The sequence below is a fragment of the Desulfofalx alkaliphila DSM 12257 genome, from assembly GCF_000711975.1.
Lineage (GTDB): Bacteria > Bacillota > Desulfotomaculia > Desulfotomaculales > Desulfohalotomaculaceae > Desulfofalx > Desulfofalx alkaliphila.
Window position 1 is genome coordinate 1 of record NZ_JONT01000010.1, and the last position, 97255, is coordinate 97255.

The 97255-nt window shown below is 46.8% G+C and carries 92 protein-coding genes, 1 rRNA gene, 1 other RNA gene, 1 riboswitch and 1 other annotated feature; of the genes, 75 read left to right on the forward strand and 19 right to left on the reverse strand.

Going from position 1 to position 97255, the window contains the following annotated elements; translation table 11 throughout:
* Positions 1-630 precede the first annotated feature (630 nt).
* The 16 genes from hpt to BR02_RS0106780 all read left to right on the forward strand — a co-directional run bounded on the left by hpt (position 631) and on the right by BR02_RS0106780 (position 16139).
* A complete protein-coding gene (hpt, locus tag BR02_RS0106705; protein WP_031515466.1) occupies positions 631-1170 on the forward strand; it encodes a hypoxanthine phosphoribosyltransferase in 540 nt (179 codons plus the stop codon).
* Between the two features lie 68 nt (positions 1171-1238).
* Positions 1239-2777: a glutamine-hydrolyzing GMP synthase gene (gene guaA, locus BR02_RS0106710; protein WP_031515468.1), complete on the forward strand. Its 1539-nt coding sequence runs from the start codon at positions 1239-1241 to the stop codon at positions 2775-2777.
* Between the two features lie 72 nt (positions 2778-2849).
* Positions 2850-2951, forward strand: a riboswitch (purine riboswitch).
* A 230-nt stretch (positions 2952-3181) separates the two neighbouring features.
* Complete coding sequence (gene purE / locus BR02_RS0106715; RefSeq protein WP_031515469.1) at positions 3182-3703, forward strand: 5-(carboxyamino)imidazole ribonucleotide mutase; 522 nt, start codon at positions 3182-3184, stop codon at positions 3701-3703.
* Positions 3704-3719: 16 nt separating this feature from the next.
* Complete coding sequence (gene purB / locus BR02_RS0106720) at positions 3720-5012, forward strand: adenylosuccinate lyase (protein ID WP_031515471.1); 1293 nt, start codon at positions 3720-3722, stop codon at positions 5010-5012.
* Between the two features lie 14 nt (positions 5013-5026).
* Positions 5027-5746: a phosphoribosylaminoimidazolesuccinocarboxamide synthase gene (gene purC / locus BR02_RS0106725; RefSeq protein ID WP_031515473.1), complete on the forward strand. Its 720-nt coding sequence runs from the start codon at positions 5027-5029 to the stop codon at positions 5744-5746.
* A gap of 64 nt (positions 5747-5810) precedes the next feature.
* The gene (locus tag BR02_RS0106730; RefSeq protein ID WP_031515475.1) at positions 5811-6356 is read left to right on the forward strand and encodes an AIR synthase-related protein; all 546 of its coding nucleotides are present in this window, start codon (positions 5811-5813) and stop codon (positions 6354-6356) included.
* Positions 6353-7768 (forward strand): amidophosphoribosyltransferase, encoded by a 1416-nt coding sequence (gene purF / locus BR02_RS0106735; protein WP_031515477.1) that lies wholly within the window; start codon positions 6353-6355, stop codon positions 7766-7768. Before BR02_RS0106730 ends, purF begins: the two co-directional genes overlap by 4 nt.
* Positions 7769-7795: 27 nt before the next feature.
* Positions 7796-8857 carry a phosphoribosylformylglycinamidine cyclo-ligase gene (gene purM / locus BR02_RS0106740; protein ID WP_031515479.1) on the forward strand — a complete coding sequence of 354 codons (1062 nt, stop codon included), beginning with the start codon at positions 7796-7798 and terminating at the stop codon, positions 8855-8857.
* Positions 8857-9465, forward strand: a complete 609-nt coding sequence (purN, locus tag BR02_RS0106745) for a phosphoribosylglycinamide formyltransferase (RefSeq protein WP_031515481.1) — start codon at positions 8857-8859, stop codon at positions 9463-9465. Before purM ends, purN begins: the two co-directional genes overlap by 1 nt.
* Before the next feature lie 56 nt (positions 9466-9521).
* Complete coding sequence (gene purH, locus BR02_RS0106750) at positions 9522-11060, forward strand: bifunctional phosphoribosylaminoimidazolecarboxamide formyltransferase/IMP cyclohydrolase (RefSeq protein ID WP_031515483.1); 1539 nt, start codon at positions 9522-9524, stop codon at positions 11058-11060.
* A 153-nt stretch (positions 11061-11213) separates the two neighbouring features.
* The gene (purD, locus tag BR02_RS0106755) at positions 11214-12473 is read left to right on the forward strand and encodes a phosphoribosylamine--glycine ligase (RefSeq protein WP_031515484.1); all 1260 of its coding nucleotides are present in this window, start codon (positions 11214-11216) and stop codon (positions 12471-12473) included.
* Positions 12474-12982: 509 nt separating this feature from the next.
* Entirely contained in the window at positions 12983-13363 is a 381-nt protein-coding gene (locus BR02_RS0106760; protein WP_274377119.1) for a GntR family transcriptional regulator, read from the forward strand.
* A gap of 2 nt (positions 13364-13365) precedes the next feature.
* Positions 13366-14268 (forward strand): ABC transporter ATP-binding protein, encoded by a 903-nt coding sequence (locus BR02_RS0106765; RefSeq protein ID WP_031515488.1) that lies wholly within the window; start codon positions 13366-13368, stop codon positions 14266-14268.
* Positions 14249-14998 (forward strand): hypothetical protein, encoded by a 750-nt coding sequence (locus BR02_RS0106770; RefSeq protein WP_031515490.1) that lies wholly within the window; start codon positions 14249-14251, stop codon positions 14996-14998. Before BR02_RS0106765 ends, BR02_RS0106770 begins: the two co-directional genes overlap by 20 nt.
* Complete coding sequence (locus BR02_RS0106775; RefSeq protein WP_031515492.1) at positions 14998-15714, forward strand: hypothetical protein; 717 nt, start codon at positions 14998-15000, stop codon at positions 15712-15714. The genes BR02_RS0106770 and BR02_RS0106775 overlap by 1 nt, the downstream gene beginning before the upstream one ends.
* Positions 15715-15851: 137 nt before the next feature.
* Positions 15852-16139, forward strand: coding sequence for a hypothetical protein (locus tag BR02_RS0106780; RefSeq protein WP_031515494.1), 288 nt, complete (start codon positions 15852-15854; stop codon positions 16137-16139).
* Positions 16140-16437: 298 nt separating this feature from the next.
* On the opposite strand, the gene BR02_RS0106785 is transcribed toward BR02_RS0106780, so the two are convergent.
* Positions 16438-16980, reverse strand: a complete 543-nt coding sequence (locus BR02_RS0106785) for a DUF1648 domain-containing protein (protein ID WP_031515496.1) — start codon at positions 16978-16980, stop codon at positions 16438-16440.
* Positions 16981-17014: 34 nt separating this feature from the next.
* Positions 17015-17842: a transglutaminase-like domain-containing protein gene (locus BR02_RS0106790; RefSeq protein ID WP_051688175.1), complete on the reverse strand. Its 828-nt coding sequence runs from the start codon at positions 17840-17842 to the stop codon at positions 17015-17017.
* 189 nt (positions 17843-18031) lie between these two features.
* Between BR02_RS0106790 and BR02_RS0106795 the strand changes: the two genes are divergently transcribed.
* The 10 genes from BR02_RS0106795 (at position 18032) to hisIE (ending at position 26193) form a co-directional block, all read left to right on the forward strand.
* Positions 18032-18370: a YerC/YecD family TrpR-related protein gene (locus tag BR02_RS0106795; protein ID WP_031515500.1), complete on the forward strand. Its 339-nt coding sequence runs from the start codon at positions 18032-18034 to the stop codon at positions 18368-18370.
* Between the two features lie 2 nt (positions 18371-18372).
* Entirely contained in the window at positions 18373-19578 is a 1206-nt protein-coding gene (gene hisZ / locus BR02_RS0106800) for an ATP phosphoribosyltransferase regulatory subunit (RefSeq protein ID WP_031515501.1), read from the forward strand.
* 39 nt (positions 19579-19617) lie between these two features.
* The gene (locus BR02_RS0106805) at positions 19618-20223 is read left to right on the forward strand and encodes a hypothetical protein (RefSeq protein WP_031515504.1); all 606 of its coding nucleotides are present in this window, start codon (positions 19618-19620) and stop codon (positions 20221-20223) included.
* Positions 20224-20322: 99 nt separating this feature from the next.
* The gene (hisG, locus tag BR02_RS0106810) at positions 20323-20988 is read left to right on the forward strand and encodes an ATP phosphoribosyltransferase (protein WP_031515506.1); all 666 of its coding nucleotides are present in this window, start codon (positions 20323-20325) and stop codon (positions 20986-20988) included.
* On the forward strand, positions 20981-22288 hold the full coding sequence (gene hisD / locus BR02_RS0106815) for a histidinol dehydrogenase (protein ID WP_031515508.1): 1308 nt from the start codon (positions 20981-20983) through the stop codon (positions 22286-22288). Before hisG ends, hisD begins: the two co-directional genes overlap by 8 nt.
* Entirely contained in the window at positions 22289-23356 is a 1068-nt protein-coding gene (gene hisC, locus BR02_RS0106820) for a histidinol-phosphate transaminase (protein ID WP_031515510.1), read from the forward strand.
* Between the two features lies 1 nt (position 23357).
* Positions 23358-23945, forward strand: a complete 588-nt coding sequence (gene hisB, locus BR02_RS0106825; protein ID WP_031515512.1) for an imidazoleglycerol-phosphate dehydratase HisB — start codon at positions 23358-23360, stop codon at positions 23943-23945.
* A 60-nt stretch (positions 23946-24005) separates the two neighbouring features.
* Positions 24006-24743, forward strand: a complete 738-nt coding sequence (hisA, locus tag BR02_RS0106830; RefSeq protein ID WP_031515514.1) for a 1-(5-phosphoribosyl)-5-[(5-phosphoribosylamino)methylideneamino]imidazole-4-carboxamide isomerase — start codon at positions 24006-24008, stop codon at positions 24741-24743.
* The gene (gene hisF / locus BR02_RS0106835; protein ID WP_031515516.1) at positions 24743-25501 is read left to right on the forward strand and encodes an imidazole glycerol phosphate synthase subunit HisF; all 759 of its coding nucleotides are present in this window, start codon (positions 24743-24745) and stop codon (positions 25499-25501) included. The genes hisA and hisF overlap by 1 nt, the downstream gene beginning before the upstream one ends.
* 11 nt (positions 25502-25512) lie before the next feature.
* Positions 25513-26193, forward strand: a complete 681-nt coding sequence (hisIE, locus tag BR02_RS0106840) for a bifunctional phosphoribosyl-AMP cyclohydrolase/phosphoribosyl-ATP diphosphatase HisIE (RefSeq protein ID WP_031515517.1) — start codon at positions 25513-25515, stop codon at positions 26191-26193.
* A 77-nt stretch (positions 26194-26270) separates the two neighbouring features.
* On the opposite strand, the gene BR02_RS0106845 is transcribed toward hisIE, so the two are convergent.
* Complete coding sequence (locus tag BR02_RS0106845; RefSeq protein WP_031515519.1) at positions 26271-26471, reverse strand: hypothetical protein; 201 nt, start codon at positions 26469-26471, stop codon at positions 26271-26273.
* A gap of 180 nt (positions 26472-26651) precedes the next feature.
* On the opposite strand from BR02_RS0106845, the gene pcrA reads away from it, so the two are divergent.
* The 16 genes from pcrA to BR02_RS0106925 all read left to right on the forward strand — a co-directional run bounded on the left by pcrA (position 26652) and on the right by BR02_RS0106925 (position 44566).
* Positions 26652-28808, forward strand: a complete 2157-nt coding sequence (pcrA, locus tag BR02_RS0106850) for a DNA helicase PcrA (RefSeq protein WP_031515521.1) — start codon at positions 26652-26654, stop codon at positions 28806-28808.
* 87 nt (positions 28809-28895) lie between these two features.
* Positions 28896-29777 (forward strand): lipid II flippase Amj family protein, encoded by an 882-nt coding sequence (locus BR02_RS0106855; RefSeq protein WP_031515523.1) that lies wholly within the window; start codon positions 28896-28898, stop codon positions 29775-29777.
* A 39-nt stretch (positions 29778-29816) separates the two neighbouring features.
* The gene (gene ligA / locus BR02_RS0106860) at positions 29817-31817 is read left to right on the forward strand and encodes an NAD-dependent DNA ligase LigA (protein WP_031515525.1); all 2001 of its coding nucleotides are present in this window, start codon (positions 29817-29819) and stop codon (positions 31815-31817) included.
* Positions 31818-31985: 168 nt separating this feature from the next.
* Positions 31986-32195, forward strand: a complete 210-nt coding sequence (locus BR02_RS0106865; protein ID WP_031515527.1) for a hypothetical protein — start codon at positions 31986-31988, stop codon at positions 32193-32195.
* Positions 32196-32331: 136 nt separating this feature from the next.
* Entirely contained in the window at positions 32332-32613 is a 282-nt protein-coding gene (gene gatC, locus BR02_RS0106870) for an Asp-tRNA(Asn)/Glu-tRNA(Gln) amidotransferase subunit GatC (RefSeq protein ID WP_031515529.1), read from the forward strand.
* A 28-nt stretch (positions 32614-32641) separates the two neighbouring features.
* A complete protein-coding gene (gene gatA / locus BR02_RS0106875; RefSeq protein ID WP_031515531.1) occupies positions 32642-34099 on the forward strand; it encodes an Asp-tRNA(Asn)/Glu-tRNA(Gln) amidotransferase subunit GatA in 1458 nt (485 codons plus the stop codon).
* Between the two features lie 14 nt (positions 34100-34113).
* Entirely contained in the window at positions 34114-35553 is a 1440-nt protein-coding gene (gene gatB / locus BR02_RS0106880) for an Asp-tRNA(Asn)/Glu-tRNA(Gln) amidotransferase subunit GatB (protein WP_031515533.1), read from the forward strand.
* A 22-nt stretch (positions 35554-35575) separates the two neighbouring features.
* The gene (locus BR02_RS0106885; protein WP_031515535.1) at positions 35576-36433 is read left to right on the forward strand and encodes a hypothetical protein; all 858 of its coding nucleotides are present in this window, start codon (positions 35576-35578) and stop codon (positions 36431-36433) included.
* 239 nt (positions 36434-36672) lie between these two features.
* Positions 36673-37062 carry a DUF485 domain-containing protein gene (locus BR02_RS0106890; protein ID WP_051688176.1) on the forward strand — a complete coding sequence of 130 codons (390 nt, stop codon included), beginning with the start codon at positions 36673-36675 and terminating at the stop codon, positions 37060-37062.
* On the forward strand, positions 36971-38962 hold the full coding sequence (locus tag BR02_RS0106895) for a sodium/solute symporter (protein ID WP_031515539.1): 1992 nt from the start codon (positions 36971-36973) through the stop codon (positions 38960-38962). Before BR02_RS0106890 ends, BR02_RS0106895 begins: the two co-directional genes overlap by 92 nt.
* 32 nt (positions 38963-38994) lie before the next feature.
* Positions 38995-39156 (forward strand): hypothetical protein, encoded by a 162-nt coding sequence (locus BR02_RS15410; RefSeq protein ID WP_157834938.1) that lies wholly within the window; start codon positions 38995-38997, stop codon positions 39154-39156.
* Between the two features lie 299 nt (positions 39157-39455).
* Positions 39456-40616 carry a homocitrate synthase gene (nifV, locus tag BR02_RS0106905; RefSeq protein WP_031515541.1) on the forward strand — a complete coding sequence of 387 codons (1161 nt, stop codon included), beginning with the start codon at positions 39456-39458 and terminating at the stop codon, positions 40614-40616.
* Between the two features lies 1 nt (position 40617).
* Positions 40618-41883, forward strand: coding sequence for a 3-isopropylmalate dehydratase large subunit (locus tag BR02_RS0106910; protein ID WP_207640993.1), 1266 nt, complete (start codon positions 40618-40620; stop codon positions 41881-41883).
* Positions 41884-42384 (forward strand): 3-isopropylmalate dehydratase small subunit, encoded by a 501-nt coding sequence (locus BR02_RS0106915; protein WP_031515545.1) that lies wholly within the window; start codon positions 41884-41886, stop codon positions 42382-42384.
* Between the two features lie 63 nt (positions 42385-42447).
* A complete protein-coding gene (locus BR02_RS0106920) occupies positions 42448-43452 on the forward strand; it encodes an isocitrate/isopropylmalate dehydrogenase family protein (RefSeq protein WP_031515547.1) in 1005 nt (334 codons plus the stop codon).
* Positions 43453-43615: 163 nt separating this feature from the next.
* Positions 43616-44566: a hypothetical protein gene (locus tag BR02_RS0106925; RefSeq protein ID WP_031515549.1), complete on the forward strand. Its 951-nt coding sequence runs from the start codon at positions 43616-43618 to the stop codon at positions 44564-44566.
* 59 nt (positions 44567-44625) lie between these two features.
* Here BR02_RS0106925 and BR02_RS0106930 read toward each other — a convergent pair whose 3' ends face one another.
* The 4 genes from BR02_RS0106930 to BR02_RS14765 all read right to left on the reverse strand — a co-directional run bounded on the left by BR02_RS0106930 (position 44626) and on the right by BR02_RS14765 (position 49535).
* The gene (locus tag BR02_RS0106930) at positions 44626-45777 is read right to left on the reverse strand and encodes a glycosyltransferase family 2 protein (protein ID WP_031515552.1); all 1152 of its coding nucleotides are present in this window, start codon (positions 45775-45777) and stop codon (positions 44626-44628) included.
* Entirely contained in the window at positions 45778-47151 is a 1374-nt protein-coding gene (locus BR02_RS0106935) for a tetratricopeptide repeat-containing glycosyltransferase family 2 protein (RefSeq protein ID WP_169738584.1), read from the reverse strand. It abuts the gene before it with no gap.
* Positions 47152-47295: 144 nt separating this feature from the next.
* A complete protein-coding gene (locus BR02_RS14760) occupies positions 47296-48537 on the reverse strand; it encodes a hypothetical protein (RefSeq protein ID WP_051688178.1) in 1242 nt (413 codons plus the stop codon).
* A gap of 134 nt (positions 48538-48671) precedes the next feature.
* Positions 48672-49535 carry a hypothetical protein gene (locus BR02_RS14765; protein WP_051688179.1) on the reverse strand — a complete coding sequence of 288 codons (864 nt, stop codon included), beginning with the start codon at positions 49533-49535 and terminating at the stop codon, positions 48672-48674.
* Positions 49536-49757: 222 nt separating this feature from the next.
* Here BR02_RS14765 and BR02_RS0106950 point away from each other — a divergent pair, with 222 nt between their 5' ends.
* The 6 genes from BR02_RS0106950 (at position 49758) to BR02_RS0106975 (ending at position 56655) form a co-directional block, all read left to right on the forward strand.
* On the forward strand, positions 49758-50132 hold the full coding sequence (locus BR02_RS0106950) for a carbohydrate-binding protein (RefSeq protein WP_031515560.1): 375 nt from the start codon (positions 49758-49760) through the stop codon (positions 50130-50132).
* A 105-nt stretch (positions 50133-50237) separates the two neighbouring features.
* Positions 50238-51485: a glycosyltransferase family 4 protein gene (locus BR02_RS0106955; protein WP_207640994.1), complete on the forward strand. Its 1248-nt coding sequence runs from the start codon at positions 50238-50240 to the stop codon at positions 51483-51485.
* 64 nt (positions 51486-51549) lie between these two features.
* A complete protein-coding gene (locus tag BR02_RS0106960) occupies positions 51550-54003 on the forward strand; it encodes a mannose-1-phosphate guanyltransferase (protein WP_031515563.1) in 2454 nt (817 codons plus the stop codon).
* A 265-nt stretch (positions 54004-54268) separates the two neighbouring features.
* Complete coding sequence (locus tag BR02_RS0106965) at positions 54269-55105, forward strand: basic amino acid ABC transporter substrate-binding protein (RefSeq protein WP_031515565.1); 837 nt, start codon at positions 54269-54271, stop codon at positions 55103-55105.
* Between the two features lie 99 nt (positions 55106-55204).
* A complete protein-coding gene (locus BR02_RS0106970) occupies positions 55205-55903 on the forward strand; it encodes an amino acid ABC transporter permease (protein ID WP_031515567.1) in 699 nt (232 codons plus the stop codon).
* A gap of 29 nt (positions 55904-55932) precedes the next feature.
* The gene (locus BR02_RS0106975) at positions 55933-56655 is read left to right on the forward strand and encodes an amino acid ABC transporter ATP-binding protein (RefSeq protein ID WP_031515569.1); all 723 of its coding nucleotides are present in this window, start codon (positions 55933-55935) and stop codon (positions 56653-56655) included.
* A 43-nt stretch (positions 56656-56698) separates the two neighbouring features.
* Here BR02_RS0106975 and BR02_RS0106980 read toward each other — a convergent pair whose 3' ends face one another.
* On the reverse strand, positions 56699-56974 hold the full coding sequence (locus BR02_RS0106980) for a helix-turn-helix domain-containing protein (protein ID WP_031515571.1): 276 nt from the start codon (positions 56972-56974) through the stop codon (positions 56699-56701).
* A 263-nt stretch (positions 56975-57237) separates the two neighbouring features.
* On the opposite strand from BR02_RS0106980, the gene recJ reads away from it, so the two are divergent.
* From recJ to BR02_RS0107000, 4 genes are all read left to right on the forward strand, one after another.
* Positions 57238-59940, forward strand: a complete 2703-nt coding sequence (recJ, locus tag BR02_RS0106985; RefSeq protein WP_031515573.1) for a single-stranded-DNA-specific exonuclease RecJ — start codon at positions 57238-57240, stop codon at positions 59938-59940.
* Positions 59941-60033: 93 nt separating this feature from the next.
* Positions 60034-62205: a RelA/SpoT family protein gene (locus BR02_RS0106990; protein ID WP_031515575.1), complete on the forward strand. Its 2172-nt coding sequence runs from the start codon at positions 60034-60036 to the stop codon at positions 62203-62205.
* A gap of 17 nt (positions 62206-62222) precedes the next feature.
* Positions 62223-62672, forward strand: coding sequence for a D-aminoacyl-tRNA deacylase (gene dtd, locus BR02_RS0106995; RefSeq protein ID WP_031515577.1), 450 nt, complete (start codon positions 62223-62225; stop codon positions 62670-62672).
* Positions 62673-62674: 2 nt separating this feature from the next.
* The gene (locus tag BR02_RS0107000; protein WP_238442420.1) at positions 62675-63313 is read left to right on the forward strand and encodes an MBL fold metallo-hydrolase; all 639 of its coding nucleotides are present in this window, start codon (positions 62675-62677) and stop codon (positions 63311-63313) included.
* A 22-nt stretch (positions 63314-63335) separates the two neighbouring features.
* On the opposite strand, the gene BR02_RS0107005 is transcribed toward BR02_RS0107000, so the two are convergent.
* Positions 63336-64055 (reverse strand): HAD family hydrolase, encoded by a 720-nt coding sequence (locus BR02_RS0107005; RefSeq protein WP_031515581.1) that lies wholly within the window; start codon positions 64053-64055, stop codon positions 63336-63338.
* A 71-nt stretch (positions 64056-64126) separates the two neighbouring features.
* A complete protein-coding gene (locus BR02_RS0107010) occupies positions 64127-64351 on the reverse strand; it encodes a DUF896 domain-containing protein (protein WP_034638976.1) in 225 nt (74 codons plus the stop codon).
* A 242-nt stretch (positions 64352-64593) separates the two neighbouring features.
* Here BR02_RS0107010 and BR02_RS0107015 point away from each other — a divergent pair, with 242 nt between their 5' ends.
* The 21 genes from BR02_RS0107015 to BR02_RS0107115 all read left to right on the forward strand — a co-directional run bounded on the left by BR02_RS0107015 (position 64594) and on the right by BR02_RS0107115 (position 84088).
* On the forward strand, positions 64594-65148 hold the full coding sequence (locus BR02_RS0107015) for an RNA polymerase sigma factor (RefSeq protein WP_051688180.1): 555 nt from the start codon (positions 64594-64596) through the stop codon (positions 65146-65148).
* Positions 65135-66046, forward strand: a complete 912-nt coding sequence (locus BR02_RS0107020) for an anti-sigma factor family protein (protein WP_031515587.1) — start codon at positions 65135-65137, stop codon at positions 66044-66046. Before BR02_RS0107015 ends, BR02_RS0107020 begins: the two co-directional genes overlap by 14 nt.
* A gap of 35 nt (positions 66047-66081) precedes the next feature.
* Positions 66082-66308 (forward strand) — a binding site (T-box leader).
* 62 nt (positions 66309-66370) lie between these two features.
* Positions 66371-67627 carry a histidine--tRNA ligase gene (gene hisS, locus BR02_RS0107025; RefSeq protein ID WP_031515589.1) on the forward strand — a complete coding sequence of 419 codons (1257 nt, stop codon included), beginning with the start codon at positions 66371-66373 and terminating at the stop codon, positions 67625-67627.
* A gap of 4 nt (positions 67628-67631) precedes the next feature.
* On the forward strand, positions 67632-69434 hold the full coding sequence (gene aspS / locus BR02_RS0107030) for an aspartate--tRNA ligase (RefSeq protein ID WP_031515591.1): 1803 nt from the start codon (positions 67632-67634) through the stop codon (positions 69432-69434).
* Positions 69435-69512: 78 nt separating this feature from the next.
* Positions 69513-69692, forward strand: a non-coding RNA gene (ssrS, locus tag BR02_RS15075) — 6S RNA.
* 113 nt (positions 69693-69805) lie between these two features.
* A complete protein-coding gene (locus BR02_RS0107035; RefSeq protein ID WP_034638977.1) occupies positions 69806-70546 on the forward strand; it encodes a tRNA threonylcarbamoyladenosine dehydratase in 741 nt (246 codons plus the stop codon).
* 103 nt (positions 70547-70649) lie between these two features.
* Complete coding sequence (gene trxA, locus BR02_RS0107040; RefSeq protein ID WP_031515595.1) at positions 70650-70979, forward strand: thioredoxin; 330 nt, start codon at positions 70650-70652, stop codon at positions 70977-70979.
* A 96-nt stretch (positions 70980-71075) separates the two neighbouring features.
* Complete coding sequence (locus BR02_RS0107045) at positions 71076-72368, forward strand: replication-associated recombination protein A (protein ID WP_337999129.1); 1293 nt, start codon at positions 71076-71078, stop codon at positions 72366-72368.
* Positions 72369-72586: 218 nt separating this feature from the next.
* Positions 72587-73021 carry an RrF2 family transcriptional regulator gene (locus BR02_RS0107050; RefSeq protein WP_031515599.1) on the forward strand — a complete coding sequence of 145 codons (435 nt, stop codon included), beginning with the start codon at positions 72587-72589 and terminating at the stop codon, positions 73019-73021.
* Positions 73022-73057: 36 nt separating this feature from the next.
* A complete protein-coding gene (nifS, locus tag BR02_RS0107055) occupies positions 73058-74278 on the forward strand; it encodes a cysteine desulfurase NifS (RefSeq protein WP_031515600.1) in 1221 nt (406 codons plus the stop codon).
* A gap of 33 nt (positions 74279-74311) precedes the next feature.
* The gene (nifU, locus tag BR02_RS0107060; protein WP_031515603.1) at positions 74312-74683 is read left to right on the forward strand and encodes a Fe-S cluster assembly scaffold protein NifU; all 372 of its coding nucleotides are present in this window, start codon (positions 74312-74314) and stop codon (positions 74681-74683) included.
* A 21-nt stretch (positions 74684-74704) separates the two neighbouring features.
* Positions 74705-75802, forward strand: coding sequence for a tRNA 2-thiouridine(34) synthase MnmA (gene mnmA / locus BR02_RS0107065; RefSeq protein WP_031515605.1), 1098 nt, complete (start codon positions 74705-74707; stop codon positions 75800-75802).
* 99 nt (positions 75803-75901) lie between these two features.
* On the forward strand, positions 75902-76099 hold the full coding sequence (locus tag BR02_RS15615; RefSeq protein WP_169738582.1) for a hypothetical protein: 198 nt from the start codon (positions 75902-75904) through the stop codon (positions 76097-76099).
* A 28-nt stretch (positions 76100-76127) separates the two neighbouring features.
* A complete protein-coding gene (locus tag BR02_RS0107075) occupies positions 76128-76313 on the forward strand; it encodes a hypothetical protein (protein ID WP_031515607.1) in 186 nt (61 codons plus the stop codon).
* Between the two features lie 94 nt (positions 76314-76407).
* On the forward strand, positions 76408-77448 hold the full coding sequence (locus BR02_RS0107080; protein ID WP_031515609.1) for an AI-2E family transporter: 1041 nt from the start codon (positions 76408-76410) through the stop codon (positions 77446-77448).
* Positions 77449-77604: 156 nt separating this feature from the next.
* Positions 77605-80238, forward strand: coding sequence for an alanine--tRNA ligase (gene alaS / locus BR02_RS0107085; protein ID WP_031515611.1), 2634 nt, complete (start codon positions 77605-77607; stop codon positions 80236-80238).
* Between the two features lie 314 nt (positions 80239-80552).
* Positions 80553-80816 carry an IreB family regulatory phosphoprotein gene (locus BR02_RS0107095; protein ID WP_031515613.1) on the forward strand — a complete coding sequence of 88 codons (264 nt, stop codon included), beginning with the start codon at positions 80553-80555 and terminating at the stop codon, positions 80814-80816.
* A gap of 27 nt (positions 80817-80843) precedes the next feature.
* Positions 80844-81791: an aldo/keto reductase gene (locus tag BR02_RS0107100; RefSeq protein ID WP_031515615.1), complete on the forward strand. Its 948-nt coding sequence runs from the start codon at positions 80844-80846 to the stop codon at positions 81789-81791.
* A 9-nt stretch (positions 81792-81800) separates the two neighbouring features.
* Positions 81801-82217, forward strand: coding sequence for a Holliday junction resolvase RuvX (ruvX, locus tag BR02_RS0107105; RefSeq protein WP_031515617.1), 417 nt, complete (start codon positions 81801-81803; stop codon positions 82215-82217).
* A 93-nt stretch (positions 82218-82310) separates the two neighbouring features.
* Positions 82311-82577, forward strand: a complete 267-nt coding sequence (locus tag BR02_RS0107110) for a DUF1292 domain-containing protein (protein WP_031515618.1) — start codon at positions 82311-82313, stop codon at positions 82575-82577.
* 116 nt (positions 82578-82693) lie between these two features.
* On the forward strand, positions 82694-84088 hold the full coding sequence (locus tag BR02_RS0107115; RefSeq protein WP_051688182.1) for a VanW family protein: 1395 nt from the start codon (positions 82694-82696) through the stop codon (positions 84086-84088).
* Here the strand turns inward: BR02_RS0107115 and BR02_RS0107120 are convergent.
* From BR02_RS0107120 to BR02_RS14770, 8 genes are all read right to left on the reverse strand, one after another.
* On the reverse strand, positions 84081-84797 hold the full coding sequence (locus BR02_RS0107120; protein ID WP_031515623.1) for a FadR/GntR family transcriptional regulator: 717 nt from the start codon (positions 84795-84797) through the stop codon (positions 84081-84083). The genes BR02_RS0107115 and BR02_RS0107120 overlap by 8 nt on opposite strands.
* Before the next feature lie 136 nt (positions 84798-84933).
* A complete protein-coding gene (gene ldhH / locus BR02_RS0107125) occupies positions 84934-87087 on the reverse strand; it encodes an L-lactate dehydrogenase (quinone) large subunit LdhH (protein WP_207640995.1) in 2154 nt (717 codons plus the stop codon).
* Positions 87084-87656 carry a LutC/YkgG family protein gene (locus tag BR02_RS0107130; RefSeq protein WP_051688183.1) on the reverse strand — a complete coding sequence of 191 codons (573 nt, stop codon included), beginning with the start codon at positions 87654-87656 and terminating at the stop codon, positions 87084-87086. Before BR02_RS0107130 ends, ldhH begins: the two co-directional genes overlap by 4 nt.
* 2 nt (positions 87657-87658) lie before the next feature.
* On the reverse strand, positions 87659-88945 hold the full coding sequence (locus BR02_RS0107135; protein WP_031515629.1) for a (Fe-S)-binding protein: 1287 nt from the start codon (positions 88943-88945) through the stop codon (positions 87659-87661).
* Positions 88946-88956: 11 nt separating this feature from the next.
* On the reverse strand, positions 88957-90339 hold the full coding sequence (locus BR02_RS0107140; protein WP_031515631.1) for an FAD-binding oxidoreductase: 1383 nt from the start codon (positions 90337-90339) through the stop codon (positions 88957-88959).
* A 75-nt stretch (positions 90340-90414) separates the two neighbouring features.
* Positions 90415-92103, reverse strand: coding sequence for an L-lactate permease (locus BR02_RS0107145; protein WP_031515632.1), 1689 nt, complete (start codon positions 92101-92103; stop codon positions 90415-90417).
* Positions 92104-92237: 134 nt separating this feature from the next.
* Complete coding sequence (locus BR02_RS0107150) at positions 92238-93260, reverse strand: alpha-hydroxy-acid oxidizing protein (protein WP_031515634.1); 1023 nt, start codon at positions 93258-93260, stop codon at positions 92238-92240.
* A gap of 177 nt (positions 93261-93437) precedes the next feature.
* Entirely contained in the window at positions 93438-94295 is an 858-nt protein-coding gene (locus BR02_RS14770; protein ID WP_051688184.1) for a L,D-transpeptidase family protein, read from the reverse strand.
* A gap of 144 nt (positions 94296-94439) precedes the next feature.
* Here BR02_RS14770 and hflX point away from each other — a divergent pair, with 144 nt between their 5' ends.
* A complete protein-coding gene (hflX, locus tag BR02_RS0107165) occupies positions 94440-95696 on the forward strand; it encodes a GTPase HflX (protein ID WP_031515638.1) in 1257 nt (418 codons plus the stop codon).
* A 43-nt stretch (positions 95697-95739) separates the two neighbouring features.
* On the opposite strand, the gene cysK is transcribed toward hflX, so the two are convergent.
* The gene (gene cysK, locus BR02_RS0107170) at positions 95740-96666 is read right to left on the reverse strand and encodes a cysteine synthase A (protein WP_031515640.1); all 927 of its coding nucleotides are present in this window, start codon (positions 96664-96666) and stop codon (positions 95740-95742) included.
* 457 nt (positions 96667-97123) lie between these two features.
* Between cysK and BR02_RS0107175 the strand changes: the two genes are divergently transcribed.
* Positions 97124-97255, forward strand: a 16S ribosomal RNA gene (locus tag BR02_RS0107175); the annotation flags it as partial.

Below are 97255 nucleotides of genomic sequence, written 5' to 3' on the forward strand. Positions count from 1 at the left end.
TCCGCTTTTTCACCATCAACCGCATTTCGCCAGTAGTAGCCATGACGATAAAGGCGAACCATGCCCTTACAACAGGGACATCTATCAAAAGAAGGAAAATTGTTTTCCTTTCCCAAACGGGCATATTCTTCTAAATCGATTTTAAAGTCATGATAAACGACCACAAAAATCACCCCGAAGCATTTTGCAAAAATTATAGCAAAATGTCGGGGTATAGGAAACATTGTCTAACCGGGTTAATTTGAAAAAACTCTTCAGGTTAGGAAGAGGATAAAGAGGCAAGTGACACAAAGCTGGTACAGCCAAGATGTGCAATATTTATAAACAGACACAGGAACAATTTAAGAATGTGACGATATTAAACCGCGGGAAAGTAATACCTATGTTTCGATGTTTAAAAGGTATACAGCATGGGTCATTTAAAATCTAAAAACCAAGATGAGTGGTCGGAAAGAAATATCCTACAAAAAGTTGACACCGTCAAGGGACCACTCTTTTTTGACAAAAATCTAGCTATTTTGGTATAATAAACCGTGTTAATTATAAAACCCTGTCTCGTCGGTTTTTGTGGGCGGGCTTCATGCCCGCCCGGTTTCTTATGGCGGGGCGGGAGACCCGGAGGTTATTGTGATGCACCAAGATGTGCAAAAAATATTGTTAACTGAAGAAGAAATTAAAGACCGCGTGCAGCAGCTGGGGCGGCAAATATCTGAAGACTACCGCGGTGAAAGTATTTTGGTGGTAGGAATATTAAAGGGTGCAATGATTTTCCTGGCAGACCTGGTGAGACACCTTGAAATACCTACCTTCTTTGACTTTATGGCGGTATCCAGTTACGGTTCTTCCACCATGTCCTCCGGCGCAGTGCGCATTTTAAAGGACTTAGACAAAAGTATTGAAGGTAAAAACGTGATAATTGTTGAGGATATAGTTGACACCGGTTTAACCTTAAGTTACCTGGTGGATAATTTGCGTGCCAGGGAGCCGGCCACAATTAAGGTTTGTACCCTCTTGGACAAGCCCGACCGCCGCACTGTGGACGTCACCATTGATTACAACGGTTTTACCATTCCTGACGAATTTGTGGTGGGTTACGGTTTGGATTTTAACGAACGCTACCGTAATCTTCCCTATATTGCGGTGTTAAAGCCGGAAATATATAAGGGATAAGAAGCTAAGGTTGACCGGCAAGAACTGGTCAACCTTGTGTTTTAATTTGTAATTGGGAGGCAATAGCAATGTCATTGGGACAAGAAATGGTGGTAGTGCTGGACTTTGGCGGCAAATACACCCAAATGATTGCCCGCCGGATACGGGAATGTAAAGTGTTTTGCGAGATACTGCCTTACAACATAGGGGTGGATAAACTAAGGAATAAAAACCCAAAGGGTATAGTGTTCAGCGGCGGGCCGGCCGATGGCGGTGCCGAAAATGCCCCGCCGGTGGATGATGCCATTTACCGATTAGAGATCCCTATTTTGGCCGTTGGCTACGGCATGCAGATGATGGCCCGACAATTGGGCGGTAAAATCAGCGGTGATGTTCAGCTGGCAGAGGGAAAGAAGACCCTTGAAATAACAGCCAATTCAAGACTGCTGGCCGGGTTGGAAACTAAAGAGGAGTGCTGGGTGAGCCAGGGGCACAGTGTGGAAGAGCTTCCCCAGGGTTTTGCCCCGGTGGCCCGCAGTGAGGACAACCGGGCCTTGGCCATGGAGGACCCCGATAAAAAACTCTATGCAATGCAGTTTCACCCGGAGGTGGCACACACCCCAAAGGGTAAGCAGGTGTTGCAGAACTTTTTGTACGATATATGCCGCTGCAGCGATGCCTGGACCATGTCTTCTTTTCTGCGGCAGTCGGTGGCTGAGGTGCAGGCTAAGGCCGGGGATAAAAAGGTACTGTGTGCTTTAAGCGGCGGAGTTGATTCCTCGGTGGCTGCGGTGCTGGTACACCGGGCGGTGGGTGATAACCTCACATGTGTTTTTGTGGACAACGGCCTGCTGCGCAAGGGTGAAGCTGAGCAGGTAATAAACACCTTCCGGGAAAAGTTTAATATGAACTTAATCCATGTGGATGCCAGGGAAAGATTTTTAAACAAGTTGGCCGGGGTTACCGACCCTGAAAGAAAGCGAAAAATTATCGGTGAAGAGTTTATTCGCTTATTTGAAGAAGAGGCTAAAAAGTTAGGTCAAATAGATTATTTGGTGCAGGGTACAGTGTACCCGGATGTGGTGGAAAGTGGCACCGCCGCAGCGGGGGTTATAAAATCTCACCACAACGTGGGCGGTTTACCCGAAGATATGCAGTTTGATTTGATTGAGCCCCTGCGCTGGCTCTTTAAGGATGAGGTGCGGCTGCTGGGTGAAGAATTGGGACTGCCCGAAGAGGTGGTTTGGCGGCAGCCATTTCCCGGCCCGGGGCTGGCTGTGCGCTGTTTAGGGGAAGTGACGGAAGAAAAACTTGCGGTGCTAAGGGAAGCCGATGCCATTGTAACCGATGAAATTAAGAAGGCCGGCTTGGACAGGGAAATTTGGCAGTACTTTGCTGTTTTGCCCAACATTAAAAGTGTTGGGGTGAAAGGGGATAGGCGGACCTATGTGTGGACCGTGGGTGTTAGGGCAATTCACAGCAGCGACGGCATGACTGCCCAATGGGCACACATACCCTACCAAGTGCTGGATAGCATTTCAACCCGCATTTGCAAGGAAATAGAGCAGGTTAACCGGGTGGTATACGACATCACCGCAAAACCCCCCAGCACCATCGAATGGGAGTAATGCAAGAGGCGATAAGGGCTGTAAAAGCTTAAATAGCGGTTGACAGACATTGCCAATCTTTGCTAAGATGAAGTTGTAAAAAAATAAATATATCGTATATACTTGGGGATATGGCCCAAGAGTTTCTACCGGGCAACCGTAAATTGCCCGACTACGTGAGAAAGTGTACCTAGGGTTCCACACCAAGTAGGTGGTTCGGTCCAAGCGGTACAGGTCGGCTGATGTTGACTACACCGATAGGGATAAAAACCCAGGCGGTAGGTTTCGCGCGCTTGTTGTGAAACCTGCGCGCCTGGGCTTTTGTTTTTCTGTCCCCTATCGCTGGATATTTTCCTTATAAATTATGTAAGATATGTAAAACTGACTTGGTCGTTGAGCTAAATATTAATTAGGAGGATGGTGCTATGACTCAGCCTTTAGTTGGTATTGTTATGGGCAGCGATTCTGATTTGCCGATTATGAAAGGTGCCGCATCTATTTTGGACAAGTTCGGCATTCCCTATGAAGTACTGATTTCGTCAGCACACCGGGTGCCGGAACAAACCGCTGAATATGCCCGTAATGCCCACAGCCGGGGGTTAAAGGTGATTATTGCCGGTGCCGGTTTGGCCGCCCACCTGCCCGGGGTTATTGCGGCCTTTACCCCGCTGCCGGTAATTGGTGTGCCCATAAGGTCCGGCGCCCTTGAAGGGGTAGACGCCCTATATGCCATTGTGCAGATGCCTCCGGGAATTCCGGTGGCCACTGTGGCCATTAACGGTGCCAAAAATGCCGGCATACTGGCGGCGCAAATTATCGGGGCCGGCGATGAATCGGTACTAAAAAAGGTATTGGATTATAAAGAAGAAATGGCAAAAGAAGTACAAAATAAAGCTGCTAAGCTTAATGAACTGGGTATAGAGGCTTACCTGGCATCTAAGGAGTAGGAGGGTTAACTAAAAAATGATTGAACGGTATACATTGCCAGAAATGAAACGCATTTGGTCGGAGGAAAACAAGTTTCAAAAGTGGTTGGAAATTGAAATTTATGCCTGTGAGGCCCTGGCAGAATTGGGCGAAATACCTGCCGAGGCGGTGGAGGTTATTAAAGAAAAAGCAGCCTTTACCGTGGAGCGTATTCTAGAAATAGAAGAAGTGGTGCACCATGATGTCATTGCCTTTTTAACCTGTGTTGCGGAGCAGGTGGGTGAAGAAAGCAAATACATCCACCTGGGCTTAACCTCGTCCGACGTGGGAGACACCGCCCAAAGTGTACGGATGAAGGAAGCCGGTGAACAAATTCTTAGCCGCTTGGAAAAACTCCATGAAATATTGCTGGAAAAGGCCCAAGAATACAGGTATACCATTATGATTGGCCGTACCCACGGAATTCACGCCGAGCCCATGACCTTTGGCTTGAAAATGCTCTTGTGGGCGGCGGAAACGCAGCGGAATATCGAAAGATTGCAAAGGGCCATTGAAACCATAAGTGTGGGTAAAATTTCCGGCGCAGTGGGAACTTACGCAAACATCGACCCGAGGGTAGAAAGCCATGTTTGCGCCCGCCTGGGACTTACCCCTGCAAAACTTTCAACCCAGGTGCTGCAGCGGGATCGCCACGCAGAGTACATGAATACCATGGCGGTGATTGGCTGTACCCTGGAGAAAATGGCCACTGAAATCCGCTCACTGCAGCGCACTGACATCCGGGAGGCCGAAGAGTTTTTTGCCAAGGGCCAGAAGGGGTCTTCAGCCATGCCCCATAAGCGCAATCCCATTATCACCGAGCGCATTTCCGGTATGGCCCGCCTGCTGCGGGGCAATGCCCTGGCAGCCATGGAAAACGTGGCCCTGTGGCATGAGCGGGATATTTCACACTCATCGGTGGAAAGGGTAATTATCCCCGACAGCACCACCGCCTTGGACTACATGTTAAAGAAAATGATTGACATCATCAGTAATTTATTGGTGTATCCTGAAAAGATGAAGCACAACATGGAGCGCACCGGTGGCCTGCTCTTCTCCCAGCGGATGCTGCTTGCATTGGTGGACAAGGGCATCAGCAGGGAGCAGGCATATGAGCTGGTGCAGCGCAATGCCATGGAGTGCTGGAGAACAGGTAAGAAGTTTAAGGAACTGTTGGCTGCCGATGAAGAGGTGGCAAAACTAATTAGCCCGGATGAATTGGACGGTATTTTTGAATACAGCCATTATCTAAGGCATATTGATAGAATTTACGCCCGCTTTGGGCTATAAAAAGGAGCGGTACCATGCAAAAGTTAGAGATGTTATATGAAGGTAAGGCTAAAAAAGTATATAGAACCGATAATCCCGATTTGCTTTGGGTGGAATATAAAGATGATGCCACCGCCTTTAACGGTGAGAAGAAGGGCACCATTGTGGGCAAAGGTGTGCTGAACAACTTAATCAGTGCCCACTTTTTCCAGATGTTGGCGCAAGAGGGTGTAGCTAACCACTTTGTAGAGCTGATCAACGAGCGGGAGCAAATTGTAAAGGCCCTGGATATTATCCAAGTGGAAGTGATTGTGCGAAACCTGGCTGCCGGCAGCATGGCAAAACGCCTGGGCATGGAAGAGGGTACCGACCTGGGCGGCCCGGTGGTGGATTACTGCTATAAAAGTGACGAACTGGGCGACCCCTTGATTAATGATGATCACATTCGGGCTCTGAAGTTGGCCACCCCTGAACAGGTTCAGACCATGCGGGAAACGGCCTTGAAGGTCAACCAAATACTCACCGAATATATGAAGGGCAAAAATATAATCTTGGTGGACTACAAGTTGGAATTTGGCATCCATAAGGGTCAGGTATTACTGGGCGATGAAATTTCACCGGACACCTGCCGCTTTTGGGACAGCCGGACCATGGAAAAATTGGATAAGGACCGCTTTCGCCGTGATTTGGGCCAGGTGGAAGATGCCTACAAAGAAGTATACCGCCGCTTAACGGGCAAGGAAGTAAACCTATAGTGACAAATTAATAACCTGTACCCGCTTGCAAATTTTTAATGCAAGCTTCATAGGGGGTGAACCGATGGAGCGGGAATACAGCGTAAAACTGCTGCAAACACTGGCTGCGCTAGACAACAAGGAACTGACCGAACGCAATATCTTTGCCGCCCAGGCTTGCACACTGGACTTTGCCAACGAAGGTGATATCATCATTCTGCTGGAGAATGGTGTAGCCAAGCAGCAAGAGCTGCAAAGGGCATTGAACAACAAATTAATTAACTCTGCCCAGCTTCTGGGGGAGGGCGGCTTGGCAGTGGCGCTGGCACTGGCCTGTGTGGCCGGCGATGTCGGTGCAGTTATCCATATGATTGAAAACAAACCGGGAGAGGTACTCTTGTTTGAAAAATCCCCCGATAAAATAATCTTAACCACAGAAGAAAATAATGTTGCTGAATTAATACGATATTTAACGGTTTCGGGAATTTCCTTTACCCGCCTGGGCACAGTGGGGGCTAATGAGCTGGAAATTAATTTATATCGGCAGGGATGCTATTCAGGGCAACCGTCCAGTGTTATCAAGGTTCCCGTGGCAGAGTTGAGGAAAAAATGGCAGGGGGAAAAGAAATGATCTTTGATGCGAGGAACTCATCTGCTTGGTGGCAAAGGGATAAGATGCAAGAGGAGTGCGGCATATTTGGCATTTATGCCCCCGGCTCTGAGGTGGCAAAGTTAGCCTATTACGGCCTTTATGCCCTGCAGCACCGCGGCCAGGAGAGTGCCGGCATAGCGGTATCCAACGGGCAGGAGATTAGGCTGCACAAAGGTATGGGCTTGGTGCCTGAGGTCTTTACCGGTGATGCGCTAAGCAATTTAAAGGGTAAGGCCGCCATTGGTCATGTGCGCTATACCACCAAGGGCTCAAAGGAACCTGCCAATGCCCAACCCCTTGCCTTTAGGCACCGCAATGGGATGCTGGCGCTGGCACACAACGGAAATTTAACTAACGCTGAAGAATTGAGGAATATTCTTTACGACAGCGGAGCAATATTCCAGACCACCACGGACAGTGAAATTATTGTCAATTTAATAGCCCGCTACAGCCAGCAAAGCATTGAAGGGGCCATTATGAAGGCCATGATCGACATAAAAGGGGCATATTCAGTGGTGGTACTCACCGAGGAATCGCTGTACGCAGTGCGTGACCCCTATGGTTTTCGCCCCCTCTGCCTGGGGCGTATGGGTGACAACTGGGTGGTGGCCTCGGAAAGCTGTGCCCTGGAAACGGTGGGGGCTGAACTGGTGCGGGATGTGCAGCCCGGTGAAATAGTGCGCCTAAACAAGGACGGCTTAACTTCACTGCAAATGATGGCAGCATCTAGGCCTGCCTACTGCATGTTTGAATATATTTACTTTGCCCGGCCGGACAGCACCATTGACGGCTTTCACGTAAACAAGGTGCGCCGGGAAATGGGGCGCCGGCTGGCCCGTGAATACCCGGTGGAGGCGGATATTGTTATTCCGGTGCCGGACAGCGGCACTGCCGCGGCCTGGGGCTACGCCGAAGAGTCAGGTATTCCCTTTGAAGAGGGGCTGATGAAAAACAGGTATATCGGACGCACCTTTATTCAACCGAGCCAGGAAATGCGTGACTTGGCGGTGCGGTTAAAGCTTAACCCCATGCGGGAGGTGCTGGCAGGCAAACGGGTGGTGATGGTGGATGACTCTTTGGTTCGGGGAACCACCAGCAGTAAAATTGTTAAGATGCTGCGGGAATGCGACGTTGAAAAGGTGTACCTGTGTTTAAGCTCGCCCCCTGTGGTGAGCAGTTGCCACTACGGCATTGATACCAGCAACCGCAAAGAGTTGATTGCTGCCACCAAATCAGTTGAAGAAATACGTCAAATGGTTGGAGCCGACGGTTTGCATTATCTAAGTGAAGAGGGACTGCTGAGTATCTTTGCGGATACAGAGCATAAATTTTGTATGGCTTGCTTTAACAATCAATACCCGGCGGAGGTGCCCCGGAACACAGGAAAATAATGATTGAAACAAACCGGGAGGTAAACTATGAATCAAAAGGTAAAACAACCCTTGACCTATGCCGCATCGGGTGTGGATATAGATGCCGGCAATCGGGCGGTGGAGTTGATTAAAAAATCGGTAAAAAGCACACACCGGCCTGGGGTGATGGCGGACATTGGCGGCTTTGGGGGCCTGTTTGCACTGGATACCGCCAAGTACAAAGAACCGGTCTTGGTGTCTGCCACCGACGGGGTGGGTACCAAACTGAGAATTGCCCACCTCTTGGATAAACACGACACCATTGGTATAGATGCAGTGGCCATGTGCGTCAACGACATACTGGTGCAGGGCGCCGAACCGCTCTTTTTCCTGGACTACCTGGCGGTGGGCAAGCTAAGCCCTGAACGGGTGGCCGAAATTGTGGAGGGTATTGCGGCGGGCTGCCGCCAGGCAGGATGCGCCCTTATTGGCGGGGAAACTGCAGAAATGCCCGGTTTTTATGGCCCCGAGGAGTATGACATTGCCGGATTTGCCGTTGGCATAGCGGATAAATCCCGCTTGATTGACGGTTCAAGGGTTAAGGCTGGGGACGTGCTTATTGGTCTGCCCTCATCGGGCCTGCATTCCAATGGTTATTCATTGGTGCGCAAGGCGCTCTTTGAGGTGGCGGGCTACGATCTTGATACAAGGCTGCCGGATCTCAAAGGTACCATTGGGGAAGAGATACTGGAACCCACCCGCATATATGTAAAGGCGGTACAACCGCTGCTGGATAAATATGACCTTAAGGCCATGGCCCATGTTACCGGCGGCGGTATAACCGAGAACATACCAAGGGTGCTGCCCCAGGGGCACATGGCGGTGGTTGACCGTTCTGCCTGGCAGCTGCCGGCCATATTTAATTACGTTCAACGGGCCGGTGCCATTGCCACCGAGGAAATGCTGCGCACCTTTAATATGGGGATTGGTTTTGTGCTGGTTGTATCCCCGGAAGAGGCTGATGCTGTAATGGCAGACCTGGCCGCCGGGGGAGAGGCTGCCGCTATTATTGGTGAGGTGGTTGCCGGTGAGAAAAAAGTAGAATATAAGGGTGAGGGTGTGAAGTAATGGAATTACTTACCCTGGGCGTGCTGGCCTCAGGCCGGGGCTCAAATTTACAATATATTATTGATGCCTGTGAGCGGGGAGCCATCAATGCTGCGGTAAAGGTGGTCATCAGTGACAAAGAGAATGCCTATGCCTTGGAAAGGGCTAAGAAGCACGGCATTGCCAATTATTTTGTGGATCTAAAGAGTTTTCCCGATAAGGAAAGCTATGAACAAAGGATAGTTAAACTATTAAAGGACCATAAGGTTCAATTGGTATGCCTGGCAGGCTATATGCGGCTGGTTGGTCCTACCATGCTGAACCAATTTCCCATGCGGATTATGAACATCCACCCGGCCCTGCTGCCTTCCTTTGCCGGGCTGCATGCCCAGCGCCAGGCCTTGGAGTACGGGGTAAAGATCTCGGGGTGTACCGTGCACTTTGTTGATGAAGGAATGGACACCGGCCCCATAATATTACAGGCCCAGGTGCCGGTGCTGGATGATGATACCGAAGAAACTTTATCTAAAAGAATACTGGAGCAGGAGCATATTATTTATCCCAAGGCGGTGGGCTTGTTTGCCCAAGGAAGGCTGCGGGTGGAAGGCAGGCGGGTAGTGGTTAAGTGACTTAATGCAAAATTCAGAAATAAAATTCTGAAGGGTGACGTCCTTCAAAGGGGGTTATTTCTTTGATTAAACGGGCGCTTATAAGTGTTTCTAACAAAGAGGGATTGTTGGATTTTGCCAAGGGCTTGGCTGAGCTGGGGGTGGAGATTGTGTCCACCGGCGGCACCGCCAAGGCCTTGCAGGAGGCTGCAGTGCCGGTGACTTATATATCAGAGGTAACCGGTTTTCCGGAAATTCTGGACGGCAGGGTGAAGACGCTGCACCCTAAGGTACACGGCGGTATACTGGCCATGCGTACCGAAGAACATCTGGCACAGTTAGAGGAACTGGATATTACCCCCATTGATTTGGTGGTGGTAAACCTGTATCCCTTTAGGGAGACGGTGGCCAAGGCCGGGGTAACCTTGGAAGAAGCCATTGAAAATATAGATATCGGCGGCCCGGCCATGGTGCGGGCGGCTGCCAAAAACCATAAGAATGTTTTGATAGTGGTAAATCCCAGCCGTTATGATGATGTGCTCAGTGCCGTAAGGAATAAGCAGGTGTCAGAGCAGCTGCGCCTGGAGCTGGCCCGGGAAGCCTTTAGTCATACCGCTGCCTATGACAGTGCCATTTCTGCATATTTAAACGGTATCACCGGGGAAGTAATGCCCGCTGAATTATGTGTATCCGCCCAGTTGGTGCAGCGGCTGCGCTACGGTGAAAACCCGCACCAAAAGGCGGCATTTTACCGGGATACCACAGTTAAAAATGCCTGTATAGGTAACGCACAACAACTGCACGGCAAGGAATTATCTTATAACAACATTTTGGATGCCAACGCCGCCCTGGAACTGGTGCGGGAATTTGAAGAGCCCACCGTGGTAATCATTAAGCATAACAACCCCTGCGGATGTGCCAGCCATGAGCAGTTAAGTGTGGCCTATGATAAAGCCTATGAAGCGGACAAGGTTTCTGCCTTTGGCGGCATTGTGGCCTGCAACCGGCCGGTGGACGGGGCCACTGCGGCAAAAATGAACGAAATTTTCTTGGAGGCTGTAATTGCCCCGGACTTTACAGCTGAGGCCCTAGAAATATTAACCCAAAAGCCCAACCTGCGGCTGTTAAAGACCGGTGATTTAACAAAACAAACCAATGATCTGATGGAAATACGCACAGTTAACGGCGGCTTTTTATTGCAACAATGCGATCGGGAGTTATTAGACCCCGAGGCCATGAAGGTGGTTACAGAAAAACAACCGGACCAGCAGCAGCTGGATGAAATGATTTTTGCCATGAAAATTGTGAAGCATGTAAAATCCAATGCCATTGTGGTTACTAAAGACAGACAATTGATAGGCGTTGGGGCAGGGCAAATGAACCGGGTGGGGTCGGCAAATATCGCCTACAGCCAAGCCGGGGAAAAGGCCAAGGGTGCGGTAATGGCCTCCGACGCATTTTTCCCCTTTAGGGATACGGTTGATGCCGCCGCCAAAGCGGGAATTGCCGCTATCATTCAACCCGGCGGCTCGGTGCGTGACGAAGAATCTATTACCGCCTGTAACGAACACGGCATAGCCATGGTATTTACCGGCATGAGGCATTTTAAACACTAGTGGCAGTATCTTTTGTAGGGGCGGGTGATCAGGCGCCTGTAGTTGGCTTTCGTGTTTGTAGGGTAGGCGGCCCTGTGCCTGCATTCTTGTAGGGGTTCGATTCATCGAACCCTTATTGCAAATGTACCTTTTACTTAAGGAGGCTTTTCAATAATGAAGGTTCTTGTTGTGGGCGGCGGCGGGCGCGAACATGCCCTGGTTTGGAAAATCGCCCAAAGTCCAAGGGTTGATAAAATTTATTGTGCGCCGGGCAATGCCGGTATTGCACAAATGGCACAATGCGTGGATATACAGGCAGAGGATCTTGACGGCTTGTTGGACTTTGCCCAAAAGGAAAAAATAGACCTTACGGTGGTGGGGCCAGAGGCGCCATTGACCATAGGTATTGTAGATAAATTTACCCAGGCGGGCTTACGCATCTTTGGACCCAGTAAAAATGCCGCTCAACTGGAAGGCAGTAAGGCATTGGCCAAGCACTTTATGCTGAAACACAACATTCCCACCGCTAAATATGCGGCCTTTCCCAATGAAAGGGAAGCGATGGATTACGTGCGCAGTAAAAACAAGCCCCTGGTGGTTAAGGCCTCGGGCCTTGCGGCAGGCAAAGGGGTCATCATCTGTCAGTATATGGCCGATGCTTTGGATGCGGTGCGCCGGGTGCTGGTGGACAAGGAATTTGGCGATGCGGGCAACCAGGTGGTAATTGAAGAATGCCTAGAGGGCCAGGAGGTAAGTGTGCTGGCCTTTACCGACGGCAAAACCATTATTCCCATGGTGCCGTCCCAGGATCATAAACGGGTATTTGACGACGACAAGGGCCCCAACACCGGCGGCATGGGTGCCTATGCACCGGCGCCGCTGTATACGCCGGACTTACATGAAGTGGTGGTGCGGGATATATTGGAACCCACCATTAAGGGCATGGCTAACATGGGCTGGCCCTATAAGGGGATAATTTATGCCGGCTTAATGATTACAGCCGATGGGCCCAAGGTGTTAGAATATAATGTTCGCTTTGGCGACCCCGAAGCCCAGCCGGTGCTGTCCCTGTTAGATAGCGACCTGGTGGAAATAATGGAAGCGGTCATTGATGAGCGCTTAGACCAGGTGGAAGTAAAGTGGAAGAAGGGTGCTGCGGTGTGCGTGGTAATGGCAGCACAGGGTTACCCGGGCAATTACCCCAAGGGAGATGTAATCACCGGCCTGGACAAGATGCCTGAAAATGTATCGGTCTTCCACGCCGGCACCGCCCAAAAGGAGGGGCAAATAGTAACCAACGGCGGCAGGGTGCTGGGTGTAACCGCCGTAGGCCAGGACCTCCCCGGTGCCATTGATAAAGCCTACCAGGGGGTAGAAAGAATAAAGTTTAACGGTGCCCATTATAGAAAGGACATAGGCAGTAAAGCCTTGTAAACGGGAATTCAAAAGGGGAATGCCCTTGTACCTTTGTAAGGGCAGATACCGGGTGCTTGCATTTTTCTATGGCAGGCGACCATCCCCTTACATTTTAGTAGGGGTTCGATTTATCGAACCCCTATTGTTTAAGGAGGCTTTATTAAGTTCTCCGTCCTTGCGGCAGGTAAAGGGTCATCAACTATGCCGAAAGATTAAAGAAGGTTTGCATTAACCGCAACCTTCTTTTTTGTTTTAAACAGTTGTTATTTGAGTGGAATAAATTTTTATAAATAATACAGGGGTAACAGGCACTGTTTTTAATGTTTTAACTGGCATATTATTAGTCCGTTTGTTGTATAGAAAAAGAATAATCTAATTCACCGGTGTAGAAATAAGGGCTGTTGCAGAGAGTGCAGCAGCCCTTATTATTTTTCCGAACTAATTTACCCTATACAAAAATACCCAAATATGATATACTGAGTTACAACAGTAATGCACTATGCTACTCGTGAAGGAAGTGATTGTTTGTGCTAAATACAAACAGTTTAAAGCCCATTTACATACAGATAGCAGAATGGCTGGAGATGGAGATTTTAAGCGGCAATATCCAAAGTGATGAAAAGATATATTCACAGTACCAACTGGCGGATATGTTTAATATAAATCCAGCCACTGCTGCCAAAGGCTTGAATATTTTAGCTGATGAAAACCTGCTATACAAAAAGAGGGGTCTTGGCATGTTTGTATCTCCCCATGCCCGGGAGACCATTCGCAACAAACGGATAAAGCAAAACTTAAAACAATTGGCATTGGAGCTAGCAGCTGAGGCGGAACGCCTAAATGTTGATGATGACCAATTGTTTGAAATGATTAAGGCGGCCAAGCTCCAGGTGCAAAAGGGGGAATAAGGGTGAGGGTAATTGAATGCAGCGGCCTGACAAAAGAATTTGGGCCCACCAAGGCTGTTAATAGCCTGTCTTTTACCATCGAACATGGCAAAATAACAGGCTTGATAGGACGTAACGGTGCAGGGAAAACCACACTATTAAAACTGATTGCCGGATACTTACTTCCCAGCGCAGGCAGTGTCAAGGTTTTTGAGGAGGATCCCTTTAATAGTCTAAAGGTATCTGCCAACATGATTTTTATTGATGAGAACATGGCCCTGCCTGAGTCAATGAATCTTATTGAAATTCTAGAATCGGCAGGCAGTTTTTATAAAAACTGGGATGATAAACTGGCCATGGGGCTATTTGAGTATTTTAATCTAAATCCCAAGCAATACCACAAAAATCTTTCAAAGGGAATGAAAAGCACCTTTAATGCCATTATTGGCATATCAGCCCGGTGTCCACTGACCATATTTGATGAACCAACCACAGGCATGGATGCGGCGGTGAGGAAGGATTTTTACCGGGCCTTGCTCAAGGACTTTATGCACCATCCCCGAACGGTCATTCTTTCCAGCCATCACATAAATGAAATTAATGATATATTAAGCGACCTTCTCTTGCTCAAGAACGGTGAAAAGCTTCTTCATACCTCGGTTGACCGGTTAACTGAATATGCCCTTGGGCTGCAGGGCAAGGGGGATGTCATCGCAGAGATGATTAAAAATACAGAGGTCTTCTACCGGAAAAAGATAGGGAAAGACAGCCTATATGTTGCCGTTCGCAATCAATACTCCTTGGAGGAGTTGCAAAGGGGCCGCCTTAGGGGTGTTGAGATTTCCCCGGTGGCCACTGAAGACCTTTGTGTGTACCTTACCGATAAACACAATGGAGGGATAGATGATGTCTTTGGCCGAGACTAACCTGTTATCAGTGGTGAAAGCCCAGTACAATTACAAATTAAAGGCAAATGCCAGAACTTTCATCGGTTTGATTATGTTGCAGCTGTTAGGGTTTCTTCTCTCCTCCCTTAATGGCGTGGGTACAACCGGCGGAAGTTACGGCAATGCAACTTATTTAGTTAAACACTACACCGGCGACTTTATTATTGTTTTTACATTAATTTGGGCCTTTATTACCGGCATCAACACCGCCGCCGGCGGTTATAAACTGGATTTTACCTTTGTTACCAACAGACTAAGCAGCCATCTTTCTGGTTTGGCATTTCTGTTAACTGCTTCAATAATAGGCGGTGTTACCGCCACACTGTGCGGATTGTTGTTGCGCATAGCAGTGTTTTTTACCCACAGGGGCGCGGAAATAGTTTTTGGCTTTTGGATTCCGCCACTTGTTTTGATAAGCAGCATCTATATAGCCATACTCTACATTTTTCTTGTAAGCTCCTTAGGATATTTTGTGGGCACCTTGGTACAGCGAAATCGGATTTTTAACATAGTTCTGCCGGCAGCATTTTTTGGCACCCTGTTTATGGATGCCAGAAATACCAATGATGTTCAGTTGTTAGTACCTATCATTAAATTTTTTATTAAAGAGAGTTCTTATGTCCTCTTTTCTCTAAAGGTAATTCTGGTGTCTGCCTTACTCTTTGGCTGTATAGTTTTAATTTCCAAAAGAATGGAGGTTAGAAGATAATGTCATCGCTGTTATTATTTTTGGTGCTTTGCCTAGTAATTCTTTGGCTCCTTTTAATTATTAGTAATACTGTTATCAAAAAAGCACCAATATCCCTTATTGGTACCCGCTTGGTAATCAGCATTTACCTTGTGTCTTTATTATTGTCTGTACCTATCTTCTATGCCGTTGCAAGCCCCACAGATTCGGCGGCAGTAACGGAGACAGCACGGGAAATATCTTTGGAAGAATACAGCCGCCTATTGGATGCAGTCTATGAGGGTCGACTGGAGGAAGACAAAGCTGCCACTTTAAACAGTCAACAGAGTATTGAATATAATAAAGAACACTTATTTGTAACCGGCTCAGACCTTCAAGACCATTTAGTCTTGATTGCAGTTAAAGAAAAGGTGGTAAATGACGGCAAGGTAGAGGTGGCAATTTATTCAGAAACACCTTCCCCTGCCCAAATTGCGGCGTTTAATCCGCCAGAAGTAAGGCTTGTGGGGGATAGGTTGGAGATTATCCCACCCCAACCAAGGCATGTGGATATCATTTATTTTGACCATGATTATACTACCTCTGCCCAATTTACCGGTAAAGGATTATTTAATGCAGGCGGACCTTATTTGTTTTCTCCCCGTCATCGGATACTATATCTGCAAGTACCTCCTGACCTCAAAATTGAAACTGACAATAGCATAAGGCATATGTTGCACTATATTGGGAATAAATAAAACTCTTTTTGTTATTCCGGCATATGACAAAAAAGTTAAAATTATAGTGCAAACCAAGGGGACGGGGGCCGCTTTGATTTTATGTTAAAATAAAAACGGATTAGTTTAGTAATGATTTGGTTTTGGAGAGTGATCGTTTGATTTACCAAAATCCCAATTATAAAAAGGTAAAGGGCAGTCGGACTTTATTAGTTCGCTGTGGCTATTGCAAAACTGACATTGCTTTATATCAAAAGATAGGCAAGGGTAGCTTATTAAGAATGCATATCCCAAGGATTATTAAAAGCTCTGTTGACTTATCCCAGAAGCCCCAAGAGTTAATTTGCCCCGATTGCCAAAAGCTGTTGGCAATGAAAATAACCTTCAGAAAGAATAAAGAAGCGTACAAAATGATCAGAAGCACATATAATACCAAAGAATTATAACAAAGCCCTTAAAATCGAAATTGAGAGAATGACACCTATCAAAGTAGCTTTCTAATTTAAGTTTATTGCGTAACACCATATGTTAGCGGAAGTAGCGCCCACTGCTTTCCTCAAAAAGTTCATTGATGCGATGTTTAATCCATGGTATTTGTCCGGCACTGACGCAACTCTACGATGGTAAAAAATAGCTACTGCGGGCTAATCCAAGATAGTCAAGCAGTTCTTCTAAAGGATTTATTAAATATCCGAAAGCCGGTCCCTTGGAAACGCCAATGGCCGGCTTTTCTTCACCGCAAATTCAAGATGTTTTTTTCGCCACCCTTATGGACTGCCGGCAGTAGTGGATACAAACAATAATAAGCAGAATGACTATCACAAAAGGTGTCCATCCAAGTCCGTTTTGTCTTCCTAAGGCTGTTTGTATCGTTCCGAAAATAATGTAGGCAAAAATAAAACTCATTAAAAAATTCATGCTCGCCATCATTCTTGCGATGTATATTCTCATTGCCTTTACCTGGTTTTCATTTAACTCATCTTTTTTAACCGTGGGCACATTGATGAGATGGATAAAGTTCTTCCAGTTTTTTGGGGCAACACACAAAAAATAGTTTAAAAGCCAGGTGAAGGCGAATAAATGCACAAATAAGATTAGTAAGCCCACCAGTGAGATTTTACCGCTCCAGGCGTCCGGTTCACCTGTAAAATTATAGTGTGTCGGAATCTCATCCGGCAATTGTCCGTACATGAGCGCCAGATAAAGGGCCGCAAATATAAGCATACCCATGGCTATGAAATCAACATAGGGTGGATAGTATTGTTTAATTCGCTGCCAAATTCTCATGTTTTTCTCCCTTTATTTAGTAAATTTTCTAATACTAGAAAACCGGCAAAATAATTGCCCCATGCCTTTCGTATTCCTCCGGTATTTCTCCTATTGGCCAACCGGGGGCTGTGGTTTCAACGTAGTAGTATCTACTTCCCCGGTATTCATAGTATGCCCCGGGCAGATTTTCTCCCTTAATACCCACTGCCATATGGCCTACGGGGTCATCGGGCAGCAGGATCAGCACTGCACCGTAATCCATTTCATTAAGTATTGCTGCCAACAGAATGCTGGTGTCTTCGCAGTCTCCCACTTGATCAACTAGGGTTTCTATGGGGTAGCGGGCATATTGAGCCCTTCCTTTAGTTTCTTCATCATCTGCATATTCAATGTTTTGCACAAAGGAAATTACTAATTCCACCGTTTCTTGTGGTGTATAACCTTCATCGCCGGCCACCTGGGTAAACTTTTCGGCCAGGGCAGCTATATAGGGGGCATGGCCGGCATCTTTTACGTAAACAGAAAAATCATTGGTGGGTGGTCTTTGTAATTGGGCGTAATGCCGGTAAAGGTGCTGGGGTACTTGCATTCGGTAGGTCCAGGTTTTGCCACCGTAATCCCACACAAATTCCCTTTCAAAGACTTCGGAGGATATTTGTAAATCAGGATCATTAAACGCGGTAACGGTGCTTTCAGAGTAGGTAAATATTTTCTTTATACCTGCTAAATAACCCTCTCCGGCTATTCTTTCAATTTTGGAGACAAGCTCCAGGTTCAGCGGTATGCCCTTTGCGCTTACCTTTGAGGACATTAATAAGGGGGTGACCATCAGTATAGCGGCCAGAATAAAGGAAATAAGAATCACTTTACCTAGTCTCAATACAGTTCACCGCCTTTATTAAATTATATTAAACATATATTCAATAAAAGTGTTTTTCTTCCTGCCTAGTTTACATAATATATTTTTAAACAAAAACACTTTCAATTTTTAACGTATTAAAGGATTTTTTGTGGCAAGCGTCGAAAAACGGATAAAGGGATATAATATGGTAAGCCAGGAGGGATTATTATGGGATACAGGGGTAAATTAAAAGATCCGTTAAACGATAACTTATTTGAAGCGGTGCTTACTCTGGAAACAATAGATGACTGCTATCGTTTTTTTGAGGATATCTGTACTGTGGCTGAACTGCGGGCGCTGGCCCAGCGTCTGGAAGTGGCTAAAATGCTGGAAGCAAATCGGACCTACGGCGATATTGCCTCTATAACCGGGGCCAGCACTGCCACTATCAGTCGGGTGAAACGCTGCTTAAACTATGGTGCCGACGGGTACAAATTGGTGCTTAAAAGGTTAGCTGCGAAACAAGAGGGGCTGGAAAAGCCACTGGACGAACGGGAGAGGGAGTAGTTATGACATCAAGTCGTTTTGGCCGCCTGCCCGAAGGGGTCAGGGACTTACTGCCCGCCGATGCCAGGCGTAAAAGACAAATGGAACAAGCCTTTGCAGATGTGGCTGGGAGCTGGGGGTATCAAGAGGTGATCACCCCCACCTTTGAGTATTTTGAAAATCTTTCATCGGGGGACAGCGACGATGATAAGCTGTATAAGTTTTTAGACCGCCGGGGCCACCTGATGGCCCTGAAACCCGATGTGACCAGGCCCATTGCCCGCTTGGTCGCCACCCGGATGCGCAACGCTCCTTTACCGCTGCGCCTATATTACTTATCCCATGCCTTTAACTACGAGGAACCCCTTGTGGGCCGGCAGCGGGAGTATTATCAGGCCGGCGTTGAAATACTTGGGGCGGCAGGCCCTGCGGCGGATGCCGAAGCGGTGGCGCTGGCGGTGGAAGCCATGCAAAGCTGCGGCTTACAAGAATTTAGAATGAGTCTGGGTGATGTGAGTATCTTTCACAGCTTGATGGAAGAACTGCAGCTTTCTGAACTGCAGGTGCAGGCCATTAAAGGGGCCGTGGGGAAAAAGGACTTTGTACTGTTGGAAGAACAGCTGTCCTCAACCGGCATATCCCAGGAAAAACAAAGGCGTATTTCCAAGCTGCTGTCGCTGAGGGGTGGGCCTCAGGTGCTCGATCAGGCCAGGGAGATATTGGACAGTGAAAGGGCCCTGGCCGCTCTGGAAAATTTGGGCCAGGTTTATGGCACATTAAAGAGTTACGGTGTACAGGAAGCGGTGACTTTAGATTTAGGACTGCTGCTGGGCTTAGATTACTACACCGGGGTGGTCTTTGAAGGGTATACCCTATCCTTGGGCTTTCCGGTCTGCGGAGGGGGCCGTTACGACAAACTCTTAGAACATTTTGGCTACCCCTTACCTGCCACCGGCTTTGCCCTAAGCCTAGATCAGTTGTTGGCTGTCAAGGAGAAAGAGCAGGACCGGTCTGAAGAGGCCTTGGTTGATGTGCTGGTGGCCTGGGGTGAGAACAGGCTGGATGAGGCGGTGAGAAAGGCACAGGAACTTAGGGCCCAGGGTTTAAAGGTTGAACTGCAGCTGGAGCCAGGCACTCCAGATGAAGCAAAAGATTATGCAATAAATAATAAAATAAAGAGACTGGTATATATTAATACAGGGGATGTTCAGGATGAATTATTAACATGAGCAGCTATTCCCCACTAATTTAAAAGGAGGTCGGTTATAGTGTCTATCTGCCGCAAGTTGTTATTGACCCTGTTAATACTTGGTCTAACGGTTGTCATGGCATCCTGCTCCAGACAAGGGATAGATCCCATACCCGGTGTGCAGTCGCTGCTGCCGCTGGAGGAGGGCAACCAATGGCATTACCGGGGTATCAACAGTGAATACGCCCAGTACAGCGAACGGGTCTTGTACCTTGAAGGCAGCCGGGTGCAGGTGGTAAGGGAAAACCCAGGAACCACAATGGTTTTTATATATCAAGTGGAAGAGGACAGTATTGTGCTGGTTTACAGCCAAGAGGAATTTTATAGCGAAGAAAACATTTTAGACAGGGAAAATAACACCAGGGAAGTAATTTTGCAAGGGCCTGTGGCTGTGGGCACAAGCTGGCAGGTGGGGGACCGGCATTACGAAATTGTAGAAACCGATGCAAGGGTAGAAACGCCGGCCGGCCAATTTCAAAATGCAGTGAAGGTGCGGTCTGTATTCACGGGCAGCGAACATGAAATTATTCAACACTATGTACAAAATGTGGGTATGGTTAGGTCTGAGTTTATTTCCGGTGACTCCAAAATAATTTCAGAATTGGAAAGCTACCATGTAAATTAGAAATAAAGCAAAAACTTTATAAAATCACTTGACACCCCCGGCCTGGGGGTTTATCCTTTTAACATATCATTAATTTAACTAACTAAAGGAGGCCCCGTTGTGGTTGCAGCTGCTGAATTAATTACCTTTGCTATACCGAAGGGTACGCTATTTAAACCGTCCATAAAGCTGTTGGAGTCCGTGGGTTTTAATTGCGATGTGTTAAAAGGCGACTCCCGCCAGCTGGTTTTTACGGTGGAGGAGCAAGGTGTGCGCTATATAATTTGCCGCCCCACCGATATTCCTACATTTGTGGAGTATGGGTCTGCAGACTTTGGCCTGGTGGGTAAGGATACCATTGTGGAACAAGAAAGGGACGTTTATGAACTCTTGGATTTAAAATACGGAGGCTGTCGTTTTGTGGTGGCGGTGCCGGAGCGACTTAAGGACATGGGTTTAGAAGAGTGGGGCCAGGCCAGGGTGGCCACCAAGTTTCCCCGGGTGTCGGAAGAATACTTTCGCTCCAAGGGCCTGCAGATGGAAATAATAAAACTGCATGGCAATATTGAGCTGGCCCCCACTGTGGGGCTGGCCGAAATGATAGTGGATATTGTCTCCACCGGGCGCACCTTGAAGGAGAATAATTTGGTTCCCATTGAAGAAGTAATGCGTTCCACCGCTCGGTTAATTGCCAACAGGGTAAGCCATCAGTACAAGGCGGAGAGGGTAAACGCTTTGGTGGAAGATTTTAGAAATGCCATTGATGGAGGGCTGTTTGATGATTAAAGTAGTTAACTCTGATGATTTGGCCCTGGCCGGATTGCTGTATCGCCGGGAAACCGGGCAGAAGGAAATAGCCGACAAGGTGGCCAAAATTGTTGAAGCGGTGTGCAATGAAGGGGACACCGCCCTTTTAAGATTTACCGAGGAATTTGATAAGGTACAACTGACCCCTGATCAATTGAAGGTGAAAGATGAAGAAATCGATGAGGCATATAAGCTGGTTGAACCTGCGGTGCTGGAGTCACTGCGGTTGGCCAGGGACCGCATTGAAAAATTTCACAGGCGGCAGCGGGCCGACTCTTGGTTTGAACCCGATGCCGAAGGTACAGTGATGGGTCAAATGGTGCGCCCCCTTTTTCGGGTGGGCAGCTATGTGCCGGGGGGCACCGCCTCTTATCCATCGTCGGTGCTGATGAATGTTATTCCTGCTAAGGTTGCCGGTGTGAAACATATTGTGATGGTTACTCCCCCCGGCAAAGACGGCAGGATTAACCCCTATACCCTGGTGGCTGCCCGGGAGTCCGGGGCCACGGAAATTTACCGCATTGGCGGTGCCCAGGCCATTGCCGCCCTTGCCTATGGCACCCAAACAATTCGTCCGGTGGATAAAATAACAGGCCCGGGGAATATTTATGTTACGCTGGCTAAGCAGCAGGTTTATGGCCAGGTGGACATAGATATGCTGGCAGGTCCCAGTGAGGTGCTGGTTATTGCTGACGGTAAGGCCAATGCCGCCTATATTGCCGCCGACATGTTGTCCCAGGCAGAACACGACCCCCTGGCCGCAGCCCTCTTATTAACCCCTGACGAAGGGCTGGCCCAACGGGTACAGGAGGAACTAAGAAAACAAATTGCCGGGCTGCCCAGGCAAAATGTTGCTAAGCGTTCCCTGGGGGATTACGGCACCATTGTCATTACTAAGGACTTAGACGAGGCCTTTAAAATAGTCAACAGATTTGCGCCCGAACACCTTGAACTTTTGGTGGATGACCCCTTTTCCTGGCTGGGCAAGGTGTATAATGCCGGTTCGGTATTTTTGGGGCCCTATTCGCCGGAACCGGTGGGGGATTATCTGGCAGGGCCCAATCACGTACTGCCCACCGGAGGCACCGCCAGGTTTTACTCAGGCCTTAACCTGGATGCCTTTGTAAAAAAATCCACCGTGATTTCTTTTTCCAAGGCCACCTTAAGTCGTTTGGGTGATCACGTGATACGCTTGGCAGAGGTGGAGGGCTTACAGGCCCATGCCAATGCTGTGCGCTTGAGGTTAGAACAAGAGGGAAAGAATGGGGGAGATAAATAAATGTTTAACCCTTCTTTATTGATGCGGGAAGATTTGCGCCGGCTAAAGCCGTATCAACCCCATGATTATCCCGACACCGTCAAATTGGATGCCAACGAAAACCCCTATCCCTTTCCGGCGGAGGCCCTGGAAGAAATAGGGGCTATGGTTGGCCGGGTGGATTTTCCCCGCTATCCGGATCCGGTGGCAAATGACCTGCGCAGGGATTTGGCCGACTATGCCGGGGTGCAGCCGGAGCAAATATTGGTGGGCAACGGCTCTGACGAAATCATTTTAAATTTAGCAATGGCCTTCGGCGGCGGTCGGTCGGTGGTCATTGCCGCCCCTACCTTCTCCATGTACCGCATTGACAGCCAAATTGCCGGGGCAGAGCCGGTGGAAGTGCCCCGCAGTGATAACTTTGACATTAACGCCGGCGTGATGGTGATGGCGGTCCGGGGCACAGGCGCTAAGCTGATGATCCTGTGCAGCCCCAACAACCCCACCGGCAATGCCACAAAAATGGAAGTCATTGAAGAAATTGTCGATAATACCGATGCGCTGGTGGTGGTGGACCAAGCCTACATCGAGTTTGGCGGCGAAGACTGTGTAAGGCTCTTGGATAAGTACCCAAATGTGGCTATACTGCGCACCTTTTCTAAGGCCTTTGGGCTGGCCGGTTTGCGGGTGGGCTACCTTTTGGCCTCCCCGGCGGTGATCAATGAGCTGATGCGCATAAAACAGCCCTACAACTTAAATAGCTTTTCGCAAATGTCAGCCAGGGTGGCCTTAAAGTATTTGCCCCGGTTTAAAGCCCAGTGGCAGAAAATAATTGCCCACCGGGATGAATTATCCCAACAGCTTTCTAAGATGCCCGGGCTAGAGGTTTACCCCTCTGATGCCAACTTTATACTGTTTCGCACCGGCCTGGATGCGGATTTTGTGCACAGCCGGCTTATAGAGAAGAAGGTGTTAATTAGAAATCTGGGGAAAGATATGCCCGGCTACCTGAGGGTCAGTGTGGGCACCGCCCAAGAAAATGCAGTGTTTATTAAGGCGTTGTCAGAAATTATTGGCGAGGTGAAGTGAAGTGGCAAGAACTGCCAAGATAGAAAGGCAAACCACAGAGACCAATGTTTCTCTGAATTTGGGCCTTGACGGTGCCGGTGTGGCGAAAATAAGTACCGAGGTGGGTTTTTTTGACCACATGCTAAACCTGTGGGTAAAGCACGGGGGCTTTAACTTAGAGTTGTATGCCCAGGGCGATCTCTGTGTGGATGCCCACCATACCGTTGAAGATGTGGGTATTTGCTTGGGCAAGGCGGTGCGGGAGGCCTTGGGTGATAAAAGGGGCATCACCCGCTACGGACATGCCTTTGTGCCCATGGATGAAGCGCTGGTGCTGGCGGTGGTGGATTACAGCGGCCGGGGCTACCTGGCCTTGGAGGCGGATTTCCCCTCCCAAAAGGTGGGGGAATTTGATACTGAATTGGTGGAAGAATTTTTACGGGCCCTGGCGGTAAACGGTGAGTTTACACTGCATGTGCGGGTGCTAACAGGTAGAAATACCCATCACATCATAGAGGCAATTTTTAAGGCCCTGGGCCGGGCAATGGGCCAGGCGGCCGCCATAGATGATAAGGTTCAGGGTATACCCTCTACCAAGGGCCTACTTTAATTTGTCCCTTTTGTATCTGCAGGCGGTTAATAAAGAACTTTTTAAGAAAGTTGGTGTGAAATGCTAGTGATTCCGGCCATCGACCTTAGGGATGGCAGATGTGTTAGATTGGTGGAAGGACGACTGGATCAAGAAACGGTATATTCAGAACAACCGGTGGATACTGCTAAACACTGGCAGCAAATGGGGGCTGAATACTTGCACCTGGTTGATTTGGACGGTGCCTTTGCTGGTTCTCCCCAAAACTTAGATGTAATTAAAGAAATAGTGAAGGTATTAAATATACCGGTGCAGGTGGGCGGTGGCATTAGGGACCTTGGCACCGTTGCCATGCTATTGGATATGGGGGTAGACAGGGTGATACTGGGCACCGCTGCCATATCCCAGCCCCACTTGGTGCAGCAGGCGGTGGAGAAGTACGGCGACAGCATTGTGCTGGGCATAGATGCCCGGGACGGCAAGGTGGCTGTACAGGGCTGGGCCATTGAATCCGACATGGAAGTGCTAGACCTGGCACTGCAAATGAAGGAGCTAGGGATAAGGCGGGCGGTATTCACCGACATTCGCCGGGACGGCACCCTAAAGGGACCTAACCTGGAGGCCACCGGAGAGCTGGCCCGGGCCAGCGGTTTGAAGATAATTGCCTCCGGCGGAGTATCCAGCCTTGATGATTTAATTAAAATTAAAGGGTTGGAGAGCCTCGGTGTGGAGGGGGCCATTATGGGTAAGGCCCTATATGCGGGCACCGTTGACTTTAAAGATGCCTTGGCGGTGGCCAAAGGCCGGGTGGTGAAGTGATGGCCTTTAAGAGAATTATTCCCTGCCTGGATGTGAATGAAGGCCGGGTGGTCAAGGGCACTAACTTTGTCAATTTGAGGGATGCCGGTGACCCGGTGGAATTGGCCGCCCTCTATAATGCTGAGGGAGCCGATGAGCTGGTATTGTTAGATATCACTGCCACCGCCGAAAAGAGAAAGACAATGTTAGATGTGGTGAGGCGTACAGCAGAAAAGGTAAACATGCCCTTCGCGGTGGGGGGCGGCATTAGAACGATAGAGAATATTAATGAGATACTGAAGGCCGGGGCGGATAAAGTGTGCATTGGTACCGCCGCCATTAAAAATCCCCAACTGATTAAAGAAGGGGCCGGCGCCTTTGGCAGCGGGTGTATTGTGGTGGCCATTGATGCCAGAAGGGTGGCACCCGGCCGGTGGGAAGTTTACACCCACGGCGGACGCACCCCAACGGGTATCGATGCGGTAGAATGGGCTAAAAAAATGGAGTCCTTTGGGGCAGGGGAAATACTGCTTACCAGTATGGACCGTGATGGAACTAAAGAAGGCTTTGACTTGGAGCTGACCGGTGCAGTGGCCGATGCAGTAAAGATCCCGGTGATAGTATCCGGCGGTGTGGGCAATTTGGAGCACCTGGCCCAGGGCCTGACGGTAGGGAAGGCCGACGCCGCCCTGGCGGCATCCATCTTTCACTTTAGGGAGTATTCCATCCGCCAGGCAAAGGAGTATCTGCAGCGGCGGGGTATACCGGTGCGCTTATAGGGGGCAGAAAAGTGCAGTTTAATGTCAATGATTTAAAATATAACGAGGCGGGCTTAATACCGGCCATTATTCAAGAGGCAGACAGCAAGGAAGTTTTAATGATGGCCTGGATGAATAAGGAGGCAGTGGCCAAAACGCTGGACACCAAAGAAACCTGGTTTTACAGCCGCAGCAGGAAAAAGCTGTGGCATAAGGGTGAAAGCAGCGGGCATGTGCAGAAGGTAAGGTCAATCTACTATGACTGCGATGCTGATACACTCTTGGTGCTGGTGGAACAAAGGGGACCCGGTGCCTGCCATGAGGGTTACAGCACTTGTTTTCACTACCGGATAAAAGAGGACAGGACCGTTCAGGTGGAAGGTGAGCGGCAGTTTAATCCCGCTGAGGTGTACGGGGATGAAGGCTTGGCCGGTGCAGACATCATCGATGAACTGTACCGGGTGATCTTAGAGCGCCAGGCCAATCGGCCGGAGGGTTCCTATACCACCTATTTATTTAACAAGGGTGTAGACAAAATTTGTAAAAAAGTAGGGGAAGAGTCGGCAGAGGTTATTATAGCTGCCAAAAACCAAGATGTCCAAGAGCTTACATACGAAAGCGCAGATTTAATTTACCACCTACTGGTGCTGATGGCTGACCGGGGCGTAACAACAAAGCAGTTATTTGCGGAACTGGAAAAAAGAAGAAAGTAGTAAGGGAGAGCCCCATTGGCTCTCCCTTAAACACTTTATTAATCGGCCGCCCTGGCCGGTTTGTCTAACCCCTTTTCTTACCAGGTGGTAAACTTTAATTTAATAACTATTCTATTTTCATCGGTCTCATGGATGACGTCTGTGACTGCAAAGACTTCGCTTTCAATTACCACCTTTTCACCTATACGAGGTACGGCGTTGTAATCAATTTGCCTAGACTTGATTACCTTTTCTTGTCCATCTTCCGGGAAGTGGGTCCATAAACTGTACCTTGGCATTGATATACCCCCTATGGCTTTTAGATTATTATAGCAAAGCCTGTTAGATTTGGTAAGCCCGGACCTTATTTCTAGACTAGTCAAAATATACTGATAAATTATTTTGCTTCCATATCTTTGTTAATCAAGGGCCGGTTTTATGTTATAATACACAGCAGTGTAAGGTGTTGGAGGTTAAAAATGGAGCATATATTAGAAAACTTAAATGAGGCACAACGACAGGCTGTTCAGCAAACTGAAGGGCCTGTTTTAGTACTGGCCGGTGCAGGCAGCGGCAAAACCAGGGTGCTGACTCACCGGATAGCTTATCTCTTAAAAGAGGGGGTTGCCCCCTGGAACATCTTGGCCATTACTTTTACCAATAAGGCTGCACGGGAAATGAGAGATAGGGTGGAACAAATGGTTTCTGCAAGCCAAGCCAGGGAACTGTGGGTGAGTACCTTTCACTCCGCCTGTTTGCGCATATTGCGCCGGGAAATTCAAGCGCTTGGTTATGACAGAAACTTTGTTATCTATGATGATGCAGACCAGCAAACGGTAATAAAAGAGTGTTTAAAGGAACTAAACATAGACGATAAGCGTTTTTCAGCCCGGTCAATTTCCGCTGCCATATCTGCCGCTAAAAACAAACTGATGGAGGCCGACCGCTATCTAGAGCAGGCAGAGGACTTTTACACCCAAACGGTGGCCAGGGTTTACCAATTATATCAACAAAACTTGCTGATAAACAACGCTGTGGATTTTGATGACCTGCTTTTACTCACTGTGAAGCTCTTTGAGCAGCACAGCCATGTGCTCACCTACTACCAGGACCGCTTTAAGTACATATTGGTGGATGAATATCAAGATACCAACCAGGTGCAATATGTGCTGGTAAATATGTTGGCCCAGCGCCACCGAAACCTTTGTGTGGTGGGGGATCCCAACCAGTCAATTTACCGCTGGCGGGGTGCGGATATAGAAAACATACTGAACTTTGAGCGGGATTATAAAGAGGCGAGGGTTATAAAGTTAGAGCAAAACTACCGCAGCACCCAAACAATACTGGAGGCAGCCAACGCAGTGATTGCCCACAATGCCAGCAGTAAAAAATTAAAACTGTGGACAGCCTTGGGCGAAGGCGAGCCCATAGTATTTAAATACTGTCAAGATGAGCGCGATGAGGGTTACTATCTCAGCCGCACTATCCGCCGCCTGGTGAGTGAAGAGGGTTACCGCTACAGTGATTTTGCCGTGCTATATCGCACCCATGCCCAATCAAGGGCCATTGAGGAAAGACTGATGACAGCCAATATTCCCTACAATATTGTGGGGGGGCTAAAGTTCTATGACCGAAAAGAAATCAAAGATTTGCTGGCCTATTTACGCCTGCTGGTTAACCCCCGGGATGCGGTGGCCTTTCAAAGAATAATTAATGTGCCCAAGCGGGGCATTGGCCCTGCCTCTGTTGCCAAGATGCAGAATTGGGCAGCGGAAAATAAGGTTGGCTTGGTGGATGCCTTGGCCAATGCCGCTGTGATACCGGGCTTAACTGCTAAAGTACGGGCTGCGGCGGCAGAGCTGGCTGATATGTTTGGGCAATTGAAGGAGCAAGAAGGCTATTTAAGCGTAACTGACTTGGTGGAGCAGGTGCTGGAGCGGAGCGGCTACCTAAACGAGCTAAAAAAGGAAGATACGGTGGAGTCCCGTACCAGAATAGAAAACCTGCAGGAGTTCTACACTGTGACCAAAGAGTATGACCTTAATAATGAAGAAGGGTCCCTGGAAGATTTTTTGGCCAATATTTCACTGGTTACCGATTTAGACAGCTACCAGGGGGATGCCAATGCCGTTTCTTTGATGTCCCTGCACATGGCCAAGGGCTTGGAGTTTCCGGTGGTGTTTTTAACCGGCATGGAGGAAGGTATATTCCCCCACCTGCGCTCCTTGGATGAGCCGGAGGAAATGGAGGAGGAACGGCGAATTTGTTATGTGGGCATTACCCGGGCCCGGCGGCTCTTATATCTCACCTACTGCTGGAGCCGTACTCTGTACGGGCGCACCCAAAACAACCTGCCTTCCAGGTTTATTGAGGAAATACCCGATGAACTGATCAGCCGGGATGTGCTGCACCAATCCGGTAGCAATAACAGCATCAGGACTTCACCGGCCGGCGCTTCAAAGGAAGTAGGCACCTTTCTTTTAGGTGACAATGTGGTGCACCGCAAGTGGGGTGAAGGTGTTGTGGTGGCTGTAAAGGGTGAAGGGAAGGATGCCGAAATTAAGGTGGCTTTTCCTGAACAGGGCATCAAAACCTTAATTGCCCAATACGCTCCTTTAGAAAAGGTAACAAAGTAAAGGCTCAGTACGCCTTCCTGGCCAATTAACCGCCGGCTAAGGTCTGCTGCTGCCCTGACGGGGGAATAATGTTACTGGGGGTATGGGATGACTCGATTAATCTTGGCAGCGATACTTACTGCATTAATCCATTTGATAAATACCTTGATTTATTCTGTGCGGCCGGCTGGGGTGCATACCAAGCGCTTGGCCATTGCCTACTCGCTTTTTAATGTGATTTTTTTATTTGCCAGCACCGCCAACATGGTGTTGGCACCTTTGCTGTCTTCCATTGTTGAGCACGGTATTCAGCGGGCATCGGCAGCCAGCCCCGGTGTGGATATTTCAGGGATAGTGAACACCGCCCTTTACCAACAGGAATTGGCGGCCCTTAACCAGGACATCCGGCTGGTTATTTTGGCTGCCACGGCGGGAACCCTGGTGGGAATTATATTCATTCCTACCTTTGTGAGGGTATTTGTGCGTGGAATAATGCTTTTTGATGAAATAAAATCGGTGCCCAAAATGCTGCTGATGCTACTGTTTAGCCCCCGGCGAATTATTAGTTTACTGCGCTCCTTTGAATTGCCCGGTAAAGATATGGTCCGGCGGGCAAGGGCAAAGAAGGCTAATCTGCCTAAGACCTTTTTGTGGATGAATTTTTTTGCCAATGCCATCTTTACCACCAGTGTGCTGTCAGCCATGTATGCCGGTGCCTTGTTTCCGGAGTTCAGGGCCACTTCGGTGGTGCTGTCCGGGGTGGTTAACGGATTTGCTACCCTGATGTTTGTAATGGTGGTGGACCCCACCGCGGCAATGATTACCGACCAGGCCTTGCGCGGTGAAAGGGACGAATATGACGTTAAGCAAATGTCTTTTTACCTGGCCCTGACCAGGTTGGGGGGCACAGTGCTGGCCCAGGCTATTTTTGTTCCGGCGGCACTGCTCATTCAGTATGTAGCCATGTTCATTGCCCACCCGCCCTTTTAGAATTGTGGAATTAGAAATTTAATATCGGGAGCGTTTGTTATGTCCAGTATTGAAAAGGCCCGGGCAGAGCTTGACAGTCTGCGCCGGGAGATTGAAGAACATGATTACCGGTACTATGTTTTAGATGACCCGGTGATTGATGACAGCCAGTATGACCAATTGATGAAACGCTTGCTGCAGTTGGAAAAGGAATATCCCCAATTGGTGACACCGGATTCCCCGTCCCAAAGGGTGGGCGGACAGGTGCAGGAGGGCTTTAAGCCCGTTAGGCACCTGGCGCCCATGCTCAGTTTAGGCAACTCCTTTGATGAAGGTGAACTGCGGGATTTTGATCGCCGGGTGCGTGCTGCCCTGGCCGGTCAATCGGTGGAGTATGTGGTGGAACTGAAAATAGACGGCCTGGCCATATCTTTGGTTTATGAAAAGGGTATTTTTGTGCGCGGGGCCACCAGGGGAAACGGTGAAATGGGGGAAGATATTACCCAAAATTTAAAAACGGTGGGCAGTATTCCCTTGCGCTTGCGCCGGCCGGTGGACAGGCTGGAGGTGCGGGGCGAAGCCTATATGCCCAAGGATGCCTTTGCCGACTTGAACGCCCGGCGGGAGGAAAGGGGTGAACCCCTCTTTGCCAACCCCCGCAACGCAGCTGCGGGAAGCCTGCGCCAATTGGATCCCGGCATCACTGCCCAGCGCCGGATAAGCACCTTTATCTATGCCATCGGCCATGTGGAGGGCCAGGCGCTGCCTAATCATTACGCCGGTTTACAGTGGTTAAAGGAACTGGGCTTCCGCACCAATCCTGAGGTGCAGGTTTTCGACCACATATCCAAGGTGATAGAGTATGTCAATAGCTGGCAGCAAAGGCGTTTTGATCTGCCCTATGCCATAGACGGTTTGGTCATTAAGGTAAACTCAATAGAGCAACAAGAGGCCTTGGGTTTCACTGCCAAAAGCCCCCGTTGGGCCATTGCCTATAAGTTTCCGGCAGAAAAGGCCATAACCCGGGTGGAGGATATTAAACTTACCGTGGGTCGCACCGGTGTGCTCACCCCCACTGCCTTTCTTACACCGGTTGCGGTGGCGGGCAGCACCGTGAGCAGGGCGGTGCTGCATAATGAAGATATTATTAAAAAGAAGGATATCAGAATTGGCGACACGGTGGTGGTGCATAAGGCCGGGGATGTTATTCCGGAAATTGTGGAAGTATTGGTGGATAAAAGAAGGGGCCAGGAGAGAGAATTCATCTATCCGGACCATTGCCCCGAGTGCGGCACCCAGCTTGTGAGAGCGGCGGGGGAAGTGGCCCACCGCTGCCCCAACACCCAATGCCCTGCCAGAAACAGGGAAGGCATCTTTCACTTTGTATCCCGGGGGGCAATGGATATTGAAGGCCTTGGGCCGGCAGTGGTTACCCAATTGCTGCGGGAAGGTTTAATTTCCGATGCGGCAGATCTGTATAGCCTCAAATTTGAGGATTTAATTGAGTTGGAGCGTTTTGGTGAAAAATCCGCACAGAATTTATTGAATGCCATAGAAGACAGCAAGGAGCGCCCCTTAAGCCGGCTGATTTTTGCCCTGGGAATTCGCCATGTGGGACAAACCGCCGCCAAAAAGCTGGCAGAGCACTTTGGTAGCCTGGATGGGTTGGCCCGGGCCACCGAGGAAGAATTGCTGGCGGTTTATGAGGTGGGGCCCAAAATGGCTGAAAGTATTGTCAAATGGTTTGCCCAAGAAAACAACATAAAGTTGCTAAATAAATTAATTTTTGCAGGAGTTAACACCGCCCATGAAGAAACTTCAAAGACGTCCGATGAGAGCCTGGCAGGAAAAACCTTTGTATTAACGGGAACGCTGGCCGATTTTACCCGCCGGCAGGCTAAAGCTGCCATCGAGGCCCGGGGCGGCAAAGTTACTTCCAGTGTCAGCAAAAAAACCGACTTTGTGGTTGTGGGTGAGAATCCGGGGTCAAAATATGAAAAGGCCCAAAGCTTGGGCATAGAAATTTTAACTGAAGAAAAATTTAAGAAACTGGTAAACTAAACTTATTTTTAAATCATAAAGGAGGCGTTTAAAATTAGTAAACATGTATCAATAATGGTTTTTGGCGGCGACATACCCACCTTTACCGGCGGTTGAGGCCCAAGACCGGGAGCCGGTTGCGGTTCCGACAGGAGTGCAAGGGAAGAATTTGAAGAATTTGCTTCACAAATGCAAACCAAATATGGCGAAGGAATATCGGTGGGCTTTGTGGACTTGATGAAAGATGACCTGTCGCCATATCCTGAAGTTAAGAAACTGATGGGCAGATTCCACCCGCCGCTGATTGTAATTGACGGAGAGCCCCGCTTCCACGGTGGCCTATCGGTGGAAATGATTTCAGAAGCAGTGGACGAAATCAAGAACAGCAAAGAAAACTAGCAATATAACCCCCGTTTAGGGGGTTATCTGCTTTAATTGTCATAACTTGCACATAAAAGAAAATCTTTGATATAATGTTTGCAGTTTCTAAGCCTTGACAGGCTTAGTCTTTGTATTCGGAAGGAAGGTGTTAGGCTTGATTGGCAATAAAGAATTGGAGCAGATGGCTTTAATGAGCAGGTTAGAGCTAAAGGAAGAGGAAAAGGAACTGTACACCAAACAGCTGAATGATATACTGGAAGAGGCCAAAGTGCTGCAGGAACCGGATACTGATGAAGTGCAGCCCACTGTCTATGTACTGCCGATTAATAACGTGTTTAGGGAAGATGTGGTGGGCGAACACCTTGCCAATGAAAAGGTGCTGGCCAATGCCCCTGAGTCGGAAGGGAACTTCATTAAGGTACCCAAGATAATTTAATTTACTACCGATGAGGAGGGGATTTTTTATGTCTTTACATGCCATGACAGTCCATCAACTGCATGAATTGTTGGTGAAGAGGGAAGTCAGTGCTGAGGAAATAACAAAGGCGGTATTTGAACGTATTGATCAAGTGGAAAATAAGGTAAAAGCCTATATCACCTTAACCAAAGAAGAGGCCATAGAAAGGGCGCGGCAGGTAGACAGGCGCATGGCAGCCGGCGAAAAGGTATCCCCCCTGGCCGGCATACCCATTGCCGTTAAAGATAACATTTGTACAAAAGATGTGCCCACTACCTGTGCTTCAAAGATGTTGGAGAACTTTGTGCCCCCATACAATGCCACTGTGATGGAAAAACTCAATGCCATTGGCGCGGTGACGGTTGGCAAAACCAACCTGGATGAGTTTGCCATTGGTTCATCCACTGAAAATTCAGCATTTCAGGCTACATATAACCCCTGGGATTTGGAGCGGGTGCCCGGCGGCTCCAGCGGTGGCTCCGCAGCTGCGGTGGCAGCAGACCAGTGCATAGCGGCCCTGGGTTCTGACACCGGCGGCTCAATTAGGCAGCCCGCTGCCCTATGCGGGGTGGTCGGTTTAAAACCCACCTACGGTGCGGTGTCCAGGTATGGTCTGGTGGCCTATGCTTCTTCCTTAGACCAAGTTGGCCCCATAACCAAAGACGTTACCGACTGTGCTTTAATGATGAATGCAATCTGCGGCTATGATCCTTTAGATTCCACCTCGGCCAAGGGTCAGCAGGCCGATTATACAAAATTCCTGCAGAGGGACATCCGGGGATTAAAAATCGGTGTGCCTAAGGAGTATATGGATGAGGGGCTGGCCCCGGAGATGCGGAGGGTGATAGAGGAGGCCATTATTACCTTTTCCAATGAAGGTGCGGTGGTGGAGGAAACCAGCCTACCCCATAGCCGCTATGCCTTGTCTGCATATCAAATAATTGCCTCTGCAGAGGCCAGTTCCAACTTAGCCCGCTACGACGGTGTGGCCTTCGGCTACCGCCAAGCCAATGCAGAGGATATTTTGGAAATGTTTATAAAAAGTCGCAGTGAGGCCCTTGGGGATGCGGTGAAAGGGGCAACCCTTCTTGGCACCTATGCCCTTTCTGCCGGCAATTATGACACCCATTATTTGAAGGCCCTAAAGGTTCGGACGCTGATAATCCAAGATTTCCAGAAAGCCTTGGATAAGTATGATGTTTTATTGTCGCCGGTAACCCCCACCCCTGCCTTTAAGTTCGGCGAAAAAACCGGCCACCCCATGGAAATGTGTTTGCAGCATAAATATACACTGCCGGTAAACTTGGCGGGTCTTCCTGCAGTATCAATCCCCGGTGGTTTTATAGGCGGACTGCCGGTGGGACTGCAATTGATAGGTAAGCACTTCAGTGAAGATACATTACTGCGGGCTGCCTATACCTTTGAACAAAATACCGATTTCCACCGTAAGCGTGCGGCTCTATAAGGGAGGTATGTGCAGTGGCTCAATGGGAAGCTGTTATAGGTTTAGAAGTGCACGTTGAATTGAAAACCAATACTAAGTTATTTTGTAATTCCTCCACGGAATTTGGCGGTGACCCCAACACCCATGTTTGTCCCATATGTCTCGGTATGCCCGGCACCATGCCGGTCTTAAATAAAAGGGTGGTGGAGTATGCCGTTAAGGCGGGTTTGGCCTTGAATTGCCGGATCAACCGCTATTCAACATTCGATCGCAAAAACTATTTTTACCCCGATGTGCCAAAAAACTGGCAGACCTCGCAGAATTACTTGCCGATAGCCAGCAAGGGCTATTTGGATATTGAAGTAAACGGCAGCTCAAAAAGGATAGGTATTCACCACCTGCATATGGAAGAGGATGCGGGTAAGCTGGTGCACCAGGGCACCATTATTAGCTCGCCTTACTCCCTTGTGGACTACAACCGGGCTGCCGTGCCCTTGATTGAAATTGTATCCGAGCCGGATATCCGCACACCGGAGGAGGCCAGGGCTTATCTGGAAAAGCTAAAGGCCATTATTCAATATACCGGCATATCTGACTGTAAAATGGAAGAAGGTTCGCTCCGCTGTGATGCCAACATATCTATCCGGCCAAGGGGTTCCGATGAATTTAACACTAAAACGGAAATTAAAAACATGAACTCCTTTAGAGCCCTGCAGCGGGCGCTGGAATATGAGATAGAGCGGCAAATAGATGTGGTGGAAGACGGCGGAGAAGTTGTTTCGGAAACACGCACCTGGGATGAGGATAAGGGGGTAACCCTTTCCATGCGTGAAAAGTTACAGTCCCAGGACTACCGGTGTTTTCCGGAGCCTGATTTGCCGCCGATAGTACTGGAGGAAAAGTGGGTTGAGGAAATAAAGGCCGGTTTACCTGAACTGCCCGATGCCCGTAAGGCAAGGTATGTTGACCGGTATGGCCTGCCTGCCTATGATGCTGAAGTGTTGACCCTTACCAAGGAAACATCGGACTATTTTGAAGAGGTGCTGGAACATTATCCCCAGGCCAAGACGGTGAGCAACTGGATAATGGGGGATTTTTCCCGCCTAATGAATGAGAACAATTTAGAAATTAGCGACAGCTCTGTGTCGCCGGTGCAATTGGCGGATTTGCTTAAACTAATCGACAAGGGAACAATTAGCGGCAAGATTGCTAAAACCGTACTGGAAGAGATGGTGAAAACGGGCAAGGATCCGGTTAAGATAGTAGAAGAAAAGGGTTTGGTACAGATAACAGATGAGGGCGAAATATCCCGCATTATTGATGAAGTGCTGGCCAATAACCCTAAGTCGGTGGCAGACTACCGCAGTGGTAAAACAAAGGCAATGGGCTTTTTGGTGGGCCAGACCATGAAGGCCACCAAGGGGAAGGCCAATCCCGAATTGGTAAATAAACTGCTCAAGGAAAAATTACAGTAGCTAGTATAATTTGGAGGAAGGCATGATCACAGCTTCCAAGGATGTTTTTTATAACATATTAATGGGTGAGTGGAAAGATTTAAACATTAAGGTGCTTCAGGTATCCAATGACGGAAAAGCATATTCGAAGGTATTTAGGTTAGTGGATTTTGTCTTTGATGAAGTTGAGGCCTGTGAAAACTGTGGTGCCCCGGCGGCTAACTGTGATGAATGTGACGGGGTGCTGGAGATACTGGTCTTGGTGGGCTTTGTTAATATTAACAAACGAAGGGTAGAGGAGGGGGTGGTGGTACCCCTTATTGGCGATGTGCTCTTTGATGTGCGAGAGGGACATGTGGTCATCCTTTCTGATACCGATATCACCGTTATTAGCAGGGCCGGAGAAAACAGTGTTCTTGGCAGGGACGGTGTCATTGATGAACACACAGCCGGCATTACCATGACTAATAATAACGGCAATAATGTCAGAGTAAAACTGCGCCTCTATCTGGTCACTGATAATAAGATAAAGAGATTGGCCCTCACTGCCATGCATGATGGGCGGGTCTTCAATGATTTGGCCGGAAAAAAGGCTGTGGTGGCAGAACTGACTTATGCCCAGCAGGATAAGAGGGTTGTTTATCTCAGGGCTCTGCGGCTCTTTTACGTGTATTTTGATTTGGACGGTAAAATAAATGAGGAATTAACCTTTCCTAAGCGGTCCAGTCAGGAGCTGCCCAAAAGGAGTAGCAAACAAAAGGTGGTAAAGTTGGGCAGGCGTGACAGGTACCCGGAGCTGACAAGGGAACAAAAGGACCTGGTAAAGAAAAGACTGCTAAGGGATTTCGGACAGGAGGTCTGGGATAATACCCCCATGCGGGTAAAGGCCATCTTGGATTGACAACTGCCGCTTAATTGGCCATACAACCGTTCAGGGAAGGCCTTTTATTTTAAATTTGGCTTAAGGCAGCTCAGGCCGAAAATATTGCTGTTGGGCGGAAGCCCTTAAAAAACAATAATGCAGCTTATTGCTAAAATGCAGCCTTGAGCTGCATTTTTTTTCATTTCACCGGGCTTTTGCTGACTTGGGGCGGTCCCGCCATTATACTTGGTATGACAAGGAAAAAAGGAGGACCTAAATTGCATAACCTAACAGAAGTGGAAAAGGAAAAGCTGCTAAACAAATTAATGTCAGCTCAACTTAAATTGAGCTTAGGCCTGTTTTCGGTTTTTGTGGTGGTGCTGCTGGGAACGCCGCTGCTTTGTTACTTCTATCCGGATATTGTCAATTACCGTGTGTTTGGTTTTCCCCTTAATTGGCTTTTTCTCGGATTGTTGTTTTACCCCCTTACCTGGGCAGTTGCCTGGATTTATGTAACTAAGTCCATTGCCATGGAAGAGCAGTTGGCAAGAGAATATAGAGAAGGTGGTGTGGCAGTTGACGGAGGTAGCATGGATTCCGTTGGTATTTGTAACAGCACTGACGGTGGGTACCGTTATGCTGGGGATGTACGTTCAGAAAAGTGTTAAAAGTGCTTCCGATGTCTATGTTGCATCGCGTTCAGTAAGTGTACCGATGAATTCGGCAGCCATCTCCGGCGAATACCTCAGTGCGGCTTCTTTTATGGGTATTGCCGGGATGGTGATGAAGTTTGGTTATGATGTTTTATGGTATCCTGTGCTCTACGCCACCGGTTACCTTTTTTTACTGTTTTTTATTGCCAGTCCCCTGAGAAGATTTGCCGCCTATACCATACCGGATTTCGCCGAGGGGCGTTTCAACAGCCCGCTTTTTCGCAAGGTGGCGGTGCTTTTTGTGCTGGCCATAGGCTTTTTTTACACCATGCCCCAGATGAAGGGGGCAGGGGTGGCCCTGGTAAACATCCTGCATACCCCTTATTGGGTTGGGGTGGTGCTGGTTGGTGCGGTGGTAACCTTTAACGTGGCTCTGGGAGGTATGAAGGGCATTACCTTTGTGCAGGCCTTTCAGTACTGGGTTAAATTGGTGGCCATTTCTGTCCCGGTGGTAATAATATTTTATTTTGTGGGCGGATACGGCACCAACATGGCCATGATTGAATCAGGAGGAGACGGCGGCAAGCACCGTCCCGTTTTTCTCAGCGATCAACAGGTTCATTACCGGGGAGAGGACAGCATTGTTTTTTATGAAAACACAACGGCATATTTTATAAACGGTGCCACCGTAAGCGGCGGCCCGGTGGGCGACCGGCAAGGTGTTTTTTATCTGTCTGAGGTGCTGAAGGCCGATGGATCCCATGGGACAGCAGATGCTGCAATGGTCGGCTCAGAAACAATGCGCTTTGAGCCCGGCACTAAATTTACCGTTAGCCCTCCGCCGGGGGTTGAAGGAATAAAATTAACGGTAAATCCATTGGGGGATGAAGAACGGGTGACGGTGCTTTACCCCGAGGGCCAGGTGGTTCCCCATGCCCCGACCGATGAGAGTTGGCTTAAACCCTTTGGCCCCTTTACGTCAAAATACGGTCATCCGATGCTGTACACCTATTCCTTGATTATAGCTATTTTGTGCGGCACTGCGGGGCTGCCCCATGTGCTGGTGAGGTTTTATACCAACCCCGACGGCAAAAGTGCCAAAAGAACAGCCCTCTGGGTGATGGTGCTGCTGGGTTCCTTTTATATATTCCCGCCCATGTTTGGGGCCCTGGGACGCCTATATTCGCCGGAACTTTATGCGGTGTCTGCGGGGTCTTACTCCACCGATTCGGTGGTGCTGGTGCTGCCCTTGATGCTCAATGAGATGGTGCCCCACCTGGGGTCTCTGCTTGCCGGTTTCACTGCTGCCGGGGCCTTTGCCGGCTTTATGACCACCTTTTCCGGCTTATTGGTTTCCCTCACCGGGGCACTGGCCCACGACGTTTACGGCAGCATGTTAAGGCCCAAGGCCACCCCCTGGCAGAGAATAATGGCTTTTCGCCTGGCTGCAGTCGGTGCCGGCACTGTGGCTATGCTGCTGGGCACCCTGGTGGAAAGTTTTGATATCAACATGATGGTGGGCTGGGCCTTTGCCATCGCTGCTGCATCATACTTTCCAATGCTCATTGTCAGTGTGTGGTGGCGGCGCACCACTGCCCTGGGAGCCAGCCTGGGTATGCTGCTGGGAGGAACCGTTGCCTTGGCAGCCATTGTATCCACCATGCTGGCAGATAAAAAGATATTGCCCGCTTTGGCTGAATGGTATGCAGTGAACCCCGTATTCCGCACCCTGGCAGAACAGCCGGCCATTTGGGCAGTTCCCTTTGCCTTGACCGTGATAGTGGTGGTGTCCCTATTGGATAAAAGGATACCGGCCGACGTAAGCAATAAAATGCTGGTACTGCATGCCCCTGAAGAATTGGGATTTAACGATGAGTATATTAAAGAAGAGCAACGTCCGTCAAAAACAGGTTAAGCTGTATGGGCAAAGTAAGGTAGGTGGGGTGAGTGTTTAAGGGTAGAAAAAGTATTCTTGTATATGCCGGCTACCTGGTTTTATTGGGTGCAGTTGCCGCCTCTATAAAACTGCTGGGTTTAAATACCCAGGTAGGTTTGGGAATCGTTCTGGGTATTGCGGCCCTATATGCAATTTTCTGGCCCCGTTGGTGAAAAACCAACGGGGTTTAATTATTTTCAAAAATATATTTGAGACGGAAATTTGACACAAAACTGACCAATATATTGCACAGTTGAACAGCGGCGACCTTACAAAAGCTTGCACAGTTCTAAGCCGTAGCTAGAAAAAGATATGTGCAAATATTAAAGCATAATTTTAATAAACGGTTCCATAGGAACAAATATCAATGTATACAGTATAAAACAGCCCATTTCCTTTATTTTAACCAAGTAATTTGTTAATATGTATTTGTGGTTTAGTTAGTTTTTGATTTTAGGAGGGATTTGTACAGATGGAGAAAAGAAAAATTAGCATAGTAGACACGACCCTCCGGGATGGTGAGCAAACCGCTGGTGTAGTATTTGCCAACCGGGAAAAAGTTCGTATTGCAAAATTTTTAGATGAGTTAGGCGTAGATCAAATTGAAGCCGGTATCCCTATTATGGAGGGGGATGAGCAGGAAGCCATTCGGTCTATCTGTAATGCAGGATTGAGGGCCAGCATTATGGGGTGGAACCGTCCGGTAATTAGGGACATTGAAGCCTCCATTGCCTGTGGTGTGGATGCGGTGGCCATTTCAATTTCCACTTCTGATATACACATAAAATACAAGTTAGGTAAGTCCAGGGAGTGGGTCATTGAGAATATGACCAGGGCAATAGACTTTGCCAAGCAAAAGGGCCTCTATGTTTCTGCCAACGCAGAGGACGCCTCCCGCAGTGACATTGATTTTTTAATTAAATATGCCAAGGAGGTTAAGGCTGCCGGTGCCGATAGACTGCGTTACTGTGATACGGTGGGTATTTTAGATCCCTTTACCACCTATGAATATATATCCAGAATTAGAGACGCAGTGGACATTGAAATTGAAATGCACACCCACAACGACTTCGGCATGGCCACCGCCAATGCCCTGGCCGGGGTGAGGGCCGGCGCCAACTATGTTGGTGTCACGGTATTGGGCCTTGGTGAGCGGGCCGGTAACGCAGCCTTAGAAGAAGTGGTTATGGCATTAAAGCACCTCTATGATATTGACCTTGGATTTAAAACGGGGCTTTTTGTTGAAGTGGCAGAATACGTATCCCGGGCTTCCGGTAGGGAACTGCCGGCCTGGAAGGCCATTGTGGGTTCTAATATGTTTGCCCATGAGTCAGGCATTCATGCCGACGGGGCTTTGAAAAATCCAAAAACCTATGAGGCCTTCCAGCCGGAGGAAGTCGGTCTTGAGCGGCAGATAGTGGTGGGTAAACACTCCGGCACTGCATCCTTAAGGGCCAAATTTGCTGAATACGGCATTGTGTTAACCCAACACCAGGCCGAAGAGTTACTGCCTAAAATCCGGTCTGCTGCCGTCGCTTTAAAACGAACACTTTTTGATAAAGAGTTAATGTATATATACGAAGACTATTTTGGTTATCCACACGGACATGGACATCACGGAAAGAGGGATTAATTTGGGACAAACAATCATTGAAAAAATACTGTCAAGTCACAGTGGGCAAGTGGCCCATGCAGGGGATATTGTAGTGGCTCAATTGGATTTCATAATGGGACAGGACGGCACCTCACCCCTTGCCATTAGAGCCTTTAATGACATGGGCGGAAGGGATGTTTTTGACACCGACAAGGTGGCCTTGGTTATTGACCACAGCTCACCCAGTCCCAATGAGGGGGTTTCTGCTTTACACCAATTAATGCGCCTTTTTTGCAAAGAAAAGAATATTAAAATTTACGATATCGGTGAGGGAGTATGTCACCAGCTGATACCTGAAAGCGGTAAGGTGGGCCCGGGCAAGTTGGTAATCGGCGCCGATTCCCATACCTGTACCTATGGGGCCCTCAATGCCTTTGCCACCGGTGTCGGTTCAACGGATTTAGCCGGTGGCATGATTGCCGGCAAACTGTGGTTTAAGGTGCCGGAAACGATTAAATTTGTATGCCACGGGGAACTGCCGCCGGGGGTATATGCCAAGGATCTAATTTTATATCTTATCGGAGATGTGACCGCCGACGGTGCAACCTATATGGCGGCGGAGTTCACCGGTGAGGCGGTGTCGGCCCTTTCGGTGGAAGGCCGCATGACAATGGCTAACATGGCCGTTGAAATGGGTGCCAAGGCCGGATTGATGGAAGCCGATGAAAAGACCTTGCTCTGGCTGAGCAGGTATACCGAGGAGCGGTTTAATCCGGTTGCAGCCGATGAAGATGCCTTTTATGCGGAGGTAAAGGAGTACGATGTTTCCAATTTGGAACCGCAAATTGCCATGCCCCACCGGGTGGATAATGTAACAGATATCGGCAATTTGGTGGGCACCCCTATTCACCAGGCGGTTATCGGTACATGCACCAACGGAAGGTTGGAGGATTTGCGCATTGCCGCATCCATATTAAAAGGGAAGAAAATAAACCCCGATGTTAGACTGGTGGTGGCCCCTGCGTCCAGGCGGGTCTTGCTGGATGCCATGGAGGAAGGTATTATCCAGACACTGGTGGAAAGCGGTGCTGCGGTGGTTACTCCGGGCTGCGGGCCCTGTGTCGGCACCCACAACGGTGTACCGTCCAACGATGAAAATGTAATATCCACAGCAAACCGGAACTTCAAGGGGCGCATGGGTAACAGTAATGCACGGATATACTTGGCTTCTCCGGCCACGGTGGCGGCCTCTGCCCTCACCGGTGAAATAACCGATCCCAGAGAAATGATAAAGCAGGTGAAGTAGATGCAAATGACTGGTAAGGCACATAAATTTGATATGGATGACATCAATACCGACTACATTATATCGGGGAAATATAAGTTTAAAACACTGGATATGAAAGAGTTGGCTAAACATGTGATGGAAGATTTGGATCCCCATTTTTATTCAAAAATAACAGCCGGAGATTTTATTGTCGGTGGCAATAACTTTGGTTGCGGCTCTTCGCGGGAACAGGCTCCCCTGGCCATAAAATATGCCGATATTTCCTTGGTGTTGGCTAAATCCTTTGCCCGCATATTTTACCGCAATGCAATTAACACCGGTTTGCCCCTGGTGGAATGTGATACCGATCAAATAGATGCCGGCGACAAACTGGAAGTGGACCTTTCTGCCGGTGTGGTTAAAAACCTCACAAAGGGAATTGAAATTAAGACCAAGCCCCTGCCCGATGTAATGATAAAGATATTAAACGACGGCGGCTTGGCTGCCCATTTTAGAAAGCACGGTGGATTTAATTTGTAAAACCTTTTGCGAAAGGCCAACAAGCATTTGTGTAAATGACTGACTGAATTTGGAGGGTTTACCTTGACTTACAATATAACGCTTATACCCGGGGATGGCATAGGGCCGGAAATTGCCGAGGCCGCTCGGCGGGTGATAGATGCTTCAGGAGTAGAAATTAATTGGGAAGTGGTGGATGCAGGGGCAGCCGTCATTCCGAAATACGGCACTCCGCTGCCGCAGCATGTGTTAGATTCCATAAGAAAAAACAAGGTGGCCCTAAAGGGGCCTCTGACCACCCCGGTGGGTGGAGGCTTTCGCAGCGTTAATGTTGCCCTGCGCAAGGAGCTTAATTTATACGCCAACCTTCGCCCGGCCCGGTCGCTGCCGGGGGTAGTAACCCGCTACTCAGATATTGACCTGGTGGTGGTCAGGGAAAATACCGAAGACCTTTATGCCGGAGTTGAACATAGGGTGGGCAGGGATGCTGCCGAGAGTATTAAAATTATCACCAGGGAGGCATCGGAACGCATTGCCCGCTTTGCCTTTGATTATGCGGTAAAGCATAACCGTAAAAAGGTAACCGCTGTACATAAGGCAAACATTTTAAAATTAACGGACGGTTTATTTTTAGACTGTGTTCGCCGGGTGGCCCAAGAATACCCTGACATAGAATTTGAAGATATGATTGTGGACGCCATGAGCATGAAATTGGTGCAGACCCCCAACAATTACGATGTGATGGTAATGCCTAACCTGTATGGGGACATTTTATCTGATATCTGTGCCGGTTTGGTGGGCGGCCTGGGGGTTGCTCCCGGTGCCAATATCGGTGACGAATGTGCAGTGTTCGAACCGGTGCACGGCAGTGCCCCCAAACGGGCTGGGCAAAATAAAGTTAATCCTTTGGCCATTTTGCTTTCGGGAGTGTTAATGCTGCAGCATATCGGTGAAACCGAAGCGGCGGCCAGGGTACAAAAGGCGGTGGAAGAAGTATTGCAAGAAGGTGTATCGCTCACCTATGACTTGGGCGGTTCCACCTCAACCAGTGGCATGGCCGATGCCATTATCGACAAACTGAAAAAATAATTTGTAAGTAACCCCCGGTTATCCACCGGGGGTTTTGCCATTATTTGCAAACCATTGTTTTTGCTATTTATCGTCACTAATAGCCATTTCTAGAATAATCTGTAGAAGCAAATATTATCAGTTTATGTCTGTTGTTCTATTACAAAGCTTGGAGGAGATGGCTGTGAGTAAAAAAAACCATGATTTTTTGCCGGAAGACCTAGAAGAAGTGCAAGAAGTAATGGAGTTAATATCAGAGGATTTGGAAGACACCTTTGATGATCCGGCAGAAAACCTGCACTTACTGGTCAATGAGGATCTGGAAATAAATAGCCATGGGGATGAAGATGATATAGAATACGATATTGAGCAGTATCAGGTGGAGGAGGACCAAACTGACAGTGACCTGTGCTGTGAGGATGCAGAGGTGTTAGACACCCTGTCCGAAATGCTGGATCAGCTAATTGGTGAGCAAGATGGCTTGGAAATGGCGGAAGAGGAACCGGAACCGGAGCAGTCATATTCCAGGGGTTGGCAAAGGGAAATAGAAGATGAAATGGAAAAAGATCTGGAAAAAGAGTTGGAAAAGGAACTATTAAAGGTGTCCGGCGCAGCTTACAAAGCTAAGAAGGATAGGGAAAGGTGGCATGAGGATTTAGTAATTGATGAATATGATGAATCGGAGGACGGTCTGGTAACCGATAAGCTTGTTGATTGGGAAAGTGATCTGGTCATAGATGACGAAGGAGAAGACTGGGAATGGATGGCTGGGGAGGAAGAAAGTAAAAAAGCAAAGTATAACTATGAACCGATACCGCCATACCGGGAACCGGAAAAAACTAAAACAAAATCAATAAGCACCTTGGTAACGATACTCTTGGCCGGCGGCGGAGTGCTGGTGGCCGGCCTTGCCACAGTGGGTTTGGCCAGCTATGTAAAAAGCCGCAAAAAAAGTGTCAGCATTTATGAGGAAAAAGAAGCGGAGCCCAAGGTGGAGGCAGTAAAACCGGTTGAGGCCCCTGCCCCTGAGCCGCCCAGCCCAAGCCCAACCAAAGCACCGGTTGCTGAGCCAATACCCATGTGGGGATATAACTTCAGGCCAAGGCCCCTCTACTACAGGCGCGGTGTGGGTTAAAAGGCGACGGACCTTGTCCGCCGCTTTTTTTTGTTTACCCTTTGCCCAGGGATCGCCCCTTAGGCTCTATCTAAAGAACCGTTTAGCAACAACATCGTCTCAATCAGCCGGATATAAAGTTGTCTATGGGGGGTCCTTTTAAGTTGTAAATAGACAAGGTTTAATAAACTAAAGCTTTCAGAACTATAACCTTGTTTACATAATTCCGCTGCCTGACTTATAACTGCTTCCATAATATCGTAAATTAACTGCCGGGCTTTTTCGTCGGCTATTCCGCTCATGGAATAATAATTTTTGGGCGGCGGACCCATGGCCATACATTTATTTAAAGAAGTCAAGGCCCTTTCATAGCTGCCCGCCAGGTAGTATAAATAGCCCTTGAGGTAAACCAGGTCAGTATACTGGGGGTAATGGGGCAGGTATTTATTTATGAAGTTAAGACCTTCTTGATAATTATTTAGATTAATTAGGCAGAAAACTATGCTTCTAATCATGGCCGGGGCGTATGATTCCGACAATGAACTTTTTTGCAGGGCAGTAAGGTAATATTCCAGGGCCCGCTCATATTTTTCTAACCTGTGATATTCAACCCCCAGATAAAAGTTAATGAAAGGGGCATTGCCGTACTCTTGCTTTGCCTTCTTCAGCAGGGTGATGTTGCGGTTAATTTTATTTTTGCTGTCCACCTCTTGCTGCTCATAACCGTAGTGATAAACGGTGATATCGGCTTGACCGATACAGTCCGGGGAGCAATGCTTGACTATGGAAGGCAGTACCTGCTCATGAATGGGGCTTTCAAAACGGTAGTTGGGATTATTTCTAAACAGGCGAAAGGATAAAAAACTGCTGCTGGGCCGGCCCTTTATGATGTTAATAAAGTATAGCCAATAACCTTGATAATTTTTTTGCTGTACAACTTGTCTTAGCAGGGGGGCTGTTTTTTCATCCAGTTCTTCATCACAGTCTAAAAACAATATCCAGTCCTTTGTTGCCCGCTGTATGGAGTAGTTTCTGGCCTGACTAAAGTCATGCTGCCATTGAATTTGATATACCTCTGCCCCTAAGTCCCGGGCTATTTTTACAGTGTTATCCTCAGACCCGGTGTCAACAACCACAATTTGATCCACATATTTTTTGGCACTGTTGATGCAACGGGCAATTTGGTGTTCTTCGTTTTTGGCAATGATACAAAGGCTAATGGTATCAGGCATTTACTTTCCCCCTTTTTTTAGCAAGTCTTTGTACTTGTTTATTTCAGGGCTGTGGGGGTAGGCCTTTAAAGCATCCTTTATTACTGCCGCTGCCTCTTGGCGGTAGATATCCTGCAGTAATTGCCTGGCCCAGGGAATATTGTCATTTAGCCTTAACGCTTTATGAATCATCTGCTGGCAGGTGTCTAAATCACCGTGCAGATAAAAATATTTGCCCAGCACCAAATAATATTCAGCCTTGATTTTTCCTTTTTTCATCTCTCTTAAAGATATTTTTACCGCCAACCGCAGCAGTTGGTCATTTGCCAGAGACCTAATTGTTGATAAAGGGTAATCTGGCCCTTGTCCTTCCTTTAACTGGGCTGCTAAAAGCTGATATATTACAGACTTTTCTATTTCCCCTGTGGATGCATATATATTGGCTAATTTTAAAAGGGGCAGGTGACTGCCTACGCCGGTGCGGGTGGTATATTTACCCCTGCACTGTTCCCCCAGTTGAAGGCATTGTTCAAAACAATGGCAGGCCTGATGGTTATTTCCCATTTGGCTGTGGAGGTTTCCCTCTAAAAAATAAATATCGGTGTAATCTGGGTACAGTGTTTTGCAGCCTTTAATTACAGACAGGGCTTGGTCAAGCCGGCCCAGCTTTAATAGGCAGGAGCTATAGGCGTTAAAAAGGCTGGGTGCATAATGGGCTTTGGGATTAACCAACTGGATGGCTCTGGAATAATGCTCCGCTGCTTCGCTAAAATTATCTAAACTGACACAGGCATTGCCCAGTGTATATAAATAGTAGGGGTCGCTGGCATACTGCTCCACCATTTTTTTATTAATACGATAATTTCGCACGGCCTTATCTTTCTCTTGAAAAACTGTTTGCAGGTAGCCATAATGGAAAATGTTTATACCGGAATTTGCTAGGGGTACTTTCTTACCGCTGTTCTCTATAATGGCATCTATAATTTGTTCGTGAAGGGCCCCTGTAAAACGGTAGAGGGGATTATTTTTAAACATCCGCACATTAATGTGCCTAATTGTATCTTGGTTATCTGTTAGGTTATTAATCTGAAAAAAATAGCCCTCATACCGGTTGTTTTGGCATAATTTTCTTAGATCTTTACCGCAGTTTGCTTCCAATTCTTCATCTGCATCCAGATACAAAATCCACTGTCCGGTGGCTTTAGTAAGGCTAAAATTCCTGGCAGCGGAAAAGTTGTCATTCCATTTATAGTGATACACTTTAGCCCCAAACTTTTTGGCTATGGAAACGGTGTTATCCTTAGACCCGGTGTCAACAATGATAATCTCGTCCACACAATCCCGCACACTTTCCAGGCACCTGCCTAAGAACTTTCCTTCATCTTTAACTATCATGCATAGGGATATCAAGGTGCACACTCCTTTGCCTTCTTGCCTTATATGCAATATATGTGGATAAAGGGTCAGTGTGCACCGGTATTTTTAATGAAACAAAAAAGCCGACCAGCGAAGTTTATTTTGCTGTCCGGCTGGGCTACACTAGCCGCAAAAGGTGGCCAGGGGTGCCCATTGGGAATGAAAAATCTCTGTTCTTTTGTCACCCTCAGCTCCCGGTTCACCGGTTTTTGTGGCGCCATAAACAAATAAACCAAAGGTGGTGCTCAGTTCTGCCCTAACTTCCAGGTTGCTTTCATCGGTGCCGATGCCTATTTCAGTAAAAAGTGCACAACAGGGGGTAATATTTAAAAAAGGTATGGTGGTGGCTGTTTCGGTAATAGGACATTGCCTAAGATCGTGGAGTACAAAGGTAACACTTTGGGTTACAGCAGAATAGTTCAAGGCTTTTAGGTGCAGCGTCTGTTCGGAGCTGTCCTTTAAAAATGGCCCGGTGGTTAGGTATTGGGTAATTCCTAAGCGCTGTTCAATATCCCTAATTTCTCTTTTAATTTCGCTTAATCCGAAATCTGGGTCGGTGATTGCGTCTTCAATGGCAGCCACTTCTCTTTTAATTTCGCTTAAGCCGAAATCTGGGTCGGTGATTGCATCTTCAATGGCAGCCACTTCTCTTTTAATTTCGCTTAATCCGAAATCTGGGTCGGTGATTGCATCTTCAATGGCAGCCACTTCTCTTTTAATTTCACTTAATCCGAAATCTGGGTCGGTGACTGCATCTTCGATGTTGGCCACCTCTTCTTTAATTTCACTTAAACCCACATGGGGGCTGGTAATAATCTTTTCAATTTCAGAGACGATGTCTTCAATAATTGCCACTTCCCGCTTAATTTCACACAGGCCTACTTTCGGACTGCTTACAAGGTCTTCGATGTCCATAACTTCTTTTTTAATTTCGTGCAGCCCCATGGTTGGGCTATCCAGTTTTTTTTCTATTTCACGAACTTCACTTTTAATTTCTTTCAGGCCGTAATCGGGGTTATGCACTGCCTCATCGACTTTTTTAATATCCCGCTTCATTCCTTTTAGGGTTAGGGCGTTGTGGGTAACGCATCTGTCTATTTTATCAATTTTGCCTAGAAATTCTTTCACCCGCTTGGCCAAGGTGTTAATCTCATTTTTTATACTGTATAAACCATAGCGTGATTTTTTACTGAGGATGTAGTTAAGTTTTTTCTCTATGATATCCAAGTCTTTTTTTATGGCAGGCAGCCCACACTTATGTTTGTCGTCCAGCACCCGATCTAAACATTTTGTTACCCTTTTAAGAGTGTCCAAGTGGTGGCGGCAATGGTCGCCGCCCGGATCACATTTATTATCAAATATCATTAATTTATCCTCCTCCTTGATGCTAATTTAAGATATATTATGGGGGTTGCTTAAAATTGTTGCGTATAAGATTTAAAAAAACAAAAAACCCACATGGGTTGAGCCTTAGGTTCAACAGCCATGTGGGCTGACAATTAGCATCCGCAGTAATCCGGCTTATGGGGTTTTCTGCAATCTTTTTTCGGATCTTTTTTAATCAAATGTCTAATTAAAAAGTCTAATTTACACTCTATTTCTCGGAGCTCCTTTTTAATTTCCTTGAGGCCAAACTCCGGGCTGTCTAGTTTTAATTCAATATCAAAAACTTCTCTTTTTATTTCCTTTAGTCCAAACCTTTTGTCGGAAAGTTTATCTTCTATGTTGCGCACTTCCCGCTTTATTTCAGAAAGGCCAACGGTGGGACTGAAAACAAGGTCTTCAATTTTGCGCACCTCTCGTTTGATTTCAGTTAAGCCGACTTTGGGACAAAAGATAATATCCTCTATGCCCTGGACTTCGTTTTTGATTTCTGTTAGGCCTACGGTGGGGCTGGTGATCAGGTCTTCAATTAGCTTAATTTCCCGCTTAATTTCACTTAAACCCACCTTGCGGCTGGTCACCAGGTCTTCAATTTTACGCACTTCCTGCTTTATTTCAGATAGGCCAAAGGTAGGGCTGAGAACGGCGTCTTCAATTTTGCGCACTTCTTCCTTAATTTCTTTTAAACCGAATTCTTTGTTTGTAAGCAGGCAGCGAATTTTAGCCAGCTCTTTTTTCATTTTAATTTCAATTAATTTAATTTCCTTGTAAATCTCATACAGGCCGTACTTAGATTTTTTGCTCAAAATATAGCAAAGTTTTTTGTCAGTTTCGCGAATACGTTTTTTTAATTCCGGCAGTCCGCAGTGAAAGCGCTCATCTAAAATTGAGTCTAGGTACTTGCTGGTCTTTTTTAATATATTGAGTTCCTTATGAATATTATAGTAAGTTTCTTTATCCATTTTATCCCTATATTCCATGACAAAACCCCCTTATTTTGTTAATTATTCTTAATTATATGGTTTATTGGCCTGCAACGTTACAGTAAAAGACAATTAAGTAATTTTTAACCACGGCAATTTTAACCATACGGTCCTTTGAAGGCATTATGGTGCTGCGATATTATCAGTGGTATAAAAAAAAGCTCTGTCTCCAATACTAAATTTGCAACAACTATTTAAAACCATGGGAGGTGTTTTAGTGTGGGAAACAGGACAAATTTTGGAGCGCACGACTTAGGTGCCTACCGATTAAAAGATATGCATGATGCCGATTATCCCGGCGGTGTAGTGGTGGACCCGGTACCTATCACTGCCGGAGAAGAAATTCTGGTTTATTACAATGGTTTGCTGGCACAAAGTGGTGCCGATGCCATGTATTTACACTATGGCTACGGTGATGCCAATAGGTGGACCACCACCAATGATTTGCGTATGGCCAAAACCGGCTGGGGTTTTGTAAAAACTCTTAAGGTGCCGGAGGCCGGCACCAGGTTGAATTTTTGTTTCCATGACAGCGCCAACAACTGGGATAACAATAACGGTAAAAATTGGAGTTTTGAAGTGCACAACGGTTAGAATTAATACTCCCGGCTAAGGACTCGATTATTTCGAGTCCTTTTTTTGATTAATTTTACTAAATATAGGAATAATACTATGAAATTACTTTTTTGGAGGTTAGATATGCGGGTTCTAATGTTATCTTGGGAGTATCCACCTAAAAGTGTGGGGGGCCTGGCCCAACATGTTTATGATTTAACCAAGGCCATGGCTGAGCAAAAACATCAGCTGCACCTGATCACCATTGGCTCACCGGGTGTGCCGGATTATGAAAATGTTAACGGTGTGCATGTTTATCGGGTAACACCGTACCAGGTGTCTTCACCGGATTTTGTCACCTGGGTGATGCAGCTAAACGTATCCATGTTAGAAAGGTGTTTAACACTGGTAAGGGATATGGAAGAGCCCTTTGAAGTGATACATGCCCATGATTGGCTGGTGGCCTATGCGGCCAGGGCCTTAAAACATTCTTTAAGAATACCTTTAATTGCAACCGTCCATGCCACTGAATATGGCCGAAATAACGGCTTGCATAATGATATGCAGCGCCATATCAGCGATATAGAGTGGTGGCTGTCTTACGAGGCCTGGAAGGTAATTGTTTGCAGCCATTATATGCACAATGAAATGCAGCAAGTGTTTCAGGTGCCCGCGGATAAGTTGGTCATAATACCTAACGGTGTTGATGCGGAAAATTTTTCGGTCGGTCAGCACACTGTGCCCAGGGAAAATTACGCATCGCCCGATGAGAAAATTGTTTTTTATGTGGGTAGGATGGTGAGGGAAAAGGGTGTTCAGGTACTTTTGGATGCGGTACCTAAAATACTGCACTATCACCCCAATACAAAATTTATTATTGCCGGCAAGGGGCCCCATTTAATGCATTTAAAACGGCAGGCCCGCCGGATGGGTATTGAACAAAGGGTATATTTTACCGGTTATGTTGATGACAATACCCGCAACAGCATTTATAAACATGCCAGTGTGGCTGTGTTTCCGAGCTTGTACGAGCCCTTTGGTATTGTGGCTTTGGAGGCCATGGCCGCCAGAACGCCGGTGGTGGTGTCAGACACCGGCGGTTTATCGGAAATAATAAATCATGGGGTAAATGGCCTCAAAGCCTATACAGGCAATGCAAATTCCTTAGCAGACAATATTTTACACCTGTTAATGAATCCCCGGTCGGCCAGGGAAATGCAGGAAAAGGCCTACCGGGAAGTGATAGAAAAGTATAATTGGCAGGGCATAGCCGGCAAAACGGTAGATTTGTATCAAAGGGTCATATCCGCCCATTACACCGCCAACTGGCAGGGGAATAGGAGGGTTGGGCCCTTGGGCGGTATCGGAAGGCTCTTTGCTAAAAGCCAGTAAAGGCCTGCATATAATACCATATTTAAGCAAGAATAATAAGAGCTCTTGTTGAGGAGGAATTAAAGTGAAAGCAATTATTATGGCCGGTGGTGAAGGTTCGAGACTAAGGCCTTTGACTTGTAATCGCCCCAAACCGATGATGCCGGTGGCTAACCGGCCAATGATGGAACATATTGTAAATTTACTAAAAAAACACGGCCTTAATAATATCGGAGTAACGCTGCAGTATATGCCTGAGGCCATTAGGGATCACTTTGGAAACGGTGCGGAATTTGGGGTCACCATGCGTTATTTTGTGGAGGAAGTACCCTTGGGCACCGCCGGCAGTGTAAAAAATGCAGGGGATTTTTTAGATGAAACTTTTATGGTCATCAGTGGCGACGCCCTTACTGATTTTGATTTAACTGAGGCAATAAACTTTCATAAGGAGAAGGGTTCGGTGGCCACCCTGATTTTAACCAGAGTGGAATGTCCGCTGGAATACGGTGTGGTTATTACTGAGAAGGACGGCAGAATAAGTCAGTTTTTAGAAAAACCCAGCTGGGGGGAAGTATTCAGTGATACGGTAAATACCGGCATTTATATACTGGAACCGGAGGTGCTAAGTTACTTTGAGCCGGGGCAGAAATTTGATTTTAGTAAGGACCTCTTCCCCCTGCTGCTCAGGGACGGCCGGCCCATGTACGGTGCCGTGTTGGACGGTTATTGGTGTGATATTGGCAATCTGCAGCAGTACCTGCAGTCCCATTATGACCTTTTAGAGGGCAAAGTGAATATACCTATGCCGGGCAGGGAGATTAAGCCCCGGGTTTGGGTCGGTGAGGGTGTAGCAATAGATCCCACCGCCCGGATTAAGGGGCCGGCACTTATTGGGGACGGCACACAAATTGGTGCCAATGCCCGCATAGAGCCCTACAGTGTCTTGGGTGAAGGTTGTCGGGTGGATTGCCAGGGTTCAATAAAGAGAGCGGTCTTATGTGACGGGGTATACCTGGGGGCCAAGGCATCTATTCGCGGTGCAGTGCTGGGTAACGGTGTTCAGGTTTATGCCAATGCCGCTGTTTATGAGGGAGCGGTGGTGGGCGATGATTCCACCATTAGGGATTGGGGGCTGGTTAAGCCCAATGTAAAGTTATGGCCCAATAAATTGGTGGAGTCCGGTGCCACGGTGCACCGCAATATTGTTTGGGGAACAAATTGTCCCAAGAACATCTTCGGTATTGAAGGCATTACCGGCCTTGCCAATGTGGAAATAACTCCGGAGTATGCCGCCCGGCTGGGTTCCGCCTTTGGGTCTACGCTGGCTTCCAATGCCCGGGTGGCCCTGTCCAGTGACAGTTACCCGGTGTGTAAGATGATAAAGGGTGCCCTTGCCTCGGGATTACAGTCGGTGGGTATAAGGGTTCAACAGCTGGGAACCGGCATAACCCCCATGCATCGTCATGGGGTGCGCCGGTTGCAGTGCGATGCCGGTATTCATGTCAAGGTATCTCCTTGGAATATGGACAAGATAACGGTGCTCTTCACTAACTCCCGGGGGGCCAACATCAGCAGGGGTGAAGAAAGAAAGGTTGAAAATAAATTGGCCAAGGGTGATTACCGCCGGGCTGATATTGGTCAAATAAGCCCCGGTGAAGCGGTGCCCGGGGTGGCCGAAAGCTACCTGGAAGATTTGCTCGCCAGAGTGGATCTTAAGGCCCTGCGCGGTGCTGCCCACAAGGCGGTGCTTGTTTATGACCCAAATAACTTGGAGAGTTTCATTTCCAGATTGGGCTTGCAGGGTGAGTTTATCGTGGAGACCTTAGATGCCCATCCCCTCAATTGGCAGGAATACCGGCAGCTGTTGCCGGAATTAAGTGCCGCCGTGGTGGAAAGGGGCGCCGGCCTGGGCGCCTTGATAGATCCAAACGGTGAGCATATGGTGTTGGTGGATGAAAAGGGCAATGTAATTGAAGAGGATATGCTAACGGCCCTGATGGCTTTAGTGGTTTTGAAGGAGCGGGGTGGCCCTGTGGTGGTGCCGGTTACTGCCCCGCGGGTTATCGATGAACTGGCGGGCAGGTATAACAGTAAGGTTATTAGAACAAAAACAGCCGTTCAGGATTTTTTAGAGCAGATTATTATCCATGAGGCCAAACTTGACTCACGCCTATCCCAGTTTCTTTTAAATTTTGATGCCTTGGCGGGGCTGATTAAAATATTAGAGTTTTGTGCCCGGGAGAAGAAAAATCTGTCTGCTCTGGTCTCTGAAATACCGAATTTCTTTGTGAACAAGCAGCAGGTTCCGGTGCCATGGGAGGCCAAGGGAAAGGTAATAAGAAGGTTAATTGAAGAAAAGCCGGGTCAACTGGAACTCTTGGACGGGGTAAAGGTATATCACCGGGATGGCTGGGCGCTGGTACTGCCTGACCCTGAGGAGCCGGTTTGCCGTGTTTACACAGAGGGCAGCAGTATGGAAATTGCCCAGGAACTTACAGATATGTATATTGATAAGATAAATAAAATTACGGGCACTTGACTTTAAAGACACACCCATCATAATACCCGGTTCAGCCGGGTTTTAATTTTCTGTCAAAGGGCATTTAATCTTGGTCTGCCGCCGGGCCTCTGCATTATTATTGGGGGTGTGTTTGCGAAGGGTAAATATTTGGGCGCTTACACCAATGGATAAAGTTGTATTAAAATTTTTCTAGTAAAACAAGAAGGATTTCTGCTATAAAAGGAGAATGTTTACTTGAATATTTATTTATATAGTACAATTAGTATTCAGGGAGGAGTTTGAAGTGAAAAAGTTGTTGAGACTGGGCCTGGTGCTGGTGACCGTGATGGCCCTAATGATGGCTGCAGTGGGCTGCGGCGGCGGAGACAAACCTGCCGATGAAAAGGCAGGGGACGATGCAGGTAAGCAAGCTTTAAAGGTGGCCTTTGAACCCACTTTTGCCCCCTTTGAGCTTACCAACGAAGCCGGTGAGTATGTCGGTTTTGATATTGACTTAATTAAAGCCATTGCAGAGGTTCAAGGCTTAGAAGTGGAACTGCAGAGCTTGGGTTTTGACGGTTTGATTCCGGCCCTGCAGGTGGGACAGGTGGATGTGGTTATTTCCGGTATGACCATCACCGAGAAGCGTGCTGAACAAGTTAACTTTTCAATACCCTATTATGAGTCCGGTTTGGTAATTGCAGTACGTTCTGACAACGACAGCATAGAAAAACCTGAGGACTTGGCCGGCAAAACCATTGCCGCACAGATAGGTACCACCGGAGCCATGGCGGCAGAAGAATTTGCAGAGGAATATGGTGCCACTGTAAGAACCTTTAATACCACCGACCTGGTCTTCATGGAATTGACCAATGGCGGTGTTGATGCGGTAATTAACGATTTACCGGTAACCCAGGAGTATTTAGACAAGCGGGCCGACGGCCGATTGAAAATAGTGGGTGATGTACTTGAAGGCGAGGATTATTTTGGTATAGCCGTGGCCAAAGACAACACCGAACTGTTGGAGACAATTAACGAAGGTTTGTTGAAGTTGAAAGAAAACGGCACCTATGCAGAAATTTATAAAAAGTGGTTTTACGGCTATGAGCCGCCGGAGTACCTGCCAGGCAACCCTTCATAGGGTTTAAGTGATAAAATTTAAATCAGCAAACAAATATGCGTAACCACCCTAAAATACGGTTACGCATATTTCATGTGCATTGGCTAGAAGAGGTGAATTATGGAAGTAATTATTAATGCCCTGCCAATGATGATTGTTGGCGCGGGTATATCACTGTTAATAACTATTGTAGGTATAACCATAGGAAGTGTTTTGGGATTAATTTCTGCCCTTGCCCGTTTAAGTAATAGGAAGTTTCCCCGCTTGTTGGGCACTGCATATGTGGATTTCTTTAGGGGCACACCGCTATTGGTGCAAATTATGTTGGTGTACTTTGGTATTCCGCGCCTGATAATTATTTTAAATGAGCAGTGGGCGGCAATGAGCGGCAGTCAAGTTGCCGGTAGTTTTACATGGAATATATGGGTTGCCGTTATCATTACCATTTCTTTAAACAGTGGCGCCTATATAGCAGAAATTTTCCGGGGCGGCATTCAATCCATTGAAAAGGGTCAGATGGAGGCTGCCCGCTCCTTGGGTATGACCCAGGCCCAGGCTATGCGCCTGGTAATCCTGCCCCAGGCTTTTAAAAGAATTATTCCTCCCATGGGTAACGAATTTGTAATATTATTAAAGGACAGTTCTCTGTTTTCGATTATTGGTTTTGCAGAGCTGGCCAGGGTTACTCAGTTGGAGGTGGCCCGTACTTACGCCACCTTTGAATTGTGGATGACCTGTGCAATGATTTATCTTATTATGACGATTACCTTCTCCCGATTATCTGATAAATTGGAAGAAAGATTAAAAGAAAGTGACTAGGCCTGAAGGAAGAGGGGTAAAGGCTAATGATTATCAGTGTTAAGAATTTGTATAAGAACTTTGGCAGTTTGGAAGTGTTAAAGGATATTAACTGTGAAGTGAAGGAAAAAGAAGTGGTGGTGGTAATAGGGCCATCGGGTTCCGGCAAAAGTACTTTTTTGCGCTGCATAAATAAGCTTGAGGAACCCACTTCGGGAAAAATCATTTTTGACGGTTATGATATCACAGACGCCGCTACCGATATTAATATGGTGCGTCAGGAAGTGGGTATGGTTTTTCAGCGCTTTAACTTGTTTCCCCATCGCACGGCCTTGGAAAATATTACCATGGCCCCCATTAATGTGCGGAAGTTATCTGTGCAGGAAAGTGAAAAAATAGCCAGGGAGCTGTTGCAAAAGGTTGGTCTGTCAGATAAGGCAGATGAGTACCCCAATAAACTTTCCGGCGGTCAACAGCAAAGGGTGGCCATTGCCAGGGCACTGGCCATGCGCCCCAAGGTGATGCTTTTTGACGAGCCCACCAGCGCCTTGGACCCTGAAATGGTTGGGGAGGTGCTGGCTGTAATGAAACAGCTGGCCCAGGAAGGAATGACCATGGTGGTGGTGACCCATGAGATGGGTTTTGCCCGGGAGGTTGGAGACAGGGTAATATTTATGGACGACGGTCGTATTGTGGAAGAGGGCACCCCTGATCAGATTTTTGGGAACGCCCAAAACACAAGGACCAGATCTTTTTTAAGTAAAATTCTATAAATTTCAGGGGTGCGCCTTTTTTTGCGCACCCCGCTTTATTTTTTTATATGGCCTGTCTGTATAGGTGAAAATATTCTTCCCCCAGTTTGGTAATTGAGCAAATTTTGCTTTTTCCTTCAGAAGTAACTTCAACTAATCCCAGGGCATACAATTGCATTATTACATGGTCGAGCACTGCACGTTTTACTTTAGCGGTTAAAGAGAGTTCTTCTTTATTCATTTTTCCTTCTTCATGCAGCGCCCTTAGCACCCTATCTGCCTCTTCGGGTAAGCGGTTGGTCACCCCGCTGAAATATTGTGTCATTGTCAAGTCAATCATGTTGAAATCACTCCTTTTCAGAAAGACGTTAGTTGTTTTATTAGCTGTATTATTCCCTGGTTTGACTAATATATTCGTTAGTTACGTCAAAGCTTACATAAAATTATTGTGCCGGGGCTGTTCCTCCCTTTACACACAGTATGTTATAATTAAGGGAGGATTGTACGATGTTTCACAAATCCATTGATGGAAAAGGGGCTTTCATTGAATATCTATTGTGCCTAGTTTATAATAAAAAATAGAAAGATAATGGGAGTTTGCCTATGAGAAAAATAATTTATGACAATAAAAAATTGTGGCGTGTAAAATCCAGTAATCCTACGCTTAAAATTATACTGGCTAATCAATTAAATATTTCAGAATTGTTGGCAGAAATGCTTATTAACAGAGGAATTCATACCGTAGAGGAAGCCCGGGCTTTCTTGGACTGCCGCTTGGATCGCCTCCATGATCCATTTTTGTTAAAAGATATTGATAAGGCATTGGAAGTAATAATGGATTGCCTTAAAAACGGAAAACCCATTTTAGTAAACGGCGACTACGATGTTGACGGTATTTCCGGAACCGCTCTCTTGGTCAATGCCCTCCACCGCTTGGGCGGGGTGGTTGATTACCATATACCCCAGCGCCAGCAGGGGTATGGTCTACACAAGGAAACACTGCAATGGGCTGCAGAGGAAGGCTATTGCTTAGTCATTACCGTTGATTGCGGCATAAATGCGCTGGAAGAAGCTGAACTGGCCCGGCAGCTGGGATTGACCTTGGTAATTACCGATCACCACGAGCCGGGAGAAGTGCTGCCCAAGGCGGTGGCGGTAATAAACCCTAAAAGGGAGGATTGCCTGTACCCCTTTAAAGAGCTTGCCGGTGTGGGGGTGGCTTTGAAACTGGTACAGGCCGTTTACCAAAAGGTGGGCCTACCCTACCATTCCTGGCATGACCTGCTGGATGTGGCCTGTCTGGGAACGGTGGCCGATATTGTTCCTTTATTGGGTGAAAACAGAATTATAGTCAAGCATGGTTTAGTACAGTTAAAAAACAGTCCTAACCTCGGTTTAGCTGCATTGAAAGAGGTTAGCAAGATAACCAATAGATTGATTAACACCAAAGATGTGGGCTTTGCCCTAGGACCGCGGTTAAACGCAGCGGGGCGAGTGGGTGACCCGCGCTTAGGGGTGGAGCTGTTGCTGTGCCCGGAACCTGAACGGGCCAAGGAAATTGCAGAGGATTTAGATAGGAGTAATCGGGAACGGCAAAATATTGAGACCAGGGTTCTGGATGAAGCTTTACTGATGTTAGAAGAGCAGCCACATTTGTTAGAGGACACTGTTTTGGTGTTGGCCTCAGAAGACTGGCATCCGGGTGTAATTGGCATTGTTGCCTCCCGCCTGCTGGAGCGCTACCATCGTCCGGTGTTGATGATTTCCCTGGAAGGGGAAGAAGGTAAAGGATCCGCCCGCAGTATAGAGGGTTTTAACTTATACAATGCATTGGAGCATTGCAAGGAATATTTGATTCAGTTTGGCGGGCATGAAAAGGCGGCGGGTTTTTCCATTAATGCCGCCAATATAGATGATTTTAGGCGGGCAATTAATGACTACGCCCGGTCGGTGCTTGACGAAGAAGCCTTAATGCCCAGTGTAAATATAGATAAGATTATTTACCCTGACGAGATTAATGAAGATATAGTTGAAGAGCTGGCCCTGATTGCACCCTTTGGCCATTGTAATCCCAGTCCGGTATTAGGTTGTCGAGAGGTAAACATGGGGGACTGGCGAACCGTCGGGGAAAAACGAAATCATTTAAAGGTGAAAGTCTGCGGTGAACGGGTGACCCTGGACGGTATCGGTTTTGACTTGGCCTGTTGTGAGGAACTCTTGGCCGCCGGGAAACCGGTGGATGTTGCCTTTGTACCGGAGATCAATGAGTGGAATAACCGCAGGATGGTACAATTAAAAATTAAAGATATTTGCCACAGGGCGGTTATTCGCAGTGAGGGCATCAGATGCCAATACTTTCCGGAGGACTTAACCCGATTCTCTGAAGATTTGCTGCAGAACAAAAATCTAAGGTTGTTAAGCCCCGATTATATTTTACTAAAGCTGGAACTTTACAAAAAAAATGGGCCCGTTGAAGAACCCTTGAGGGAGATGTCAACGGATTTTTGGGACAAAATATCTCTACACGATTACAGGGAATGTCCCGATCGATTGGGATTGCTGGCAGATTCAATTGGCCCTGAGTCGGTGGTGGTGCTGGTAACCAGTGGTTATCAGGTTATTGAACTGGCCCATTCCCTTGCATTAAAGCGCCCTGAACTGGCCCACCGCATTGCATATTACTGCCGGGGCATGACTGAGGATATTGGCGAATATATTAAGCAGCTTTCAAAGCCGGATTCCGGGGTAGTTTTAATAACCACCCCCAATTTAGCAAAGGATTTGGGCATCAAAGACCTGGGCAAGGCAATACTGTATTACCCACCCTTTAGTGCCCGGGGCTTGCTGTCAGCGGCAGAGGCGGCCGGAACCAACGGTGACCTCTACTTCATGTTTAAAACAGAAGACATAGCCGCGGCAAGTAAGGTGCTGACTACCTTTGCCCCGGAAAGGGACAGTTTTGTGGCTCTGTACCGTTTTTTAGTGCGCAAGGTTGGTATGAACAAAATAGTTGAGCTGCCTGCAGAAGAGCTGCGAGAGGTGTTAACGGAAGACGGCGGTGCCCTGGTTGAAGATTATACGGTGGCGCTGTCAATGCAGGTGTTTGCTGAACTGGATTTATTAAGGTTTGGCTACCGAAAAGGAATTTATCAGGTAAAAATGCTGCCAAGGCCCAGCCATAAGCTGGATTTGGAAAGTTCAAAGACCTTCAAATGGACCAATAACATTTCCCTGGAGGGTCTGCAGTTTATTTCTATTTTAGTTAGCGGCAACTTAAAACATATTTCTAAACTTCCTTACCTATAGCATCTGTTAACTTAAGCAGGGCTTAATCGGCGAAATATGATATAATACCGCTTATATTAGCAAGAAAAAAGATTACTAAAAGGGGGGGCACCGGTGTCCTTAGCACAGTTGACTGAAAAAATTAAAAGTTATAACGCCACAGCGGACATCGCCTTCCTGCGCAAAGCTTACCGTTATGCTGAATGGGCTCATTTTGGACAGAAGAGAATTTCCGGTGAAGACTATTTTATTCACCCCGTTGAAGTGGCTAACATTTTAGCTGACATGCATTTAGATATGGAGACGGTGGTGGGTGCACTGCTGCACGATGTGGTGGAAGACACCGGGGTCACACTGGAAGACATAGAGCATGAATTTGGAGAGCAAGTTGCTTTACTGGTGGATGGAGTAACAAAGTTAAAGAAACTGGAGTTTAAATCAAAGGTAGAACGGCAGGCTGAAAACTTGCGGAAGATGTTTTTGGCCATGGCCAAGGATATTAGGGTTGTACTGATCAAGCTTGCGGACAGACTGCATAATTTACGCACCTTAAACTACCAGACCGAAGCCAAACAGCGGGAAAAGGCAGAGGAAACGCTGGAAATATTTGCACCCCTGGCCCACCGCTTAGGTATCTATCGCATTAAGTGGGAATTGGAGGATATATCCTTTAGATATCGCTACCCGGAAGAATATTATAGGCTTAAAGAATTGGTGGCGGCCACCAGACAAAAACGGGAGGAATTTATTCAAAGGGTAATTGACACCTTAAGCGTCAAGTTGGAAGATATGGATATCCAGGCTGAAATAAAGGGCCGGCCCAAAAACTTTTACTCCATTTATCAAAAGATGAAGCAACAACAAAAAGACTTTACGGAGATCTACGATGTCCTGGCCGTAAGGATTATTGTGGAAACTGTGAAAGACTGTTACGGCGCATTGGGAATAGCCCACACCTTATGGAAGCCTATTCCCGGAAGGTTTAAAGACTATATAGCAATGCCTAAAACCAATATGTACCAGTCACTGCACACCACTGTGATAGGGCCTTCGGGGGAACCCTTTGAAATTCAAATACGCACCTTTGACATGCACCGCACGGCAGAATACGGTATTGCCGCCCACTGGCGATATAAGGAAAACATAAAGGGCGAGACCGCCGAGCAAAAAATGGTGTGGTTGAGACAACTGCTGGACTGGCAGCATGACTTGAGGGATGCCCGGGAGTTTATGGAGGGTCTGAAGATAGATATATTTGCCCATTCGGTCTTTGTCTTTACTCCTAAGGGCGATGTGGTGGAACTGCCTGCCGGTTCAATACCCATTGACTTTGCTTACCGTATTCACACCGATGTGGGACACCGGTGCATCGGGGCCAAAGTTAATGGCAGAATTGTACCGCTGGATTATAAACTGAAAAACGGCGACATTACAGAAATTATTACCAAAAAAAGCGGCGGGCCCAGCAGGGATTGGTTGAATATTGTTAAAACATCCCAGGCTAAAGCCCGTATTAAGAATTGGTTTAAGAAAGAAAAGAAAGAAGAGAACATTACAAAGGGCAAGGAGCTCTTGGAGCGTGAGATTAGAAAGCAGGGTTTAGACTTATCAATACTAAAGAGTGACCAACTGTTGGAGGTTGGACGCAAGCTCAGCCTTAACAGTGTGGACGATATCTTTGCGGCCGTGGGTGATGCCCAAATTACCCCCCTGATGGTGTTAGGGCGTCTGAAGGATGGCTTGAACCCGCCGGAAAAGAATTTGACAGCAGATGATTTGGTGTCTAAAAAACCCGGTAAAGGGGATTGGGGTAAACCCACCCAGGGCATTAGAGTAAAAGGGATTGACAACCTCCTTATTCGCTTGGCCCAATGCTGCAACCCTGTTCCGGGTGATGATATATCAGGATACATCACCCGCGGTCGGGGGGTTTCAATACACCGCAGTGATTGTAAAAACTTAAAGGAACTTCAAGCGGTGGACCCGGAACGCCTGGTAGAAGTAACCTGGGACAAGAATTTTGATTCCTCATTCCATGTGAAACTGGAGGTTACCGGCATGGACCGGGCGGGCCTCTTGAACGATGTTCTCAATGTACTGTTAGAAATGAAAATTAATACCAACTGGGTCACTGCTCGCACCCGTAAAGATAGGATGGCAACAATAGAGCTGGCCCTTCATCTAAAAAGTATTGAACAAATGGAATTTGTATTGAACAAAATTAAACGGGTAAAGGATATTTATACGGTGCGCAGGATTGCCGGAGGGCAATCTTTGGCACACTAGTGATGGGGGTAGAAACTATGCGTGCGGTGGTACAACGGGTTAGCTCCGGTTCGGTAACAGTTGCAGGGAATACCGTGGGTGCAATAAATAAAGGACTGGTTGTGCTGCTGGGTGTGGGGCAGCAGGATACCCTTGAGGATGCCAAGTATTTGGCAGAAAAGATATGTGGTTTACGGATTTTTGAGGATAAAGAGGGCAAGTTAAACCTATCTCTTATGGATATTGCAGGGGAAGTATTGGTTGTATCACAGTTTACCCTTTTCGGTGACTGTCGTCGGGGCCGCAGGCCCAGTTTTTCCAATGCCGCCCCGCCGGAAACGGCTGTCAAACTATATCAACAATTCGTTGAACATCTGCGGCAAATGAATGTTAAAGTGGAAACCGGAGAGTTTCAGCAGCATATGGTAGTAAACATTGTAAATGATGGCCCGGTTACTTTAATGTTGGATAGTAAAAAGGAATTTTAAAAATGGAGGAATTGGATACTGTGAACGTTGAAGTGTTGCCAGTGGGCCAGCTGGATGCTAACTGTTATATCTTAATGTGCCCAGATACAAAGGAAGCAGCCATTATCGACCCCGGTGGAGATGCCCCGGACATTTTACAGTTGTTAAAGCGGATGGGGGCGAAAGCCAAGTACATTATCTGCACCCACGGCCATGTGGACCATATTGCTGCGGTGGGTGATGTTAAATCAGCCACCGGGGCCAGCGTCTTGATACACCATGGGGATGCGGACATGCTCACCGATCCGCAAAAAAATCTTTCGGCCTATATGGGGCTGAAGTTAAAGCTTGCCCCGGCGGATCAGCTGCTGCAAGACGGTGATATTGTCCGGCTGGGTCAATTGGAGTTAAAGATATTCAATGTGCCCGGCCACACTAAGGGCGGGGTGTGTATAAAGGTGGGCCATGTGCTGTTTAGCGGTGATACGCTATTTGCCCGCTCCATTGGCCGTTCGGATTTTCCCGGCGGCAACCACAGTGATTTAATTAGGGGTATAAAAGAAAAGATACTGACCCTGCCGGCAGAAACCAGAATTTACCCGGGCCACGGTCCCGACACCACCGTGGGAGACGAAAAGAAGCATAATCCTTTCTTAAGATAGTAAAAGGGCACCGACGGTGCCCTTACAATATTCCTTTAAAATTATTCTCTACTAAATGATAAAAATCCGCCAGGGTGCCGCTGGCATCCGGTTTAAGCGGTGAGTCTTTACTGTCTATCATACAGTCGGTTACCAGATAGGTTTTTATACCCAGTTTGCCGGCCACAAGGTCTTCCAGTGTGTCGTTACCGACCATCAAGGCCTGGTGGGCTTCCACCTTAAGTTCACGCAATATCTCTGCATAGTAGGCCGGATTTGGTTTGCAATAACGGCTGTTCTCGTAGGTGGTTACCACTTCCCAGGGTTGGTCTGCAATTCCCGCCCATTTCATTCGGGCCTGGATGGCCGCAGCAGGGAACAGGGGATTGGTGGCCAAGGCTATTTTTATATTCTTTTGCACAACTGCCGAAACTACTTTTTTGGCCAAGGGCGTGGGGTCGGTAAACTCCTCCAGCTCAGTGAATTTGGTGGTGTAAAAGGCATCAAACATTGGCAGGATTTCTTCTTCACTGTGATTCACCAGGGGAAGAAAGGTTTCCAAAAATACTTGGCTGTTGTATTTGTCCGGACTGTTGTCTTTAACCATTGCCTTGGTTGCAGTCCATATATAAGCTGCAAATTCTTCGGCATTGTAGTGGGCACTGAATGCTCCGGTTAACCGCTTAAAATACTCATCCATAAATCGCTGTTGGTTCATGGGTAACAAGGTGCCGTCCAGATCGAAAAGAACTGCTTTAAACATATATAAAAAAACCTCTCATTAATACTTTCTTGGTGTATGGTAAAGGCATGGCCGCTTAGTTGGGAATTGTTTTAGTGTTTGCAGCCGCAGGAACAGCCACCCTTACCCTTCTTATGGCCATTGTCCTTTTTTGGTCTCACCGATTCCAGTTGGTCAATAACCTGCTGCCGAATACCCTGCAGGTATATCTGTCTTAGGCGGTGCTGTTCTATTTTTTCCTCCTCTGTCAAACCTTCGCTGCGCTGCTTGCGAGCCAGTGCATTTATTTTTTCTATTAACTCATTGGTAATTGTCATTTGTATCACCCCATTGGTACATTATAACCAAAAAGAACACCTTGAGTAAACTCTTTGGAAAGGAATATTTTTCTGGCACTGTTTTGTTGGAACCTTTACAGTGCCTGCGGCGCCATACTATATAGGCATGTTTTTCTCATTAAATTACGGAAGTTTAATGTTTATGAAGTATTTTTGTGTTATGCTGCAAGAAAGGTAGGCTGTATAAAATTCTAGCTACCTCTTTAATTAAAGGGAAAGCGATGATTATGATGGTAGACCAATTGCTAGTAAAAAGAGCAGCTAAAGGGGATGCCCACGCATTTTTAAAATTGAGTAAGCAATATCAAAGGGGGCTGTACCGGGTTGCCTTTGGTATGCTGGGTAATGAGCATGATGCTGCCGATGCTGTACAAGAAACGCTGTTAAAGGCTTATCGTGATGTGGCTAATTTACGCAATCATCAACAATTTAAGAGTTGGCTGTACCGTATTTTAACCAACCGCTGCATTGATATTTTGCGCCAGCGCCAACGCACCACGCCGGTAGAAAATGTCTGGAAAAACGAGGCGGTGGAAAACAATTGGGATTTAAAGGTTGACATAGCCAATGCCTTGGCAGGATTAGACGAACAACACCGTACGGTGGTGGTGCTGCGTTTTTTTCAAGATATGCAGCTGGGGGATATTGCAGTGGTGCTTAACATACCGGTGGGTACAGTGAAGTCCAGACTGCATCGGGCGATGAAAAAGTTAAAGTTATCATTGTCAACTGCTGAAGAGGGCAGAGTGGGGGGTGAGACCATTGACCTGTGTTAAAGTAGCGGAACTGCTGGAGGACTATGTGCTGGGACAGCTGTCCCTTGAAGAAGAAAAAAAGGTCAATGAGCATCTAAAACACTGCCCTGCCTGTAAAAAAGAATACTTGGCGCTTAAAAGGTTAACCGAGGAATTACACCAATGGTCCGGCCGCATTGAGATGCCCAAAGATTTAGAGAAAAAGATTGAAAATATTATACTGGAAGAAGCCAAGTCCCGGACAAAACTCCCAAGGGCTTATAAAAATGCTTTAACCTATGCGGCCGCTGCCGCTTTGCTGTTCTCTGTTTCCTGGGGGGTATGGTCACAAACCGATTTATTTATAAAAGATGACCCTGTGCCCATGCAGCAGGCTGCACCCAAGGAGGATCTTGCCTCCATGCAGAGGGCTGCTGAACAGGGTCCTGCCCGGGGATTTGACGGCCATGATAGCCTGGAACTCTTTGATTACGGAGACCAGGATGTGCCCCCTGATCTTGAAACACCTGTGTCCAATGAAGTTGATGGGGTTAAGGATGCGGAAATGGTGACCATGGCTTTGGATTCACCAATGACTGCCGGGCCGGAAGGGAGCATTCAGCAGCCCTTTATTCCACCCCATGAGGTGCAAAGTATTGTAATAGATAGGGGTGGAGATATTTTCTCGCTGCCAAAGGATGAAGAAAATCAAGGGATAGTGGATATGCTGGTGCAAGGTGTAAATGAGGCTGAAATAGTGGAAAATACGGAAAAGGTCAATGACAGGGTATTTAAGCAGCAAATATATATTCAACTTGCGGACGGCAGCAAATATCAAATACTGTACAATGGGGACAGCAACAAAGCCCTTGTGGACGGTGTTTTAATTGTCCCCGGGCCGGCACTGTCGGAGGCATTGGAGGCACTGTTGACAAATTAGCACTGTTTTATTACAATCTTGCTAGTATATATATCGTGAAATCTATGATCGGGAAGAGTAAGCGGCCTACCCCTGTTCAGGGAGAACAAGCCCCGGACTGTAAGCTTGTTTACAGGGAACCGTTGAAAAACACCCGGGAGTGGTCACCGAAAGATGCCCGGCATCCATTAGGCTGGCCCGGCAGGGCACCGTTATATGCCCCTAGAGGGGAACCTATGGGTTCAATCAGGGTGGCACCACGGGAATCTAACCCGTCCCTGGATATGCTTAAACTGCATAACCAGAGGCGGGTTTTTAGTTTTTTTTATTGGGAGGTGTTTTATTGTGCTAACCACAAAACCACGGGGTACCAACGACATCTTACCCGGTGAGGTGGAAAAATGGCAATACATAGAAAAGGTGATTAGGGAAGTTTGTCAAACATATGGGTACAGGGAAATTCGCACCCCGATTTTTGAGCATACTGAACTGTTCCAACGGGGGGTGGGTGAAACCACCGACATTGTGGAAAAGGAGATGTACACCTTTAAAGATCGCGGTGACCGCAGTATAACGCTGCGGCCGGAAGGAACAGCCGCTGTGGTGCGTTCTTACCTGGAGAATAAACTCTATGCGGGAACACAACCCCTAAAACTGTATTACATTGGCCCCATGTTTCGTTATGATCGCCCCCAGGCGGGCCGTTATCGCCAGTTTCACCAGTTCGGGGTTGAAGTTTTGGGGGTACACAGCCCGGGCATTGATGCAGAGGTAATGGCCATGGCCATGGAAGTATATGGCCGTCTGGGTCTAAAGGATTTAGAGCTGCATATTAACAGTTTGGGTTGTCCCCAGTGCAGGCCCTTATTAAAAGAGCGCCTGCAGGAGTTTTTGCAGCCCCATCTTGAGGGCTTCTGCCAGCAATGTAAAGGCCGCTATCACCGCAACCCGCTGCGCATTTTAGATTGTAAAAGCGAAAAATGTAAACAGTTATCAGAGGGTGCCCCCACCACAGCCGATTGCCTGTGCCCCTCCTGCGCAGCATTTTTTGATGAAGTTAAAAGGTGCCTAGATTTGCTGGGGATTGATTATGTGGTAGATAAAAATTTGGTTAGGGGCCTGGACTATTATACCCACACAGCCTTTGAAATAATGGCCAAAGGGATAGGGGCTCAAAGCTCTGTGGGCGGGGGTGGCAGATATAACGGCTTGGTGGAGGCCTGTGGTGGCCCGGAAATCCCGGGAATAGGCTATGCCCTAGGGTTGGAGCGAATATTGCTGGCAATGGAGCAGCAGGGAGCGGAATTTCCCCCTGCTTGGCGCCCCGATGTGTTTTTAGTAACTGCCTGCCCTGAAGCTGAAGAAGAGGTGTATAAACTGCTGGCCGACCTAAGGGAACTGGGTTATTCCGCAGATAAAGATTATATGGGACGCAGCCTAAAGGCGCAAATGAAATATGCCGGCAAGTTAAATGCCCGCCGCACCGTAATAATTGGGGAAAATGAACTTAAGAACGGAACAATAACGGTAAAGGATATGATTACAGGCGAACAGGAAGAAATAAAACGGGAAAAAATTACAGTGCTGTTAGGAGGTAAATAAGGACATGCAAACAGAGCATGCTTTAAAGCGAACCCATATGTGCGGTGAGCTGAGAAGTGAAAATATAGATGAACAGGTAGTGCTGATGGGCTGGGTACAGCGCCGCCGGGATCATGGTGGCCTTATTTTCGTGGACTTACGTGACCGTACCGGCATAGTGCAGGTGGTGTTCAGCCCTGAGGTGGATAAAAATTCTTTTCACAAGGCGGAGGCCATTAGAAGTGAATGGGTATTGGCTGTTAAGGGGAAAGTTTACGGGCGCCCTGAGGGCACAGCCAATCCCAAAATGATTACCGGCATGGTAGAGGTATATGCCGACAAGCTGATTGTTTTAAACAAGGCCAAAACCCCTCCCTTCTACATAGAAGATGGGATCGACGTGGATGAAAACCTGAGATTAAAGTACCGCTACATTGACTTGCGCCGCCCTGAAATGCAGGAGGCCATGATTTTAAGGCATCGGGCATCTAAGGCTGTGCGGGATTTCCTTGACCGGAACAATTTCTTAGAAATAGAAACACCCATGCTAACCAGGAGTACTCCCGAAGGGGCCAGGGATTACCTGGTACCCAGCAGGGTAAACCCCGGAAAGTTCTATGCCCTGCCGCAATCACCGCAAATATTTAAGCAAATACTGATGCTGTCGGGTTTGGAAAGGTATTTCCAAATAGTGCGCTGTTTTAGGGATGAAGACTTGCGGGCCGATCGGCAGCCTGAATTTACCCAAATAGATATTGAAATGTCCTTTGTGGACGTTGAAGATGTCACTTCACTGATGGAAGAGATGATTGCCTATGTTTGTAAGGAAACAATCGGTTTGGAAGTTAATTTGCCAATCCCAAAAATATCCTACTCCGAGGCAATGGATCGCTTTGGCACAGATAAACCGGACACTCGTTTTGGTATGGAATTAAAGGATATCTCTCCCTTGGCAGCCCAATGTGGATTTAAAGTGTTTAACAGTGTGGTTAAAAACGGGGGCTTGGTTAAGGGTATTAACGCCAAAGGCTGTGGCCACTTTAGCCGTAAAGAAATTGATGACCTGACGGCATATGTGGCAATATACAAAGCAAAGGGACTGGCCTACTTTATTGTCACCGAGGACGGTGTTAAATCGCCCATAGCCAAATTCTTTAAACCGGAAGAAATAAATGATATTTTAGATAAGTTTGAGGCTAAAGCGGGGGACTTGCTGTTATTTGTGGCAGACAGTCCGGATGTGGTGGCTGCTTCGCTGGGGGCGCTGCGCCTGCATTTGGCAGAGCGTTTGGATATTATCCCCAAGGATCAGTTTAACTTCCTGTGGGTGGTTAACTTTCCCCTGCTGGAATATGATGAGGAGGAAGGGCGCCATGTGGCCATGCACCATCCCTTTACTGCCCCCTTGGACAGCGACCTTGAGCTGTTGACCGATAAACCGGAAGAGGTGCATGCAAAGGCCTATGACATGGTACTTAACGGAGTGGAAATTGGAGGAGGAAGTATTAGAATACACAACCGGGAAATACAGGAAAAAATGTTTAAGGCCATTGGGCTCAGTGATGATGAAGCAAGGGAAAAATTTGGCTTCATGTTAGAGGCCTTTGAGTACGGTGCCCCACCCCACGGGGGGGTAGCCTTTGGATTTGACCGTTTAGTAATGCTGCTGGCAGGCAAAGACAGCATTAGGGATGTAATTGCCTTTCCTAAGACTTCCAGTGCCACCTGCCTGATGACCGGCGCACCCAACGAGGTGGATGCCAAACAGTTAAAGGAATTGCACATTAAACAGTCAGGCAAAATGGCACTGCAGCAGGGCGATAAATAATTTAATACATCTTGCCAGGAGATTGTAACTATGGTAACATGTTAGCAATAAAGATTAAGTTGAAAGTTTAGAAAACTAACTTCCCTGCTGTGAACGTGTTCATCTTGAAAGTTGAGCCAACACCATAATGAGGGGAGCCCCACTCTGACGGTGAATTGTATGCCTAAGTAAGGAAACATGAAGCAATCAGGAGGGCACCCACCTGTGAGCATCAGGTTCAAGTTTTTTTAAGATGAACACGGCATTGGTGGGAACTAAATTAAATCAGTGTGCCTGCGTGAATGCTGCACACTGATTTTTTAATATTTAATTAAGAATTGGTGATAATTAGACAGAGGTTGGCTTTAACCTTAACCGGGGGGAGAGTAGGAGTGGGATTACACCGTTTTTCACGCACCGAGCTTATCATCGGTTCCCAGGGTTTACATAAATTAAAATGCAGTAAGGTGGCTGTATTTGGTGTAGGCGGCGTAGGCTCTTACACCGTTGAGGCTTTGGCCAGGGCCGGGGTGGGGCACCTGCTTTTAGTGGACTCTGATGATGTTTGTCTGACCAACATTAACCGGCAGATTCACGCCTTGGACAACACGGTGGGCCAGGCCAAGGTAAAACTGATGGCCGACAGGGTCAAATTAATTAACCCTGATATAAAGGTGGAGGCTGTTAAAGAGTTTTACACCCCTGAAAATGGAAGTAGGTTTGTTACTTCAGATATAGATTATGTGGTGGATGCAATTGATAATGTAAGGGGCAAGTTAGATTTAATTAAAAGATGTGTTGAGAACAAAATACCTATTGCCGCGGCCATGGGGGCAGGCAATAAATTGGATGCCGGTGCCCTTAGACAGGCAGATATTTCTGAAACCTCGGTATGCCCCTTGGCCAAGGTAGTAAGGAGGGAGCTGAAAAAGGCAGGCATATTCAGGGGAGTTAAGGTGGTGTATTCCACCGAACAGCCAATAAAACCGGTTAAGTCCGGCCAAAACACAGATGGCCGCCAGGTACCGGGCAGCATATCCTTTGTGCCCGGGGTGGCGGGTTTAATGTTGGCAAGCATTGTAGTAAATGATTTGATTCACAATCTTAATAAATCGGAAAATTTAGAAATTTGACAAGGGCTTTTAGTAGGTATTATAATGTTAAGCTGTAAGGACGACGTAAACATGTCAAAATATTCTTGGTAAATACATGACCATTTAGAAAGGGGCGAGTTATGTGGCAAGCGAAAACATTATCATTCTCACCGATGCTGATTTTAAAGAGCAAGTTAATGGCAGCGATATGCCGGTGCTGGTTGATTTTTGGGCTGAGTGGTGCGGACCCTGTAAGATGATTGCACCGGAACTGGAAAAACTGGCCGACGAGTTGGTTGGCAAAGTGAAAGTTGCTAAGATAAACGTTGATGATAACCGTAGCACTCCGGGTGAATACCAAGTGATGAGTATACCTACAATGGTGCTTTTTAAAGACGGTAAAGAAGTTGAACGTGCCATTGGTTTTCGTAAAAAAGATGAATTATTGAAGATGATTGAAAAACATCTCTAATTATTAAAAGCACGTGCAAGGGCGCGTGCTTTTAATATTTCTTGTGCGGCTTGGTGTAAACTAAGTTCTCTATATATCTTCAGGAGGTTGAAAGTTTTGTTGTTTTATCCTGATCATTTGCCTTTAGCTGCCAGAATGCGTCCTCGCTGTCTTGAGGAATTTGTGGGGCAGGAGCACATCTTAGAGGAAAACAAGCTCCTATATAGGGCCATCAAGGCTGGGCGCTTGGGGTCGGCCATATTTTACGGTCCGCCGGGGACCGGCAAAACAGCCTTGGCGGAAATAGTGGCCCATAGCTCGCAACGGTCCTTTGAACGGTTAAATGCTGTCACCTGCGGTGTGAAAGATATTAGGCAAGCGGCAGATAAGGCCCAGCGCACCGGACCGGTAATTTTGTTTTTAGATGAAATACATCACTTAAATAAAAGTCAACAGGATGCCCTCTTACCTTTTGTGGAACAGGGTTTAATCACCCTCATTGGCTCTACCACAGAAAATCCTTTTTTTGAAGTGAACAATGCCTTGCGATCCCGTTCCACACTATTTCAATTTTATCCCCTTACACCGGATGACATAAAAAAAATATTACATAATGCCCTCAGGGATGAAAGCCGCGGTTTGGGTAAATATAAGGTAAATTTACATGACGACGCCCTGGAACATCTGGTTCAAGCCAGTGGCGGTGATGCCCGCACTGCCTTAAATGCCCTGGAGTTGGGGGTGCTGACCACGGAGCCCGATGCCCAAGGCATAATTCAATTTGAATTAAAGGTGGCTGAAGAATGTTTGCAGCAGCAAATGTTGAAATATGACAAATCCGGGGATAATCATTATGATGTGGCCTCGGCCCTAATTAAATCAATCAGGGGCAGTGACCCCGACGCGGCTTTGCATTATCTGGCAAGGATGCTGGCCGCCGGCGAAGACGTGAAGTTTATCGCCCGCAGATTGGTGATCAGTGCCTCAGAAGATGTGGGCCTGGCCCAGCCCCAGGCGCTGCCGGTGGCAATGGCCGGCGCCCAGGCAGTTCAGTTTATTGGCATGCCCGAAGCACGCATTATTTTGTCGGAGGTGGTGATCTACTTAGCCCTGTGCCCCAAAAGTAATTCGGCATACCGGGCCATAGACGAAGCCTTGGCAGATGTAAGAAAGAAAGACTGCGGAAATGTGCCTGTACATTTGCGCGATGCCCACTATAAAGGTGCAAAGGAACTGGGCCATGGCCTGGGCTATAAATATGCCCATGATTATCCCGGCGCGTGGGTTTTGCAGCAGTATTTACCGGATAAGCTGGTGGGGACAGAGTACTACCGGCCCAATGACAGGGGCGTTGAAAGGAAAATGAAAGAAAAGATTATACAGCTAAGAAAGCTAAGCAAAGAAACTTAAGGTGTTCAAACTTATGGACATCATAGTTGCCAAGGCTATTTTCTTATTAGCCAGGATTTAATTAATATAGCGGGTTTTGCTTAATTTTGTTAAAGAAAAATAACCAAGTGCTGCACTAGGGTTTTTCATTGACAGTGCTCAGTTTGCTGTGCTATTATATTTTCAGATAAAACCTAGTTGTTTACTAGGGTTTAATAAGACAACCCGGAGGTGGTTTTTTGAAGTTGTCCACCAAGGGGCATTATGGGTTAAGGGCAATGTTTGACCTAGCTCTCCACTACAGTGAGAACCCCATACCCTTGAAGACCGTTGCCGAGAGGCAGCAGTTATCTGAAAATTATTTAGAACAGTTAATAGCGGCCTTGCGTAAAGCAGGGTTGGTAAACAGTGTGCGTGGGCCCCAGGGGGGTTATATTTTGGCCCGTCGACCCGATGAAATAACTGTGGGTGACATAATCAGAGTGCTGGAAGGTCCCATAGCGCCGCTTGAATGTGTTAATGAAACAGACCCGGGGGATTGTGATCAGTTTAATTACTGTATATCACGCAATGTCTGGGCAAAGGTGCGGGATAGCATTAATGATGTACTTGATTCGATCAGTCTTGCCGACATGTGTTTGGAGGCTGAGCAAATTGAGCAGCAACGGAAATAGAAACTAGCTATTGCAGACGAGGAGGCCTAGCAATTTATGCGTAAAGTGTATTTTGACCACTCTGCCACCACCCCGGTGGATCCCGAAGTAGCTAAATTGGTAATGAGCTACATGACAGATCATTTTGGTAACCCCTCCAGCGTACATGGCTTTGGAAGAAAGGTTAAACAGGCTTTGGAAGAAGCCCGGGAACAGGTTGCTAAAGCCATCGGCGCTTCCCATGTTGGTGAAATCGCTTTTACCAGCGGCGGTACCGAGGCTGCAAACATGGCCCTGCGGGGGGCTGCCTTGGCCAATAAACAAAAGGGTAACCACATTATCACCACCGCCGTGGAACACCACTGTGTTTTGACCACCTGTGAGTATTTGGCTAAAGAGGGTTTTGAGCTTACTGTTCTACCCGTTGACCAATACGGCATGGTCAGTGTGGAAGATGTTGCCAATGCCATAACAGACAAGACCATTCTTGTGTCTGTTATGCACGCCAACAATGAGGTGGGCACAATTATGCCCATTGCTGAAATTGGTAAAATGCTAAGGGAGCAAGACCGTAAAATTATTTTTCATACCGATGCAGTACAGTCCATCGGCAAGTTACCGGTTAATGTGGATGATTTGAATGTGGACTTGCTTACCCTCTCGGGTCATAAAATTTATGGTCCTAAGGGCATTGGAGCCATGTATATTCGCAGGGGTACCTGGTGGCAGCCCATCTTGTATGGGGGCGGGCAAGAGCGGAGGCGCCGTCCGGGAACGGAAAATGCGCCGGGTGCCATTGGCTTAGGTAAGGCAATTGAAATAGCGGTATCTAACCGGGAAGAAAATGCAGAGAAGTTAACTAAGCTCGGCAGTAAGTTGGTGGATAGGGTATTAAACAGTTTACCCAATGTACGTTTAAACGGCCATCCTACCATGCGTTTGCCTGGCCATGCCAGTTTCTGCATAGAGTTTATAGAAGGAGAGTCAATGCTGCTTTCTTTGGACATGCAAGGGATTGCTATTTCCAGTGGTTCGGCCTGTACTTCAGGTTCCCTGGAACCGTCCCATGTGCTTTTGGCCATGGGCATACCTCATGAAATGGCCCACGGCAGTTTGAGAATATCCATGGGCAAATATAACACTGAAGAAGATGTGGATTATTTTGTAGATAAATTAGTGCCAATTATTGAACGTTTACGGGCGATGTCTCCGCTGGCTGCCGGCGGTGTTTGTACACCGTGTTCCTGTGCCTCCTGTGAATGCGGAGATAATAAATAAATTTGTTATATTTAGTATGGGGGAGGACAAAATATGTATAGTGAAAAAGTAATGGATCACTTTTCTAACCCGCGTAATGTTGGGGAAATGCCAGATGCGGATGCTGTGGGCCAGGTTGGAAATCAATCCTGTGGCGACATAATGAAAATATACTTAAAGGTAAAGGATGGAATAATAGAGGATATTAAGTTTCAAACCTTTGGCTGTGGAGCGGCCATTGCCACCAGCAGCATGGTAACTGAAATGGCTCGGGGAAAAACCCTGGAAGAAGCCATGAAGATTACCAATAAATCGGTGGCCCAATCATTGGATGGACTGCCTCCCCAAAAGATGCACTGTTCTAACCTAGCTGCCGATGCTCTACATGCTGCCATAGAGGACTATCTTAAAAAGCACGGAAAATAAAAAGTCACGTAGGTGAAAACTTTGAGTTCTAACAAAAGAGTTATTGTGGCCATGAGCGGCGGCGTAGACAGTTCTGTCACCGCCGCTCTTTTACAACAAGAGGGGTATGAGTGTATTGGGGTGACAATGCAAATTTGGGACCCCGACTTAACGGCGGTGGATGATGACTACGTGGGTTGCTGCTCCCTTACCGCTGTGGATGATGCCAGGCGTGTTGCCGACAAATTGGGCATTCCCTATTACGTGTTGAATTTCCGTGACATCTTTGAGAGAAAGGTCATTGATTATTTTACAGAAGAATACATAAAAGGTCGCACCCCTAATCCCTGCATAGCCTGCAACCGCTATGTGAAGTTCGAGGCGCTCTTGGACAAGGCTTTGGCCCTGGGTGCCAATTATGTTGCCACCGGTCATTATGCCAGACTGGCTTACTCAGATGAGCATAAACGCTGGACAATCAAAAAGGCCAAGGATGACAAAAAAGATCAGACCTATGTGCTTTATAACATGACCCAGCACCAAATTGAGCACACCTTGATGCCCCTGGCTGAATTTACCAAGGAAGAGGTAAGGGCTATGGCCTCTCAACTGGGGCTGTCCACGGCGTCTAAGCCAGAAAGTCAAGAAATTTGTTTTGTACCGGATAACAACTATAGAAACTTTTTGGAAGAGCGTACCGGAGGTAATTTTAAAAAGGGTTTATTTTTAGATGTCAACGGTAAGGTGTTAGGGGAGCACAAGGGTATACATAATTATACCATTGGCCAAAGAAGGGGATTGGGAATTGCCACCGGCGAAAGAATTTATGTGGTGGATATCGATCCCAAACGCAATGCCGTAATACTGGGACCGGAAGAGGCTGTTTTAAAACAGGACTTGATAAGCTATGATAACAATTTCATTTTATTTGCTGAATTAACAGGGCCGGTGGAGGTGGAGGCCCAGGTTAGGTATAATGCTAAACCGTCGCCGGCTGTCATCAAACCGCTGGCCGGGGGCAGAGTACATGTACATTTTCACCAACCCCAAAAGGCAATAACCCCAGGCCAAGCGGTGGTATTTTATCAAGGTGACTACCTGGTGGGTGGGGGAACAATAGAGAAGGCGGGAGCCCTTTAACAATTATATAAAATTTGCAAAAAAGCTGACCCTGTCATGGCGTGGGTCAGCTTTTTTAATGCATGAGATATTTGTTAATTGGCAATAATACTTATACTAATGCTTGGAAAGGAGGCCGCAAATTTGAACTGCCCTGTTTGTGGTGGCAAGTCCACCGGTAAGGTGGGTGTTGAACAGTATTATTGCTGGGATTGCTGCCTGGAATACCGAAAAAATAAAGAAGGCGTACAAATATATGAGGTTGCTGAAGACGGCAGTTTGGTTTCCTTTGATCCCACCAATCAAAATATCTTGTAGACACAAAACAGAGGGGGTGAGTCTTTTAATGAATGGCTTTTGGCGAGGCATGGTGGCAGGGGGAATTATTGCTATGGCCATGAGTATGTATATCAATCCTAATCATAAAAAACGCAACAGTATTATTGGAATGGGGCTTGGAATGAGGCGTAAACGGAAAGCAAACCGCATGTTAAGAGGGGTTTCCAAAACCGTTAGAGAGCTTGTGAGGTAAGTATAAAAGTGAGGTTTATAGACCTCACTTTTATACTTATTAAAAATTGAAGGCTCAACCAAAGTTTTTCTTTTGCTTATCAGGGGGTTTGCTTATGGCCTTTAGGCAGTCTAAAAGGATATATAAATATTTATTTTTTGCCCTCCTCTTATTTGCCGGTTTATATTTTGTATATCTTATCCGTGGACTGCTGTTGGCAATGGTGCTGGCCTTAATATTGGTATATTTGTTATACCCGGTGGTTCGTTCAATGGAAGCAAGGGGCACCCATCCGGTGTTAGCTATTTTACTGGCCTATGCAGGGGTTTCAATTGTTGCCGCTGCAGTTATGATGTATGGAATTCCCCGGTTGGTCTTGCAGCTGCATTTACTGGTGGATATGCTGCCCACCTATACGGCCCAGGTTGAACAGTTAATGATTGATATTCAAACCACCTATAGCCGCACAGGGGTTCCTGATGGTTTGCGTGTGGTAATAGACCAACAAATTAACGACCTGGAATTAAGGCTGCAAAAAACCTTGGAGCAGCTTGTGGATTCCATCTTTAACATGGTTGGTTATGTATTAAACATTGTTCTGGCCCCGGTGTTGGCTTTCTACATCTTAAAAGACCTAGATAAATTCAAGTTATGGATAGAAAGCAGGTTTCCGGAAAAATATTTCCCCGGCCTGTGGTCGCTGTCCAGGCAGATAAACACAGTGCTGAGCAGTTTTATTCGCGGCCATCTAATATTAATGGTTTTTGTGGGCACCTTAACCGGCCTTGCCATGGTTCTTTTGGGTGTTGAATATGCGGTGATGCTGGGGATTATTGCCGGTTTGACAGAATTAATACCCTACTTTGGCCCCTTTATAGGTGCAGTGCCGGCGGTGGCCATCGCACTGCTGCATTCAAAGGTGTTGGCTTTAAAAGTAGTGTTGGCAATAATTGTAATTCAACAAATTGAAAGTTATATTATAGCGCCCAAGGTATTGGGCCACAGCGTTGGACTGCATCCCTTAACCATTATTTTGGTATTACTGGCCGGTTTAGAGTTTTATGGGGTGGTGGGCATGTTGTTGGCGGTGCCGGTGGCCGCAATTATTCGGGTATTGCTTGTTCATGGCTATCAGTTTTTTTCTAAGATCTATTAGTTCTTTTATTGGTGTTCTTGACACATGCGAGGAATATTCTGTATAATAATCGCAAAAGAACGCTGAAGATAGTAACCTTTCCGCCCCCACAAAAGGTCCATTGGGAGGGAAGGTTTTTCTGTTATATAGGAATTACATAGACTGGAGGAAATACCATTGACCGGTAACGAAATTAGGGAGAAATACTTAAAGTTTTTTGAAGAGCGCGGGCATCAAATACTGCCCAGTGCGTCGCTAATTCCCCACAACGACCCAAGTATACTATGGACTGCAGCGGGCATGGTGCCTTTTAAGCCATATTTTACGGGAAAAGCCACCCCCGAGAATCTGCGGGTTACCACTTGCCAAAAATGTTTGCGCACTCCGGACATTGAAGAGGTGGGAAAAACAGCGCGACATCACACCTTTTTTGAAATGCTGGGAAACTTTTCCTTTGGAGATTATTTTAAGGAAAAGGCCATTCCCTGGGCGTGGGAGTTTGTAACATCGGTGCTGGCTTTGCCAAAGGAGAAACTTTGGGTAACAATTTACATGGATGATGACGAAGCCTTTGATATTTGGCATAAAGAGGTTGGGGTGCCCAAGGATAGAATTGTACGCATGGGCAAGGACACAAATTATTGGGAAATCGGTGTCGGTCCCTGCGGCCCATGTTCAGAAATCTATATTGATTTGGGTGAAGAGAGGGGCTGCGGCAGTAAGGATTGTGCCGTTGGCTGCGACTGTGATCGCTATCTGGAGATTTGGAACCTGGTGTTTATTCAGTTTTACCGTGATGAAGAGGGGAACTATTCACCCCTGGAAAACAAGGGTATTGATACGGGCATGGGTTTGGAACGGGTGGCATCGGTGATGCAAAAGGTTAAAACTAACTTTGATACCGATCTGCTGCGCGAAATTATGGACTATGCCGGGTCCCTGTTAAAGGTTAAATATGGTGAAGATGACGAAAAGGATTTAGCCTTAAAGGTAATAACCGACCATACCAGGGCCATTACCTTTGCCATTGGCGACGGGGCTTTGCCGTCCAATGAAGGCCGAGGCTATGTAATCCGTAGATTGCTGCGCCGGGCAGTACGTTTTGGGCGTGTTTTGAGTATGCAGGATACCTTTCTGCATAAGGTTTCGGCGGCGGTAATCAAACAAATGGCTTCGGCATATCCGGATTTAGAAGCCAAGCAAGAGCATATACTACAGGTTATACGAACGGAAGAAGAGCGCTTTTTAGAGACTCTGGCCCAGGGAACAGAGATTATAGCTAAGCTGACTGCCGAGGCCAAGGCCGCAGGCAATACTGTAATAGCCGGTGCAGATGCCTTTAAATTATATGACACCTACGGGTTTCCCTTGGAGCTAACCAAGGAAATTGCCGAGGAAAACGGCTTATCTGTTGATGAAGAGGGATTTACCAAGGCCTTAGAAAAGCAAAGACAGCGGGCACGCAGTGCCAGGCAGGAAACCGAGTATTTATCCGAGCGCGGTGTAATGTATAAGGCACTGCGGGAAGAATTGGGTGTAACGAGATTTACCGGATACAGCTTGCTGGAGGGCAAAGCCAATATTATGGCCATCCTAAAGGATGGGCTGCAGGAGTTATCGGCTGAAGCAGGGGAAGAAATAGAGCTTATTTTGGATGTTACTCCTTTTTATGCCGAGTCCGGAGGCCAGGTGTCAGACCACGGGCATATTGTTGGAGAAGACTTTAAGGTGGAGATATATGCGGTAAGTAAGCCGCTGGATGATTTTATAGTACACCACGGAAAGGTGATTGCCGGTAAAGTAAGACGCCACCAAACCGTTGATGTGGAGGTTGAGGGGAGTCGCCGGCAAGATGTGGCCAGAAATCACTCTGCCACACACCTGGTGCACAAAGTTCTGCAGGAAGTGCTGGGAGATCATGTTAACCAGGCAGGGTCCCTGGTGGAACCGGACCGTTTGCGTTTTGACTTTACTCATTTTGCCGCCCCTAGCCCCGAAGAGCTTAAACGTATTGAAGAATTGGTTAATAATATGATATTAGCAAACTTACCGGTGGAGGCCTTTGAGACCACCCTATCAAAGGCCAAGTCCATGGGAGCGGCAGCCCTGTTTGGTGAAAAATACGGCAGTAATGTCAGAGTGGTTAAGATGGGTGATTTTAGCTTGGAGTTATGTGGAGGTACCCACGTTAACTCAACCGCCGAAATAGGCTTATTTAAGTTGGTCAGTGAAAGCAGTATTGGTGCCGGAACCCGCCGCATTGAGGCAGTAACCGGGCGGGGTGTCTTGCAATACCTGGAGGCAAAGGAAGAACAGATTTCCCAAATTGCCAAGGCAGTTAAGGCTACCCCGTCAGAAGTTGTTAAGCGGGTAAAAGGTTTACAGCAGAGTGTAAAAGACCTGGAAAGTGAACTTGAATCCTTAAGAAGTCAATTATCAAGGCAAGAAGTGGCCAGCATTTTAGGCCAGGCAAGGGAAATTAAAGGAATAAAGGTGCTGGCGGCAGTTGTCAGTGCCAAAGATATGGATGGCCTGCGCAGTATGGCCGACCTGTTAAGGGATAAACTGGTGAGCGGCATTGTGGTTTTAGGGGCAGATAATGCAGGAAAGGTAAGCCTGGTTGCTGCGGCCACCAAGGATATTGTAAAGCAAGGTGTTCATGCAGGAAAGGTAATTAAAGAAGTGGCCCAGGTGGTGGGTGGAGGCGGAGGCGGCCGCCCGGATATGGCCCAGGCCGGAGGAAAGGATGCATCTAAATTACAAGAGGCCATGGATAAGGCCTATGCTGTTATCGAGGGTCAGCTGCAGTAACTGATGAATGCTAAAAGCCGACCCCAAAGAGGTCGGCTTTTAGCTGTTACTGATTTTCAGAATATGGACCGTAACCATAACCGGGACCACTGAAAAGTAATAAAATGAGGATTAAGAAGATAATGAAACTTTGCTGGCCATAACCACCGTAGTAACCCATATTGCGACCTCCTTTTAACAATCTTGTTACATCAATATAATATGGGTAGAGCGTGCCATGGGTTACAATAATATTTTTCCAAGTAAAGGAGATTTGCTGTTTCCAGCGAATACTTGTTGTTAAATGGGCAATATTACAAGTGGGAGGTTTTGCCATGACTAGGGATTTTTCGCAAGATACTGTTATGTTTAAGGTGCAAGCTGAGGAAGAGAACAAGGCCAGGGATATATTGATGACAGTTTATGCTGCATTGGAAGAGAAGGGCTACAACCCCATCAATCAGCTTGTAGGGTACCTGTTATCCGGCGACCCGGCTTATATTACCAGTCACGGCAATGCCCGCAGTTTAATAAGGCGCATGGAAAGAGATGAACTGCTCGAGGAATTGGTAAGGCATTATTTGGAAAAGAATAAGTAAAGTGTTACAGTTGAGGAAGTAATGGTTATGCAATATAGACTGTTGGGAAATACTCAAATTAAGGTTTCCAGGTTGTGCTTTGGTGCATTGACAATTGGTCCACTGCAAGCAAACTTGACCCTGCAACAGGGAGCTGCTGTACTGCGCAGAGCCCTGGAATGCGGGGTAAATTTTATTGATACTGCGGAGTATTACCAGACCTACCCATATATTAAAGAGGCAATAAAAGGATGGGACTCTGAGGTTTACATAGCCACCAAGAGTTACGCCTATACCGCTGAAGGTATGAAAGAAAGTCTGGAAACAGCATTAAGAGAATTAAACAGAGACTGGGTTGACATCTTTTTACTTCATGAACAGGAATCAAGATTGACAATAGAAGGCCATTATGAGGCCCTTGAATATCTTCTTAAGGCAAAGGAAGCCGGTAAGGTAAGGGCGGTGGGCATATCTACCCATTGTGTGGACGGCGTGCTTGCGGCAGCAAGCTTCAATGAGATTGATGTGATACATCCCTTAATTAACATTGAAGGTGTAGGTATTCAAGACGGCACTGTTAATGATATGTTAGATGCCATTAAAGTTGCCTACAATGCCAATAAAGGTCTTTATGGCATGAAGGCCTTGGGCGGTGGAAATCTGCTGGCCCGATATGATGAGGCGGTAGATTATGTACTAGCCCTGAATGAACTGGCGTCGGTGGCAATGGGTATGCAGACCCTTGACGAGGTTGATTATAATGTAAAAAAGTTTAACAATGAAAAAATACCTTTAGAGCTGCAGTTGCGGGTAAAGAGGCAACCAAGAAAACTGCATATCGACCGGTGGTGCCAAGGTTGTGGTGCCTGTGTGGAGAGGTGCCAGGCAGGGGCCTTAAGTTTAGTTGACAATAAAGCTGTGGTTAATAAGGATCTTTGCAGGTTGTGCGGGTACTGTGGTGCGGTGTGCCCGGAGTTTTGTATCAAGGTAATATAGGGGGTTTATATGAGAATAATGGGCCTGGATGTTGGCGATAAGACAATAGGGGTGGCCATCAGTGATTTAATGGGGTGGACGGCACAAGGTATTGAAGTAATTCGACGTACCAATGAAGAAGCTGATATTAATCGGCTTGCTGAGCTGGTAGATGAATACCAGGTTGAAAAGATTGTTGTCGGCTTACCGAAAAACATGAACGGCACCCTGGGGCCCCAAGGAGAAAAGGTGCAAATTTTTTCAACCCTAATCAAAAACAAATTGAGTTTACCATTGGAGTTTTGGGATGAGAGGCTAACCACTGTGGCAGCAGAAAAGCTGCTTATCGGTGCAGATGTCAGCAGAAAAAAAAGAAAAAAAGTGGTGGATAAAATGGCGGCGGCACTCATACTCCAAGGCTACCTGGATCGTCAATCTAATATGTAAATAAATAAGGCTCAATAATAAGGGTTAAAGATATTGACTTTTGGTTATAATTGGTATAGTATTCTTTTGATTATTTATATAAGAGGTGATAATTTGCCAGAGCACGATGAAGTGATCACACTAGTGGATGAAGAAGGACAAGAACACGACTTTACAGTGGTGGATATTCTTGAGATTAACGGTTCTGAATATGCTATTTTGCTACCTGCAAAGGAAGAAACTGACGAAGCGGTAATTTTAAAATTTGCCAAGGACGAAGATGATAACGACATTTTAATTGACCTTGAAGATGATGAAGAATGGGAAATGGTAGCTGATGCATGGGAGCAATTGGTGACTGAAGAAGGGGAAGATGCTTAGCTTAAAGGGCGCTTAATGCGCCCTTTAATGTTTCTTGGAGAAAATTAATAACAGTCATAATACTGCCGGACAAAATTATAATTTAAGTATAGTGTCTTCGGCCGGAGGGGTCTGAGGTGAGAAGTAAATGTATCACTGTTGGCATAGTGACTGTTATATTGGTGCTGCTGCTTGCAGTTGCTTATGCAGGCAAATGGTACCTGGCATTTTCATCCCATGACATAATGCCCGGCATAAAGGTCAGAGACCTAAATATCGGTGGCATGGGTAAAGAGGAAGCGGGTAAAAGGTTGCTTCTTTTAGAAAAACAAATGAAAGAAATACCGGTAACCTTAACCTACGGGGAAGAGCGGTGGCAAATTCAGCTCCACCAGGTGGGTTTTGAAATTGATAAAGAGGCAACCCTAGGTAAGGCAATGCAGTTAGGTAAGAAGGGCAATGTTGTTGAACGGTTAAAAACAAAAAGGAAAATATCTGTCGAAGGTTATAATCTTTACCCGGTGGTTCAGGTGGACGGTGAAAAGTTAGCAGCAGTTATAGACCTGTACGCACCCCATTTAAATGTTGAGCCGCAGGATGCTGCCTTTCTTATTGATGATAATGACCGGGTGAAAATTACTCCCTCCCGAACCGGGCGAAGGGTGAACATAGAAAAAATTAAAGGGAGCTTGGAAAAAGAAATTTTGGCTTCTTCGGATATTGTAATGGCCATTCCTGTGGAGGATGTACCCCCGGCCTATAGTACCGAAGATATTGAAAATATGGGCATAGACGGATTGCTTTCTACTTACACCACCAAGTTTGATGCCAGTCTCATTAACAGGTCTTACAATATTAAGGTGGCAGCAAACGCCCTGGATGGGCTCTTGGTTACTCCCGGCCAGGAGGTTTCTTTTAACGAGGTGGTGGGCCCCCGCAGTTCAGAGGCGGGATATAAGTCAGCCCAGGTGATTATAAATAATGAATTTGTTGAGGATGTTGGCGGGGGCGTTTGCCAGGTGTCTTCTACCCTTTATAACGCTGTGTTGTTAGCGGACTTGATAGTATCCCACCGTAAAAATCATAGTATTCCCGTTACTTATGTTCCCATAGGAAGAGATGCCACTGTGGTATACGAGTACGTAGATTTTAAGTTTCAAAATAATACCGGCAGGTGTCTGTATATTAAGGCTACCGTTGGTGAAGGGCAGTTAACCATAAAGATTTTCGGCAATTCCAGGGCCAACCGAGAGGTAATAATTAACAGTTGGATAGAAGAAGTTATCGAACCGGAAATTATATATGAAGAAGATGAAAACTTGAAACAGGGACAGCAGGTGGTTAAGCAAGAGGGAGTTAGAGGTTATGTGGCCCATGCTGAGAGAGTGGTAATGATAGAGGGGGTTGTAATCAAGCGGGAGCAATTGCCTGTAAGTAAATACAGCCCCATAAATAAAATCATTGCCGTGGGAACGGCCAGCCCGGAACCGGTAATTGTTCCACCAAAGAATAAGAACCAATCATCTAACTAGATTGGTTCTTTTTATTAAATACAGCGGACTCTATACCCTGCAGGTGATCGTACATTGCTTTTTGTGCAGCTTCGGAATCGGAGTTTGCAATGGCCTGATAAATTATCAGGTGTTCTTGTAATAGCTTATGGGGCAGTTTGGGATCACGGTATAACTCAACCCTGGCTGTGCGCATTACATGCATCATGGTGTCTGCTATGGTGGTCATCAATCGCAAGACCATGGTATTGCTGGCGGCTTTTGCCACAGAATAGTGAAAGGCCAAATCGGCTCTGTCGCCTAAATCGCCATTTTCAATATCCTTTGCCATTTGCTCCAGTGCCTTTTTCATGGCCGTTAGATCTCTGCCGCTACGCCGTTTAGCAGCCAGTCTGGCACACTCGACCTCCAGAATCTTTCTTAATTCCATTAATTCACTGGCGGTTTTTTGGTCGGCTTGAAGCACCAGGGAAAGTGCATCGGCAATGGAATCTGCGCTGGCTTCCCGTATATATGTGCCTTCACCGGGGCGAATTTCAATAACTTTCATGGCTTCCAGCGCTCGAAAGGCCTCCCGCACTGCCGATCTGCCCACCTGCATCTTTTCAGCTAACTCGCGTTCAGACATTAACTTGTCCCCTGGCTTTAAACTGCCCTTTGCAATTAAACCCTTTATTTGGTCTATTATTTCTTGATAAATCTTTTTGGTGCGAATGGGTTGAAAATCCATAGTAACACACCTTCATTCTTTTTTAATGTAGCAAAAGTTAAATATACAAGAAAAGTTAGTACCCGCTTTAATAATTGAGGCATAACTTTTCTTGTACTTATATTATAATAATTAAATAGTTATGACAATAGAATATTTAGTCATTAAGTCTTTCAGCTAATAATTCAACGGTATGCTTTGCCCTTTGCTTAGAATTGGCCTTATCCAGGCCGCCGCCAATTTGCATCAAGCAGCCGGGGCAATCCATAGCTACTATTTCTGCACCGCTGTCTTTAATATTAGCTAATTTTTGCTGCAATATGGGCTGTGAAAGCTCAGGGAAGCGCAGGGTATATGAGCCGCCAAATCCACAACAACGGTCAGACCAGGCCATTTCCTTGAGATCTAACCCTGCAGCCCTAATTAATTGCCTGGGCTCTTCAAAAATGCCTAGATGACGACGCAGGTGGCAAGAGTCGTGATAGGTCACAGTGGTGGTATCTTTGGATTTTAATGCCAATGTTTTACCGCCGTCGGTCTGGGTAGCAACAAAGTTTGAGAAGTCCTCAACTTTGTCTGCAAATTCCCTTGCCCTTTTTGCCCACTGTTTGTCTTCTTGTAAAAGGCTCACATAATCGTGCTTAAGTGCTGCGGTACAGGTGGGACAGGCGGTAACTATATAGTCCACACCGGCTTTTTCGAAGGCTGCAATGTTTTGTTTAGCCAAATTGGCCGCTGCCTCTCTTGCACCCATGTGACTGGCCGGTACTCCGCAGCATGCCTGCTCCAATGGGTAAACCAGCTGCATATTCATGTTCTTAAGAATTTTATTTACCGACCTGCCCAGGTTTGGGTAAACAAAATCAATTAAACATCCACCAAAGAAGCCCACTTTATACTTAGGGCTGTTGACGGTGCCCAATTCATTTAGCTGCTCACGGAAGGGTTTATCTGCAAGGGCCGGCAAGCTGCGCCCCTCTGTTAAACCGGCTAAGAACATTGGCAGGTGACGCACCATCTTGTCCTTTACAAAGGGCTTTTGTGCTTTGCTGGCCACCTTCAGCATGCTGTGGAAGAGTTTTCTATTGGGCAGAAGGCTATTTAATAAAAACTTTTGTCCGGCGGGCAAGCCGTTTTTTGCCACAACCCTGTTGCGCAGTTCCAGTATTAGTTTTGGGATATTAACTTTACCGGGGCAAACCTCTTTACAACGTTCGCAGCTGATACATAGGTTCTGCAGTTCGCCGGCGTCTTCAAAATTATTAAAGAAGGCCGTTAAAACGGTGCCGATGCCGCCGGTATATACGCTGCCAAAAACGTGCCCGCCCAACAGCTGGTAAATGGGGCACACGTTTAGGCATGATGCACAACGGATGCACTGCAATGCCTCGTTAAATATTTCATCGTCTTTCATTTTGGTACGACCGTTATCCATTAATACGATGTGCAGTTCTTTTGGTTGTACAGTACCGTCTGGCAGTGCCGTGGGGGTGGGACCTGTTATCATGGTGACGTAACTGGTTAATTGTTGGGCTGTTGCACTGCGCGGTAGGCATTCCATTATGGGTCCGGCATCTGAAAACTTTTCCACCAATTTTTCCATTCCTACCAGTGCCACATGAATGGGTGGTAGGGTGGTTGTAAGTCTGGCATTACCTTCGTTGGTTAAAATTATAATGGTGCCGGTTTCAGCCACCGCAATGTTGGCCCCTGATATTCCCATATCTGCCGATAAGAATTTTTCCCGTAATTCACTCCGGGCTACTTTTACCAGCTTAGGAATATCATCAGACAGACGTTCATTTACCTCTTTAGAAAATATTTCTGCCACCTCAGCTCTGGTCAGATGGATTGCTGGCATGACCATGTGAGATGGAGATTCTCCTGCCAATTGTATAATCCATTCCCCTAAATCCGATTCCGCTGCCGTGATGCCGTTTTCTTCAAGGAAGTGGTTAAGGTAAATTTCTTCCGATGCCATTGATTTTGACTTAATAACTTGTTTAACATTGTTGGCCAGTGCTAAATCGCGGATATAGTTTTTGGCGTCATCGGCGGTCTTAGCAATGTATACCTTGGCACCTCTGGCTTCTGCGTTCTTCTTGAACTGTTGGGCCAGTTCTTCCATTCGTTTAGCTGCAGATCCTTTTTTATCAGCAATTTGACTTCGCAGCGCCTCAAAATCTTTGCCTTTATAGGCCCTGGCCCTGGCGTCAACATAGGAATCTGCAAAACGGCCCAGTGCACCTTGTAGATTGGGGTTGTCCAGGGCATTTTGGATTTTTTTCTTCATATTCCGGCAGCCGCTCATTGTGCATCACCTCCGGCTCTATCAACAAAAATTACCTTTAACTCAGCAGGTCCATGTACGCCAATGGTAAGCACACGCTCGATGTCTGCAGTGCGACTGGGCCCGGTGATAAATGAAATGTAGCCCGGAAGTTTGTCTTTGTTTTTACCAATAATTGATAATGCCTCTGACAAATTAGCGACGAGACTTTCTGTTTTTACCAAAGCAACATGAACATTTGGCAGTGTGGATACCAAGCGTTGGTTGACGTCAGTTGAATCTTGCTGTAGTGATCCGATTTCAGCAATGGCCATATCCATTTCGGACAGGCCCATACAGGCATCTTCTGCATTTTTACGTAAATCTTCAGTGTGCACAGCGGCCTTTATTTCAGCAGATGACAGGCACTTATCAACCATGGGGGATGGTGCGGCTACAATTTTCTTATAGCCGCCCTCTTCAGTTATGGTTGTGAGCAGTGCCGCTGCTTCCTTGAGGTCCTTAACTCTATAGACCTGGGCAGAGACCGCCTCTGCCTTTTGTTTAAACTCAGCGTAAAGGCTTTCTGTTTCATTAATTTGTTTTGTCAACATTAACCCCTCTTTTCACTGCCGTTGCGATAGGATTCAGCCAGTAGTTCAACTGTGTGCATTACCGATTGGGTCATTTTTTCTTGGGTTAAACCGTCGGTTAACTGCATGCGACAAGAACCACAGCCTGTTACCACCGTATCGGCTGCCGATGATTCAATATCGGCTAATTTAGACTCTAAAATATTATAGGATAAATTGTAATGGGTTAAGCTAAATGAGCCGGCGCCGCCACAACAACGATCGGGCTGTTTCAAAGGGTTAAATTTAATCCCCGGTATGGCTTTGATTATTTCTATTGGCTCAGTGACTGCCCCCATACCGCGACCCACGTGACAGGGTTGGTGGTAGGTCACTGTTTTATTGACAGGCCCTAATTTTTCAGTTTCTAAACCCAATTGGTTAATTAGGTATTGTGTAAAGTCATAGGTCTTTTCAGATAGCATTTTTGCATTTTCGCCATATCCCGGCAGATCACTTAACAGCTCGGGGTAGTATTTTTTAAAGGCTTCACCGCATGTGCCACATACCGTGATAATGGCGTCCACTTCATATTTACTAAAAATGTTGACGTGAGATTTGGCCATTTCCACTGCGGTCTTTGTGTCACCATGCATTAATACCGGTACCCCGCAGCAATGCTGTTCTTTTGGCACAATAACTTCAACGTCATTGTGTTTCATAACTTCAAGTAATGAGTAGCCCACCTTGGGATAAACAAAGTTAGCGGTGCAGCCGCTGAAAAAGGCAACTTTCTTTTTTGCCTTTGCGACTTTATTTACTTCAGGCACTGTTGCCAGGAATGATTTATCCGCCAAGGCAGGTATAACCCGGCGCAATTCCAAGCCACTTACCGGATAGCGGGGGCTCATTTTGTTACCCTGCCGCTTAAAGAAGAGACCTTGGGTTTTAGAACCTATTTTCATCCCTGTTTTAAACAAGGAAGGGTTGGAAAGACATTTAAATATTAGATTTTTAGCCAATGGCAAACCGCGTTTTTTAACTAATTCCGATCTGGCGGCAAGAACTATTTTATCCGGCTGCACACCGCAAGGGCAGTTGGCTGCGCAGGCTTTACAGGTGAGGCATTTATCAAAAACAGCTGTTAACTCATCGGTGGGCTGTATCTCACCGCTGAGAATTCCTTCAGCTAAACGCACCTTACCCCGGGCCACCATTGCTTCAGCTTTTGTTTCCTTGTACAGGGGGCACACTGCTTGGCAGTTGCCACACTTCATACACTTAATTACTTCTTCTTCAATTTCCGGAAACTTTTTTAAATAACTCATGCTTACCCCCCTTACTTAGAGACGATTTTTCCAGGGTTTAACAGGTTTTCGGGGTCCAGTGCTTCTTTAATTCTATTTAGAACATATATACCGCTTTTGCCTAATTCCCATTCTAAGAAACGGGCCTTAGCGATGCCGATGCCGTGCTCACCTGACAGTGTGCCGCCAAGCTCCAATGCCTTTTTAAATATTTCCTCTACCGCCTGATGCACCCTTTCCATTTCCTCTTTATCCCGTTCATCGGTTAGGATGGTGGGATGCAGGTTGCCGTCACCTGCATGGCCAAAGGTGCCAATGTTCAGATTATACTTTTCAGCTATTTCTTCAATGGCCACCAGCATTTCTGTAATGTTACTGCGGGGTACGGTGGCATCTTCCAGCACTGTGGTGGGTTTAACCTGTGCCAATGCCGGCAGTGCTGCCCGGCGCGCAGTCCATAAATTGTCACGTTCTTGATCGTCCTTGGCTTCTTTAATATTACCTTGGTTGTCATTGACAATTTTCTTAACAATTTCTGCTTCCTTGTTTACTACTTCAGCAATGCCATCCACTTCAATCAGTAAAATGGCACGGGCATCGGTGGGTAGGCCCACCTTAGCAAAGTTTTCAACTGTGCGTATGGTGACCTGGTCCATAATTTCTAAGGTTGCCGGTATTACCTTATTACTTACAATACCTTTGATGGCGTTGCCTGCATCTTCTAAACTGCCAAAGGTAGCCAACATGGTGGCCCTTGATTGGGGGGCAGGAATTAATTTAACGGTAATTTCAGTGATGATACCTAAAGTGCCCTCTGCTCCGGTGAATAACTTTACGAGGTCGTAGGCAGTAACATTTTTCACTGTTTTTCCACCAAAGCGTGCCACCTGACCGTTGGCCAACACCACTTCTAAACCCATCACATAATCTTTGGTAACACCGTACTTTAAACCCCTTAAACCACCGGAACACTCCGATACACTGCCTCCCATGGTGGCGGTGGTCACTGTGCCCGGATCGGGGGGATAAATTAAACCGTGAACTGCCACTGCATTGTTTAAGTCTTGGATAATAACGCCCGGTTGAACAACTGCAACATGGTTATCGGCGTCCACTTCGATAATTTTATTCATTTTTAAAGTAGACAGCACTATACCGCCCTCTAAAGGAATGCTGCCACCGCTTAAGTTGGTGCCAGAACCCCTGGGATATATGGGAGTTTTAAATTCTTTAGCAATATTTACAATTTTAACAATGTCATCGGTACTAGTGGGAGTAACCACCACATCGGGAGTTTTGCTTGGCATGTCTGGGGTGGCATCAAAGGAATAACAAATTAGTTCCTCATGTTTGGTAATGACATTATCTTTGCCAAGGGCTTTTTCCAGCTCTTGAATAACTTGCTGCTTGGACATTGTTAATCCTCCTTAATTTTAAAGTCCTGTGCCCTGAACAATGTTCAGGGCGCAGGTTATATCATCACAAGACCTTTATAAAAGTGTACCTATGGCAAAACCACCGTATATTAATAGTAAGCCAACCAGGCCCACTACAAAGGCGTAAATGGCACAGGGTATTGCATTTCGCCTAATAATAACCCCTTCAACGCCCACAAGGCCCACCGTTGCACAGGCTGCCACCACGTTGTGTACACAAACCATGTTACCGATGGCACCACCAACGTTTTGTAGAGCCAGTATAGCAACACCGGATATGCCTAACTGCTGAGCCACCTCAAATTGGAAGGAGGAGAACAAAACATTAGATACGGTGTTAGAACCGGCCATAAATGAACCTAATATACCAACAAAGGGTGCTACCAAGGGCCATGCGGCACCAACCAACTCGGATGTGGCAGAGGCCATGGTGATCATCATACCGTCAATTCCCTTTAGGTTAACAGAGGATTGGGTCATAACCTGCACCATTGCCACTGCAAATAACAAGGCAATGGTGGCACCGGTTAACTGCTTAAAGGTACTTACCCAAGCGTCTTTCACTTTCTCTGCGGGCATTTTATGCAAGAAGATGGTAATTATCGCCACCAAAATAAAGGGTATTGTGCCGGGTACATACAGGTATTGTAGAGTGTAGTTGATACCGCTGCCCATGATGTTTGCCCATCCGATAGATTGAGCTTGTAAAATAGCCTTTAGGCCAATGGCATCAATACGGGTTACAACCAGGATTAACGCAATTAAAACGTAGGGTGTCCAAGCAAGCCACAGGGGCATGTTGCCGCTGTCTTCGTCTTTTTCTACCTTAAAAGTACCTTCCCAGTTACTATCCCACTTATCTTTGGAGGGGAATTCCCAAGTATCCTTTGGTGTTAAGAAATTGCTCTTAGCTGCTAATAACACGATGGGAAGACCAATCAATGCACCAACCAGAGAGGGGAATTCGGGCCCCAAGAAATAGGCAGTAAACATATAAGGTACTGTAAAGGATAAACCGGCAAACAGGGCAAAGGGTGCGGCGGCTAAACCGTATTTAACACCGCGCTTTTCCTTCGGTCCAAAGAATGCCGTTAACATACATATTGCCAAGAGCGGCAGGAATGTACCGACTATCACGTGGGGTATCGCACTCCAAAGGGCAATTTGCTCTAAAAATACATAGTGGTTACCTTGCCCAAGTATGGATGCAACGGTATCTTGCATTGCAGCGCCCACACCGCCGATAACCGGGGTGCCAACCGCACCGAAGCTTACAGCGGTACTGTTAAATACCAAGGCAATCATTACCGCGGCCAGGGGCGGGAAGCCCAAACCAACCAGCAGTGGTCCTGCCAATGCCGCCGGAGTACCAAAGCCTGCAGCACCTTCAATAAATGAACCAAATAACCAACCAACGATAATGGCCTGTACGCGGCGGTCGGCTGATATGCCGTAAAAGCCGCGGTTAATAGAAGCCATGGCACCGCTGTTTTTCATGGTGTTGAGAATCAAAATTGCACCAAAAATAATAATTAAAATGTTAAAGGCAGATAAAAAGCCAAATGTAGTTGATGCAATTATACGGTTAAACTCTACTCCCCACACTGCATAGGCAATGACTACTGCAAGAATCCAGGCAATGGGCATTACTTTCTTTGCCGGCCAGGAAAAAACAGTCATCATGACAATGGTGAATAGGATTGGCACAAAGGCAATCAGTGCCATGAGAAATAAGTTGTCCATTTGCTATGCCTCCCATGTTATTTAGTAATTGTTAATGGAGTCATATGCCCTTAGGGCACAATTGTTGTTACAAGGAAAAATAATTATTATTCCAAAGAAACTTGAGTTACCCCGAAGCCGGTTCGGGGTTGATGCTAATTGCTTTGGCAAATAACCCTGCCGGTTATGTCTTTAAGAGAGCTGCAACCGGTTAAAAGCATTGCGTGTTTTAACTCACTGTTATACTTTTCGATAATAAGGGCTACACCGTCTGCACCTCCGCCGAAGGCACCAACCACCAATGGCCTGCCTACTAAAACAGCGTCTGCACCTAAAGCCAGCAACTTAATAACATCCAGACCGGAGCGCACGCCGCCGTCGGCTAAAACGGTGATTTTATCGCCCACTGCTTGGGAAATATCTGCAAGAACCGTGGCGGCTCCTGGGGTGTGGTCCAGTACCCGACCTCCGTGGTTGGATACAACTATTGCTGCAGCACCTGCCTCAACAGCCATTTCCGCTTCATCAACGGTCATGATTCCCTTTAAGATAAAGGGCAATTTTGTACTGGAAACCAATTCTTTTACTTCTTCCTTGGTCTTTGGTCCCACCGGTTGGCCTTTTAATGCCATGGTTACCAGGCCGGCCCCATCAATGTCCACTCCTACGGCAATGGCGCCGCTTTGCTCTGCTCTTCTAATGCGCGCAAGGATTTCTTCCTGTGATCTTGGCTTAATAATTGGTATACCCCAGCCCTTTTCTTCAGTGACTGCTTCAATGCCAGAATCATACATAGCAGGGTCTGCCCCGTCACCGGTATAGCCAATGCTGCCTGCTTTTTTGCTTCCGGTGACTATCATACCAATAAACTCACGCTCAGTAATTGCCCCGCCCATGTTGTACGGAGTGCCGGTCATTGGTGCGGCCATGATTGGGGTGCTAATCTTATGGCCAAATAAGGTACAGGTGGTATCCACTTCCTTTGCATTGTGCATGGTGCGCATGTTTAATTTAATCTTGTTAAGGGCCTCCAGGTTAGCCTTAAATGCGGCACCGGTTCCCAGACCACCCATGCCCGGAACTTCTCCGGCACAGGCACGTCCGTCACAGACCGGACAAACCCGGCAATAACCTTTTAACTTTTTTTTGGCTTCTTCTCGTACAGATTGTAAGTCCACATTAACCCTCCTTTATAGTAATCTTATGGCGTGGTGGTATGACCAAATGACCTTTGAAATAGTAGATTTCAATACACCTTTATAAAATCCTGCTTATTTAGATTAAAAAAATCAAAAAATGTAGAATTATCAATATATTTATAGATGACATCAATAATTTTAGCACAGGCATGAGTATTATTGTATAGGTAAATATAGGTCATTGGCTATGATGTTTAATTTTTTGCTGTCTGGGTCCCAACGGACCTGATACCCCATGGCATTACTGAAGAAGTCAGGGGATACATATGTGGTATCACCAATGATCCTTGGAGTTGAGGCTAATGAATATTCTGTATCGTCAATTAAAAGCACAGGGTTATTCACCTGTACTGTGACTTGCAAATCAATACCCTTGACTATGATTGAATTTGTCTTCTTGTCCCATTGCACATAAAAACCTAAATACTCTACCAGTGGGCGCAAGGCTACCAAAACCTCGTCTTTTACTTTTATTGCATGACAGTGTTCAGGGGCAAGGTTTTCGTTGATGGTAATTATAACCTTCTCTGGGGGAGTATCCTCTATTAAATTTTGTTGATGATTAACTATTTTAACGGGAGTACCTATTGCTACCCTTTCGTATAACCAAAGGATGTCGTCGTTATGTAATCTTACACAACCCAGGGAAGCATAGGTGCCAATGGAGGCGGGGTTGTTATTTCCGTGTATACCATAGGGACCGCCGGGTGCTGATATTCCTAGCCATCTGGTGCCCAATGGGTTGTGAGGGCTGCCCCCGGGGATATTCAATTTGTAGTAGGGTGGGTTAATAATTTTATTGGTAATATAAAAATTACCTTCGGGGGTCAAAGAAGGGCTTTTGCCGGTGGCCACAGGGAAAACTCTAACCAGCTCGTTATTCTGGTAGAAGGCCAGTTGGTTTGTCCCTTTGTTAATAACTATTAGCTGATGTGTAGCCTTTGCCCATGAGGGTGTTACAAATATAATCATTATGAATAAAATAAGAATAAGAAAAAGGGATGTTTTTTTCACGGTCATTACCTCCCAATATCAGCTTTAAATAAATAGATATTAGGAAAGAGGTTAAAAAATGACTGTATTAACATTGACCGGTAGACCTTATGCCAAAGAACAATTATGCTATAATTTAATGAAAAGACGGTATGGGGGTATTTAATGCAGAAGGAAAGGGCAATTTTATTGGGGCTGATATCTTCAGAAACAGAGGAGATTCAAGAAGAAGCTTCATTAATAGAGCTGGAAAGGTTGGCTGAAACGGCCGGGGCGGAAGTGGTTGAGGTCTATAAACAAAGGCGCAACAGTCCCCACCCCAGAACCTTTTTTGGCAAGGGGAAGGTTGAAGAAATAAAAGAGGGTTGTGCACAATTAGGAGCGACACTGCTAATATGCGACCAGGAACTCACACCTGCCCAGCTGCGCAATCTGGAAGAAAACGTAGGGGTACGGGTTATTGACCGGACCCAATTGATTTTAGATATTTTTGCTCAGCGGGCGCGCACAAAAGAAGGCAAATTGCAAGTTGAGTTGGCCCAAATGAATTATTTGCTACCGCGACTAACGGGGCGCGGTGTGGAAATGTCACGACTGGGAGGCGGTATAGGTACCAGAGGGCCGGGGGAAACAAAACTCGAGGTTGACAAGCGGCGAATTCGCAAGCGGATTGCTGATCTGTCAAAGGAATTAAGTGAGGTGCGAAAACATAGGCGGTTGCACCGGAAAAATCGCCGCTCAGTTCCATTGCCTTTAGTGAGTTTAATAGGATATACAAATGCCGGTAAAAGCACCTTGCTTAATACACTGACCGATTCAAATGTATTGGCGGAGGATAAACTATTTGCTACCCTGGATCCCACAACAAGAAGGGTATTACTTCCCACAAATGAAACAATTTTGTTAACCGACACAGTGGGTTTTATACAAAAATTACCCCACCATTTAATTGCAGCTTTTAGTGCCACATTGGAGGAGGTAAAAGAAGCGGATTTGTTATTGCATGTGGTGGATGCCAGTCACCCAAACTTGGAACAACAGATTCAATCGGTTGAAGATGTATTAAAATCATTGGAAGCCGAGGATAAACCATCTATATTAGTACTCAATAAATCAGATAACTTAGCGGATGAGCCGGTGTTAAGTGCAGATATAAAAGCTAGGTACTTTGGAAAACCGGTAGCAATATCTGCAAAGTATAACCGGGGCCTTGAAAAGCTGTTGGAATCAATATCTGCGGCCTTATCCGCAAGAAGAGTTCGCACCACTTTTTTTATCCCCTTTACAGATTCTGCGATAATTTCATTGGTGCATCAGCATGGCAAAGTAATCAATCAGCGGTATGAAGAAAAGGGTGTTTCCATGGAGGTGGAGTTAGAGAGGATTTTAGCCGAACGAATTATGACTAGGCTAAAGAATTGACAGCGGTTCGCCTTAGGTTTACAGGGCAAGTGGTGGATAAGGATTAATTTTCATATAGTTCTGTGCTGAAATACCTTTCTCCGGTATCAACTAAAACCGTGAGCACATTCTTATTAGGCCCTAATTGCTCACCCACTTGGCATGCGGCCCACACTGCGGCACCGCTTGAAATGCCCACAAGGAGCCCTTCTTCCCGTGCCAGTCTTCTGGCAGTATTTATGGCGTCCTCATCGGTAACTGAAATTGGGCTATCTAAAATATCTAAATCTAAATTACCCGGGATAAAACCGTCCCCAATGCCCTGAATTTTATGTTTTCCCGGGGGCTTGCCGGCAATGACTGCAGAGCTTGCCGGTTCAACAGCATATGTTTTCATATGAGGAAAGTGTTTTTTTAATACCCGGGCCACGCCGGTAAGGGTTCCGCCTGTACCCACGCCAAAGACAATGGCGTCGATACTTTCTTCCCCAATTTGATGTAAAATCTCCAATGCCGTGGTTTTTTGATGAAATTCCGGGTTGGCCGGGTTTAGAAACTGATTGGGCATCCAAGAGTTTGGTATTGACTGAACAATCTCCCGGGCCTTATTCACCGCCCCTTGAACATCTTGGTCAGCAGGGGTTAGGATTATTTCCGCACCATAGGCCTTAATCAATTTTTTACGCTCGATACTCATGGTTTCAGGCATCACAATAATGGTGCGGTAGCCGCGCACTGCACCTACCATGGCCAAGGCTATCCCTTGATTGCCGCTTGTGGGTTCTACTATAACTGAATTTTGATTTATTATGCCTTCTTTTTCTGCAGCCAAAATCATTCCCAGGGCAGCCCGCGCCTTTGCACTACCGCTGGGATTTAAAAATTCAGCCTTAACTAATATGTTGGCAGGGCAGCTGTCTGTAATGCGATTTAACCGCACCAAAGGTGTACTGCCGATAGCTTCCAATATATTATTTAAAATGCTCGCCATAGAATACTCCTTTCCTTATATTATAACTATATATATTATGACCCAAGGTGGTTTAAAGTACCATAAAAAAGGGATTGACCACATGCAAAAGTAATGGTATTATAATACTTGCCCCTAGGGGCGTAACGCCAATAATTGGTATTGCAAAGTTTGTCTAAAAGATATATACTAAAGGGCACAACTCAAAAAATACCAGTTGACTTAAAAAAGCAAAGATGTTAAACTAAGAATTGTCGCTGAAACGGCGGCACAAAAAACTGGCAACAGATCTTTGAAAACTAAACAGCAAGAGATGGATGTAAAAGTTCTATATAATAGAACCACAAAATAGAACCACAAAATCTCGTCAAACGCAAAAGCGTGGAGAGTAATTCAGACAACGAAGAGCCAAAGAGCTTTTCCATAAGATGAATGGTTCAAAAAATACTCATTATTTTTTGAACATCATTATAAAAATTTTATGGAGAGTTTGATCCTGGCTCAGGACGAACGCTGGCGGCGTGCCTAACACATGCAAGTCGAACGGAGATCTACCGGTGAAGTTTTCGGACAGAACCGGTAACATCTTAGTGGCGGACGGGTGAGTAAC

Bases quoted from the DNA above. Each gene is read 5' to 3' on its own strand.
- hpt (WP_031515466.1), top strand. From the start codon at position 631: ATGCACCAAGATGTGCAAAAAATATTGTTAACTGAAGAAGAAATTAAA.
- guaA (WP_031515468.1), top strand. From the start codon at position 1,239: ATGTCATTGGGACAAGAAATGGTGGTAGTGCTGGACTTTGGCGGCAAA.
- purE (WP_031515469.1), top strand. From the start codon at position 3,182: ATGACTCAGCCTTTAGTTGGTATTGTTATGGGCAGCGATTCTGATTTG.
- purB (WP_031515471.1), top strand. From the start codon at position 3,720: ATGATTGAACGGTATACATTGCCAGAAATGAAACGCATTTGGTCGGAG.
- purC (WP_031515473.1), top strand. From the start codon at position 5,027: ATGCAAAAGTTAGAGATGTTATATGAAGGTAAGGCTAAAAAAGTATAT.
- BR02_RS0106730 (WP_031515475.1), top strand. From the start codon at position 5,811: ATGGAGCGGGAATACAGCGTAAAACTGCTGCAAACACTGGCTGCGCTA.
- purF (WP_031515477.1), top strand. From the start codon at position 6,353: ATGATCTTTGATGCGAGGAACTCATCTGCTTGGTGGCAAAGGGATAAG.
- purM (WP_031515479.1), top strand. From the start codon at position 7,796: ATGAATCAAAAGGTAAAACAACCCTTGACCTATGCCGCATCGGGTGTG.
- purN (WP_031515481.1), top strand. From the start codon at position 8,857: ATGGAATTACTTACCCTGGGCGTGCTGGCCTCAGGCCGGGGCTCAAAT.
- purD (WP_031515484.1), top strand. From the start codon at position 11,214: ATGAAGGTTCTTGTTGTGGGCGGCGGCGGGCGCGAACATGCCCTGGTT.
- BR02_RS0106770 (WP_031515490.1), top strand. From the start codon at position 14,249: ATGTCTTTGGCCGAGACTAACCTGTTATCAGTGGTGAAAGCCCAGTAC.
- BR02_RS0106775 (WP_031515492.1), top strand. From the start codon at position 14,998: ATGTCATCGCTGTTATTATTTTTGGTGCTTTGCCTAGTAATTCTTTGG.
- BR02_RS0106785 (WP_031515496.1), bottom strand. From the start codon at position 16,980: ATGAGAATTTGGCAGCGAATTAAACAATACTATCCACCCTATGTTGAT.
- BR02_RS0106795 (WP_031515500.1), top strand. From the start codon at position 18,032: ATGGGATACAGGGGTAAATTAAAAGATCCGTTAAACGATAACTTATTT.
- hisZ (WP_031515501.1), top strand. From the start codon at position 18,373: ATGACATCAAGTCGTTTTGGCCGCCTGCCCGAAGGGGTCAGGGACTTA.
- hisD (WP_031515508.1), top strand. From the start codon at position 20,981: ATGATTAAAGTAGTTAACTCTGATGATTTGGCCCTGGCCGGATTGCTG.
- hisC (WP_031515510.1), top strand. From the start codon at position 22,289: ATGTTTAACCCTTCTTTATTGATGCGGGAAGATTTGCGCCGGCTAAAG.
- hisA (WP_031515514.1), top strand. From the start codon at position 24,006: ATGCTAGTGATTCCGGCCATCGACCTTAGGGATGGCAGATGTGTTAGA.
- hisF (WP_031515516.1), top strand. From the start codon at position 24,743: ATGGCCTTTAAGAGAATTATTCCCTGCCTGGATGTGAATGAAGGCCGG.
- BR02_RS0106845 (WP_031515519.1), bottom strand. From the start codon at position 26,471: ATGCCAAGGTACAGTTTATGGACCCACTTCCCGGAAGATGGACAAGAA.
- pcrA (WP_031515521.1), top strand. From the start codon at position 26,652: ATGGAGCATATATTAGAAAACTTAAATGAGGCACAACGACAGGCTGTT.
- BR02_RS0106855 (WP_031515523.1), top strand. From the start codon at position 28,896: ATGACTCGATTAATCTTGGCAGCGATACTTACTGCATTAATCCATTTG.
- ligA (WP_031515525.1), top strand. From the start codon at position 29,817: ATGTCCAGTATTGAAAAGGCCCGGGCAGAGCTTGACAGTCTGCGCCGG.
- BR02_RS0106865 (WP_031515527.1), top strand. From the start codon at position 31,986: ATGCAAACCAAATATGGCGAAGGAATATCGGTGGGCTTTGTGGACTTG.
- gatA (WP_031515531.1), top strand. From the start codon at position 32,642: ATGTCTTTACATGCCATGACAGTCCATCAACTGCATGAATTGTTGGTG.
- BR02_RS0106885 (WP_031515535.1), top strand. From the start codon at position 35,576: ATGATCACAGCTTCCAAGGATGTTTTTTATAACATATTAATGGGTGAG.
- nifV (WP_031515541.1), top strand. From the start codon at position 39,456: ATGGAGAAAAGAAAAATTAGCATAGTAGACACGACCCTCCGGGATGGT.
- BR02_RS0106915 (WP_031515545.1), top strand. From the start codon at position 41,884: ATGCAAATGACTGGTAAGGCACATAAATTTGATATGGATGACATCAAT.
- BR02_RS0106930 (WP_031515552.1), bottom strand. From the start codon at position 45,777: ATGCCTGATACCATTAGCCTTTGTATCATTGCCAAAAACGAAGAACAC.
- BR02_RS0106935 (WP_169738584.1), bottom strand. From the start codon at position 47,151: ATGATAGTTAAAGATGAAGGAAAGTTCTTAGGCAGGTGCCTGGAAAGT.
- BR02_RS14760 (WP_051688178.1), bottom strand. From the start codon at position 48,537: ATGATATTTGATAATAAATGTGATCCGGGCGGCGACCATTGCCGCCAC.
- BR02_RS14765 (WP_051688179.1), bottom strand. From the start codon at position 49,535: ATGGAATATAGGGATAAAATGGATAAAGAAACTTACTATAATATTCAT.
- BR02_RS0106955 (WP_207640994.1), top strand. From the start codon at position 50,238: ATGCGGGTTCTAATGTTATCTTGGGAGTATCCACCTAAAAGTGTGGGG.
- BR02_RS0106970 (WP_031515567.1), top strand. From the start codon at position 55,205: ATGGAAGTAATTATTAATGCCCTGCCAATGATGATTGTTGGCGCGGGT.
- BR02_RS0106980 (WP_031515571.1), bottom strand. From the start codon at position 56,974: ATGATTGACTTGACAATGACACAATATTTCAGCGGGGTGACCAACCGC.
- recJ (WP_031515573.1), top strand. From the start codon at position 57,238: ATGAGAAAAATAATTTATGACAATAAAAAATTGTGGCGTGTAAAATCC.
- dtd (WP_031515577.1), top strand. From the start codon at position 62,223: ATGCGTGCGGTGGTACAACGGGTTAGCTCCGGTTCGGTAACAGTTGCA.
- BR02_RS0107000 (WP_238442420.1), top strand. From the start codon at position 62,675: ATGGAGGAATTGGATACTGTGAACGTTGAAGTGTTGCCAGTGGGCCAG.
- BR02_RS0107005 (WP_031515581.1), bottom strand. From the start codon at position 64,055: ATGTTTAAAGCAGTTCTTTTCGATCTGGACGGCACCTTGTTACCCATG.
- BR02_RS0107010 (WP_034638976.1), bottom strand. From the start codon at position 64,351: ATGACAATTACCAATGAGTTAATAGAAAAAATAAATGCACTGGCTCGC.
- BR02_RS0107015 (WP_051688180.1), top strand. From the start codon at position 64,594: ATGATTATGATGGTAGACCAATTGCTAGTAAAAAGAGCAGCTAAAGGG.
- aspS (WP_031515591.1), top strand. From the start codon at position 67,632: ATGCAAACAGAGCATGCTTTAAAGCGAACCCATATGTGCGGTGAGCTG.
- nifS (WP_031515600.1), top strand. From the start codon at position 73,058: ATGCGTAAAGTGTATTTTGACCACTCTGCCACCACCCCGGTGGATCCC.
- nifU (WP_031515603.1), top strand. From the start codon at position 74,312: ATGTATAGTGAAAAAGTAATGGATCACTTTTCTAACCCGCGTAATGTT.
- BR02_RS15615 (WP_169738582.1), top strand. From the start codon at position 75,902: ATGCTTGGAAAGGAGGCCGCAAATTTGAACTGCCCTGTTTGTGGTGGC.
- BR02_RS0107075 (WP_031515607.1), top strand. From the start codon at position 76,128: ATGAATGGCTTTTGGCGAGGCATGGTGGCAGGGGGAATTATTGCTATG.
- BR02_RS0107080 (WP_031515609.1), top strand. From the start codon at position 76,408: ATGGCCTTTAGGCAGTCTAAAAGGATATATAAATATTTATTTTTTGCC.
- BR02_RS0107095 (WP_031515613.1), top strand. From the start codon at position 80,553: ATGACTAGGGATTTTTCGCAAGATACTGTTATGTTTAAGGTGCAAGCT.
- BR02_RS0107100 (WP_031515615.1), top strand. From the start codon at position 80,844: ATGCAATATAGACTGTTGGGAAATACTCAAATTAAGGTTTCCAGGTTG.
- ruvX (WP_031515617.1), top strand. From the start codon at position 81,801: ATGAGAATAATGGGCCTGGATGTTGGCGATAAGACAATAGGGGTGGCC.
- BR02_RS0107120 (WP_031515623.1), bottom strand. From the start codon at position 84,797: ATGGATTTTCAACCCATTCGCACCAAAAAGATTTATCAAGAAATAATA.
- ldhH (WP_207640995.1), bottom strand. From the start codon at position 87,087: ATGAGCGGCTGCCGGAATATGAAGAAAAAAATCCAAAATGCCCTGGAC.
- BR02_RS0107135 (WP_031515629.1), bottom strand. From the start codon at position 88,945: ATGAGTTATTTAAAAAAGTTTCCGGAAATTGAAGAAGAAGTAATTAAG.
- BR02_RS0107140 (WP_031515631.1), bottom strand. From the start codon at position 90,339: ATGTCCAAGCAGCAAGTTATTCAAGAGCTGGAAAAAGCCCTTGGCAAA.
- BR02_RS0107145 (WP_031515632.1), bottom strand. From the start codon at position 92,103: ATGGACAACTTATTTCTCATGGCACTGATTGCCTTTGTGCCAATCCTA.
- hflX (WP_031515638.1), top strand. From the start codon at position 94,440: ATGCAGAAGGAAAGGGCAATTTTATTGGGGCTGATATCTTCAGAAACA.
- cysK (WP_031515640.1), bottom strand. From the start codon at position 96,666: ATGGCGAGCATTTTAAATAATATATTGGAAGCTATCGGCAGTACACCT.